Origin of the sequence: Polynucleobacter sphagniphilus, from assembly GCF_029892205.1 — a bacterium.
Classification (GTDB): domain Bacteria; phylum Pseudomonadota; class Gammaproteobacteria; order Burkholderiales; family Burkholderiaceae; genus Polynucleobacter; species Polynucleobacter sphagniphilus.
Genome location: NZ_JARXVX010000002.1, coordinates 55,642 through 170,984, shown reverse-complemented (window position 1 = coordinate 170,984; position 115,343 = coordinate 55,642). Strand labels below are relative to the sequence as shown.

At 44.0% G+C, this 115,343-nt stretch carries 108 protein-coding genes, 2 tRNA genes, 1 pseudogene and 1 riboswitch (1 of these 112 running past the window's edge); of the genes and pseudogenes, 68 read left to right on the top strand and 43 right to left on the bottom strand.

Annotated elements, in window-relative coordinates; genetic code table 11:
- On the top strand, window positions 1-316 hold the end of the coding sequence (gene pepN, locus M2125_RS05185; RefSeq protein WP_280742651.1) for an aminopeptidase N. Its footprint begins 2,282 nt before the window's first position; only the last 316 of its 2,598 coding nucleotides appear in the window; its start codon lies beyond the left edge, outside the window; it ends in the stop codon at window positions 314-316.
- 73 nt (window positions 317-389) lie between these two features.
- Complete coding sequence (locus tag M2125_RS05180; RefSeq protein ID WP_083657512.1) at window positions 390-1,400, top strand: class 1 fructose-bisphosphatase; 1,011 nt, start codon at window positions 390-392, stop codon at window positions 1,398-1,400.
- A gap of 78 nt (window positions 1,401-1,478) precedes the next feature.
- On the opposite strand, the gene cphA is transcribed toward M2125_RS05180, so the two are convergent.
- Both cphA and M2125_RS05170 read right to left on the bottom strand, forming a co-directional pair.
- Window positions 1,479-4,049 (bottom strand): cyanophycin synthetase, encoded by a 2,571-nt coding sequence (gene cphA / locus M2125_RS05175; RefSeq protein ID WP_280742650.1) that lies wholly within the window; start codon window positions 4,047-4,049, stop codon window positions 1,479-1,481.
- A gap of 32 nt (window positions 4,050-4,081) precedes the next feature.
- Window positions 4,082-6,241, bottom strand: a pseudogene (locus M2125_RS05170) (cyanophycin synthetase); the annotation flags it as partial.
- Between the two features lie 196 nt (window positions 6,242-6,437).
- Here M2125_RS05170 and M2125_RS05165 point away from each other — a divergent pair.
- From M2125_RS05165 to M2125_RS05155, 3 genes are all read left to right on the top strand, one after another.
- The gene (locus M2125_RS05165; RefSeq protein WP_280742649.1) at window positions 6,438-8,777 is read left to right on the top strand and encodes a cyanophycin metabolism-associated ABC transporter; all 2,340 of its coding nucleotides are present in this window, start codon (window positions 6,438-6,440) and stop codon (window positions 8,775-8,777) included.
- Window positions 8,774-9,235 carry a cyanophycin metabolism-associated DUF1854 family protein gene (locus tag M2125_RS05160; RefSeq protein WP_076023585.1) on the top strand — a complete coding sequence of 154 codons (462 nt, stop codon included), beginning with the start codon at window positions 8,774-8,776 and terminating at the stop codon, window positions 9,233-9,235. The genes M2125_RS05165 and M2125_RS05160 overlap by 4 nt, the downstream gene beginning before the upstream one ends.
- A gap of 11 nt (window positions 9,236-9,246) precedes the next feature.
- Window positions 9,247-9,322 (top strand) — tRNA-Thr (locus M2125_RS05155).
- Window positions 9,323-9,336: 14 nt separating this feature from the next.
- Here the strand turns inward: M2125_RS05155 and M2125_RS05150 are convergent.
- Window positions 9,337-10,725: a carbohydrate porin gene (locus M2125_RS05150; protein ID WP_280742648.1), complete on the bottom strand. Its 1,389-nt coding sequence runs from the start codon at window positions 10,723-10,725 to the stop codon at window positions 9,337-9,339.
- 656 nt (window positions 10,726-11,381) lie between these two features.
- On the opposite strand from M2125_RS05150, the gene oxlT reads away from it, so the two are divergent.
- From oxlT to M2125_RS05135, 3 genes are all read left to right on the top strand, one after another.
- The gene (gene oxlT / locus M2125_RS05145) at window positions 11,382-12,605 is read left to right on the top strand and encodes an oxalate/formate MFS antiporter (protein ID WP_277541748.1); all 1,224 of its coding nucleotides are present in this window, start codon (window positions 11,382-11,384) and stop codon (window positions 12,603-12,605) included.
- Window positions 12,606-12,692: 87 nt separating this feature from the next.
- Entirely contained in the window at window positions 12,693-13,055 is a 363-nt protein-coding gene (locus M2125_RS05140; RefSeq protein ID WP_076023594.1) for a DUF2946 domain-containing protein, read from the top strand.
- Window positions 13,056-13,126: 71 nt separating this feature from the next.
- Window positions 13,127-14,170, top strand: a complete 1,044-nt coding sequence (locus tag M2125_RS05135) for a hypothetical protein (RefSeq protein ID WP_083657515.1) — start codon at window positions 13,127-13,129, stop codon at window positions 14,168-14,170.
- A gap of 3 nt (window positions 14,171-14,173) precedes the next feature.
- On the opposite strand, the gene M2125_RS05130 is transcribed toward M2125_RS05135, so the two are convergent.
- Window positions 14,174-14,674: a peroxiredoxin family protein gene (locus M2125_RS05130; RefSeq protein WP_076023595.1), complete on the bottom strand. Its 501-nt coding sequence runs from the start codon at window positions 14,672-14,674 to the stop codon at window positions 14,174-14,176.
- A 42-nt stretch (window positions 14,675-14,716) separates the two neighbouring features.
- On the opposite strand from M2125_RS05130, the gene M2125_RS05125 reads away from it, so the two are divergent.
- Complete coding sequence (locus M2125_RS05125) at window positions 14,717-15,199, top strand: copper chaperone PCu(A)C (RefSeq protein ID WP_233126637.1); 483 nt, start codon at window positions 14,717-14,719, stop codon at window positions 15,197-15,199.
- Window positions 15,200-15,260: 61 nt separating this feature from the next.
- On the opposite strand, the gene M2125_RS05120 is transcribed toward M2125_RS05125, so the two are convergent.
- Together M2125_RS05120 and M2125_RS05115 are read right to left on the bottom strand one after the other, a co-directional pair.
- Window positions 15,261-18,248, bottom strand: coding sequence for an FAD-binding and (Fe-S)-binding domain-containing protein (locus M2125_RS05120; RefSeq protein WP_076023596.1), 2,988 nt, complete (start codon window positions 18,246-18,248; stop codon window positions 15,261-15,263).
- Window positions 18,249-18,252: 4 nt separating this feature from the next.
- Window positions 18,253-18,927 carry a GntR family transcriptional regulator gene (locus M2125_RS05115; protein ID WP_280742646.1) on the bottom strand — a complete coding sequence of 225 codons (675 nt, stop codon included), beginning with the start codon at window positions 18,925-18,927 and terminating at the stop codon, window positions 18,253-18,255.
- A gap of 153 nt (window positions 18,928-19,080) precedes the next feature.
- Here M2125_RS05115 and M2125_RS05110 point away from each other — a divergent pair, with 153 nt between their 5' ends.
- From M2125_RS05110 to M2125_RS05100, 3 genes are all read left to right on the top strand, one after another.
- Window positions 19,081-20,268: a pyridoxal-phosphate-dependent aminotransferase family protein gene (locus M2125_RS05110; RefSeq protein ID WP_076023598.1), complete on the top strand. Its 1,188-nt coding sequence runs from the start codon at window positions 19,081-19,083 to the stop codon at window positions 20,266-20,268.
- Between the two features lie 61 nt (window positions 20,269-20,329).
- Window positions 20,330-21,571 carry an MFS transporter gene (locus M2125_RS05105; RefSeq protein WP_280742645.1) on the top strand — a complete coding sequence of 414 codons (1,242 nt, stop codon included), beginning with the start codon at window positions 20,330-20,332 and terminating at the stop codon, window positions 21,569-21,571.
- A gap of 179 nt (window positions 21,572-21,750) precedes the next feature.
- A complete protein-coding gene (locus M2125_RS05100; RefSeq protein ID WP_280742644.1) occupies window positions 21,751-22,647 on the top strand; it encodes a helix-turn-helix domain-containing protein in 897 nt (298 codons plus the stop codon).
- Window positions 22,648-22,670: 23 nt separating this feature from the next.
- Here the strand turns inward: M2125_RS05100 and M2125_RS05095 are convergent, their stop codons facing one another.
- The 4 genes from M2125_RS05095 to trxB all read right to left on the bottom strand — a co-directional run bounded on the left by M2125_RS05095 (window position 22,671) and on the right by trxB (window position 26,426).
- The gene (locus tag M2125_RS05095) at window positions 22,671-23,009 is read right to left on the bottom strand and encodes a P-II family nitrogen regulator (protein WP_076023601.1); all 339 of its coding nucleotides are present in this window, start codon (window positions 23,007-23,009) and stop codon (window positions 22,671-22,673) included.
- A gap of 61 nt (window positions 23,010-23,070) precedes the next feature.
- Entirely contained in the window at window positions 23,071-24,690 is a 1,620-nt protein-coding gene (locus M2125_RS05090) for an NAD+ synthase (RefSeq protein ID WP_280742138.1), read from the bottom strand.
- 37 nt (window positions 24,691-24,727) lie between these two features.
- Window positions 24,728-25,264, bottom strand: coding sequence for an inorganic diphosphatase (ppa, locus tag M2125_RS05085; RefSeq protein WP_076023603.1), 537 nt, complete (start codon window positions 25,262-25,264; stop codon window positions 24,728-24,730).
- A gap of 205 nt (window positions 25,265-25,469) precedes the next feature.
- A complete protein-coding gene (gene trxB, locus M2125_RS05080) occupies window positions 25,470-26,426 on the bottom strand; it encodes a thioredoxin-disulfide reductase (protein ID WP_277541611.1) in 957 nt (318 codons plus the stop codon).
- Window positions 26,427-26,465: 39 nt separating this feature from the next.
- Here trxB and M2125_RS05075 point away from each other — a divergent pair, with 39 nt between their 5' ends.
- The 4 genes from M2125_RS05075 (at window position 26,466) to M2125_RS05060 (ending at window position 30,971) form a co-directional block, all read left to right on the top strand.
- Window positions 26,466-28,778, top strand: a complete 2,313-nt coding sequence (locus tag M2125_RS05075) for a DNA translocase FtsK (RefSeq protein WP_076023605.1) — start codon at window positions 26,466-26,468, stop codon at window positions 28,776-28,778.
- Between the two features lie 10 nt (window positions 28,779-28,788).
- Window positions 28,789-29,475, top strand: a complete 687-nt coding sequence (gene lolA, locus M2125_RS05070; protein WP_076023606.1) for an outer membrane lipoprotein periplasmic chaperone LolA — start codon at window positions 28,789-28,791, stop codon at window positions 29,473-29,475.
- A 33-nt stretch (window positions 29,476-29,508) separates the two neighbouring features.
- Entirely contained in the window at window positions 29,509-30,837 is a 1,329-nt protein-coding gene (serS, locus tag M2125_RS05065; protein ID WP_280742643.1) for a serine--tRNA ligase, read from the top strand.
- A 44-nt stretch (window positions 30,838-30,881) separates the two neighbouring features.
- Window positions 30,882-30,971, top strand: a tRNA-Ser gene (locus M2125_RS05060).
- Window positions 30,972-31,052: 81 nt separating this feature from the next.
- On the opposite strand, the gene M2125_RS05055 is transcribed toward M2125_RS05060, so the two are convergent.
- From M2125_RS05055 to M2125_RS05040, 4 genes are all read right to left on the bottom strand, one after another.
- Window positions 31,053-32,117, bottom strand: a complete 1,065-nt coding sequence (locus M2125_RS05055) for a tyrosine-type recombinase/integrase (protein ID WP_280742642.1) — start codon at window positions 32,115-32,117, stop codon at window positions 31,053-31,055.
- 273 nt (window positions 32,118-32,390) lie between these two features.
- A complete protein-coding gene (locus M2125_RS05050) occupies window positions 32,391-32,642 on the bottom strand; it encodes a DUF4224 domain-containing protein (protein WP_280742641.1) in 252 nt (83 codons plus the stop codon).
- Window positions 32,643-32,647: 5 nt separating this feature from the next.
- On the bottom strand, window positions 32,648-33,493 hold the full coding sequence (locus M2125_RS05045) for a DUF1376 domain-containing protein (RefSeq protein ID WP_280742640.1): 846 nt from the start codon (window positions 33,491-33,493) through the stop codon (window positions 32,648-32,650).
- Window positions 33,490-34,005, bottom strand: coding sequence for a hypothetical protein (locus M2125_RS05040; protein WP_280742639.1), 516 nt, complete (start codon window positions 34,003-34,005; stop codon window positions 33,490-33,492). Before M2125_RS05040 ends, M2125_RS05045 begins: the two co-directional genes overlap by 4 nt.
- A gap of 640 nt (window positions 34,006-34,645) precedes the next feature.
- Here M2125_RS05040 and M2125_RS05035 point away from each other — a divergent pair.
- From M2125_RS05035 to M2125_RS04990, 10 genes are all read left to right on the top strand, one after another.
- Window positions 34,646-35,308 (top strand): hypothetical protein, encoded by a 663-nt coding sequence (locus M2125_RS05035; RefSeq protein WP_280742637.1) that lies wholly within the window; start codon window positions 34,646-34,648, stop codon window positions 35,306-35,308.
- A gap of 46 nt (window positions 35,309-35,354) precedes the next feature.
- Window positions 35,355-35,840, top strand: a complete 486-nt coding sequence (locus M2125_RS05030; RefSeq protein WP_280742636.1) for a hypothetical protein — start codon at window positions 35,355-35,357, stop codon at window positions 35,838-35,840.
- Window positions 35,837-36,904: a hypothetical protein gene (locus tag M2125_RS05025; protein WP_280742635.1), complete on the top strand. Its 1,068-nt coding sequence runs from the start codon at window positions 35,837-35,839 to the stop codon at window positions 36,902-36,904. Before M2125_RS05030 ends, M2125_RS05025 begins: the two co-directional genes overlap by 4 nt.
- Window positions 36,905-36,970: 66 nt before the next feature.
- Window positions 36,971-37,204 carry a hypothetical protein gene (locus M2125_RS05020; RefSeq protein ID WP_280742634.1) on the top strand — a complete coding sequence of 78 codons (234 nt, stop codon included), beginning with the start codon at window positions 36,971-36,973 and terminating at the stop codon, window positions 37,202-37,204.
- Window positions 37,201-37,572: a hypothetical protein gene (locus M2125_RS05015; RefSeq protein ID WP_280742633.1), complete on the top strand. Its 372-nt coding sequence runs from the start codon at window positions 37,201-37,203 to the stop codon at window positions 37,570-37,572. The genes M2125_RS05020 and M2125_RS05015 overlap by 4 nt, the downstream gene beginning before the upstream one ends.
- A 26-nt stretch (window positions 37,573-37,598) precedes the next feature.
- A complete protein-coding gene (locus M2125_RS05010; protein WP_280742632.1) occupies window positions 37,599-37,904 on the top strand; it encodes a hypothetical protein in 306 nt (101 codons plus the stop codon).
- Window positions 37,894-38,865 (top strand): hypothetical protein, encoded by a 972-nt coding sequence (locus tag M2125_RS05005; protein WP_280742631.1) that lies wholly within the window; start codon window positions 37,894-37,896, stop codon window positions 38,863-38,865. Before M2125_RS05010 ends, M2125_RS05005 begins: the two co-directional genes overlap by 11 nt.
- A 9-nt stretch (window positions 38,866-38,874) precedes the next feature.
- Window positions 38,875-39,789 carry a hypothetical protein gene (locus M2125_RS05000; RefSeq protein ID WP_280742630.1) on the top strand — a complete coding sequence of 305 codons (915 nt, stop codon included), beginning with the start codon at window positions 38,875-38,877 and terminating at the stop codon, window positions 39,787-39,789.
- A complete protein-coding gene (locus M2125_RS04995) occupies window positions 39,786-40,358 on the top strand; it encodes a hypothetical protein (RefSeq protein ID WP_280742629.1) in 573 nt (190 codons plus the stop codon). The genes M2125_RS05000 and M2125_RS04995 overlap by 4 nt, the downstream gene beginning before the upstream one ends.
- A 23-nt stretch (window positions 40,359-40,381) precedes the next feature.
- Window positions 40,382-40,666, top strand: a complete 285-nt coding sequence (locus tag M2125_RS04990) for a hypothetical protein (RefSeq protein WP_280742628.1) — start codon at window positions 40,382-40,384, stop codon at window positions 40,664-40,666.
- Between the two features lie 73 nt (window positions 40,667-40,739).
- On the opposite strand, the gene M2125_RS04985 is transcribed toward M2125_RS04990, so the two are convergent.
- The 3 genes from M2125_RS04985 to M2125_RS04975 form a co-directional block, all read right to left on the bottom strand.
- Complete coding sequence (locus M2125_RS04985; protein WP_280742617.1) at window positions 40,740-41,027, bottom strand: addiction module antidote protein; 288 nt, start codon at window positions 41,025-41,027, stop codon at window positions 40,740-40,742.
- A 3-nt stretch (window positions 41,028-41,030) separates the two neighbouring features.
- The gene (locus M2125_RS04980; RefSeq protein WP_280742627.1) at window positions 41,031-41,324 is read right to left on the bottom strand and encodes a type II toxin-antitoxin system RelE/ParE family toxin; all 294 of its coding nucleotides are present in this window, start codon (window positions 41,322-41,324) and stop codon (window positions 41,031-41,033) included.
- A 232-nt stretch (window positions 41,325-41,556) separates the two neighbouring features.
- Window positions 41,557-42,738, bottom strand: a complete 1,182-nt coding sequence (locus M2125_RS04975) for an ATP-binding protein (protein WP_280742626.1) — start codon at window positions 42,736-42,738, stop codon at window positions 41,557-41,559.
- A 165-nt stretch (window positions 42,739-42,903) separates the two neighbouring features.
- Between M2125_RS04975 and M2125_RS04970 the strand changes: the two genes are divergently transcribed.
- The 7 genes from M2125_RS04970 (at window position 42,904) to M2125_RS04940 (ending at window position 52,304) form a co-directional block, all read left to right on the top strand.
- A complete protein-coding gene (locus M2125_RS04970; protein ID WP_280742625.1) occupies window positions 42,904-43,293 on the top strand; it encodes a hypothetical protein in 390 nt (129 codons plus the stop codon).
- A 376-nt stretch (window positions 43,294-43,669) separates the two neighbouring features.
- On the top strand, window positions 43,670-44,032 hold the full coding sequence (locus M2125_RS04965; RefSeq protein ID WP_280742624.1) for a hypothetical protein: 363 nt from the start codon (window positions 43,670-43,672) through the stop codon (window positions 44,030-44,032).
- The gene (locus M2125_RS04960) at window positions 44,025-44,411 is read left to right on the top strand and encodes a hypothetical protein (RefSeq protein ID WP_280742623.1); all 387 of its coding nucleotides are present in this window, start codon (window positions 44,025-44,027) and stop codon (window positions 44,409-44,411) included. The genes M2125_RS04965 and M2125_RS04960 overlap by 8 nt, the downstream gene beginning before the upstream one ends.
- A gap of 223 nt (window positions 44,412-44,634) precedes the next feature.
- Window positions 44,635-46,761 (top strand): type IV secretion system DNA-binding domain-containing protein, encoded by a 2,127-nt coding sequence (locus M2125_RS04955; RefSeq protein WP_280742622.1) that lies wholly within the window; start codon window positions 44,635-44,637, stop codon window positions 46,759-46,761.
- Window positions 46,762-46,876: 115 nt separating this feature from the next.
- The gene (gene mobF / locus M2125_RS04950) at window positions 46,877-49,582 is read left to right on the top strand and encodes a MobF family relaxase (protein WP_280742621.1); all 2,706 of its coding nucleotides are present in this window, start codon (window positions 46,877-46,879) and stop codon (window positions 49,580-49,582) included.
- A gap of 252 nt (window positions 49,583-49,834) precedes the next feature.
- Window positions 49,835-50,362, top strand: coding sequence for a hypothetical protein (locus M2125_RS04945; RefSeq protein ID WP_280742619.1), 528 nt, complete (start codon window positions 49,835-49,837; stop codon window positions 50,360-50,362).
- A 136-nt stretch (window positions 50,363-50,498) separates the two neighbouring features.
- On the top strand, window positions 50,499-52,304 hold the full coding sequence (locus tag M2125_RS04940) for a beta strand repeat-containing protein (protein ID WP_280742618.1): 1,806 nt from the start codon (window positions 50,499-50,501) through the stop codon (window positions 52,302-52,304).
- A 504-nt stretch (window positions 52,305-52,808) separates the two neighbouring features.
- Here the strand turns inward: M2125_RS04940 and M2125_RS04935 are convergent.
- Complete coding sequence (locus tag M2125_RS04935; protein WP_280742617.1) at window positions 52,809-53,096, bottom strand: addiction module antidote protein; 288 nt, start codon at window positions 53,094-53,096, stop codon at window positions 52,809-52,811.
- A gap of 683 nt (window positions 53,097-53,779) precedes the next feature.
- Here M2125_RS04935 and M2125_RS04930 point away from each other — a divergent pair.
- The 8 genes from M2125_RS04930 (at window position 53,780) to M2125_RS04895 (ending at window position 59,262) form a co-directional block, all read left to right on the top strand.
- The gene (locus M2125_RS04930) at window positions 53,780-54,019 is read left to right on the top strand and encodes a hypothetical protein (protein ID WP_076023608.1); all 240 of its coding nucleotides are present in this window, start codon (window positions 53,780-53,782) and stop codon (window positions 54,017-54,019) included.
- A gap of 86 nt (window positions 54,020-54,105) precedes the next feature.
- A complete protein-coding gene (locus M2125_RS04925; RefSeq protein ID WP_280742615.1) occupies window positions 54,106-55,281 on the top strand; it encodes a nucleotide exchange factor GrpE in 1,176 nt (391 codons plus the stop codon).
- 108 nt (window positions 55,282-55,389) lie between these two features.
- Entirely contained in the window at window positions 55,390-55,935 is a 546-nt protein-coding gene (locus M2125_RS04920) for an HD domain-containing protein (RefSeq protein ID WP_215340717.1), read from the top strand.
- A gap of 5 nt (window positions 55,936-55,940) precedes the next feature.
- Window positions 55,941-57,392 (top strand): DUF2779 domain-containing protein, encoded by a 1,452-nt coding sequence (locus M2125_RS04915; RefSeq protein ID WP_280742614.1) that lies wholly within the window; start codon window positions 55,941-55,943, stop codon window positions 57,390-57,392.
- Between the two features lie 34 nt (window positions 57,393-57,426).
- A riboswitch (SAM-I-IV-variant riboswitch) is annotated at window positions 57,427-57,524 on the top strand.
- Window positions 57,525-57,636: 112 nt separating this feature from the next.
- Window positions 57,637-57,999: a hypothetical protein gene (locus M2125_RS04910; RefSeq protein ID WP_133256443.1), complete on the top strand. Its 363-nt coding sequence runs from the start codon at window positions 57,637-57,639 to the stop codon at window positions 57,997-57,999.
- 88 nt (window positions 58,000-58,087) lie between these two features.
- Complete coding sequence (locus tag M2125_RS04905) at window positions 58,088-58,363, top strand: hypothetical protein (protein ID WP_112208968.1); 276 nt, start codon at window positions 58,088-58,090, stop codon at window positions 58,361-58,363.
- The gene (locus M2125_RS04900) at window positions 58,353-58,841 is read left to right on the top strand and encodes an HD domain-containing protein (RefSeq protein ID WP_112208969.1); all 489 of its coding nucleotides are present in this window, start codon (window positions 58,353-58,355) and stop codon (window positions 58,839-58,841) included. Before M2125_RS04905 ends, M2125_RS04900 begins: the two co-directional genes overlap by 11 nt.
- The gene (locus M2125_RS04895; RefSeq protein WP_280742612.1) at window positions 58,831-59,262 is read left to right on the top strand and encodes a hypothetical protein; all 432 of its coding nucleotides are present in this window, start codon (window positions 58,831-58,833) and stop codon (window positions 59,260-59,262) included. Before M2125_RS04900 ends, M2125_RS04895 begins: the two co-directional genes overlap by 11 nt.
- A 29-nt stretch (window positions 59,263-59,291) precedes the next feature.
- Here M2125_RS04895 and M2125_RS04890 read toward each other — a convergent pair whose 3' ends face one another.
- Together M2125_RS04890 and M2125_RS04885 are read right to left on the bottom strand one after the other, a co-directional pair.
- Window positions 59,292-59,972 carry a hypothetical protein gene (locus M2125_RS04890; protein WP_280742611.1) on the bottom strand — a complete coding sequence of 227 codons (681 nt, stop codon included), beginning with the start codon at window positions 59,970-59,972 and terminating at the stop codon, window positions 59,292-59,294.
- A gap of 1 nt (window position 59,973) precedes the next feature.
- Window positions 59,974-60,942, bottom strand: a complete 969-nt coding sequence (locus M2125_RS04885) for a helix-turn-helix transcriptional regulator (protein WP_280742610.1) — start codon at window positions 60,940-60,942, stop codon at window positions 59,974-59,976.
- Window positions 60,943-61,248: 306 nt separating this feature from the next.
- On the opposite strand from M2125_RS04885, the gene M2125_RS04880 reads away from it, so the two are divergent.
- Genes M2125_RS04880 through M2125_RS04865 form a run of 4 tightly spaced genes read left to right on the top strand, consistent with a single transcriptional unit; the run spans window position 61,249 to window position 62,843 of the window.
- Window positions 61,249-61,605 (top strand): hypothetical protein, encoded by a 357-nt coding sequence (locus tag M2125_RS04880; RefSeq protein ID WP_280742609.1) that lies wholly within the window; start codon window positions 61,249-61,251, stop codon window positions 61,603-61,605.
- Window positions 61,606-62,073 carry a hypothetical protein gene (locus M2125_RS04875; protein WP_280742608.1) on the top strand — a complete coding sequence of 156 codons (468 nt, stop codon included), beginning with the start codon at window positions 61,606-61,608 and terminating at the stop codon, window positions 62,071-62,073.
- Window positions 62,066-62,416, top strand: coding sequence for a hypothetical protein (locus M2125_RS04870; RefSeq protein ID WP_280742607.1), 351 nt, complete (start codon window positions 62,066-62,068; stop codon window positions 62,414-62,416). The genes M2125_RS04875 and M2125_RS04870 overlap by 8 nt, the downstream gene beginning before the upstream one ends.
- A gap of 19 nt (window positions 62,417-62,435) precedes the next feature.
- A complete protein-coding gene (locus tag M2125_RS04865; RefSeq protein WP_112208977.1) occupies window positions 62,436-62,843 on the top strand; it encodes a hypothetical protein in 408 nt (135 codons plus the stop codon).
- Window positions 62,844-62,856: 13 nt separating this feature from the next.
- Here the strand turns inward: M2125_RS04865 and M2125_RS04860 are convergent, their stop codons facing one another.
- The 4 genes from M2125_RS04860 to M2125_RS04845 are packed head-to-tail and all read right to left on the bottom strand — an operon-like array spanning window position 62,857 to window position 64,447.
- A complete protein-coding gene (locus tag M2125_RS04860) occupies window positions 62,857-63,273 on the bottom strand; it encodes an HAD domain-containing protein (protein WP_112208978.1) in 417 nt (138 codons plus the stop codon).
- Window positions 63,270-63,827, bottom strand: a complete 558-nt coding sequence (locus M2125_RS04855) for a hypothetical protein (protein ID WP_280742604.1) — start codon at window positions 63,825-63,827, stop codon at window positions 63,270-63,272. Before M2125_RS04855 ends, M2125_RS04860 begins: the two co-directional genes overlap by 4 nt.
- Window positions 63,824-64,129: a hypothetical protein gene (locus M2125_RS04850; protein ID WP_280742603.1), complete on the bottom strand. Its 306-nt coding sequence runs from the start codon at window positions 64,127-64,129 to the stop codon at window positions 63,824-63,826. The genes M2125_RS04855 and M2125_RS04850 overlap by 4 nt, the downstream gene beginning before the upstream one ends.
- Before the next feature lie 3 nt (window positions 64,130-64,132).
- Window positions 64,133-64,447 (bottom strand): hypothetical protein, encoded by a 315-nt coding sequence (locus M2125_RS04845; RefSeq protein ID WP_280742602.1) that lies wholly within the window; start codon window positions 64,445-64,447, stop codon window positions 64,133-64,135.
- A 109-nt stretch (window positions 64,448-64,556) separates the two neighbouring features.
- Here M2125_RS04845 and M2125_RS04840 point away from each other — a divergent pair, with 109 nt between their 5' ends.
- The 3 genes from M2125_RS04840 (at window position 64,557) to M2125_RS04830 (ending at window position 68,386) form a co-directional block, all read left to right on the top strand.
- Window positions 64,557-64,844 carry a hypothetical protein gene (locus M2125_RS04840; protein ID WP_280742600.1) on the top strand — a complete coding sequence of 96 codons (288 nt, stop codon included), beginning with the start codon at window positions 64,557-64,559 and terminating at the stop codon, window positions 64,842-64,844.
- Between the two features lie 7 nt (window positions 64,845-64,851).
- Entirely contained in the window at window positions 64,852-66,759 is a 1,908-nt protein-coding gene (locus M2125_RS04835) for a DUF3857 domain-containing transglutaminase family protein (RefSeq protein ID WP_280742599.1), read from the top strand.
- A gap of 76 nt (window positions 66,760-66,835) precedes the next feature.
- The gene (locus M2125_RS04830) at window positions 66,836-68,386 is read left to right on the top strand and encodes a hypothetical protein (protein WP_280742598.1); all 1,551 of its coding nucleotides are present in this window, start codon (window positions 66,836-66,838) and stop codon (window positions 68,384-68,386) included.
- Between the two features lie 19 nt (window positions 68,387-68,405).
- On the opposite strand, the gene M2125_RS04825 is transcribed toward M2125_RS04830, so the two are convergent.
- The 4 genes from M2125_RS04825 to M2125_RS04810 all read right to left on the bottom strand — a co-directional run bounded on the left by M2125_RS04825 (window position 68,406) and on the right by M2125_RS04810 (window position 72,566).
- Window positions 68,406-69,026, bottom strand: coding sequence for a hypothetical protein (locus M2125_RS04825; protein ID WP_215348707.1), 621 nt, complete (start codon window positions 69,024-69,026; stop codon window positions 68,406-68,408).
- Window positions 69,026-69,493: a hypothetical protein gene (locus M2125_RS04820; RefSeq protein WP_215348709.1), complete on the bottom strand. Its 468-nt coding sequence runs from the start codon at window positions 69,491-69,493 to the stop codon at window positions 69,026-69,028. The genes M2125_RS04825 and M2125_RS04820 overlap by 1 nt, the downstream gene beginning before the upstream one ends.
- Window positions 69,494-69,804: 311 nt before the next feature.
- A complete protein-coding gene (locus M2125_RS04815; RefSeq protein ID WP_280742595.1) occupies window positions 69,805-72,162 on the bottom strand; it encodes a VIT domain-containing protein in 2,358 nt (785 codons plus the stop codon).
- On the bottom strand, window positions 72,159-72,566 hold the full coding sequence (locus M2125_RS04810; RefSeq protein ID WP_280742594.1) for a helix-turn-helix domain-containing protein: 408 nt from the start codon (window positions 72,564-72,566) through the stop codon (window positions 72,159-72,161). The genes M2125_RS04815 and M2125_RS04810 overlap by 4 nt, the downstream gene beginning before the upstream one ends.
- A gap of 235 nt (window positions 72,567-72,801) precedes the next feature.
- On the opposite strand from M2125_RS04810, the gene M2125_RS04805 reads away from it, so the two are divergent.
- From M2125_RS04805 to drmB, 6 genes are read left to right on the top strand one after another with little or no spacing between them, the layout of a single operon-like run.
- Window positions 72,802-74,901 carry an AIPR family protein gene (locus M2125_RS04805; protein ID WP_280742593.1) on the top strand — a complete coding sequence of 700 codons (2,100 nt, stop codon included), beginning with the start codon at window positions 72,802-72,804 and terminating at the stop codon, window positions 74,899-74,901.
- Between the two features lie 7 nt (window positions 74,902-74,908).
- Window positions 74,909-75,913 (top strand): hypothetical protein, encoded by a 1,005-nt coding sequence (locus M2125_RS04800; protein WP_280742592.1) that lies wholly within the window; start codon window positions 74,909-74,911, stop codon window positions 75,911-75,913.
- A 7-nt stretch (window positions 75,914-75,920) separates the two neighbouring features.
- Window positions 75,921-77,516: a hypothetical protein gene (locus M2125_RS04795; protein WP_280742591.1), complete on the top strand. Its 1,596-nt coding sequence runs from the start codon at window positions 75,921-75,923 to the stop codon at window positions 77,514-77,516.
- Window positions 77,504-79,267, top strand: coding sequence for a nuclease-related domain-containing DEAD/DEAH box helicase (locus M2125_RS04790; RefSeq protein ID WP_280742590.1), 1,764 nt, complete (start codon window positions 77,504-77,506; stop codon window positions 79,265-79,267). Before M2125_RS04795 ends, M2125_RS04790 begins: the two co-directional genes overlap by 13 nt.
- Window positions 79,268-82,906 (top strand): helicase-related protein, encoded by a 3,639-nt coding sequence (locus tag M2125_RS04785; protein WP_280742589.1) that lies wholly within the window; start codon window positions 79,268-79,270, stop codon window positions 82,904-82,906.
- Window positions 82,899-85,058 carry a DrmB family protein gene (gene drmB, locus M2125_RS04780; RefSeq protein ID WP_280742588.1) on the top strand — a complete coding sequence of 720 codons (2,160 nt, stop codon included), beginning with the start codon at window positions 82,899-82,901 and terminating at the stop codon, window positions 85,056-85,058. The genes M2125_RS04785 and drmB overlap by 8 nt, the downstream gene beginning before the upstream one ends.
- Window positions 85,059-85,071: 13 nt before the next feature.
- Here the strand turns inward: drmB and M2125_RS04775 are convergent, their stop codons facing one another.
- The 3 genes from M2125_RS04775 to M2125_RS04765 form a co-directional block, all read right to left on the bottom strand.
- Window positions 85,072-86,433, bottom strand: a complete 1,362-nt coding sequence (locus M2125_RS04775) for a DNA cytosine methyltransferase (protein ID WP_280742758.1) — start codon at window positions 86,431-86,433, stop codon at window positions 85,072-85,074.
- A 188-nt stretch (window positions 86,434-86,621) separates the two neighbouring features.
- Window positions 86,622-86,939: a hypothetical protein gene (locus M2125_RS04770; RefSeq protein ID WP_280742587.1), complete on the bottom strand. Its 318-nt coding sequence runs from the start codon at window positions 86,937-86,939 to the stop codon at window positions 86,622-86,624.
- A gap of 76 nt (window positions 86,940-87,015) precedes the next feature.
- Window positions 87,016-87,216 carry a helix-turn-helix transcriptional regulator gene (locus M2125_RS04765; protein ID WP_280742585.1) on the bottom strand — a complete coding sequence of 67 codons (201 nt, stop codon included), beginning with the start codon at window positions 87,214-87,216 and terminating at the stop codon, window positions 87,016-87,018.
- A gap of 549 nt (window positions 87,217-87,765) precedes the next feature.
- Here M2125_RS04765 and M2125_RS04760 point away from each other — a divergent pair.
- The 3 genes from M2125_RS04760 to M2125_RS04750 are packed head-to-tail and all read left to right on the top strand — an operon-like array spanning window position 87,766 to window position 89,277.
- Window positions 87,766-88,647: a YdaU family protein gene (locus M2125_RS04760; RefSeq protein WP_280742583.1), complete on the top strand. Its 882-nt coding sequence runs from the start codon at window positions 87,766-87,768 to the stop codon at window positions 88,645-88,647.
- Window positions 88,637-88,876, top strand: a complete 240-nt coding sequence (locus M2125_RS04755; protein ID WP_215340695.1) for a hypothetical protein — start codon at window positions 88,637-88,639, stop codon at window positions 88,874-88,876. The genes M2125_RS04760 and M2125_RS04755 overlap by 11 nt, the downstream gene beginning before the upstream one ends.
- Complete coding sequence (locus M2125_RS04750) at window positions 88,873-89,277, top strand: hypothetical protein (protein WP_280742581.1); 405 nt, start codon at window positions 88,873-88,875, stop codon at window positions 89,275-89,277. The genes M2125_RS04755 and M2125_RS04750 overlap by 4 nt, the downstream gene beginning before the upstream one ends.
- A gap of 499 nt (window positions 89,278-89,776) precedes the next feature.
- On the opposite strand, the gene M2125_RS10945 is transcribed toward M2125_RS04750, so the two are convergent.
- Window positions 89,777-90,382, bottom strand: coding sequence for an HNH endonuclease (locus M2125_RS10945; RefSeq protein WP_425334238.1), 606 nt, complete (start codon window positions 90,380-90,382; stop codon window positions 89,777-89,779).
- A 188-nt stretch (window positions 90,383-90,570) separates the two neighbouring features.
- Here M2125_RS10945 and M2125_RS10940 point away from each other — a divergent pair, with 188 nt between their 5' ends.
- Window positions 90,571-91,593, top strand: coding sequence for a terminase (locus M2125_RS10940; protein ID WP_425334235.1), 1,023 nt, complete (start codon window positions 90,571-90,573; stop codon window positions 91,591-91,593).
- Between the two features lie 11 nt (window positions 91,594-91,604).
- Here M2125_RS10940 and M2125_RS04740 read toward each other — a convergent pair whose 3' ends face one another.
- Together M2125_RS04740 and M2125_RS04735 are read right to left on the bottom strand one after the other, a co-directional pair.
- A complete protein-coding gene (locus M2125_RS04740; protein WP_280742579.1) occupies window positions 91,605-92,564 on the bottom strand; it encodes an Abi family protein in 960 nt (319 codons plus the stop codon).
- 563 nt (window positions 92,565-93,127) lie between these two features.
- Window positions 93,128-94,315, bottom strand: a complete 1,188-nt coding sequence (locus M2125_RS04735) for an MFS transporter (RefSeq protein WP_280742578.1) — start codon at window positions 94,313-94,315, stop codon at window positions 93,128-93,130.
- A gap of 285 nt (window positions 94,316-94,600) precedes the next feature.
- Between M2125_RS04735 and M2125_RS04730 the strand changes: the two genes are divergently transcribed.
- The gene (locus M2125_RS04730; protein WP_280742577.1) at window positions 94,601-96,559 is read left to right on the top strand and encodes a hypothetical protein; all 1,959 of its coding nucleotides are present in this window, start codon (window positions 94,601-94,603) and stop codon (window positions 96,557-96,559) included.
- Window positions 96,540-97,754: a hypothetical protein gene (locus M2125_RS04725; RefSeq protein ID WP_280742576.1), complete on the top strand. Its 1,215-nt coding sequence runs from the start codon at window positions 96,540-96,542 to the stop codon at window positions 97,752-97,754. Before M2125_RS04730 ends, M2125_RS04725 begins: the two co-directional genes overlap by 20 nt.
- 119 nt (window positions 97,755-97,873) lie before the next feature.
- Here the strand turns inward: M2125_RS04725 and M2125_RS04720 are convergent, their stop codons facing one another.
- Both M2125_RS04720 and M2125_RS04715 read right to left on the bottom strand, forming a co-directional pair.
- Window positions 97,874-99,373: a Fic family protein gene (locus tag M2125_RS04720; protein WP_280742575.1), complete on the bottom strand. Its 1,500-nt coding sequence runs from the start codon at window positions 99,371-99,373 to the stop codon at window positions 97,874-97,876.
- A 111-nt stretch (window positions 99,374-99,484) separates the two neighbouring features.
- Window positions 99,485-100,090 carry a 3'-5' exonuclease gene (locus tag M2125_RS04715; protein ID WP_280742574.1) on the bottom strand — a complete coding sequence of 202 codons (606 nt, stop codon included), beginning with the start codon at window positions 100,088-100,090 and terminating at the stop codon, window positions 99,485-99,487.
- A gap of 456 nt (window positions 100,091-100,546) precedes the next feature.
- On the opposite strand from M2125_RS04715, the gene M2125_RS04710 reads away from it, so the two are divergent.
- The 4 genes from M2125_RS04710 (at window position 100,547) to M2125_RS04695 (ending at window position 103,029) form a co-directional block, all read left to right on the top strand.
- A complete protein-coding gene (locus tag M2125_RS04710) occupies window positions 100,547-101,593 on the top strand; it encodes a phage major capsid protein (protein ID WP_215310559.1) in 1,047 nt (348 codons plus the stop codon).
- A 10-nt stretch (window positions 101,594-101,603) separates the two neighbouring features.
- Window positions 101,604-102,002, top strand: a complete 399-nt coding sequence (locus tag M2125_RS04705) for a hypothetical protein (protein ID WP_280742573.1) — start codon at window positions 101,604-101,606, stop codon at window positions 102,000-102,002.
- 149 nt (window positions 102,003-102,151) lie between these two features.
- A complete protein-coding gene (locus tag M2125_RS04700) occupies window positions 102,152-102,688 on the top strand; it encodes a hypothetical protein (protein WP_280742572.1) in 537 nt (178 codons plus the stop codon).
- Window positions 102,685-103,029: a M15 family metallopeptidase gene (locus M2125_RS04695; protein ID WP_215386161.1), complete on the top strand. Its 345-nt coding sequence runs from the start codon at window positions 102,685-102,687 to the stop codon at window positions 103,027-103,029. Before M2125_RS04700 ends, M2125_RS04695 begins: the two co-directional genes overlap by 4 nt.
- Here the strand turns inward: M2125_RS04695 and M2125_RS04690 are convergent.
- Window positions 103,022-103,723, bottom strand: coding sequence for a hypothetical protein (locus tag M2125_RS04690; protein WP_215337451.1), 702 nt, complete (start codon window positions 103,721-103,723; stop codon window positions 103,022-103,024). The two genes, M2125_RS04695 and M2125_RS04690, sit on opposite strands and share 8 nt — an antisense overlap.
- 35 nt (window positions 103,724-103,758) lie before the next feature.
- Window positions 103,759-105,054, bottom strand: a complete 1,296-nt coding sequence (locus tag M2125_RS04685) for a tyrosine-type recombinase/integrase (RefSeq protein WP_280742571.1) — start codon at window positions 105,052-105,054, stop codon at window positions 103,759-103,761.
- Window positions 105,055-105,345: 291 nt separating this feature from the next.
- On the opposite strand from M2125_RS04685, the gene M2125_RS04680 reads away from it, so the two are divergent.
- The 3 genes from M2125_RS04680 to M2125_RS04670 all read left to right on the top strand — a co-directional run bounded on the left by M2125_RS04680 (window position 105,346) and on the right by M2125_RS04670 (window position 109,597).
- Window positions 105,346-106,050, top strand: coding sequence for a M48 family metallopeptidase (locus tag M2125_RS04680; protein ID WP_277541578.1), 705 nt, complete (start codon window positions 105,346-105,348; stop codon window positions 106,048-106,050).
- A 125-nt stretch (window positions 106,051-106,175) separates the two neighbouring features.
- A complete protein-coding gene (recQ, locus tag M2125_RS04675) occupies window positions 106,176-108,017 on the top strand; it encodes a DNA helicase RecQ (protein WP_280742570.1) in 1,842 nt (613 codons plus the stop codon).
- A gap of 215 nt (window positions 108,018-108,232) precedes the next feature.
- Entirely contained in the window at window positions 108,233-109,597 is a 1,365-nt protein-coding gene (locus M2125_RS04670) for an HD-GYP domain-containing protein (protein WP_280742569.1), read from the top strand.
- Window positions 109,598-109,599: 2 nt separating this feature from the next.
- Here the strand turns inward: M2125_RS04670 and M2125_RS04665 are convergent, their stop codons facing one another.
- The 4 genes from M2125_RS04665 to M2125_RS04650 form a co-directional block, all read right to left on the bottom strand.
- Window positions 109,600-109,977 (bottom strand): hypothetical protein, encoded by a 378-nt coding sequence (locus M2125_RS04665; protein ID WP_280742568.1) that lies wholly within the window; start codon window positions 109,975-109,977, stop codon window positions 109,600-109,602.
- A gap of 18 nt (window positions 109,978-109,995) precedes the next feature.
- Window positions 109,996-111,852 (bottom strand): dihydroxy-acid dehydratase, encoded by a 1,857-nt coding sequence (gene ilvD / locus M2125_RS04660; RefSeq protein WP_076023615.1) that lies wholly within the window; start codon window positions 111,850-111,852, stop codon window positions 109,996-109,998.
- Window positions 111,853-111,934: 82 nt separating this feature from the next.
- On the bottom strand, window positions 111,935-112,480 hold the full coding sequence (locus M2125_RS04655; RefSeq protein WP_280742567.1) for a YggT family protein: 546 nt from the start codon (window positions 112,478-112,480) through the stop codon (window positions 111,935-111,937).
- Window positions 112,481-112,501: 21 nt separating this feature from the next.
- Entirely contained in the window at window positions 112,502-113,953 is a 1,452-nt protein-coding gene (locus M2125_RS04650) for an amino acid permease (protein WP_076023617.1), read from the bottom strand.
- A 51-nt stretch (window positions 113,954-114,004) separates the two neighbouring features.
- Between M2125_RS04650 and M2125_RS04645 the strand changes: the two genes are divergently transcribed.
- Window positions 114,005-114,292 carry a hypothetical protein gene (locus tag M2125_RS04645; RefSeq protein WP_233126639.1) on the top strand — a complete coding sequence of 96 codons (288 nt, stop codon included), beginning with the start codon at window positions 114,005-114,007 and terminating at the stop codon, window positions 114,290-114,292.
- 3 nt (window positions 114,293-114,295) lie between these two features.
- On the opposite strand, the gene M2125_RS04640 is transcribed toward M2125_RS04645, so the two are convergent.
- Window positions 114,296-115,159, bottom strand: coding sequence for a hypothetical protein (locus M2125_RS04640; RefSeq protein ID WP_280742566.1), 864 nt, complete (start codon window positions 115,157-115,159; stop codon window positions 114,296-114,298).
- Window positions 115,160-115,343: the final 184 nt, after the last annotated feature.

Here is a 115,343-nt window from a genome sequence, read left to right as displayed (position 1 = left end):
ATTACGGGAGCATGAGGCTTTCAAATTAAATAATCCCAATCGAGTTCGTAGCGTAATTCATGCATTCTGCATGGGTAACCCTGCTAGTTTTCATCAAGCCGATGGTAGTGGTTATGCATTTTGGGCCGATGCGGTTTTGACTCTTGACCCCATTAATCCGCAGGTGGCAGCCAGGTTAGCCCGCGGTTTAGACCGCTGGCGCTTGTTTGCAGAGCCTTATCAAAGCAAAATGCATGCCGCTTTAGAAAAAGTGGCTGCTAGCAAAACCTTATCAGCGGATGTACGAGAGGTCATTTCCAAGGCCTTGGCTAGTTAAGCCCCTTTACTTTTTAATAACAGGGCAAAATAGAGTCCATTGCAAGCTATAGCAATCCGAACGGAGAACTTTTTTGAACGCATCAACCAACTCAAATATCCAATTTAAACATTACCTTGAGACTTCCAAGGTGAAGGGCTTAGCTATTCCGGCAGGTTTGCAGCAGTTGCTACTCGCTGTGGCTGACACCTGCACCACCTTAAGTCATGAAGTTGCTCAAGGTGCGCTGATTGGATTGTTGGGTTCTGCTGGTACTGGTAATGTGCAGGGTGAGGTTCAGCAAAAGCTTGACATCATTGCAAACGACCTCCTGATTGAAGGTGTGCAAGCTTGCAAATCATTGGCAGGTTTAGCATCTGAAGAAATGGAGTTGCCTGTGGCAGTGCAGGGTACTGGTGATTATTTGCTCTTATTTGATCCACTTGATGGCTCTTCCAATATTGATGTCAATGTTTCTATTGGGACTATTTTTTCAATCCTGAAAAAACAAGATCCAACCGCGCCTTTGCAAACAGCTGATTTCTTATTATCTGGGCGCCATCAGGTGGCGGCTGGTTATGTTGTTTATGGCCCTCAGACGACCATGGCACTGACATTGGGCGATGGTGTTGTGATGTTTACCTTGAATAAGGATACTGGCCAGTTTGTATTAATCAAGCATGCAGTACAAATTTCTCCGGCAACTAAAGAGTTCGCTATCAATATGTCGAACATGCGTCATTGGGCCGAGCCAGTGCGTCGTTATGTAGAAGAATGCCTTGCTGGAGTAAGTGGTGAGCGTGATAAAGACTTCAATATGCGTTGGATTGCTTCAATGGTGGCAGATGTTCATCGAGTACTTTCTCGTGGCGGTATTTTTATGTACCCTTGGGATCAACGTGAACCGCACAAGCCAGGTAAGCTGCGTTTAATGTACGAAGCTAATCCAATGAGTTTTCTAGTGGAGCAGGCCGGTGGTGCCTCTACTAATGGTGAGCATTTGATTATGGACTTGCAGCCAAGCGATTTGCATGAGCGCGTATCTGTCATGCTTGGCTCCAAGGATGAGATTGAGCGTTTACAGCGCTATCACGCTAAAGTCTAGGGATCATTTTCAGACGCAAAATGTTGGAAATTAGAAAGCCCAATCAATGATTGGGCTTTTTCTTATGCACAAGACAAACTAGGCTTGTACTTTTTCCTTCAGATAGGCTAAAGACTCTTCAACTTGGTCAATCAAGATTAAGCAAATATCACCTTCCTCTAAGTCATTCAGGGCAGTGTCAATTGCCAAGAATTCGCCATAAATCTCCTTGACTTGTTTTGCCTTGCTGGCACCAACTAAGCCTTCTTGAAGCAGTTTTAATACTTCACCATCTTCACGTCCGCGTTGGCATTGATCTTGATACAAAATCACGTTGTCAAAGGCATTGCCCAAGATGCGCGTGAGATCGCGAATATCTTCATCACGACGATCGCCTGCACCGCTGATCACGACATGACTCTTTTTGGGTTTAAGAGCTTGTACAGCGCTTGCTAGAGCACGCATGGCATCGGGGTTGTGTCCATAGTCGGCGATGACTGTTGCGCCCTTATGCTTAAACTGGTTAAAGCGACCAGGTACTGCATTGGCAGTACTTTCAAATGTATTCAAGCCTCTGGCAATTTTTTCCGCATCCAAACCTAGTGCCCAAGCAGCGCCAATAGATGCCATGGTATTTTCAATCTGGAAGCCCAGTACACCATTTTGCGTTAAAGGTATTTCGCTGACAGGGAAGCGGAAAAGAACCCGTGATCCTTTTGATGCCACGATGTAAGTGCCATCAAAGTAGATCACTTTTTTGTTCTTAGCCCGATGTGCGGCAATGACGGGGTGGTGTTGGTCTTGGGCAAAGAAGATAACGCGACCAGTGCAAACGTCACCCATTTTGACAACCATCGGGTCAGTTGCATTTAGAACCGCTGCCCCAGTAGGCGCAACGTTTTGCACAATGACGCGTTTGAGAATCGCCAGATCTTCGACACTGGTGATGTAGTTCAAGCCAAGGTGATCACCTTCACCAATATTGGTAACCACTGCCACTTCGCAGCGATCAAATCCTAGGCCTTCACGCAGCATTCCGCCACGCGCTGTTTCAAGAACAGCTGCATCGGTATCGGGATGCATCAATACATTTCTGGCGCTGCGTGGTCCACTGCAGTCGCCAGAATCAATTAAGTGATTATTGATGTAGACGCCGTCGGTGGTGGTCATGCCAACACGTAAGCCAGTTTCATTTAATAAATGGGCAATTAAGCGCACGGTAGTGGTTTTACCGTTAGTGCCTGTCACAGCCACCACTGGAATGCGACCATCATCATCCAGAGGGAACATCATATTAATAATATCTTCACCGACAGCACGGCTTTTGCCGTATGAGGGTTTAAGATGCATTCTTAGGCCAGGGGCAGCATTGACTTCAACAATCCCGCCGCCTTGGGATTCCAGGGGTTTATAAATGGCCTCACAAAGAATATCCACTCCAGCAATATCTAAACCAATCATTTGTGCTGCAGCAATTGCGCTTGCTGCTACATCGGGATGCACATCATCGGTTACATCTGTCGCGGTCCCGCCAGTGCTGAGGTTCGCGTTGTTGCGTAACAAGACGCGTTCACCTGTTTTGGGAACGTAGTCAGGGGTGAGATTTAGGCCAGCAAGATGAGCAAGTGCAATGTCATCAAAACGAATCTTGGTTAGCGCAGTTGCATGACCATCGCCACGCAATGGATTTTTGTTTTCAATTTCAACTAATTGCGCAATGGTGTGGGTGCCATCGCCAACTACTTGAGCAGGCTCGCGTCGGGCTGCTGCAGCCAAGCGATTACCAACAACCAGTAGACGGTAGTCGGCGCCTGGCAGGTAGCGTTCAACAATCGTTTCCTGTCCAAATGCTTGCGTAACAATAAAGCCAGCGCGTACCTCTTCTTCGGTTTGAATGTTGGCTACCACCCCTTTACCCTGATTGCCATCTTTTGGTTTGAGCACAATTGGCCCGCCAATTTTTTGGGCTGCTCTCCAAGCATCGTCGGCATTAGTAACCACTTCACCAATCGGCACAGATACCCCTGCGGCTGCCAGTAAATTTTTAGTTAACTCTTTATCTTGTGCGATGGCTTCTGCAATCGCACTGGTATTGCTGGTCTCCGCAGCCTGTATACGTTTTTGTTTGCTACCCCAGCCAAACTGCACCATGCTGCCTTCAGTCATACGGCGGAAGGGGATGTTGCGCTGAACTGCAGCATCCACAATAGAGCCGGTGCTAGGGCCGAGACGAACATCTTCATACAAGGCTTCAAGTTCTGAGAGTGCAGCGGCTAAATCAAATGGGGCATTATTTAAGGTTGCCTGAATTAATGCAAAGGCAAAATCAAATGCCATGCGCCCAACAAGTTCCTCGATATATTCGACAACAACTTGATAGACGCCTGTTTCTACAGTTTGCACTGTTCTACTAAAGGTCACTGGACAGCCTGCTTGTGCCTGCAATCCTAAAGCAGCGTGCTCAAGAGCGTGTGCCAAAGAAAGCACCTCACCATGACCTCCGCGACGCATGCTTCCAAGCTGCGGAAAGCGTTCGCGAATCTTGGTTTCAAATTGGGGAATGAGGTCAATGGAGCGCTCGTTAGCATCGCAAGCAACAATTGCCTCTAAGGAAGTGTGGCGACTCCATAAGTTTGGACCGCGCAACATGCGGATACGGGTGATTTCCAATTAAGCCCCTACTGAATGCTGGGATGCGAAACAAACGTTTCTGCACCAGCCTCTATAACGTTGAATGGGATATCTAGCGCCCAAGCTGCTGCCATTGCAGCAGCTAAATTGATGGCATTCCAAGGTGTACTTGCATTGGGTACTAGGTGTTTTGGCACAGGAATTGCTTTTTGGGTGTGCTTACCTAAGTTCAAGGCAATTTGCTGTTTGCCGGCAATCACGGCTCGCCCACCATTTTGAAGATGTACTTTTACAATTTCAGACTCGGGATCTTGGGTGAAATAAATCACTTCACCATCGGATAGTTCAGCCATTTTTGCCACCATTGGATCGTCGGCATTGAGCACTGCCACCCCTGTTGGTAGGACGACATCGACCTGGGTACGCACAACGCTAAACACCTGGTCTTCATCATAGATGGCATATTCAGGAAAATTGGCCTTGGGATCCACATTCAAAACCACGCCAACCTGACAACGATCGTAAGCCAAACCTTCAATCAGCATGGAGAGGTGATTATTTTCAATCACAGCGGCTTCAACAGAACGATTTAACAAGGTGCGACGCGCATTTTCCCAATTGGCGGCATCACTTTTTTGAATAGCGCGCTGCCCAAAGAAAAGACCTTTACTGCATGCAAGACCAACATATAGATTAGTCAGGCGTAAAAAGTGTGCAATCATTTCTGCAACAGAAGTTTTGCCGCGCTCACCACAGATACCAATTACTGGAATGCGACAATCACTTCCAGGCGGGAAGAGGTGATCGGCAATTTCTTTACCAACAGGCTGGGGTTTGCCGCTAGCAGGCTTTAGATGCATCAGTAATCCTGGGCCTGCATTCACTTCAACAATCGCCGCATTTTGTTCTTCGAGCGGCCTGCCAATATCTTGCGCTACTAAATCCACGCCAGCAATTTCTAAGCCAACCACGCGGGCTGCTAAAGCAACTTGTCGTGCAACTTCTGGATGTATCGCGTCTGTGACATCAAAGGCAACATTGCCATTGCTCTGAATCAAGACTTTTTGGTCAAGGCTGGGGATGCTATCGCCGGTTAATTGTTGGCGCGCCAATTCCAGTTCAACTGCCGAGTCAATTCGGACTGGATTGAGCGGATGTTCTTCGGCAGTGCCACGCCTAGGATCTGAATTGATTTGGGATTGAATCAGTTCACGAACAGTATGTTGGCCATCGCCGGTGACCCAAACCGTTTCACCTTTAGCGGCTGCTACTACTTTATTGCCTACAACGAGTAGGCGGTGCTCGTCGCCCAGAATATGGCGCTCCACCAATACTTCACTGCCTTCATCGATGGCAACGGCATACGCCGCTTGAATTTCTTGTTGGGTATACAGATTGATAAATACGCCACGACCATGGTTACCGTCGATTGGCTTGACCACCACCGGCAAGCCAATTTCTTGCGCGGCTTCCCAGGCGTCATCAGGGCTCGTTACTGTTCTGCCTTCTGGAGTAGGGACACCAGCACTCGATAAAAGACTTTTGGTTAAGTCTTTATCCCGGGAGATGGTTTCGGCAATAGCGCTTGTTTGGTCGGTCTCGGCGGTCCAAATGCGACGCTGCTTTGCACCATAACCTAGTTGTACAAGATTACCTTCAGACAGGCGAATAGATGGGATACCTCGTTCTTCGGCTGCGTTGACAATACAAGCGGTGCTAGGGCCTAGTAACAAGTCATCACCCAGTTCACGTAGATTTTCAATAATAGTTTGAACTTCTGCGACTGGATCTTTGGTGTCTTGGGCTAGCGCAAGATAAAGATCTCTTGCATATTTCAGGGCAGTGAGGGTGACCTCTTCATTAATCGCGCTCACCATGACTTTGTAGACTCCGCGGCGATCACCATCTCGCGCTTTGCCAAATCCACCTGGAATCCCTGCGAGATTTTGTAGCTCAAGGGTGAGGTGCTCCAAAATATGGGCAGGCCACGTGCCTTCTTCAACGCGCTTTAGAAATCCGCCGGCCTCACCATAGCTGCAGCGATGCTCCTGTAGGCTTGGTAGGGCCTTAATGAGACGCTCATAAAAGCCGGGAATGAGGTTGGATGGGTAATCTTCCAAATCCCCAATATCGAGCCAAACCTCAATAATGGGGTGGTAGGTCCACATATTCGGGCCGCGGAGATGCTTGACGCTCAAGATCTCAATGGTTTTATCTAGTAATTGGGGCATAAACGGCGATGCGGTGAGGGCCACTTAAAGAGGGGCTCTCGGACTATCTCTCTGTCTCTAGTTGTTATTGAAAATCCACAAATTTAGCAAAAATACATAAAAAGCCTTACTTTCGTAATTTAACGGCTTTCTGGCTCAAAAAGTTGACATTGTTAATAAATCGAAAAAACTAGCCTCAACTATACTTTTAGTATTAATGAAGCCAGAAATTACTCCCATCACTTCGCCACTGCCTGCTGATTGGCTAGATCTTTTAAGCTCGATACCATCCATAGCGCTTGACCCTGGGGCTTTGATTGCCTGGGTTGAGTTGGATTTAGATGATGACTTGCGCTTTAAGAAAAGCCTCCTTTTGCTGACCAAGCAAAGTCTTATTTGGACAAACGGCACGCTTCATGAAACTTGGCCGATTCAAGTGGAAGCTCACCTTTCCCATGGGGATCATGCTGGCGTAGGGCATTTGAAGCTGGAGTTGACTAATAAATTATTACGTATTTGGTATTTCACGCTGGCGGTCAATCCTCAAATTCTGCGTTTGCAATCGGCCTATAGGCAATTAGCAGCCGGAAGCGAGCCCAATCAGGGTGCCCCGGAGGCGAATGAGTACGATAAGCAGGTCTGCCCGGTTTGCCTGAATGCAAAGCCAGCCAACTCGGATGCATGCTCGACCTGTGAGCCCGAGGATGACAAACCACCATCCACTTGGACCTTGTTTAAGTTATGGCGTTTTGCACGTCCATACAAAAAGCAGTTGCTCTTGGGTTTTATTCTTACACTGCTCTCCACTGGGGCGACTCTAATACCGCCTTACCTCACGATGCCTTTAATGGATCATGTCTTGATTCCTTATGAGCGTGGCAACCCCATTGATTTCCATTTGGCTAGCCTCTATTTGTTGGCCTTATTTGGCGCATCTCTTGTTGCATGGGGCTTAGGTTGGTGGAAGACTTACCTTTTGGCTTTGGTGAGCGAGCGGATTGGTGCAGATTTGCGTAACACCACCTTTGAGCATTTACTCAAGCTATCTTTGGAGTACTTCGGGGGCAAGAGGACGGGGGACTTGATTGCACGGATCGGCGCAGAAACCGATCGTATATGTGTGTTTCTCTCTCTCTACGCTTTGGACTTCGCCACAGATGTGTTGATGATCACCATGACGGCAGCCATTCTGGTGTCTATTGATCCCTTGCTTGCTTTGGTTACCTTGGCTCCATTGCCTTTTATTGTCTGGATGATCCACATCGTCCGTGACAAGCTGCGCTTCGGTTTTGAGAAGATCGATCGTATTTGGTCAGAGGTCACCAATATCTTGGCTGATACTATTCCCGGAATTCGGGTGGTGAAGGCCTTTGCTCAGGAAGATCGAGAGCTGAAGCGTTTTGTCGATTCCAATAAGCACAATCTACAAATTAATGACCGCGTGAACCGCGTGTGGGGATTGTTCTCGCCAACTGTCACGCTACTGACTGAAACTGGTTTATTGGTGGTGTGGGGCTTTGGCATTTGGCAGGTTGCTCACCGTCACATTACGGTGGGCGTATTAATTGCTTTCTTAGCTTATATCGGCCGCTTTTATATTCGCCTTGACTCAATGAGTCGGATTGTTTCGCATACGCAAAAAGCGGCAGCAGGGGCGAAACGTATTTTTGATATTTTGGATCACGTATCGAGTGTGCCCGAGCCTATCAACCCAGCGCCCTTAGGTGAGGTTAAAGGGCGTATCTCATTGCGCGGTGTGGGTTTCCGATACGGTAATCGCGCGGTTTCAAAAGGGATTGATTTAGATATTGCCCCTGGTGAAATGATTGGTTTGGTTGGGCATAGTGGATCGGGCAAGAGCACTTTAGTTAATTTAATCTGTCGCTTTTATGATGTGAGTTCTGGCGCTATTTGTTTGGATGATCGAGATATTCGTAGTATCGGAATTGCTGATTACCGCAAACGAATTGGCCTTGTATTGCAAGAACCCTTTTTATTCTTTGGAACGATTGCTGAGAATATTGCCTATGGCAAACCCAGCGCGACTCGCGAAGAAATCATCGAGGCTGCTCGTGCTGCCCATGCCCATGAATTTATTTTGCGCCTGCCTTTGGGTTACGACTCATTAGTAGGTGAGCGTGGCCAATCACTCTCTGGTGGTGAGCGTCAGCGCATCTCCATTGCCAGGGCTCTGCTGATCAATCCAAGTATTTTGATTTTGGATGAAGCAACTTCCTCGGTGGATACAACTACTGAGAAAGAAATTCAGCGAGCTTTAGATAATTTGGTTAAAGGCCGAACAACTATTGCGATTGCCCATCGTTTATCTACTTTGCGCAAAGCCGATCGCCTAGTGGTTTTAGATAAAGGTGAGATTGTCGAGATAGGCTCGCATGATGAGTTAATGGAAGCCAAGGGCGCTTATTACGCACTCTATCAAGCCCAGCTCAGGCATGCTGCAGAATTGGTTGAGGGTGGCGCTATTGGTGAAAGTCTGGAAGAGCATGGTGAAGAAGCTTTAGAGGTGATTGCCAAAGAGACTGGGGGTGGGGTGTGAGTCAGCGACTAGAACGCGATACCTTGGGACGCCTAGTATTTAAGGATCCCAATGGCAAGATGCATACTGGTGTTTATCCAGTGAGAGCATTTCCTATTACAGCCCCTGCGGCAGGTTTGTCGATCATGGATCAATCGGGTAAAGAGTTATGGTGGTATGCATCCATTGCCGCTATTCCAGAGTCTGAGCTCGCTCTGATTGAAGAAGAAATGACAGCGCGTGAATTTATGCCAGTCATTGAAAAAATTATCCAAGTCTCCACTTTTGCTACTCCAAGTATTTGGGATATTGAGACTGATAAAGGACCAACTCGGATTCGCTTAAAAGGTGAAGAAGATATTCGTCGTATTGCGGGCAACACACTCTTAATTGCCGACTCCAATGGCCTGCAGTTCCTCATTAAAGATTCAACAGCGCTAGATAAAAACAGCAAAAAATTACTCGATCGCTTCCGCTAAAATAAATGAGCGCCGCTTTAGCTCAGTTGGTAGAGCAGTTCATTCGTAATGAAAAGGTCGCCAGTTCGATTCCGGCAAGCGGCACCAACGCTACTTGTTTTTTAGATTTCGATATGTGCGCGTAAGCCATAAAAATTGACTGGCCCACGCGCAGAGTTATAGGCTGGATTGGTAATGTGTTGGTAGTCGGCTGAAATATAAAGGTTTTTATAAACCTGCGCGCTGTAGTAAGTTTCAATAACTTGTTCTCTTTTATAGCTTAATGCGCTATCACCGATAAACATCGTATAGCCACCTTGCTGAAGATAGCTAATTTCTGAAGCTGAGATTCCATTGATTGCATATCCAAGCCCAATAGTGTCATTTGGCCTGCTCCAGTTGCTACCCTTCAGAGTTGTACCAAAAGATAGGGAGCTGCTGACATCAAGAGTTTGTGTTTCTGTTTGACCATTATTCCAACTCCATCTGGCAAACAATCCCAAATCTTCGTTGACGGCTTGTTCGATATTTAAGCCATAACCCCACATGTTTTGCTCACTAAATCGAGCCGTGAGAATATTGGGAGTGAGGCCTAGCTGATAACCCTGGTTAATCGCGTTTTGATAGCTTGCCATGAATGCGCGTTGTTGAAAGAACAGGCCTCTTACTGCGCCAGGTTGACCCCAGAGTTTATGTTGATGTGTTAGTTCAACCTGATTGGTGTAGTCTTGAGTAAGGGAGTAATTGAGTTCCATGGTATTGGGAGTGGTTGGGACTGCAAGGCGGGCTGCCCTTAGGGTCCAATCTCCCTGGTACCATTCTCCAACGACACCATATGTAAAGCCTTTGGCATCGGCTGCATATCCATAGGCAGCCATCGAAAATAAAGCAAAATTCTGAAATTGCGTTCTTGGATCGTGACTGTATTTATTTTGGTCAAAGAAATCCAATGAAGCAAATTTTCCATAAGAAACCACAAGACGATTTGAATCTACTGGGCCAGCCAATTGGTTTGGCCCATCTTCAATATGCTCTCGTTCGCCACCTAGACCAATTGTTTGTCGAATAAATGCTCGTGCACTGTAATAGGTGGGTGGAATATACGAACCCTTTTGTAATTCACCATTCTGAAAAGCACCCAATCCAACTAGTGATCCACCAAAAGGGGTGCCTTCAAACATTTCGGGGTTGTAATAAAACTCGCCGCCTTCCCAGAGTCTTCCGCCTAAAAAAGCAGTTGCACTCCATGTGAAGCTGTCATTGCCACTACCTTCGGTCTTATTTAAGAGGCTATTTTGGCCATAGTAGGGTGAGTTGAAGTTATTTTTCTGCCCAATGATGTAGGTTGACTGCGCATGAATGCTCCATTGCTCAGGTGGATCATCGACTGGATTGAATTGGGCTAATACAGTTGGGCTGGAGCGAACTGGTGCTTCAGCCAAGAGCGTTAGTGGATTGACCTGATTGGATTGCGAGTGAACCAAGGTGGGTGCAAGTAAAGACAAAGTCATGCCGATCGACTGCAGTCTTATGTTGCCTAGGATTCGACGCGCCAACATCACTCTGACAAAGCCTTAATCTAAATGAGAATGATTGCTATTATACGTACTAAATAGTAATCATTCTCATTTAAATACAGAATTCACCGGGTATTTACGAGAAAATGGTTATTAAACCCCTGATATCGAATCTTATTAGGGTTATACTCTAGGTACTAACCCTTAAGGAGATTCAAATGACTCAGTTATTGAATATGTTTAACCAGATTTTTTCTGACAGCAAAGTAGCCAAGGCGAAACAAGCGCGTCATTATGATTTTGATGGCGCATATCGCGGCATGTAATCCGTAACACGGCTTTAAAAAAAGAACCGCCTTCGGGCGGTTTTTCTTTGCCCACTTTTAGGGGGGCATTTAGGGTAAGCACGAGTTGGTAGGGTGAAATATCCAGGCTCAAAGCTATTACTATCGATCTTTATTAGTGCTTGATAGCATCTGCACTCAAGGGTTATCACTAGTAATGCAATTAATCAATTCTTGATGTCTATCAAGATGTTAATCGCCAGAATATTCAAAAATCACGCATGCCATTTTTATGGCGATCAATGAATATAAAAGAAGAAATTGAGGAGACACCAAATCGTGACTAAACCTTGGCATAACCGTTGGATGCAATTGATTTTCGGAATCATTTGTATGGGCTTGGTTGCTAACTTGCAATATGCGTGGACATTGTTTGTAAACCCGATTCAAGTGAAAACTGGCTGGGCTTTATCGGCTATTCAACTTTCTTTCTCCATTTTTATTGTGGTGGAAACTTGGTTGGTGCCCGTTGAAGGTTGGATGGTTGATAAGTTTGGCCCACGCTTCGTGATTTTGATTGGTGCTGTATTTGCAGCAGCGGGTTGGGTTATTGATAGCTATGCCACTTCTATTGAAATGCTCTATGTGGCCGCAGTGATTGCTGGTATTGGCGCAGGCTGCGTTTACGGCACTTGCGTTGGTAATGCCTTGAAGTGGTTCCCAGATAAGCGTGGCTTGGCTGCCGGCCTCACGGCTGCAGGCTTTGGTGCAGGCGCTGCCATTACCGTGATTCCAATTGGCAATATGATTTTGAGTGCTGGCTACGAGCAGGCTTTCTTATTCTTTGGGCTTGCACAAGGCGGTTTAATTTTCTTGTTGGCTTTATTGATGGTCAAACCAACCCCTCCAGTAGGGGTGCAGGCTGCTCCGCGGATTGTTACAACTAAGGTGGATTACACATCGGGTCAGATGATTCGCAAACCTTTGTTCTGGTTGATCTACGCGATTTTTGTAGTGGTAGCTGCTGGCGGCTTGATGGTGACTGCGCAAATTGGCCCAATTGCTAAAGACTACGGCTTAGCTACTCTGCCAATGTCTTTCTTTGGCGCAACTTTGCCCCTCCTAACAATGACTCTGTCTATTGATAACCTATGTAATGGCTTTACTCGTCCATTGTGCGGCTTTATTTCTGATCGCTTCGGTCGTGAAAACACCATGTTCTTTGTATTTGCCGGCGAAGGTCTAGCCATGTTGGGCTTAATGCACTTTGGCCGTGACCCAATTGCCTTCATGACTTTTGCTGCACTCATTTTCTTGTTCTGGGGTGAGATTTTCTCGATCTTCCCAGCAATCTGCGCTGATACATTTGGGGTCAAAAATGCCGCAAGTAATGCGGGCACCTTGTATACCGCCAAGGGTACAGCATCATTGTTAGTGCCGCTAGCCTCGGTACTGTCGGCTGGTGGTAACTGGAGCTTTGTGCTGGTTGCTGGCGCCATTGTGACCGTGACCGCGGCATTTAGCGCTAAATTTATCTTGGCACCGTATCGTAAGCGTTTTATTGAAAGCGCTAACCGAAACGCTGCTTAAGCAAGGCGCATAAGCAAGCAAAAGGGGTCCTTGGACCCCTTTTTCTATTGCAAAGTGACAAGGCAATTCAGATAAAATAGCCCCAATATGAAATTAAGGAATCGCAAACTCATTCACTGGATCGCAGCAGCTTCGATCGTAATGAGTGCGCTCGCGCCAGTGGTTTCTCAAGCAATTTCCGCTGGGCAGGGCATCTCTATGGAGATTTGTTCTGTTGATGGCACAAAGATGATTCAGTTGCAGCAGGATGGCTCCCCGCAAATGGATCAACATAGCCAGACTTGCCCCTACTGCATTACACATGCGAGCATTCCACCGGCATTTAATACCAATCTGAAATTTGCAGCACCGCATTCATTTGCCTTGCTTCCCCTGCTTTACTATCAATCTCCTCAACCACTCTTTACTTGGTTCACGCCGCCTTCGGCAGCGCCACCAGCAAGCACCTAATCAATCGCTATTAGGGCATAGCCTCGCTATGTATTTGGCAAGTAATTGCCGCTGTTTTGTTGGATCTACAAATGAAATTGAATAAATTAGCCTTAGCCGCAGCTTTGGCGCTGCCAGCATCTTCAGTCTTGGCTTGTGCCAGTTGTGGGTGTAGTTTGAATACCGATATCGGAACACAAGGTATGGGTATGTCGGGTGGATGGACTTTAGATGTGCGTTATGACACCTTAAATCAAAATAAACTGTGGGCTGGCACCAAAAGCATTTCTCAGAATGGTGTTAACGCTGCTAGTCCGAGTGCTGAGGTGGAAAACTTTACCCAAAATAATTACCTCACAGCATCCTTAGATTACAACGATGGTGAAAAGTGGGGCGTAACAACGATATTGCCCTACATCATGAGAACCCACAGCACTTTTGGATCTGATGATGGTATTTCAGGCCCTACTAACGCTAGTAATCCCTCATCTAATGCTTACTTGTCTCAAGCCTCAGGTATTGGCGATATGAAAATTATTGGCCGTTATTTTGGATTTGCCGAAGAGAAAGATTGGGGTTTCCAGTTTGGTGTGAAGTTACCAACCGGTAATAACTCGCAAACGGTAGTCAATAACGGCGGATCACTGCAAGGTGTTGATCCAGGGCTGCAATTGGGTACTGGATCAACCGATGTGATTATTGGCGCTTATAAATTTGGCTTCATACCCGCGACAGAAGATTGGGGGTACTTCGCCAATATTCAATATCAAGCTACCGTCAAGCCGACAGATGTTCCCGTCACAATTGCCACACTCAATGCGCAGAATGGTGTGGGCTCCTCTTATCGCCCGGGTAATGCTGCCAACTTAAATCTGGGTGTGAACTACCAAGGTTTTGAAAAGTTGGTACCAACCCTGCAGTTGAATATGCTTAATAAGAAAGTAGATAGTGGAACAGCAGCCGATACCTTGTCTACGGGGGGCGTATTGGCTTACATCACTCCAGGTGCTCTGTATAACGTGACAGATACAACGCAGTTATATGTGAACGTGCAACTACCTATTTATCAAAATGTAAATGGTTTTCAGTTGGTACCTAGCTTTGTTGCGTCAGTAGGTATGAGGGTGCATTTCTAGGGCTTACTTGGAGAGTAATGGTGTAACGACTTCATCAAGGACTTTGTTGTCTAAAGTGGGGTCACCAGTTAAACCATTCTTTCTGAGAAAGCCTTGTTTATCGATCACGAAGGTGCTCGGGATGCGCCAGATTCTGCCGTAGCCCGAGTAATTCATTTGTTTTTTCTCCGCAAAGAGGAAGTTGTAGCCATGCATCATATGCTTGGCTTGCTCTAATTCAGAGGGTTTGTCCATGCTAATTGCAAGCACCTCTAATCCTTTGGATTTATTTTTTTCAAGGTAAGCTTCCATGAGTGGCATTTCTTCTTGGCAGGGCTCACACCAACTTGCCCAAAAGTGCACCAAAACCACTTTACCTTTATTGGCTTCAAGCGAGAAGGGCTTGCCATTCATGAGCGTACCTTCTATATTGGGTGCAGCTTGCCCAACTTGCAGTTCTGCAAATGCCTTGCTACAGCAGCAGGCTAAGAGCAAGAGAAAAAGAATGGCGCGGTATTTAGGCATTACAAGTAGTATTTCATTAATTTCAAACACAAGGGAATGGTAATGATAAAGAAAAATTGGATGGGCACTATGAGTCGCCTCATTTTGTGCGTAGCAGCTGGAGTAAGCCTGAGCGGAGGAGCCCATGCTCAGGATGCTAAAGCGGGCAATATTCAAATTACCAATGCTTATACACGCGCAACCGTTCCCGGTCAGCAGGTAGCGGGTGGATTTATGAAGATTGAAAATGCCGGCGCAGCTGATCAATTACTTTCAGTAAGCTCACCAGTTGCTGGTGAGGTTCAACTGCATGAAATGGCGATGGATGGCACAGTGATGAAAATGCGTCAGGTTAAAGATATTGCAGTGCCTGCCAATGGTTCGGTTGAGCTAAAGCCAGGTGGTTTGCATTTAATGTTTATGAACATTAAAGCCCCACTTTCTGCAGGTGAAACAGTTCCAGTCAAACTCAAGTTTGCTAAAGCGGGTGAAGTGGAATTGAAAATGCCCGTCAATGCCATGGGCGGTAGCATGCATATGCATTGATTCTCAAATGAAGAATGCTTGAAATTCAAAGCCCCTCCAATGAGGGGCTTTCTTTTGCTACTTAGGCTAAATGCATCTCCAAGATTTGCGCAAGATGTAAAGCTTGTCTTGAGGCGCCATCTTTAATTTGATGTCTACAGCTCGAGCCATCTGCAACTAGTAAGGCGTCCGGCGCCTTTTCAATGGCGGGCAGTAATTGCAGTCCCGCCATTTGCATCGACACATCCATGTGTTCACTCTCATAACCAAAACTTCCTGCCATTCCACAGCAAGATGTTTCTATGAGTTCGGGCTTGGCATTCGGAATCAGTTTGAGTAAATCCATCATGGGTTTGACAACATCAAATGACTTTTGATGGCAGTGGCCATGGATCAGAATGGGTTTGTTTGCAGGTTTGAGGTTTGGATTAAAGCGACCCGCTTTATTTTCTTGAGCCAGGAACTCTTCAAAGGTAAAGCTATTCTTGGCTAATAGGGATGCCTTATCACCTAGATCCATCACCAAAAATTCATCACGCAAACTCAAGATGCAAGAAGGTTCTAGCCCAATAATCGGAATTTGTTTATCGGCGAAGGGGTAAAGCGCATTTACAAGCTCGCGTGCAGATTCTTTAGCGCGATCTATCATGCCAGTTGCTAAATAGGTTCTGCCACAACAAAAATGGCCTTGTTCTTTTCTAGGGATGTATACGGTGTAGCCCGCTGCTTCTAATACGCGTACTGCCGAGTAAATATTTTCTGATTCAAAGGCACCATTAAAGGTATCGGCCCAAAGTACGACTGGCTTATTGGCATTGTTAAAGCTATGCAGGTCCACATGACCAAGATTGGATTGCCAAACAGTGTCCGTTCTCCAGGCTGGGAGACTACGTTTGGCGCTAATGCCGGTGAACTTTTCTAATACCTGAGCAAGTGCCTGTGAGTGATTGCGCAAATTAAATAAACCAGTCAAAACAGATGATTTAGAAATCACATGCAAATAGCTGGGTAAATACCCAATGAGCTTGTCGCGCAGAGTAAAACCATGTTTGCTTTTGTAATGGCTTAAAAACTCAATTTTCATTTTTGCCATATCAACGCCAGTGGGGCACTCGCGTTTGCAGCCCTTACAACTAACGCATAAATCCATTACCTCTTTGACGGCATCTCCTGTAAATGCATCAGGACCGAGTTGATTGCTCAGGGCTAGGCGCAATGTATTGGCGCGACCCCGCGTGACATGTTTTTCATCGCGTGTTACACGGTAACTTGGGCACATCGTACCCGCATCAAATTTGCGGCAATGACCATTGTTGTTGCACATCTCCGCGGCTTTAGCAAAACCCTCCGCTGCATCTTTTCCGGTTCCAGGTGCCGAGGTCTCTTCGGTAACCGCATTATTTTGAACATTCCATGCAGACCAATTGAGATTAGTCTTGAGCGGTGTCACTTTGTAATTGGGTGGAAAGCGAAAGAGGGTGCTGTCATCCATCTTTGGTGTGTTGACGATCTTTCCAGGATTAAATAGATTACCTGGATCAAAGGCATGTTTGATTTCTTTCAAGGCTTCATTGATCTTGGGCCCAAATTGCCACTGAATCCATTCGCCGCGGCAGATACCATCGCCATGCTCGCCACTGAATGCACCTTTATATTTGCGTACCAACTCTGAGGCTTCCTGAGCGATTTCACGCATCTTGCTAGCGCCATCGCGACGCATATCTAGAATAGGGCGGACATGCAGGGTGCCAACTGAAGCATGGGCGTACCAGGTGCCGCGTGTTTGGTGTTTGGCAAAGACTTCTGTAAGCGACTGGGTGTATTGCGCTAGGTGCTCTAAGGGAACGGCGCAATCTTCAATAAAGCTGACTGGTTTGCCATCACCTTTGAGGCTCATCATGATATTCAGGCCAGCCTTGCGCACCTCCCATAGATTCTTCTGGGCGCTGGGGTCTAGCATTTCTACTACTGAGCCAGGTAAGCCCAAATCAGCCATGAGCTCACCTAATTCTTTTACTTTTTTCTCCAGAGGAGCTAATTCATCACCTGAGAACTCTACCAGCAAGATGGCTTCTGGTGATTTTCCGCCCTGATCGATGAGCGCGGTTTCAATCGTTGATTTAAATGCAGGATTACTGCGGGAGAGATCGAGCATAGTGCGATCCACTAACTCAACTGCACTTGGTCCCAGCTTGACGATATGCTGGGCCGAGTCCATGGCTTTATAAAAACTCGTAAAGTTCACTACACCCAGTGTTTTATGTTTTGGTAGTGGGGCTAGCTGAAGTTTGAGCTTATTGAAGTAGGCGAGCGTACCCTCGCTACCAACTAGCAAATGGGAGAGATTGACCTTGCCATCATTGGTATAGGGGCGCTCACTTTGATTATTAAAGATATCGAGGTTATATCCAGCAACCCTGCGCATGACTTTTGGCCACATTGCTTCAATTTCAGCTTGATGCTGTACTGCTAAAGACTGAACAAATTGGCCCAGCTCCAATGCCTTTCCTTTGGCATCTTGCATTAAGCCAAATTGGGTTAATTGCCCATCTGCCAGCCACGCATCGATTCCTAAGACGTTATGCACCATGTTGCCGTAAGCAATCGAGCGGCTGCCGCAAGAGTTATTGCCTGCCATGCCACCAATCGTTGCCTGCCCTGCAGTAGAAACATCTACCGGAAACCAAATTTGATGTTTTTTCAATTGGGCATTCAGGGTATCGAGCACCATGCCTGGTTCCACTTCAATGCTTAACTTTTCTAAATCTAGATTTTGACTATTTCTAAAGTATTTAGAGTTATCTATTACTAGAGCTGCACCAGTCGTTTGACCGCATTGGCTGGTGCCTCCACCTCTCGGCAAAATCGGCACACCCATCTCTCTAGCAATTTCAATCGCGGCGGCAATATCTGCAGCGGTTTTGGGGACAAAGACAGCCAAGGGCATCGTTTGATAAATCGATGCATCGGTGGCGTAACGTCCTAAATCGGCACGGTCAATCATGACCTCACCGCTGGTTTGCTTTTTAAGACGTTCGGCTAAGAAGTGGATTTCACTTGGCTTATTCATAGAATTATTTATTTAATGATTGAGGTTCTAATAAATTCAAAATGGCATTTTTTTTGTTCTCAAGATGCTGCATCAGGACCTTACGCATTCTTTGGCCATCAGCCGCCTTGAGTGCAGCAACCATTTCTTCATGCTCTAAAACAGCTTCATCCCACTTCGCTTGATCTTGGTTTGATCTAAAACGCAGAGCTTGTAGGCGGGCATTGACTTGAGCATAGGTATTGGCCAGTACTGGATTACCGGCCGCCAAATTAATGTGTTGATGGATTTGAGAGTTGAGTTTGTAGTAGCCCGACAAATCCTTGCGACTGTGGCAAGCTAGCATTTCATATTGAAGTGCCTCGATTTCACTTAAGGCTTCTTTGCTAATTCTTTTGGCAGCCAATTCACCTGAAAATCCCTCAAGCTCAGCCATCAACTCAAAAGAATGCAGTACATCTTCTTTTTTCAGTTGCAGTGCAATAGCGCCGCGATTGTTGATGAGTTCAACCAGGCCATCAGCAGCCAAGCGCCGAATGGCCTCTCGAATTGGGGTGCGTGAAACCGACAGGGTTTCTGCCAGTGCTCTTTCGTTTAATTTGCTTCCAGGTGCAATCTCACCCTCCACAATCATGGCCTTGAGCTGCAAGAAGGTTTGTTCATGCAGGTTAGGGGGTGTGCTTATTTGACTCAAAATCATGGTTTTAAGCTAAATTTTGTATACATTCTCGTATATTACAAAAATATGCCCTAAAAACCTAGTAATTATCACGTATTGACATTATATTTTTGTATGCAAAAATAAGAAAAATGAATTCACATCTGTCTTTTCACACTCTCATTCGAGGTTCCTATGCTTAAACTTGATTCCCATTCGGCTGGTCGACATTTCTTACATATTCCTGGCCCTAGTCCAGTGCCCGCCCGAGTGCTGCGCGCTATCAGCTATCAAACGATTGATCATCGTGGTCCGGAGTTTGGACAGCTTGGTTTAGCCATCCTAGAGAACATTAAAAAAATATTTAAAACGAAGAGCCCCGTCATTATTTATCCATCTTCTGGAACTGGTGCGTGGGAAGGTGCCTTAGTTAATACACTTTCACCGGGCGACTTGGTATTGATGTACGAGACAGGTCAATTTGCAACCCTGTGGAAGAAATTAGCTGACCGCCTCGGATTGAAAACGGAATTTATTGGCAAGCCAGGAGCAGAGGGCTGGAGATATGGCGTTGATGCTGCCAAGATTGAAGAGCGTCTTAAGGCAGATACTGCCCACGAAATCAAAGCGGTTTGCGTTGTCCATAATGAAACATCCACTGGTGTTACTTCTAACATCAAAGCAGTACGTCAGGCAATGGATGCTGCTAAGCATCCTGCCTTATTATTGGTTGACACTATCTCCGGTCTTGGTTCGGCCGATTACTGCCATGATGATTGGGGTGTTGATGTCACCATCAGTGGCTCCCAAAAAGGTCTGATGCTGCCACCTGGCATTGGGTTTAATGCTCTTTCCACAAAAGCAATTGAAGCGAGCAAAACTGCCAAGTTACCAAAAGCATTTTGGGCTTGGGATGAAATCCTAGAGTCTAATAAAACCGGTTACTGGCCAACTACGCCTTCAACGAATTTAATGTATGGCTTGCATGAAGCAATGGAAATGATTTTGGCTGAGGGCTTAGATCATGTTTTTGCCAGACATCAGCGCTTGGCAAAAGCATGTCGTGCTGCAGTTGAGGCCTGGGGTCTAGAGATTCAATGCCAAGACCCTGCGGTGTATTCACCAGTTTTAACTGGTGTGGTTACACCGGATGGTGTGGATGCTGATCAACTGAGAAAGTTGATTTTGGAGCGCTACAACTTATCTCTCGGCACTGGCCTGGGGAAGGTAAAAGGGCGTATGTTCCGCATTGGGCATTTAGGCGATTGCAATGAACTTTCATTATTGGCAGCCTTGAGTGGTTGCGAGATGGGTATGAAGGCCTTTGGTATCAAATTAAAAGGCAGCGGCGTAGTTGCTGCACAAGAGGTATTGCAGGATTAAAAAAAGTCTCACCCCCGCCAAAATGTGCTGGCGGGGTCATGAAAAATAACAGGAGACCTGCATGAAAAATATTCTCAGACTCAAACCAACTACGGTTGTGTTGGCGCTATTTTGTGCCATGTATTTTTTGACCTATATTGATCGCGTCAATGTTAGTTCAGCTGCTGCCGGATTTGGTACCGAGTTCAACTTAAGTAAAACCCAAATAGGCTTTGTCTTCTCAGCATTTGCTTATCCCTATTTGATTTTTCAGATTATTGGCGGATGGGTGAGTGATCGATTTGGGGCCAAGCGCACGCTAATTTATAGCGGCCTCATTTGGGCTTTGGCGACCATCCTAACCGGCTTTGCAGGCGGTTTAGTATCGCTAGTGGCGGCCCGCGTTTTGCTAGGTCTTGGGGAGGGCGCCACTTTTCCTGCGGCTACTTCTGCAATGGCCCGCTGGATTCCAAAAGAAAATCGCGGTTTTGCTCAAGGTATCACCCATGCGTTTGCGCGGGTGGGTAATGCAGTTGCTCCTGCACTCATTGTATTTATCTTGGTTGAATATGGCTGGAGATGGTCTTTCTACGCCTCAGGTCTTTTGAGTTTAGTTTGGGTCATTCTTTGGGCACTCTTTTTTACTGAGAACCCAGCAGATCATCCGCTGATTACGCCAGAGGAATTGGCCAAGAAGCCCGCCCCCAGAAAGATACAAAAAACACCTTGGAAGAGGCTGGCAAAAAGAATGGCCCCTGTAACAGTGGTGTACTTTTGTTATGGCTGGACGCTTTGGCTTTTCTTAAGCTGGATTCCGCAATATTTCTTGCATAGCTATAACTTGAAAATTTCCACCTCGGCACTCTTTGCATCTAGCGTATTTTTTGCCGGTGTAGTGGGCGATACCTTGGGTGGAATTATTAGCGATAAGATTTTGCGCAAGACCAATAATCTCAATGTAGCCCGCAGTTGGATGGTGGCTATTTGTATGACTTGCACCTTGTTATTCTTGTTACCCATCATGTTCACCCATGACATTACGATCTCAGTCCTCTCCTTAAGTTTTGGCTTTTTCTTTGCGGAGATGACGATTGGTCCAATGTGGGCTATTCCGATGGACATTGCCCCAGAGTTTTCTGGTACCGCAAGCGGCATGATGAATACGGGTTCAGCGCTAGCGGCGATTATTAGTCCGGTTGTATCAGGATTTTTGATTGATTGCTACGGAAGCTGGGAGCTGCCCTTTGTTGGGAGCATTATTTTGATGGCTGGCGGTGTGTTATTAACTTCGCGCATGAAGCCAAACGATCGATTTACTGCCTAGATGACATTTTTGCCATAAGAAAAAGCTCCTCAGTAATGCGAGGGGCTTTTTTAGTTATTGAGGTAGCACTTTACTAGTCCTGTCATCATGGTTATTATTGGATTAGCTGACTTACATGTAGCTACAAGCTTTATTATTTACTTCGTTTTGAAACAAATCTTCTTTAGAGTATTTGTCAGATGAATAAAAATCCCAAGATTCCCGAGATTCAGCAAAGTGCTTTTATTCAAGCTAGGGAGCAACTTGGCTTCAGCATTGCAGACCTTGCTGCTAAAGCCTGTCTTTCAGCAAGGCAAATAGAGCAGATTGAAAATGGTCATACCAGCTCATACTATGGTGCACAAAATAAATTCACTGCTGCAAAAAAAGTAGCCGCCATTTTAAAAATATCAGATCAAGATGCTTTTGAGGGGGTTGAGGCTGATCAATTAGAGTCTGCAGTACAAAGTGTTCAATCTGAGCCGACAAGCTCCACCCAGCTCGCTAAAAAAGAAAAGCAGGCGCATAGGATAGAAAAAGAAATTACCAATAAAGTGGAGAGTGTCAAATCAAGCAAGCGACTCATACTTTCCTTGAGTATCTGTGCCGGCTTGGTTTTTGCTGGAATTAATTTTTACAAAAATGCTTTTTCAGAAAAGACGGAAGAAGTGCAGCTTGCCAGCCAAGATCAAGCAGAGCCAGTTGCTAATCCGACTCCCGAGGTGAATGTACCCCAAGCAGCTGAGTCGGCTAGTGAAGCATGTCCTAGTGCTGATGCAGCAGTTTCCATCTATAAGTCAGAAAGCCCTCTTAAACCAGGGGATATGGTGTTTGTTCAATCGAAGACTGCTCAAGTAGTTTGTGTTGTTGACGCTACTGGTAAAACACAGAGCAAGGCGCTGGAGCAGGGCGCACGCGCCTCGTTTTATGGCAAGCCGCCGTTCAAAGTGTTGACCTCGGGCTTTAATCAGATAGAGCTCTATTTTCAGGGGGTAAAAGTGCGCCCTGACAATGTAGGTGGAAAAACAGTATTGCTGGAGGCGGCTGAGCTGGTGCAAGCCCAGCCCGGTAACTCAACTGATTCCCAATTCAGATAATGCTTTGAAAAATAAATAGGGCTTTACAGGGCTGAATCGTTCGTCTCGCCTGTGCGAATGCGAATCGCTTGCTCAATGGGGCTAACAAAAATCTTGCCGTCACCAATTTTTCCGGTATGAGCTGATTTGGTAATAGCTTCCAGGCAGGCTTCAACGAGCTCATCAGCCACCACTACCTCTACTTTGACCTTGGGCAAAAAGTCAACTACATATTCAGCGCCACGATACAGTTCGGTGTGGCCCTTTTGGCGGCCAAAGCCTTTGACTTCAGTCACTGTTAAGCCAGTGGCGCCTACTTCGGCCAATGCTTCACGAACTTCGTCCAATTTAAATGGCTTGATGATGGATGTAATGAGCTTCATTTAGTTCTCCTTAATGGCTTCATCATACCTAGAACTGGTGAGGGCAGGGTGATATCGTGAATTACGCTCTAAATTGGGAGGTAATTGGGTAGCGCCAATCACGCCCAAAAGCCCTGGTGGTAACGCGGACACCCGGTGGAGCTTGTCGACGCTTGTATTCATTGAGCTTAATGAGGCGAGTGACCTTCTCAACACTGTCGACATCAAATCCGGCGGCAATGATTTGCTCGATGGATTGGTTCTGCTCCATATAGCGCTCAACAATGCCATCGAGCACTTCATAAGAAGGTAGGCTATCTTGATCAGTTTGGTCGGGTCGCAATTCAGCAGAAGGGGCGCGAGTGAGAATGCGCTCTGGAATAACTGGGCTAATGCTATTGCGATATGCGCAGAGTCGGTAGACCAAGGTTTTGGCTATATCTTTAATGACAGCAAACCCGCCTGCCATATCGCCATAAAGCGTGCAGTAGCCGACGGCCATTTCACTTTTGTTGCCAGTGGTTAAAACCAAGCGACCTGTTTTATTCGATAACGCCATGAGCAAGGTGCCGCGAACGCGCGCTTGAATGTTTTCCTCAGTCGCATCAAGCTTCATGCCTTTGAATTGCGGCGCAAGGGCTTTCTCGAGCGCATCGACTGGTTCGCTAATGGGAATTTCATCATACTGAACACCGAGGTTCTTGGCGAGCTCGCTAGCATCAATCCACGAAATATCGGCGGTATAGCGAGAGGCCATCATTACAGCGCGTACTTTATCGGCACCTAAGGCATCAACTGCAATCGCCAATACTAGAGCTGAATCAACCCCACCAGATAGGCCAATAATGACGCCAGGAAAGCCATTTTTGTGCACATAATCACGAACGCCTAAAACAAGAGCTTGATAGGCTTGTGCTTCTACGGTGAGTGGGAGGGTCTTGCTACCCATTTCAAGATCACCGGATTGAGTCAGGTTCACTAAGCCAAGACCTGTTTCAAACTGAGGCATTGACATTGCTAACTCACCTTTGGAGTTCAGAGCGAAAGAACCACCATCAAATACCAACTCATCTTGACCACCAACTGCGTTGACATATACAAGGGGCATGTGAGACTCAAGTAAATGTTTGCGTAATACCTCTATGCGTAATAATTCTTTTTGGAGGTGATAGGGCGAAGCATTCAGTGTGAGTAATATTTGCGCGCCAGCAGCCTGTGCTTGTTTGGCTGGGCCCACATGCCAAGCATCTTCACAGAGAATCAGACCAAATTGCGTACCCATACATTCAAAGACACAGGCTTGTTTACCGGGTACAAAGTAACGCACTTCATCAAATACTTCGTGATTGGGTAATTCTTGCTTGGCATAGCCTGCAATGACTTTGCCATTGCGCAATACTGAGGCATAGTTTTGCAGCCCGGCTGCAGTCTTTTTGGGATGACCAACTATTACCGTTAAATCGGTAAATTGCTTTAATTCTTCAGTGAGTAATTCCAATTGCTTCTGAGCGGCTTCAATGAAGGCGGGGCGCAGCAATAAATCTTCAGGGGGATATCCAGCGATTGAAAGCTCTGGAGTTAAAACTAACTGAGCGCCTTGGGCAAAGGCCTCAGCCGCTGACTTGAGAATGAGCTTGGCATTGCCCGGCAAATCACCCAAAAGAGGGTTGATTTGCGCTAAGGCGATTTTTTGCTGACTCACTCCCGATGTCAAAGTAACGTTTGCCTAAGGTGACAGATTACTTCTGTGACTTGGCGTAACCTTCAATGCCTTCGAGAATTTCTTTATGGGCAGCTTCGATTCCACTCCAGCCGGTGACTTTGACCCATTTCCCTTTTTCGAGGTCTTTGTAGTGCTCAAAGAAGTGTTGAATTTGGTCGAGCTGCAATTGATGTAAATCTTGGATTGATTTGACATTGGAATACAGCGGTAATAATTTATCTTCAGGTACAGCCAACAGCTTGGCATCTTGGCCGCCTTCGTCTTCCATCATCAATGCACCGAGGGCGCGGCAGCTAACCACTACGCCCGGAAAGAGTGGGAAGGGTGTCAGCACAAGCACGTCAACCGGATCGCCATCACCAGCGATTGTTTTGGGAATGTAACCATAGTTACATGGGTAGTGCATTGCAGTGCCCATGAAGCGATCAACAAACAAGGCGCCACTTTCTTTATCCACTTCATACTTCACTGGATCCGCATTCATTGGGATCTCAATAATGACGTTGAATTTTTCAGGGATATTTTTACCTGGGCTGACCTTGTCGTAACTCATGCTTGCTCCAATTAATGATTAATGATGGCATTTTGAATAATTCATCTAGCAAATGCCGATAAAACAGACAGCCCATAGTTTAAGGCTTTCATGCTGGGAATATCCCAAAAAATACTAAAAATAAGCTCGGGGTAAACCTTGATGGCTGGGGCCCACAAAAAAATGCCCAGCAGAACTGGGCATTTAGAGGGCAGTGCAGTAACTTTTAGTTGAGGGATTCTAGATAGCGCTGCGCATCTAACGCTGCCATGCAGCCTGTACCAGCACTGGTAATCGCTTGACGGTAAATATGATCTTGCACATCGCCTGCCGCAAAAACACCAGGGATATTAGTGGCGGTAGCATTGCCCTCTAATCCTGAGTGGGTTTTGAGGTAGCCATTGTGCATATCAAGCTGACCAACAAATAATTCGGTATTGGGTTTATGGCCAATTGCAATGAAGGCGCCAGTCACGGGAATATCTTCTGTGCTGCCATCTTGTTTTTTGATACGCACGCCCACTACGCCTTTTTCATCGCCAAGCACTTCCTCAAGGGTGGCATTTAACTTCAACTCTACTTTGCCTTCAGCAACTTTAGCCATGAGACGGTCATTCAAAATGGGTTCGGCGCGGAAGGTATCACGACGGTGAATCACTGTCACTTTCTTGGCAATTCCGGTGAGATAGAGTGCCTCTTCAACTGCTGTATTACCGCCGCCGACAACACAGACATCTTGATTGCGATAGAAAAAGCCATCACAAGTGGCGCAACCAGAAACACCGCGACCCATGAATTCTTCTTCACTGGGCAAGCCAATGTACTGAGCAGATGCGCCGGTACAAATAATGAGGGCATCGCAGGTGTAAGTCCCAGAGTCGCCTACCAAGCGAATCGGTTTTTCTTTGAGGGCTGCTGTGTGAATGTGGTCAAAAATAATTTCGGTATTAAAGCGCTCAGCATGGTCTAAAAAGCGCTGCATGAGTTCCGGTCCCTGAACGCCGTTGGCATCAGCAGGCCAGTTTTCGACATCGGTAGTGGTCATTAATTGGCCGCCTTGAGCTAGCCCAGTGATCAGGGTGGGCTTCAGATTGGCTCGAGCAGCGTAAACCGCTGCTGTGTAGCCAGCAGGGCCAGAACCGAGGATGAGAACTTTGGAGTGTTTTGGTGTATTTGTGGTCATATAGGAATTATAGATTTGCTTGTTTACAATCGGTGGAACATGGCTAGAACCGCTTACCCGAAGTCTCGCACCCCCTTAAACCCTGAGCCGCCTGAAAATGGCACTCAGGGAAGGATGCCCCGCCTACTCCTTGAGGCCCGCTGGTTCATATCCCTGGGGCTTTGCCTGGGCTTATTTGCTATTTTATTGACTTATTCCAAGGCCGATCCAGCCTGGTCTCACGCTAGTTTTGAGGCTCCCAAGAACTTAGGGGGTCGTTTTGGAGCCTATTTAGCCGATCTGATGCTCTATATCTTCGGAATTTCGGCCTTTTGGTGGGTCATTTTGTTTGGGCGCCGAGTTTTGAATGGCTGGCGCGAGCTTTGGAGCATCCCTTTGCCGGCTGATCCAGACGCCAAGCCAGACTCCTTATTGATGCGTTGGTTGGGTTTCGGCCTGACTTTAATCAGCTCCATGGGCCTTGAATCGATTCGTATGCACTCCTTATCCTGGGAGCTGCCTCGTCCACCGGGTGGCATCTTGGGTGAATTAATTGGCGACCCATTGCAAATGGCCCTAGGTTTTACAGGGTCAACTTTGGTCCTTTTGTTTGGTCTATGTGCTGGACTTTCTCTATTCCTCCATTTTTCTTGGTTGGATGTGGCTGAAAAAGTAGGGCGTAGTTTGGAGTTGACTTATCGCTACCTACGTGAGCGTCGCGAAAGCGAGGAAGATCGCAAATTGGGTGAGGTTGCCGCTGAAGAGCGCGAAGAATTTGTAGAAGAGTTCCGCGGACGGGTGGATATCGCGCCCCCAGTGCAAATTGTGCGAGCCCCTATTGAGATTCCAAAAAGTGCGCGCGTGGAGCGTGAGAAACAACAGCCGCTCTTTGTGGATATTCCAGATTCAGAACTACCTCCATTGGCCTTACTTGATGAGGTGCCAGAAGCCAAAGAAACAATTTCGGCTGAAGTTCTGGAATTTACCTCCCGCTTGATAGAGCGCAAGCTGGCTGAGTTTGGCGTGCAGGTTACTGTCATCGCTGCCTACCCAGGCCCAGTAGTAACGCGTTATGAAATTGACCCCGCTGTTGGCGTGAAGGGCAGTCAAATTGTGAATCTTGCACGCGACTTAGCCCGTTCACTAGGCGTAGTGAGTATGCGTGTGGTGGAGACGATCCCAGGCAAGACTTGTATGGCTTTAGAGTTGCCAAACCCAACACGTCAATCGGTTTACCTCTCAGAGATTTTAAGCTCGCAAGTCTATAACGATAGCCATTCGATCTTGACACTATCTTTAGGTAAAGATATTTCAGGTAAGCCCGTGGTGGCTGACTTAGCGAAGATGCCACATTGCTTGGTGGCGGGCACAACCGGTGCTGGTAAATCGGTTGGTATTAATGCCATGATTTTGTCGATCCTCTTTAAGGCCAAGCCCGATGAAGTGCGCTTGATCATGATTGATCCAAAGATGCTGGAAATGGCGATGTACGACAAGATTCCACATTTGCTCTGCCCAGTTGTGACCGATATGAAGCAGGCCTACAACGCCCTCAATTGGGCTGTGAATGAGATGGAGCGCCGCTACAAACTGATGAGTAAGTTTGGAGTGCGCAACCTCGCTGGCTTTAATAAGAAAATTTTAGAGGCTGAAGAAAAGGGTGAGAAGTTAACGAACCCTTTTAGCTTAACCCCAGAAGATCCAGAGCCAATCTATAAAGCGCCTGTCATTGTCATCGTAATTGATGAGTTGGCCGACTTAATGATGGTCTCCGGCAAAAAGATTGAAGAGTTAATTGCGCGTATTGCACAGAAGGCCCGTGCTGCCGGTATCCATTTGGTGTTGGCTACCCAGCGCCCAAGTGTGGATGTCATTACTGGCTTGATTAAGGCCAATGTACCCACCCGTATTTCTTTCCAGGTGAGTAGCAAAATTGATAGCCGCACCATCTTGGATCAGCAAGGTGCTGAGGCCCTATTGGGTATGGGTGACATGCTCTATATGGCGCCAGGTACTGGCTTGCCAGTGCGCGTGCATGGCGCATTTGTTTCGGATGATGAAGTGCATCGTGTAGTTGAGTGGCTCAAAGAGAAGGGTGAGGCCAACTACATTGAGGGTGTGCTCGAAGGTGCTGATGAATCTACTATCGATGCCTTAACGGGCGAGAGTGGTGGCGAAGCAGATCCCCTCTATGACCAAGCAGTCGCGATTGTTCTTGAGAACAAGCGCCCATCGATTTCTTTAGTGCAGCGGCATTTGCGTATTGGCTATAACCGCGCTGCCCGCTTATTAGAGGATATGGAAAAAGCCGGCCTTGTATCGAAAATGGGTAATGGCGGTAACCGTGAAATCCTCCATCGTGCATCTGAGTAAGGCAATAATTTTGAAAAGTGTTTTCTCAAGACTTGCCCTCGTCACAATTGCATTGTTTGCAAGCATCAATCTGACTCTGGCCGCAGAGGGTGATAGCGGCGCTGATCAGTTGCGTCAATTTGTGCGTAACTCCAAAACCGCCGAGGGTGATTTTGTGCAACAGCAATTGCGCACGCCAAAAGGTGATGAGCCAAAAGATAAAGGGCTCAAAGTGGTGCGCCAGACCCAAGGTCATTTTGTATTTCAGAGGCCGGGACGTTTTATTTGGGATACCCAAAAACCATATGAGCAAAAGTTAATTGCTGATGGTAAACAAGTAGTGATGTGGGATAAGGATTTAAATCAGGCCACCTTTAGACCGGCAGGGCAAGCTCTTGCGACTACCCCGGCAGCTATCTTGTTTGGTGAAGATGCCTTGGATCAACATTTTGAGTTAGTCGAAGGTGATGAGCACTTGGGAATGAAGTGGGTTAACTTAAAGCCTAAGACTGCAAGCTCCAAGGGCGCTAATGATCTGCCCTACACCAAGATCTCAATTGGTATGGCCAATGGTTTGCCAAAAGCCTTAGAGTTAATTGATGGTTTGGGGAGTGTGGTGTTGGTAACTTTAGATCACATCCAACTGAATATCGCCTTGCCAGCCAACCGCTTTACTTTTACACCTCCAGCTGGCGCAGAAGTTGTCCGCATGAAATAAAGAACCAATTTAGTTAATTAAGAATAGAGCATCATGATTGATCCCCAATTACTCCGTAAAGATATCGCCGCTGTTCAGGCGCGCTTAGCGACTCGTAAATTCCAGCTCGATGTTGAGAAATTTAATACGCTTGAGACCGAGCGTAAATCTTTGCAAACCCGCACTGAAGAATTACAAGCCAAGCGCAATCAATTGTCTAAAGCCATTGGTATGAAAAAAGGCAAAGGCGAAGATGCTAGTGCTGAGATGGCAGAAGTGGGTCAGGTCAATGCGGATATGGAAGCTGGCGCAGCCCGACTTAGTATCTTGCAAATCGAGATTGCGGATTTCTTAATGGGCATCCCCAATCTTCCAGATGAGTCAGTACCAACAGGTAAAGATGAGACCGAAAACAAAGAGATCAAAACTTGGGGGCAGGCCCCGTTGTTTGATTTTGAGATTAAGGATCACGTAGATTTAGGAAGTGCGTTAGGCTTGGATTTTGAAGTGGCTGCCAAGATAAGTGGCTCTCGCTTTGTAGTGCTCAAAGGACCGATTGCTAGATTGCATCGTGCCTTGGCACAGTTCATGCTCGATACGCACACTATTGCGCATGACTATCAAGAAATCTATACGCCTTATATCGTGAACGCAGCATCGATGCGTGGCACAGGTCAGTTACCTAAGTTTGAAGAAGACCTTTTTAAAGTGCCGCGTCAAATGGGTGGCGAGGTTCCTAAAGGAGCGAATGAGGGCGAAGCAAAAACAGAAAACTTTTACCTCATTCCAACTGCTGAGGTCCCGGTCACGAACTTAGTGCGTGATGAGATTGTTAATGCCGATAGTTTGCCCATGAAGTTTGTAGCGCATACCCCTTGCTTTCGTTCTGAAGCGGGAAGCTATGGGCGCGATGTGCGTGGCATGATTCGTCAGCACCAATTCGATAAGGTGGAATTGGTGCAGATGACTAAACCAGAAAATTCCATGCAGGCTTTGGAAGAGCTCACTGCACACGCAGAAAAGATTTTAGAGTTGCTGGAGTTGCCATACCGCAAGGTATTGCTCTGTACTGGCGATATGGGTTTTGGTAGTACCAAGACCTATGACCTGGAGGTATGGGTTCCATCACAAAACGCCTATCGTGAAATTAGCTCATGCTCAAGCATGGGAGATTTTCAGGCAAGACGCATGCAGGCGAGATTTAAAGCGGGTCAGGGTAAGCCAGAATTACTTCATACCTTAAATGGTTCGGGCTTGGCTGTGGGTAGGGCGCTAGTGGCTCTGCTTGAGAATAAACAACAAGCGGATGGCAGTATTTTCATCCCAAAAGCACTGCAACCCTATTTAGGTGGCCTGGAAGTACTTGGCCCTATCGTGAAGTAAGTACAAAGAAAGCCAGTCCCAAAGCTATAATTGCCGTTCGGTTCGGAGAGGTGGCAGAGTGGTCGAATGTACCTGACTCGAAATCAGGCGTACTGTCAAAGGTACCGAGGGTTCGAATCCCTCCCTCTCCGCCACCAGTATGGGTTAGCTGGCTATTTTCTAAAAAGTCAGATGCAATCGTTTCCGCAATTTTTGGCATCGTTTCCGCAGATTGGCTATTTTGTTGGGTTGACGCGCTCACCAACTCGGCGATAAACGGTCTTAGTGATCTGTCTATCTGAGTGGCCAAGAAGTCGGGAAGCATCACCCAAATCTTTGATTTCACTTGCTGCCTTCGGGCGACTATCTCGGAATTGAAATTGAGCAATTCTTTCGGCTAAGTCTGTTTGCCCGTTCTTTTTTGCCATGTGGATTGCTTCGTCTCTTGCTTTGTTAAAGCGTAATCTCAGCATACCTTTCGTGAGTTTTTTCCCTTCGAGCGTCGTCAATAAACTATTTCGTTTGATCGGATGAATTTTCAATCTATCAATGAGTTGGCCGAGTTCTGTTTTCTCGCCTGCATCGTTGACCAGTGAGATTTGTAGGAGCTTGCCGGTCTTCCCTTGCTTTAGAGTCAAAGCATCGTTAGTGATGTCATTAAAGCTAAATTTAAGTACGTCTGAAACCCTTTGACCTGTCAGATAAGCCAAGTCCATTGCATCCTTCAATTCAGTTGGTGCAATGGTGTACACGCTATTCCAGACTTCGTCGTCAGCGTAAAAACTCCGACCCATTTCTTTATTTTTTCTGATGCCAAAACATGGGTTTGCTTTGCTTGTATATCCCCACTCCCTTGCAAAGTTCCAAGCATGAGAGAAGAGGGCAAGCTCTCGATTTGCCGAGACTGGCGAAAGCTTTTCCGGAACGATAGTGCCGTCTTTCAACACTTTTGCGGGAGTGCGTCGGGCATCGCGATATTGAGCGATGTGCTGTGGAGTTATTTGATCTATGGGAGCTGAATCAAATATTGCCCGAAGTCTTGCGAGTTCCCACCCGTTATTTTTTTGTGTGGATCTCGATTTTGTAGGAATTACTTCTTTTTCATATCTGTCGAAAATAATTCGCATTGTGCCGACTTCGGCTGGAACCGGCTTGCAATCGAACTCTGCCCATTTTCTCTTGGCTTCGTTTAGATCTGTGCCCAGAGGAATTTCAATTCGCCGATTATTTTCGTCGCGGCCATTGTAGTAATACCCAATCCAAATTTTCCCCGACTTGAGTGTTCGGCGGCGTTCGAGCATTTTTGGAGGGAGGGGCGATCTATTTTTTTTCACTTTTTATTGATCTAGCCATTCTTTGGTAGTAAATCGTAAAGCAGCATCCGCGACGAAAAACATCACCACACAAAACAAAATTAGCGAAAAAATCGTCAGTGCCGCGAGAGTGATCTGGCCGCTAACCAGCTCATTTCTAAATTGATCCAAAATTCTGCCTGGCACCCACATCGCTAGCGCAAAATATGTTATTAAAAAGCTGATGCTTATAAATAGATTTTTCATTTTTTGATTCTCCCTTTAATTAATGTTTGCAAAATTTGGTTGCCAAGCTTCTCCGCTTGCAATAGTTTTTGGGTTGATTCCAGCGAGTTTTAACCGCGCATAAAAAGTCCCGACGACCGGCTCACCAGCTTTATTTTTGAAAAATATCCATGCATTTCGCGAAAGCCAGTCGATTTGATCTGCTTTGCGAGCACATCCAGTAATTGAAGCAATGTCGTCTGGTTGAAGTATTTCTTGAGAAATGGCTAATTCGAAAATTGCTGTCATTTTTTTCAGTTTCCGTGGTTGTTTTCTGCTTTGATGTTTTGCGCGCGCAGAAAAGACTTCAGCGCTTCGCGATCGAGCCTTTGCGTGAATTTCCCCAATGAAATTTCGTCGGTTGTGGGAATGCCGCGACTGCGGCAATGCTCAATCAAATTAGGCAAATCGTCCGTCATAAATTTCGACAAATGGTCCCGCGTGAAATCTTCTTCTGCCTGGCGCTGAGTTTCTGAAATTTCCGGTTTTTTTGGGGCGAATTCATGCAAAAAAGATCGCAAAAAGGAAGCGTGAAGCGTTTCGGCCGTGTTCTTCTTTTTCGCCTTAGCGACTGCTGCGAGAACTTCCTCTCGACCCAGTCCCTCCTTGACGCAGTCTTGCGCAAGGTACGGCAGCCGATCAGCTGGAACTATTTTTTCGGCTGCGAGCAATTCGAAAATTTCTTGGGCGGCGGGGACGAGGGCGGGGGCAGACGATATTTCGAGTTTTTGATTTGAGTGCTTTTTAGCTTTTTCGATCACTTGTCGAGTTTGGTTTTCGGCGAGATCTTTTCGGAATTTTGGGGCTTTCGCCCAGGCTTTTTCGTTTTGAAAAAATTCGCTCAAAATTAACTCAAAATTTTCATTTCGCCAGCCGTTTGGGGTCAAGTCGAAATTTTCTAAAATCAGATTTTTTGCGATTTCTTTTTCTTTTTTCGTTTTTGCACCAGCGAGCTTCGCGCAAATTTCGAGGTCGGCGGGCAAAAATTTTTCAGAGTCCAGATAGGCCGCTCTGAGGTTCGCGAACATGCCAATTTCGGCCAGCGCCATTCCTTGCGTTTGCCGAAAAAAATCCCCAATGTTTTCTTTGAAAAATTTCATTGAATTTCCTCGCCGAAAAGGCTGAGAGGCGATTGAATTTTTTTCCCTGCTTTCGCGTTTTCGAATTCGGCGAGCTCGCGCGAAATCTCGCGAACCACGAATTCTTTTCGCTTGCCGATCCGCTTCGCGATCGCCCCTTGGGTCGTAGCCTCGGGAAAATCGAGGAGGGCGACGAGCGCGGGGAACGAGTGCCGGTTTTTTCTCAGAATTGCCTCGTTTTTGCGGGATTCTTCTGCCTTTTCGAGAATTTCGAGAGGGTTGGGCGGGCTTTCTGCGCGGTCCTGGGCTTCGCGCCAATCGAAGCGATGCGAGCCTTTCGAAAAATCTATAAGGGCGACTCTCACGCGCTTCTCGATTTCTTCTTGGGAGGCGGAAGGGTCGATCGCCCGAGCGAGCCATAGCTCGGCGAGGGCATCTTCGCCACTTAAATTGTTCAATTTGGCGCAATGCAACATTTTTTCTGTGGGGGTCTCGATTTTTTTTGGCATCTTTTCGTTTTCCAAAGTCGTCATGTGCTCATTCTGTTGCATGTCGAAAGTCCGCGCAACCCCGTGCCATAAGGCTTCGCGGGCGATTTTTAGGTGAAAAAAATTAAGAAAAAAGTCCCCCTCGGGGAGATGTAAAAAAAAGTGAAAAATAATGAGCTTTTTTGCTTAAAAAATAAGCAAACTTTTATAAGTATCTGAATTTATTGGAAAAAATAAATTGTTAAAGATTGTAAATTGCTATTTTTGTGTCAATTTTTCTATATTGTTTTTGGTATGTAGATAATTTTTTTTATAAGAAATTTGTATAAAGAAAATCGAAAATAAGCTGAAATTGTTGTTTTTTGTGCAGGCTCTACTGAATTTGTTGCAGCTAGATTTGCCTGTGGATAACTTTTGTCAAAAAAGTGAGTTTTTCGACAAATTTTAAAAAAAATGAAAAAAATATTTTCATTTTTCGGAAAATTTCCCTTTGAAATCAAGGACCATGTTCCTCTACCTAATTACCAAATTACCTAATTACAAAAGAACCTAAAAACAAACCTTCTTCTGAAGATGGTTTTATAAATTCACACCACACAAAAGAAAAATATTCACTTTCTTTCGCTAATCGCAGATGGTTTTCTGAAACCACCGATTTTGCTTTTTCCTGTTTTTTCTTGTGCCAGTGTTTTTTAGGATTTCACTAAATTTCAAAACAACCGGGACCTTATCTGAGACCTATGTATGTAGTTTTTTAAACATACAAAGGAATCAAAAAATGAAACTTAAATTTTTAGCATTACCACTATTCAGCCTTTCCGCAATTTCCGCACAAGCGGCACCAGCCGACCCTTACAGCCTAGCGGTCGGCGCAAACATGAACAATGCAGGCGTAGGCGTGTCTATTGATGCCGCCAAGGCGTTTAAACAGTTCGATTGGGGTAATCTATCAGGCGGCCTCACCGGAGGCACTATCGACGCGAATACGCGTTACGCCGGATTGTTCACGCAAGCTGATCGAAGCATCAATGACTTTGCCAAAATTTATGGCCAAGTTGGCGTCGCTCAAACTTGGGGCTCGAAGACTGTCACAAGTGCTTCTGGTACCTCTAGTCAAATGGGCTCGACCAGCGTCCCTCTGATAGGCAGCACTCAAAACTCGACATCTAGCGATCATCGTCTGACGCCTTTCGTCGGAGTTGGGCTCGACTACTCCCTGGCTTCGCTCTCACCTTCGCTTCAGCCTGTCTCCATGTTCGTGCAAGGCCGCTACTACACATCTGTGGCAACTGGCGACAGCTCCAAAGATCGCTTAGTCGGAACAATTGGATTGAAGACCTCCTTCTAAGCCTCGGCGGGCCAAGCCCGCCAATTAATTTTTTCTGGAGATTTTTATGTTCACAATAATTTTGATCGGCGCAATCGCGCTTGTGATCGCGATCGGCTGCGCCTTGCTTTTTTTAGAGAGACAGCTAGCGCACAAGGCCGCTGCGGGCCTCGTATGCTTGTATCTCGCTTTGATTGGTCTTTCATATTTTCAATCTCACTTCGAAAAACGCGATTCTTCCTTTGACCGCGATCGGGTCGAAATGAAATCTGAATATTTTCGCCAAGTTCAAGGTTTTCACGACCAGTTGAACGGCTCCGGAGACCCAGCGGCTGAGCGGGTTGCTCGCGAAGGACGAATTGCAGAACTCGACAAGGAGGCGGCCGCTCTAAAAGCGGATGAGTCCGAAAAAATTGCAGAGGCTAAAAAATCGTCAGAGGAAACTAAGACTACTGTCGACCAGTTGAGAGCTCGCGCTAAAAATGCGGTTGAATCTGACGATTCTGAATACTTACCTCCCGCCGATTCTCAAAAGAAATCAGGTGCGAAATGAGAGCTCTAAAATTTAGCGCGATTGCTGCGGGTTGCCTGGCGCTCGGCGGATGCAAGCTTGATATTGGCTCAGCTATCGATCAAGTTCGCGAATCTGTAATTAGCTTCACGAGCACTCAGTCTTCGTCTAATAAATTGTCAAGCGAAGACTCTGCTGATCTCACAACCACCCAACCGCTCGGCGTGATTCAAGCGCAAGCGTGGTCAAGCTTCATCGAGTATTCGACTGGCTTAACTTCTATCTCGCAGCTTCCGCAAAAAATCGAGAGTGCGAACCTCTATGGCGACCCTCTCGTTTTTGTCAGACAAAAGCTGACGATCGAGCCTCTCAAAAATGGCAAGCCAAACCCGACTTTTTTTTACGGAGCTGATCGCTCGCCAGCGCTTGATTGGCAGAAAACTGTCACGGCTGATTTAAAGGCATCTAGAGCTGATTTAAGCGAATGGATAAGCAAAGGCTCGCACGGAGCTCTACCGTCGTCTGTAGAGCTGTTTAAAGCGCGTTATAACGCCGTTTTGACGATTCTTTTCACTTTTCAAGCCGGTGGTAATTACATAAGCCAATCGGACCTTAGCCAAAAAAACGAACTTTGGCATGGAGTTCTCTCTGTTGAATCAGCCAATCGCACTATGACGCGGGTCGTCAGCGGCTTAGGAATTGGCAACAAGAATTTCCTTCAAATTCGAGAACAGCTAATTTCGCGACTCTTGGGAATCAGCCTGGCGGAGTTTCAAGACCAGGCGGAATGGCTAGATCATTTTTATGCGGGAATCGACAAGGCTTCTGCGGTGATTCTCAATTCCGACAAAGGCTTGCAGATTGGATCTGATGTGTATCTGAGTGAAGCGGGCAAGCTTGAATCCTGGAAAAAGATTTTCGGTGGAAAAGATTTTTATTCGTCAAATGTTATCGCTGGAAAAGACTATGTTGTCACAGTCAAATCCTCGAAATCAGCAAGTTCAGATATTTCGAATGATTTAAAGATTTCTTCTGACTTAAAAGAATCCGTTGGCACAAAAATCACGCAGGGCGTAAATGTCACAACACCTTCTGCATCTGAGTAGCGAAGCGGAACGATGTTGAGACCTTATGTATATGAAGTGCTTTTATTAAATTAAAAAGGAGTAGAAATGAAACAAGATCAGATTGCAGTGCTTAAAGCAAAACAAGAGCAGGAACTTGCAATATTGAAGGCTAAGATCCGCGCAGATGAGATTTTTGAAAAACGTAAAGCTAGAGCTGATCAAATTTTGGCATCGGCGATTGAAAAAGCAAAAGCGCTATTTGACGTCACATGTTTAAAAGCAAAGTCGATTCACGCAAAATCAATTGAGTCAGCGAAGCTGGAGCGCGATAAAAAATGAAAAATACTTTAGGTAAATTCATTTTTGCAGGGATGGCGCTCATTTCTGCTAGTTGCTTCGCTCAAATTTACGATCGGCCGATGTATCAGATTCAGGGCCCCCAGTACCCTGCAGTCGTACAACGTCTTGACTTCTGCACATATGCGGCTGGACAAATGGTCGCAGCAATTCAGAATGCTCGCGGAGACTTCCGACAACTTTCGAATTCTCAGATTTATCAAGCTCTTCTACAAAATCCTGAGCGCCCCTCTCGCGTCATCGTTCCAGCCTTGCGCGAGGTCGCAACACAAGATCTTCTTGATGAAAAACCATATCGAATTTTCGATGATGTCAAGAATCGTTGTTACGAACAAGAGGATGGACGCTAATGATCAATTGTAAAAAATTGTTAAAGATGAAAACAGTTCAGATGATTCCAGTTAACAATGAAAATTCGAAAATTTCGCGGTTTGGAAAAGCTATCGAAACCGGGTGGTCGAAAGTGATTGATGATCTCGATTTTTTAGCCGTAGACACCGAAACAAGTTATTTGTTTCGAGTCTGGGACAAAAGAGGAAAAGTTTCGCTGGTCGGATATGTCGACGAGATTAACGAAGTCGGCATCATCAATGACGGTCGAGAAAAAATCGGTTTTTCTCTTTCATTTATAAAAAAAAAGATGTGCGTGAAATTTTATAGCTTGGAGCTTTATGAAAACTAACTATTTATTAAGCTTAATTGTATGTGGTGTGATTGCGTCGACCTCTGCACTTGCGCAGCAGCAGACATGGGAGCGTACAGACAGCGCTAGCACTACAAGCAATCAAAGTGCCTCGGATAGCGTATCGATGTATCGAATTCTTCAAGATGCGTTTGAAAGAAGCGATATAGCTACGAGACCAGGCGCAGATATTGATGGTGAAATGTGGGCGATGGGCAAACTTTTTTTCACAAACATTTTTTTTCAAAACAAAAAAGATATTTGCGTACAGCTCCAGCCTTCAGGGGAGATCATGAGAGAAGAAGGTTTTACAGTATCTGTCAAAGAATCTGTAAGCAAAGGCTTGAAGGGTGATAGCTCTATGAAGACAACGGGCTCAGCTTTTGATTTTTATAGAATCTTAGTGCAACGCTCAGATCAAGATCGCCTGCTGAAGCAAACATCAGAAATGGTTGTTGAAGCAAAACTTAAAATCTCTCTTATCCTCTCAAATATTCTTGTTGAAAATTACGCTCAAATAGCTTCAAGTCGCATGAGTCAGTCACAAGCAACGATTTTTTTGACAAAAAAAATAAACGAGTCTTTCGATACATATTTTAAGTCTTCTGAGAATCTGACGCAGAATCTAAGAATTTTCTTCTATCCAAGGACTCCGGAAAAATTAGACATTGGCAGTTTGCTCTGTGATCAAAGTTTGCATCCCATGTCTGGAGGTATTCCTGTAATGGCGTTCACACATCCTACCTCTCCTGTGGTTAATGCGCGCGAGCCTATCTCTGACTGGCGAGGCGTCGCTGGCCAGTTTCAAATAAAAATGTCAGATGGACGCTTATCAATTATCAAAAACGGTGTTGAGTGGATTAGCGACAGCGTGATCGAGGGTCGAAATCTGCAGATCGCAAGCTCTAAAGCGCTTGACTCGTCATCTGGGCTCTCTAAGAAAAAAAATCAAGTTCAGTGAAAGGAAAAAATGAGAAATAAATTATTAATCAGCATTATTTTTGTTTGTTCTTTAATTTCAACGGCTCAAGCTCAATATTTCGGAGGTCGCGCAAATGGAAAGGGGGATGATAAAGCGATGATGCGGAAGGGTTTAGACCCTGATCCCGCAAATCCGGAATTTAACCTTGGAGAAAATAATTATTGCAGACTAAATGCGGTAGACGATTCGAATCTTGCTACAAAAATCCGAGGTGTATTATTGTCAGAGCGGACATTTGATTACGACTGGTCGTGCAATAAAGCAATGCAACAGCCAGGCGTCGTTTCTACTGGGCAGAGAACTCAGAGTCGTATCGAAGAACTAAAGGGTCAAATGAAGTATGGCGCACCGGATGGAACGCGCGATGAACTTTATGCTGCGTATTTCAGCGACGCACTGGAGGGTCGCAGGGGTCATAATGGCCATGATGACTATTATCACGGCTGCGGCGGTGATTGTGTTACTCCGCCCGGAGGCGCTATTAATGCGAAGAAATCGATCATTGCCCAATTGAATCAGCCACTGATTCTAAAGAACTCGAGAGATCTCGTTGTTGGCACTTGCCAAGACAACGAGACTTATTCAAGTATTCATAAGACAAAACTAACCTGCTGGAGTCGCGTGGGAACTGTGATCGATGGTAAAGCAACCCCAAACAAAGACGAGAAGTATCTTGCTCAGCAAGATGCAGAAGATGCGAAAAAATTTGCGGATAAAAGTGCTTACGATGCAGAAACAAAAAGATTAGAAGCTGAGATTGCTGCTAGTGATGCAAACGACAAAGCTCAAATTGAGCAACTAACAAAACAAATCGAATCCACTTCATATCCTGCAATCAGCAAAGCTCAGTCAGACGAGATAATTAAAAAACTAAAACAACTTGATTTAGAAAGAAAAAAATGAAAAAGAGATTATTTTTAATAGCAATTTTATTTACATCTATTTTGGTTGGTTGCGGTTCAGTTAATTTGGCTGAGCGAACTTCTTCAAAAGAGGATCTCGCGCTTATTCTTGTGAATAATAGTGGCGCAAGCTATAAAAACTACATATCTGAAGTCGACGGTAAAAATATTGAGGACAGTTATTTGGGCAAAATATTTATGGCGAAGTCTCAAAGTATTTATTTGTCGCCAGGCAAGCACAAAATCGTCATTGCTCTTCTCATACCGAACACCGCAACTTGGAATTATAAAAGAGCGGAGTTGGCCGTAGAAAGCGGAAAGAGATATGACTTGGTGGGAGGAACAACTTTTTACGAAAGGCCGCGGGCTGGAAATGATGACAAAATTTACTACGGATCAGATCCAGTCACGGGTGTCAACAGAAATTTGCGAAAGGAGGCCGAAAAAAGATTAGAGAATGCGAAGACACCAGAGGAGCAACAGAAGCGCTATAAAGAATTGAATGATCTCGTGATGACCCATGATTACAAGATCATGGGATTGGTGGCCGGTCGATTCGTTTATCAATAAGAAATCAGATTAAAAGAAAGATCATGATGAAAAAGCATTTACTACTCTTAGCATTTTCCGTTGTTACATCTTTAGCCTTCGCGGATGATTACGTTGGACAAAACGGATATCGCATGCCTGACGGCTACGTCTCAACTAATGGCTTCGTTCATTTTGACTGGTCAAAGTTTGTGCTCGAAAGACAAAGGCTAGACCTTGTAAAACAGTCAAATGGTTTATTTGAATTTAGGTTGTCAAAAAAATCGTTGAAAATATTCGATAATGCAACTTGTTTTGGGTATCCGTGTTTTGTGATTGATGCTGCTTAAATTACTATACGTTCAATAATTTTCATTTTGATTGATGACACCATTAAAGACATGTGTATCACGTGAGGAGTGGTTAGGCGTGAACGCTAATCTTTAAGCCCAACGCATTAATAACCTTGGAAATGGTGTCAAAACGGGGTTGCGATCCCACAGTCAATGCTTTGTAGAGGCTTTCGCGACCTAAACCCGATTCTTTGGCAACGGTAGCCATACCTTTAGCTTTGGCAATATGACCCAATGAGCGAATAAGCTCATCATTGTCGCCACCCTCTAATACTTGGGATAAGTACTCGGCAATAGCCTCTTCGCTATCAAGGTAGCGAGTAATATCGAATGCTTTTAGTTTTTGTGCTGTTTTCATAATTTAAAACTCCTTAGCCAATGCAATCGCTTTTTTAATATCTGTCTGCTGCGAACTCTTGGTGCCACCAGCCAATAAGATCACCATTATCTTCTCTCGCATGGTGTAGTACACCCGATAGCCAGCGCCTATATCAATACGCATTTCCGATACACCAGTACCCACAGACTTCACATCCCCCAAGTTACCGTTTTCTGCTCGCTCAATACGTCGAGCGATAGCCACTTTGGCACGTAAATCCTTAATGGAGTCGTGCCATGCTTCAAATGACTCGGTTTGCTGGATGATGTAAAGCATTTATGTATTGTATCCATTTGGATACAAAAGTCAACCGCGTAATCATTAGTGTTGTCGGCAATTGAAGTCGAGACTCGCTAATGCAAATAAATCAATGACTTAGAGAAAATCTCGCAAAGGGAGCTTTTGCCAAATCTGCAACGCAACTTGAGATTCTTTCGGTTTTTTGCAATCTAAGCTGAGATTTTCCTTAAAAAAATATAATGAAAACTGATGGTGCTTTTGGTAATTTCTACTTTTCCAGCCTGATAATTCGCTTCATATAGTCAGCGAACAGCGGCACAGTAAAGGCCGTATCTCCATGCGCGGGGCTATAAATCATTCCCTTGCTAATTAAAGACTTTCTTAGCGGCCCCAGTTGATTCACTTCTTTTTTCATCGCAGCAGCAATATCTCCTGACCTTGGTGCTGGCATATTAATTTCAGCCATAGCTCTTAAGTAATTTTTTTCCATTGGAGTACAACGGTCAAAACGCACACGGAAAAAACTAGCATCTAGCTGCAAAATTGCTAGGTCAGTTGCAGTAACTGCATCCTCTCTGGTAATGACTTGTGTAGCGGCAACACTCCAGCACATACTTCCCCATTCTTGTAAAAAATATGGGTAACCTTGTGTTTGTTTTAAGATTTCTGCTATGGCGTCCTCTTCAAAGGCGACCTGATGCAACTCTACTGGGCGTTGTAATGCCTCTGTTGCCGCCTCATCAGGAAGAGCACCAATGACTGGAAAATCGAATAATCGCTCTGCGTATGATTTTGCTCGTCCAACATTTCCAACTAGTTGCGGCAACCCTGCGCCCACCATGGCTACGGGCAATCGCTTTTGGGCGCAAGCATGAAGCGCAGATATTAAAGCGGCTAGCTCAGCTTCTGGCACATATTGAAGCTCATCAATGAAGATTACAACTGCGGTTTTCTTGTCCTGTGCCGCTGCACCTACAGATTGCAATAGCTCTGACAAGTCGTAATCAAGATCACCAGTATCTGCAACACCTTCTTCTTTGCCAAGATCAAAACCAAATTCCATTCCTTCATACTTCACCTTAGCGGCAGAGATGAAGCTTCCCAAAACTTTGACAGCTTTAGCCACCAAATCCTTTGCGCCAGCCATACGATCAAGTTTTAACAAGGCGGCTCGTAAACTCGGTACAAGCATGGCGGGTAAATTGCGGTTTTCGGGAGACTCAAATTGAACGCAAACAATGCCCTCTGCTTCTGCGTCATTTTTTAGCCTATTCAAGAGAACGGTTTTACCGACCCCGCGCAGACCAACCATCAGCACGCTTTTCGCTGAATTTCCAGAGCGAATGCGATGTAATGCTATTGAAACGTCCTCAATGATTTTTTCTCGGCCCGCTAGCTCAGGTGGGGCAGTACCCGCTCCAGGGGAAAAGGGATTGATTCTAGGGTCCATATTTATAACTATCTTATGTAGGTTTATTGTTTTTTAATAATATCACCTAATTTACCTATAAATTGGAGATCTTGCGGATTCCAAACAGCAATAGATCCAAGCATCAAAAAAAATCAGATAGACCTTCAGGTTGATTCTGGCTTTTTATATTTTTGACTCTCTATTTTGTTCTTAACGGTTGAATCTCAAGTTGTTCTGCAAAAATCTCAAGTTGCGTTGCGGACGACAGCAGTCAGCCAATCACAAAACTCTGTTTATGAGTTAATTGCTATTTTGCACGATATGGGTAAATCAATCATGAAACTCGGATACCCTTGTTTTTTGCGGGATGATGCGAGCATGAAGAGTTGCGGTGAGTCAACCAGTACAGTCAGAGTGATTGTTGATTGTTCGAAAAATGGCGTTGCATTTAATCAAGCTCGTTGGAGCAACGATGAGCCATCAAAATTAGTCAATACAGAGACAACTTCTTCTGAAATGCTTAGCTACACATCTGATAAGCAAGGAACTCACGCGCGGCTGGATGATCTTGTTTCTAAAACGTGCCGTAATTAAAAGAACTTAGACCCCACCCCGCTCCCAATGCCCCAGACTAATCTCTGGGGTTTTTTATTTTGGATCGCGATTATGTACGGTACATAGTTCTCTCAAATTTCTATTAAATTCGAACCGATGCAAAGCATCACACAAGACGCACGCCGCTTCGCGTCGTACAGAAAACCTTAGAAGCCAATCCAGGTCTGGTTCAGCTGCGTCAGACGTTTTCCGCTTCCTTTGTCCGCTCTCGTCAGACAGTCGTCAGCGTTTGTCTGACACAAAATTGCTAAACCATTGATTTCATTATGTCGGCGAATGTCAGACACATTCGGGAACTCATTTGAGACCTAGACATATGTATGTAGTTTTTTTAAACATAATTGGAGTTTCAAAAATGAATCAAAAATTAATTGACAAACGAATTACTCTTCGATTTTCTGATACTCAAATGAGTGATCTAGAACGAATTTCAAAAGAACTAGGCGCGGAAAAATCAGCGACTTTGCGAATGATTTTCGATGACTGGACAAGTCGAAAAGAGCACACAGAAGCGCGGCTTTTAGAGCAAATAGACAAGCAAAACAAGCGATTTGAAGATGTAATTTTTGCACTTCGGACGGTTTTTGCATCGACGATTTCTACGAAAGAGGAGGCATATTGGCAACAAGAAGAAGTCATAAAAATTCGAAAAGGGGCATTGGTTTTATTTGATCAAATCATGGCGAATTCATCAAATGGAGGGTCTGAAAATGTTTGAATATTCTGCAAATTTTGGCTCTATAAACCGTCCGACTGACCTACCCACAGGAGACTACATCGTCGTGAATTCGTTAATGCGCCACCGTGAAAAAAGAGAGTGTGCTATCAACATTTTTTCTTACGAGCACCTTAATTCTGAGGGTGAGCGAGAGCTCGTTTGCGTCAATTTTCTAATCCATAAGGGTAATGAGCTGGGATTCAAAGAAGCTGTTTTAGCGAATGGTCTTTGGCGAAACGAGGAAGGGCAGATCACAGACAACATTAGCAATTTTCTCCCAGATGATTTTTTGGACTACGAGGTTGTTCTCGAGGAAGATCGCAAGTCATTCACGCTCACCGATTATCACAAAGTGATCAATATTCAACAAATTAATTGAGAAAAAAAATGAAAGAAAAAATTAAAAGTTACTCGGATTTTTGCGTTAAATCTTATGACTGGATTAACGAAAAACTCACTAATCGAAAGCTTGAATCAATCTCTTTTTTATCTAGTTTTTTGATGATGTTCTTACTTGTCGTGGGATTCAAGCAGCTTTTGTTTATTTGTATTTTTTCGGCAGGTTCAGCTTTTGCTGTCAGTTATTTTTCGAAAGATAAACAATGAAGCCAATCAATACTGCTAAAGATTTTTCACAAATTAGCCAATCGACAGCAGGGCAGCAGAGGCTTGGAACTCTATTACAGCTTGAAATCAGAAAGTATTTTTTCTATGTTTTAGCTGTTTTAGCGCCTACGGTTATTTCAATAATTTTCTTGTTTTATGCAATCTCAGGTCTCAATATTTTTGGAGAGATTGAGCTGTACTTAAAGGCTCAATTCAGCTTCGGGGCAGGGTCTAAAGTCTGGAAAATTACGCATGACGGCATTACAGTATGGTGGCCCAGCTTTGCCACAGGGCATGCTTCAGAACAAGCTAAATACACTTCTGATCAGGTTGTTTCGATGTTATGGTCAGACAGTTTCGCCCCATATCTGTTTTGGCTGGTAGTTTCAATATCAATCATTCCCGGCTATTTTTCTTACAGATGGCTTCGTAATTATTTCGAGAAAAAAGGGGATACCACCAATGAGATTTTGCGGGGTGGCCAACTCCTTAGTGTGAAAGAATATCTCCGCCAGGTCCTGGGTTCTACAGGTTTTTCAAAATTCAAATTTGGCGGTTTGCGGTACCCAAAAAATAATGAATTCCTGGGAACTTTGATTGTTGGAGCTGCTGGCTCTGGTAAGTCAAATGAGTATAAGCTGTCAATGGAAAACGCTTTTAAGCTTGGGGCGAAGTGCATCGTTTTTGACCCTACCGGTGAGGACACTCAGAGATATTTTCGCCCTGGCAAAGATATTCTCCTGGCCCCCGCAAATCGCCTTTTGTGTACAGAAACTGGTGAAGTAATCGAGCCGGTCGGTTGGTCTATCTTGACAGAGATTATGACTCAGACTGATACACAGTTGATCGGTAATGCCTTCCTCCCAGTCGACCCTAAAGATAAATCAAACTTCTTTCTAATGGGCGCTCAGCAAGTTTTTGGGGAAATTCTTGGGGCGCTGCGGAGAAGAGGTGACACCTCTACTCAAGAAATATTTGATATTTTTAGCAATGCCGATCGCCGTGAAGAGCTTGTCGAATTACTTAAAAATTCAAGTGCTAACCGAATTCTAGGTAAGGCAGATTCGGGCCAATCTGACGGTATTTTTGGGTCAATTGCAAATTATTTGAATGGCTTAAAACTTATTTCAGATGGTGACTTTTCAATCAGAAAATTCGTTAGAGACCAGGAGACTGATGCGCGTCTATTCATCTGCGCAAAAGATGCGCGAGAAATATTGATGCCACTTTATCGAGTTGCGATCACTCTCGCAATCAATGAATTATCTCTGATGCCACCGGCTAACGGGGCAGTGCGCTGCTGCTTTTTTATCGATGAATTGCCAGCACTAGGCTACATCGAAAAGCTCTCGCCAGCTCTTCAAGAAATGAGAAAATACGGAGTTTCCATTATGGCTGTATGCCAATCGCTCAGTCAAATCCGTGCCATTTATGGCGAAGATGGAGGTCGTAATTTATACGGAGCATTTCAAAATCTTGCAGTTTATCGAACACCAGTGAAATCCGAGCAAGAAGAACTTATCGGAATTTTAGGTGAGCAAGAAGTTCTTGAAAGAGTCGACAATTTCAGTTTGGCCGTTCAAAACGACCGGGACGGGGTTAGTCAAAATGCTAGCGTTACTAATAAATCAATCGTACATTTTTCAGAGCTCCACTTGCTTGAGATCGGTCAAGCTTATGTTCGTTTTGCTGGGTTTAATCCTCTGCTGATTGATCACCGTCTTAATGGAAAATCACTCGAGTTTGCTAGTGGAATCTTGAAGGGTGACGCATTTCGTCCAGGCGTGCAATACATCGTTTTTGACTCAGTAGGAGTCAAGAGGGCAGGGGGTATATCGGACGATAAAGGACTTTTCGAGGTACAAATTACCGGTGATATTTCGAATAAATCTGCGCAAGACTTCGTTGTTATTGTGCCGCCAGTTTTTGAAACTCACAACTCTGGAATTGAATTACAGATGAACCCTCTTCTTCAAATGACTATATCTAGCAATCTTTCAGAAGATCGCCATAGGTCAATTGATATTGAAGAATCACATGAAATTGAGCAAGTTCAAACTGAGGAAAAGACTCAATCCGACGAGCATAGCAACGATATTTTTTTGGGGGGCAGCTGGTCTTAAATATCAAAATGTAAATATACAGAAGAGGGCTTTTAGCCCTTTTCTTTTGTGTGGTGCAGTCCTTTGGGACCTCATTTGAGACCTTATAGATATATAACTTAAAAAGGATATTTCTATGATTAGTGCTCGTGCAGTTAGCTCAGGCGGTTACTACACTGCTGCGCTTGAGTCTGAAAACAAGCAGTCGCAAAAAACTGATAACTATTATGCAAACGACAAGGCTGAGAGCTACTTCATAGGCAAGATCGCGAAGGATATTGGCATTGCTGGCCGTGAAGTAACAGCAGAGAAGTTCCAAGAACTTCTTGCTGGCAAGATCAAAAATGAGGCCACCGGCGAGATTCATGAGCAGAGTCGTCGAGCGAATGGTCGCCAGGGTTGGGATTTCACTTTCTCAGCTCCTAAGGCAGTTTCAATCGCTGGCATCTCTGATAATCGCGTTCAATCTGCGCACGATTTAGCGGTAGAAAAGGCGGCTGAATATCTTGAGGCATCAGCTGAAACCCGCTATCGAAAAGACGGAAGCAACCCCATTAAAGAGCGCACTGGGGCTATTGCTGGCGCTGTGTTTAAACATGGTACGAGTCGCGACAATATGCCCCAAATTCACTCCCATGCCATTTTTTTTAACATCACCAAAGGCAAAGATGACGTGTGGCGATCTCTCGAAACAAGGCAAATGTATAGAGATATCAAGTCAGCTGACTACATATATAAAAATGAACTTATTAAGAATCTCAAAGCGCTTGGTTACGAGGCGGCGCTGACAAGAAAAGACAAATCTCATGACATCGATATCAATGGGATCGACAAAAAAACCATAGAAAAATTTAGCGGAAGATCAGTCGAGATTAAAGATTATCGCAAAAAAATGGATCAAAAAATTGCTTCAAAAATTGAGTCAGGCAAAGAGCTTTCAGCAAAAGAAGCTCAGTGGAATCGAATGAGCGATCGACATAAAAACCAAGAGGCGACACTAGCAACGAGACCTGCAAAGCATGAAGAGTCTCGTGAAGCTCTTAAGGCAGCTTGGGTGGAGAGGGGGAGGGAGGTCGGATTTAATTCTGAAAAACTCATGGCTGAGGCTATGAAAAAATCAGGTGGAGCGTCTTTGAATGCTCATTCCAATGCGAAAGTATTCGAAAAAATGAATGGCATCTCTGAGCTAAAGCAAGTTGATTATGCTAAAAAGTCTCTTGAATATTCTGCAATGCGCGCGCAAAACATCAATAAGAGCATCGATCGTATTAAAGGAAAAATCGCTGAAAACAATAAGATTTTTGGTGGTAGTGGCCGGGCTAGTGTTAAAACGCTGACCGGCTCGAAGGAGCTGATAAGACATAAAGGACAGGTTTATAAGATAGACAAAAGTCTACTTAGCGCGACGGGTATTAAAAATCGTATAGCGGATCACTATCGTCAAAAATTTAATCAAGCAAAATATGAAGCGCTTAAGAGTATTCGTGAGGCCAAAAGCGTTGGAGAATATCTTAAAGGGGTGGCTAAATATGTCGGATCAGCGACTGGTGAGCACTTTGCAAAATCGAATATTAAGTATCAAAAAGCAGGTTTTTTTGAGTCGCTTTCAGCGAAATCACAAATCACAAACTCACAGAAACGCGAGCTTTCTAGGCAAATGGACAAGTTTGCAAAAGAGATTTCTAAGCAAAATATGGCAGATAAGCGGCTTGATGCTTCTTCAAAGCTAGCGCAGTCAAAGACAAATCTTGATCTTAAGACAGACAAAATTCAATCGCGCCAAGATGTTAAATCGCAATATGCTAGACCTGAAACCGCGAGAGAAAATCGTCTTAATGAGCGCTTAAAGAGCTTGGATCAGCAAATTGAGAGGATGGTTTCTGCAAAAAATGATTTATCGAACAGCCTTTCAAAAATAGAAGTTAACGTCGACGGAAAAGACTATGTTGTTAAAGGCGCGGATATTAAAGAGAAGCGGGGAACTGGCGACAATTCACTAAAAGACGTAAAGAATGAATCAATAAAAGAAAAGGTCATTTCTCGTGCTGATGAAGTTCGTGGCGAGAAAGTCAATGAAAAATTTGATCAAATAGATAAACTCAGAGAAATGCGTAGTAACGTAGAAAAGTCACTCAAAAATGAGATCAGTAGAAATGATAGGTCTTATAAAACAGACAATAAAAACGTTGAGATGGCTAATAAGCAAGAGTTCAAAGATTCTATTGAAAAAGTTATAAGCGAAGGAAAATCATTTTTTGAAAAGCAAGAAAAATCTCAAGAGACATTGCCCGAATTGATGAAAAATAATCAAGATTTACACGAGAAAGCAGCAGATATAGGCCTAGATGTAAATATTGAGCCAGCCAAATTTAACGGGAATTTTGAAGATTTAACGAAAGAACTTGAGCGTCAAAACGCAATGATTGAAAAAGCTATATCAGAAAAAGAGCTGAAAGCACCAGAGTATCAGCCAGATGCTAAAAAAGAGGCTGTTAACAATCGAAGTGAGTCTGAGAAATCCCAAGATCAGAGTTACCAGGCTTCAAAAGATGCATTTGAGAAGGTATTCGACAAATTGAAAGATGCGAGTCTTCCAGATAAAAATAAAGATCAGGATCGCTCTAAAAACACTCAAAAAGATGTTGAAAATCCGGTGAACAAAGCAAGCGAGTCTGATAGAAAATTGGGGGACTCAAAAAGTATTAATGAGTCAATTTCAAAAGAATCTCGCACTTCAAATCTGCCGCAGAAGAATTCTACGAAAGATGCTTCAAAAAGCACTGGTACAAAAGAAAAAGCAAAATCCGCACAAAATGAGTCTGCGAAATCTTTTAGCAGATAGCTAAGCAAAAATGAATTGGAGGATGCGTAATATTGTTTCGACCATAACTAAACTCTATCGCTGATTTCTACTTAAAAATAGTATTTTTTAATATTTAACAATATTTAATAATTAATTCCGCGGGAAAGCGATTTGTAGGTTGCTTTCCCATTTTTTTGATTTTCGAAAGCCGGCTCGAAAACCCATTCGGGACCTCATTTGAGACCTGGACATATGTATGTAGTTTTTTTAAACATAAATGGAGTCTCAAAAATGAAATTGAAATTTTTAGCAGTAGCTTTAATCGCATTTTCAGCTATTTCAGCAATCTCAGCTCAAGCGACGGAAGAAAACAGTGCAAAAGTCGCCACTGAACAAGAGGTTGAGCAGTTTGCTCTTGAAATTCGAATGACAGAAGAATTCGTCAAGGAGGCGGAAGCGCGGCAAGCAGAAATTGACGAAAAAATATTTTTTGCATTTAAAAAATCTCTCGAAAAGGAATGCTCAAAAATTCAAATTAAAGATGAAGTTTTAACCGGATTTGATTGTTTTGACGCAAATTATCAAAATTTAAAAGTTATTTCATACGATCAAAAATCAGGTATTGTGACCGCCGTCCTGGATCACGGCGAACTTCTGAAAAATAATATTCTCAAAGCTGAAAATGAAAATCCAGAACTCGCAAATTTATCAAAAACTTTGCTGCCATCTTTGAAGTATTCCGAAGATTTTAAAGTCACCAGCTTTTCTATCTACGATCTCATCTCGCTTGCCAAATCACAGAAATTGGAGCGAAAATGAAATTATTAAATTACATTCTTGCGGGCGCAATTATCATTTTTGGTCTGGCAATTTCGTTCGTTTTAGACAGTCAGATTTTAGCAATCTCATCTCCATTTTTTGCGATGCTGTTCCTGATTTTTTCGGAGTCGCTGACATGAAAAAAAGGATATTTTGTCTAGCAATTCTTGCCACTTTTTCGGCCTTGGGAAATGCTCAAGTTTCGCTGGGTGGCGGCAATGCTCAGACAACTACAGATACTGCAGTCGGGGCAAGTTCAGAGGCATTTAACGGGAATTCGACAGCGGTTGGCGACGGCGCAAGTGCAGTAGACACGGCTTCAACGGCGCTTGGAGCCGGTTCTATTGCTGCTATAAATTCGACAGCGGTTGGCGACGGCGCAAGTGCCTATGGCAATCAATCTATTGCGATCGGGCAATACGCTATTGCTAATGCTGCCCAAGCAGTTGCAATAGGGCAAAATAGCTTTGTTTATGGCACGGGTTCGATTGGTATAGGATATTTAGCGCAAACAGGCGTTGGCGCAACAAATTCAGTTGCTATAGGTAACAGTGCGCAAGTTAATTTTTCGAACAGTGTCGCTCTCGGTGCTGGTAGCAGAGACTCTTCAACGAACACAGTGTCTGTTGGCAATGCAAATACAGGATTGACCAGAACTATTTCGAATGTTGCGCCAGGAGTTAATGCAACTGATGCAACCAACCTTAGCCAAGTTCAATCGCTGATTTCCTCGGCTTCGATTGGCGGCGGCAGTTCCGCCAATTCCGTCCAATATAACGCTACGGGTACCGGCATTACGCTTGCTAGCCCCAACGGTTCTGGCACAGTCAATGTCAGCAATGTTGCGCAAGGTGCTATCAACGCAACAAGTACCGAGGCAGTCAATGGATCCCAGTTAAATGCAACTAACAACGCCGTTTCTGCTGTAACAAGTACTGCAAACACTACGGCGGCATCACTATCCTCAACACAAACGCAAGTGTCGACAAATGCAAGTAATATCACTTCACTTCAAAGCGGCCTGACTTTGACAAATGCTCAGGTGACGCAAAATACAAGCGATATTGCAATTTTGCAATCTGCAGTAGCGAGTACAAGCACTGGCTCAACAAGTCTCGCTCTATCAACTGCAACGGCCGCGAACACTACTGCAAATCAGGCTTTGACAACTGCGAATTCTACGGCCACTGCTTTAGTGGCCACCCAGGCACAAGTAACGCAAAATACAACTGATATTTCAACAGTCAGCACTCTTGCGAACTCGACCGCCGCAGGACTTGTGACCACGAGCACAACTGTTGCAAATCAGGGTGTGGCCATCACCGGCTTGCAGAGCGGCTTAGCAACTGTAACAACTACTGCAAATCAAGCTTTGAGCACTGCAAACACAGCGTTGACAACATCCAATCAAGCTCAAACCAGCATCGGTACAAAGTCTGGAACTGTCGGAACTGTCTCAATCGCAGCTCAGTCGGACGTAACGACCTTCGCGGCAACTGCTGCGAACTCTGCTTTGACTCAATCAAAAACATATACAGACAACACCGCAGCGGCGATCAATGCAAATCTAGCTGCAACGAATTCAGCCGTGCAAAGTGTTCAATCTCAAATTAGTTCGATTCAGTCTCAGACAAATCAGAACACTCAGGATATTTTCGGCATTAAGCAAGCGCTTGCTGGCCAACAGCAACAGATTAATAACTTAACAAGTGGCGTTGCCATGGCTGGGGCCTTGGCCAGCGCTAGAACAGCTCCAATCACAGGCGGGAATGGCGTGTACGCTTCTGCCGGAACAGCCTTCTACGGCGGCAGAAGTGCAGTGAGCGTCGGTCTTGTCGGCGTCGCTGGACTCACTTCTTTTGGGGCGAGCGTATCTGTTGCGCCAGGACTAGTCCAAAACCAAGCAATGCTTAGTTTTGGTGTTTCTCAGAAAATTTGGTGACGCTTTTTTTCCTTTTTCGAGAGACGCGGCGATAGTTCTTTGCGGAAGTCCGCTCATCTTTAAATTTAGGCTCCCTAAGATTTCGCCAGGCAATAAAAATTGACAGTGCAAGAATTACGAAAGCGGGCGTTAAAGCGTGGAGATCGTTTGAGTGCATTAGTCGATTATTTCTGGAAAGAATTTTCTTTGCAGGGTAAGCGGCTTAAGAGGGTAGCGGAGGTTTGCAAAGGAAATCTCATATTTGCAGTCGCATTCACTGTTCATATCTGCCTTAAAGCTGCAATCGTTTTCGTGGGGCGATTTCATTAACATGGCTTTTCTTAGGCCCAAATAGATTTCTAGTGAAATCTCTTCATCGTTATTTATGTGGCTTGTCAATTTTTGCTCCAATTGTTTTTGGGTATCCGTGTTTTGTGATTGATGCTGCTTAAATTACTATACGTTCAATAATTTTCATTTTGATTGATGACACCATTAAAGACATGTGTATCACGTGAGGAGTGGTTAGGCGTGAACGCTAATCTTTAAGCCCAACGCATTAATAACCTTGGAAATGGTGTCAAAACGGGGTTGCGATCCCACAGTCAATGCTTTGTAGAGGCTTTCGCGACCTAAACCCGATTCTTTGGCAACGGTAGCCATACCTTTAGCTTTGGCAATATGACCCAATGAGCGAATAAGCTCATCATTGTCGCCACCCTCTAATACTTGGGATAAGTACTCGGCAATAGCCTCTTCGCTATCAAGGTAGCGAGTAATATCGAATGCTTTTAGTTTTTGTGCTGTTTTCATAATTTAAAACTCCTTAGCTAATTCAATTGCTTTTTTAATATCTTTCTGTTGCGTACTCTTGGCACCGCCTGCCAATAAGATGAACCTGTCCGATTTTCCGCCAAAACAGGGGTCTGTTTTGACTATTTAGGTGTTATTTCTTCAACTATCATCATGAAATAACTATTGTTTTGATGCGTCGACTTCTTTTGCAAAAAGTCATTTTTTATATGACTTTGACAGTGGTATTTTCGTGATGAACATCACCAAATAACGATATTTCATCGTGAAATAACGGTGCGTCATCACCAAATAACTAGTAATCATCATCAAAATACTAGAAATTCTTTGCGCAACTTGATATAGCGTTAGTCGGCGCAATCACTAATAAATCATTTCCGCACTCAAAATTACGCCCTTATAAATAAAGGCTCAAATCCCTGACGATCACCACCACATGCGGAAACGATTATCATCTAACCTATTGTTTTAAAAGGTCGTTAGTGGAGACTCGAAATCAGGCGTACTGTCAAAGGTACCGAGGGTTCGAATCCCTCCCTCTCCGCCAGTATCGACCTGAAAGCCATTATTTATAAGGTTCTGTATTTCTTGGCTGCTACTACCCACCAGCCTACCCACCAGTGAAACATTGCTTACTTTTAAATTTCTAGCCAGGCAACGTTGTCTCTAGATAAGATATCACTATGGACGATCTTGAATTTGTAGGGAAAATTAAGGGCATGAAAACCCTCAAGCAGATGATTGAGAGTAAAGAGGTCATACCAGCCTCAGAACTAGCAAAAATGAAGGCCGAGGAAGAGGCCCAAGAAAAAGCCTTTGCAGAGGCAGTCCAATCAGAGCAGTCACATCAAAAAACAAAGATCTGCACCGGTAAGGTCGAGGGCAGGGCACTTTGGACGCGTGAGCGCTTTAACGAAGATTGATCTAGTTTTAGGGTTGTTCTAAGAACACCATATTCCTACAATTTGAATATCAATTCCAAGTTTTGATTTCAGATTGAAAGGCGAATATGACACCCAGAACGCTAACCAGGCAGGAAATGTATGACTTAGTATGGTCAAAGCCGATGACTCAACTAGCGGCTGAATTTGATTTATCCGATGTTGGATTAAGAAAAATCTGTAAAGCAGCAAAAGTGCCCACGCCTGGCCTTGGGTATTGGGCAAAACTGGCGAATGGAAAGAAGGTTGCTAAGACTGAGTTGCCAACTTTATACCCATTCCAATCTCAATTTGTCCATATTGGCGGGGGTTCTCGCAGTCGGTATGGTTATTTCGACGAACCAGAGAAAACGGATGAGGAGTTGGCTCAAATGGAGTTGCCACCTCCTCCAAAATTCGATGAGACGATTGATGAGGTGAGGTTGAAGATTGAGGCTCTCGTTCCCTTAATCCCTATTCCCAAAAGCATTAGCAAGCCCCATCCAATTACTGAGAGATTGCTGGGCTACGACGCTGATATCGCAAAAGAAAAATACTGCTTTTACAAGCCTAGGTATCAACATCCTGCGGGGCTAAGACTGTTGTCAGCACTTAATAGTTTCTTTACTTACTTCGAGAAGTTGGGGTTCAGGGTAAAAGTTCACGGTCCTAGAACGCAATCTATGAGCGTCGACATGGATGGTAGCTACCACTACTTTAGATTCGTTTGCTTTGATGATGGCAATCACTTTTATCGCAGGAAGAGTTCCCCCGGAAAGGCTTATGGCTTTAGTTGGACAAGCGACCAAGATCGAATGTCGGAGAACAAAGACTATCGAGAATATGTAGATATCACCCCGGAAATCCTAAGAGACCTCGCTATTGAGCTATTAATGGGTATTGAGGAGCGCAAGAGAAGTAATATCGAATGGTTATATCAACGTCAAGTTGATAAGAAAAATGAAGCGATTGCGAATATTGTAGAAAGAAAGGCTAAAGCTACACTTCGCCGCAAGCAGGAGACTGATCGAATAATTGAAACTCGTTTGAGTTTAATGAGTCAAGCCTTAAAGGACATTAGAAGGGCTGAAAAAATTCAGGAATTAATTGATGCTCTAGATAAGAAGGTTGAATCTGCGAGCAAAGAGATTCCTGGCTACAAAAAATGGCGTGCGTGGGCCATTCATCAGGTGAACTCAACTGATCCGCGCAACATGTCAATTAAGAGGGCGGGGCGCTGGGTAGAGCGTTTTCATTTGAAGTAGGATTTAAGGCTCAAATTGTGAGCCTTTGCTATGTCACTCTCTACTTATATGCCTCTTATATCCATCGCTAGGAGTATTTCATTCGTCTTATAGAATGAAAGAATCATGATTAATCAATTTGTCACTGCACTTGCGTTTTCTGCAACCAAGCATCGAGATCAACGTCGCAAGGATGTTGAGGCATCGCCTTATATCAATCACCCAATTTCACTAGTCGATGTTCTCGTCAACGAGGGCGGGGTTCTAAATTGGGATGTCTTATGTGCGGCCTTATTACATGACACTATTGAAGATACTGAAACTACAGCAGAAGAGTTAACTAAAGCATTCGGAAAGAATGTAGCCTCAATCGTATTGGAGGTTACTGATGATAAGTCGCTACCTAAAGCAGAGCGCAAACTGCAGCAAATTGTACATGCACCTCATTCATCTCATGAGGCTAAGTTAGTCAAGCTTGCCGACAAGATTTGCAATCTTCGAGATATTTTGGCTTCACCCCCAAGTGGTTGGGATACCAAAAGGAAGCAGGAATACTTTGAGTGGGCGGCATCGGTAGTGGCTGGCATTAGGGGATCGAACTCTAAGTTAGAGAAGGTATTTGATTCTTTACTTGAAAAAGGCAGGGCCGAGTATCAATCTGAGCTAGGTAAGTAAATCTTATGGCAAGTCTGAGCAAGTCTAAGATCATTGCCCACCGCCAGTGCCCTAAACGCCTATGGCTGCAAATAAATCGGCCTGAGCTCGTCCAAATTAGCGCAGCAACCCAGGTTAGATTTGATGAGGGCAACAAAGTTGGAGATATCGCTCGCCAGAATTATCCAGGCGGAGTTTTTATAGAGACTCTTAATCGAGCAGAGGCTATCGCCCAAACTAAAGAGGCTGTAACAAAACGCCAAACAATCTTCGAAGGCGCCTTCTTTGAAGACAATGTCATGATTCGCGCAGATTTACTCTTCCCTGAAAATGATGGATATCGTTTGGTGGAGGTTAAATCTTCTACTGGCGTGAAAAGCTACCATGTTGATGATGTAACAGTTCAAAGTTGGGTCATGGAGAAGGCGGGTTGTTCGCCAACCAGTATGGCCTTAGCTTATATCAATAATAAATTTGTCTATCAAGGCGATGAAAATTACGAAGGTTTATTTTCTGAGGCTGATTTATCAAACCAGGTAAAGCCGAATATGTCTCAGGTGCAATCTTGGGTTGATGCCGCCGAAAAAACCTTAGCTTCCCCAGTTGAGCCTGCGATTGCGCCTGGTGAGCAATGTACAGATCCTTTTACCTGTGACTTTATTGACTATTGCTCTCCGCCTGAAGAGGGCGTGGAGTATCCAGTAGAAATTTTGCCTTACGGCAAAGCTATCGCTTCGGAATTAAGGGGTGATGGATACAAAGATTTGCGCGAAGTACCTGCGGATCGTTTAAGCAATCCAAAACATCTTAAGGTTCATACGGCAACCCTGAGTGGGAATGCTATCTTGGAGCAAGAGGCAATTTCACAAATACAGGCCTTGCCCTACCCACGCTATTACCTTGATTTTGAGACCATTGGTTTTGCAGTACCGATTTGGGCAGGCACGCGACCCTATATGCAACTCCCATTTCAGTGGTCATGCCATATCGAGCAGACTGATGGATCAATGGCCCATAAAGAATTTTTAGATCTTTCAGGAAATGACCCCCGGGAAATGTTTGCAAAAACATTGATAGAGGCTGTCTCTAAAGATGGACCTGTAATTGTTTACAACGCTGGATTTGAGGGCGCGCGTATTAAAGAGTTGGCCTCAGCCCTTCCGCATCTCGCTTCAGAGCTATTGGCTATTCCTGAGCGCTTCTTTGATTTGCTGCCACTAGCGCGTAATTATTACTACCATCCTGATATGAAGGGCTCTTGGTCAATCAAAGATGTCCTGCCCACAATCGCACCTGAATTGGATTATGCAAATCTAGAGGTTAGTGATGGGGCAATGGCACAAGAGGCATATAAAGAAGCTATCCATAGCCAAACCACTCCAGAGCGAAAAGAAGTAGTAAGGCGTGCAATGCTCAAGTATTGCGAGCAAGATACTATCGCTATGCTCAAAATTGTTAGGGCCTGGAGCGCTGATTGATCTTGACACAATGAATCAAAAGTCTGCATAATTCAATCTACATCAAGAGATGGCTTTGTCGCCACAGCAACCTGCTAACGCAGTAAGGTGCTAAAAAGATGAGACCCCAAGTGGGTAATCAAAAGCGACAAACCCACCTATTTTGGTGGGTTTTTTATTGAGCAAAATCTTCTCTAGCTCAATATTTGAGCCTTCCAGTCTTGATAATTTGTTTGTAGACATGAATCAATTAATTGGAGGTCTTATGCGCGATTACACATACTTAGGCGGTGCCCGATTCACTATAAACAATCTCTTTCGTAGCCTCAGGTTTGATATCGATCGTCTCGATATGAGCTGGGTTGATGGGGATAAGCCAGAATTTACAAGAGGGCTGCGCGTTGTGGATAACGATGAAGTTAATACGATCACCGTTGATGGCGAGGATGGTGACAACTTGATCTATAGCCTTACCTACATCTTTAGCAAAGAGGATGGTCATGAGGCTTTTAGAGCTGCAACAGATGCCTATTTAATCGTTGCATTAGAAACAAAGGAGTTTTTGGTGACGAACCAAAAAAAGAATCCAGAGGGAAAGCCTGAAGTAGTGGAGGCAGTTATCCACTAAGCGAACCGAGCAGCATGTGTTTAAGGGCAGATTTAAACCGAATTGCCAAGCCCAGACATTTGTCAAATTGGCTAAAGAGGAGAAGTAAATGAATATTCAGTTAATACAAATAGAGCAGTTGCAAAAAAATGGTTTTCCAAGAGTGCTAAGACCTCAAAAATCATCCGAGTATGAATATGTTGGGATTGCCATAGAAGATCAGGGATCCCACTACTACTGGGCTAGGGGAGTTAGCTTAAGAATTACTGAGCAGGAGTACCGCTACATAAAGGCTAATCCAAAGTTGTATTACTTCTCTACCGCACTAAAGTTGCACTTAAAGATTGATAGATATCTTCATAGCAAGGATTTCGATGGACTTTGATCGATCAGGTTTAATTTCCCTCATTAAAAGCGAATTCAAGCTTGATTGGCAGGGCATACATGGGGCTAATCATTGGGCGCGGGTACTCAACCATGGGAAAAATATCGGTCAAATCCGTAAGGCCGATTTATTGGTAGTAGAGCTCTTTGGCTTCTTGCATGACAGTTGTCGCTTTAATGATGGTAGAGATCCTAAGCATGGAGAGCGGGCGGCAGAATTTGCTCATGGCATCCATGGAGACTTTTACCAGTTAACCCCAAAGCAACTAGATGCGCTTTGCTATGCGATGAAGCACCATTCTGGTGGGGAGGTTTCAACCAATAGAACAATTCAAACTTGCTGGGATGCCGATCGATTAGATTTAGGAAGGGTTGGCATCTTTCCCTCTCCACAATTTCTTTCGCAGGAAGCTTCACTTTTTATCGATCTTGCCTATGACTGGAGTACGCAGGCACCAAGGAAATCTCATGTCAGATGACAATGATTCTGGAGGGATCATTGGGACAATTATTTCTGTCCTGATACTGGCCGCAATCTGGCCTTATCTATTGGCATTACTGGGTATCTATATTGCCAATATGGTCGTTTTGGCGATGCTGACATGGATTGCGGAAAATTGGATATTGACGATTAGCTTTATAGCGGGAATCCTAGCAATGTATTGCATCTTCAAATACAAACTTATTAGCAAGGCCTGGAAGTATGTATTTGCGAAAGCCCAACCAAATGCAATAGAAGTCAGGTTGGATGGTTTACCAGGCTCAACTGAGCGAAAATTTATTCCTTCTACGAATCTATATTGTTATTGGTGTACCAAGAAACTTGGTATACGAGCCTGGGAAATGAATGGCAAGTATTTCTGTCGAGATTGCTATGAAAATAAATTGGGTTCGAACTGATGCGCATTGCCTGAGTGTTTATCTGGATCTTAAAAACGTCTAGGTATATCTAAAACAATTCTTTTGATCCCAAACCAATCTTTCGATTTAACTACAATTTTTTTATGCAACCCCGCCTCTTCTTTATGAGCATTAAAATAGTTAATCCCAAAAGAAATGTCTGGACCATACGATACGATTTGAATTTTTTCAAGAGTAGGGAAATCATGGGCAATATGGGAGGTAGCTTCTGCCACTGCATTTTTGTATTGCGGATCTTCTGTAAACAGTAACGAGCCTGTAAGCCCCGCAATACCAATATCTTTACAACCAATTCCTATTAGCGCAGTTAAAGCCTCATAGGTAACGTTGTAAAAAAAGTCCTTACTTGGACGTTCTGTATTTCCAGAAAAAGGTTTATACGATTCACAGTTAGGCGTAGAAACTAGGGCGATTGCTTTTAAGGTTGGAGTTAGGCTTTGCGTCGGAATAATGTCTATTGTGGGTAGTTGTTCTTTCATCAGAGATTCAGCATAAAACCTGAAAATATCTTCATCAATACCCATGGCTTGAGCGATATATTGTCCATGAATTCCCAGGTCATTAAATCCCCAGTTGGTTTCTATCATCAAGCCATCCATACCAGTATTTAATTCAATTTCTTTAGAGATTCGCTCGAATATGATTTCTAATGGCGCTCGATGTGGGAGTTCAAGAATTAAATTTTTCACTTTAGTACTGTTCAAGGCTCTTTTTAAGTTCGCTTGCTACTCTTGCTTTTAAGCTGGCTGGTGCAATCACTTTTACGCCTGAGCCATGCTTCAGAATATCCATGACTAACTCTGGATCTTGGTTGTAATCAAACTCCAGGGTGTAATAGCCTTCTTTATCAAAGCTGCCCACTTGCTGTCCATGCCAGTGCTCGCCAGCTACCCAGCGAGCATGCTCAGGCGTAAAGCGTAACTTCGCCCTCTGGGTGGCTTTACCTGAAAAGATGCCATAACTTTCGGCAAAGTGATCATGACAATCCTTTTCGGCCACTTCCTGAGTCTTCTTATTTGTTAATACTGCGCTTCTGATGCCATCAATTGCAAAACTACGCAGATCATTACGCATGTGACAGTAGGCATCAAGATACCAATTCTCACGGTAGTAGATAAGTCGTTGGGGAGATATCTCTCGCTTAGTATCTTCGCCTTTACCCTTTGAGTAATAGTCAATTTCAAGGCGATTACGTTTAAGAAGGGCAGCGCCAATCTCGGAGAAGTTTTCAATAGAGTTCTTGCGAGAGCCAAGACCGATAACCTTAATACGTTTACGCAGCTCCTTGGCTGAAGTTTCGCTTTGACCCAAGATGCCATCAATAATGGCTGTGAGTGGTTCAATGTGTGGGCCAATCAAACCACCTTGATCTAGTGAAGATAAGAGGTGCTGCATCAATACAAGAGCAGTAGCCTCTTTTTCAGTGAACCAAAGCCCAGGCATCTCAATCTTGTCTACTTGATCTGGATTCTCGAACTTATAGCCTCCCATGAAGCGGTCATAAACGATAGAGGCCTTTAAACGGCTGCGTAGGTACTCAAGGTCGCGCTTAAAGGTGGCAGGGGAGATCTCAAGCTCATCTAAGAAATCCTCCCTGGGGACGCATTTACGCTGCTGAATCATGTATTTAATGCGGTGTAGACGTTCTAAATCGCTCATCAGGGCTCCAAATAGGACATTTATTGTTTTTATAACTTTAATCAGTTTAAGGCTCATTTAATGAGCTAGCAAGTAATTAATCTACCTATACAGAGCTAAATGCTTAATCCGTAGGGAGTTGAAAATGATCAAATTTATCGGTATTTTCTTTATGTTTTTGAGTTGGGCCGCTTCATCGAATGGGCTTAGTCTGAGCCTAGCGCTGTGGTTTCTATTCGGCCTATTTCTAGTGTGTAGCCAAGGTATCTTTGGCCACCTCCTATTCGTAGAGCGAGAGAAGGTACGCGCCCAATACAGGAGAAGAAGATGAGCGAACAATTCGCAAAGCTTAATTGCGCCGTTGGTGATTTGGCCATCACCGTGAACTGCAAGATCCCCAAAAATCTTGGCAATATTGTGCGCATTGTGTCGTCCGGCGGATTTCAGGAATGGCAAGGATATAGCGAACCGCTCTATACCTGGAATGTCGAAGTGGCCACTGAGTGTGGTGCGCTATTTTATGAATGCGACACCGGTATTGAATCATTCACCTCAGGACCAGCTCCTGACATCTATCTCAGGCGACTTACTCCACCCCAAGGATATCTGTTAGAAGAATTCTCCGAGTCAGAGCAATTGCAAATGGAGTTGTATGAACAAGACAGTTTGGAAGGTGTTGAGTAATTGCAAAATCCTGTAATACACCACACCCTCCCAGAAGACGAGAAGATCTATCGCAGGCCAATTGCACTGTACTTTGGCGGGCCATGGACTACTCGGCAGCAGGAGATATTGGATAAGCGTGCAATTAAATGGGATTGCTCATACGAATTTGTTTTAAATGATGACTTTGCTGACACGATTAATAGCTATAGCAATGCTCACGCAGATAGCGATAAAAACTACTTTGACTACTGCCTTTTGATCCATTCAGGTATTAGCGAGGTCTACTCGCCTAAGGTCTGGACTGATAGTTATACCCACAATGGCTTTAGATACCCCAGGCTATTACTTAAAGATGGTTTCATTCGAGATAAAAACAGGGTTAAACGTTTTTTTCTAAGAGATGAAGTAATAGATTTACTAGGGCAGACTCTTGAGGAGCATACCGAGTATGAATATATTGAATTTAAAAGGTTAAAGAATGTCTAGAAACGGACATATTCATTTACGTTGTGAACTAGGTTGTATTGCTATGATTACCGATAGCAAGTTCTCGGTTAATCGCGGCTTGATTGTGAAGGTGATTGAGCCTATGGGCTTGATGCGTTGGCCAGGCTTTGATACAGAGGTCATGCCAATCTGGCGCGTACAAGTATTGGCTCAGGGCCATACGATTTGTTATCACCTGCCCAAAAAAGGGGAGTTGAGGCATGAAAAAGTGGGTTTGGTGCCAGATCGATTCTTGCAATGCCTTACTCCTTTATCTGGGCAAATGCGTTTTGAGTTCGAGGACTATGAGCCTGAACCTCATCTAGAGCCAATGGCGCTCTAATAACTTAAGAAAAAATACCATGAAAAAATTAATTACCCTGGCGATATTTAGCGCTGTAAGCAACCTTGCATTCGCGCAACCTATTCAGACTCTACCCAACGGCGCAGGAGGTTACAACACCTATGGCCGCAACGGAGCACTCACTCAGACATTGCCTAATGGGGCTGGCGGTTACAACTCTTATGGGCCAAATGGACAGTTAACTCAAACATTACCCAATGGTGCGGGAGGATACAACACCTATTCTCCAAATGGACAACTCACACAAACCTTGCCAAATGGTGCGGGTGGCTACAACACATATGGACCCAATGGAGGAGTGACTCAAACATTGCCCAGTGGTGCGGGCGGTTACAACACCTACACGCCTAATGGAAACCTCATACAAACTCTGCCCAATGGTGCTGGCGGCTGGAATACTTACTGACAATAAGCAGTTGTCAGGCAATCATCCATTGGCTTAATTCCTGAATCTGCTTTTCTGAGATTCCGGTATTGGGGTTGCAGCGAATGAGTTCTGGGCAAGGGCTTGGGAATTCCCAGTAGGAGTCATCCAAGGCTTTCCAGTTGCTTGCTCCATGTGACTGTAAAAAATTCACAATCTCCTGATAGCGCGGATGTTTGCCAATGACTGGTGGTCCAGTAACGCCAATAACCAGGCTGGAGATTGAGTTTGGCAATAGTTTCTGTAGCTTTTCAAGGCTATGTGTGAAGCGCCAACTCGAAGAAATCACAATTTCAATATTTGATCCTTCAAGAGTTTCCTCAAGTAGATGAACCCTATTGAAAGGGTCTTCACCAGCGAAGTGGGTTGGGTGGAGTACTCCATCAAAATCCAAGAAGAGTAATTTATTCATAATGGGTCGTTAAATTCTAGCCATTCGTGCCTACAAGCTGCACATTTTCTTGAGCTTGGATACTTTGGGGGAGGTGGATCACCCAGTTCCCTTTTCTTCACAATCTTTTGTTTAAAGAATTCCCCGCGCTTCTTGCCGCATTTTGGGCAATACAAATTGATGGTGTGAGGTTTAGCTTTGGGATCATCATGTAAGTGGGCCTCAAAGCTCATTGCAGTAATCCACTCTGGGGATTGCATGGTCTTACAGGGCACCTTAATGTTCTCAATCTGAAATACATCACCACGAACGCTCAGCTTAATATTCGGCCCCGCAGGCCGTGCCGCTAAGAATGACAGTACAACCCCAGAATTGACTTCAATGTAACCCCTCCAATTGATTGATTTCTCAACCAAACATCTAGTTTGGACTCCTCTTACGCAGAAGATGGCCTCACCATTAAAGAGCGCAATATAAAGCTCTTCAGCTAAAGAAGCCTTCGTCGTTTTTCTGGGCTTTAATCGTTTCAATACCGCCAGAAACTCCTCGGTATCGATAATCATTTCGGCGATCATTGTCTTTTGCTGGGCGAGTAGCCAATCCGATTTCCGTTGTTATCAAAGACATTAGTCACGCCAGTTGGAGATTGAGTCTCATAGCCAATCCGGTTGCCACTATTGTCGTAAACGCCGTTATTGGCGTTGTAGTTGTACTGACTATTGTTGAAGTTATAAGGGGAATTGTTGTAATTCAAAGAAGAATTGTTGTAGTTAAGAGGGCTGTTGTTGTAATTCAGAGGCGAGTTCTCCCAACTTGTTACCTGAGCATAGCTGCCGCTAGAGATAAGAAGGGCGCCTATAAAAAGGAATCGTTTCATTGCTTACCAACCTTTCACAGAAGGCGCCTGAGGTGCTTGGCGTGGAGTATTAATTGTTGTATTGGGACTAGCGTAAACAGGAGTGGTAGAAGTTCCTTGATACGCGCCCTGAGGACTATAAAAATTTGTCTGCCCGTTATCGGTCTGAAATGACTGAACATTCTGGCCGGTAGCGTTATAGACATTAGTTACGCCACTTGGCGATGTTTGGCTATAGCCGCGGTATTCACCAGTCGGACCATAAATAGCCTGGGCAGAAGCTCCGCGCACCAAAAGAACCGCTTGGGCAATCAAAAGCAGGGTGATGAGGTATTTCATGGGGAACTCCCAAAAAGTTTCAATGGATTCAGAATAAAAACCCACAAGATCACCTAATGAGCTAGTGGCTCAAGAAAATGAAAAAACTAACAAATTTCATAAAGAGCCCATGCTAAGTACCCTTGTATTCGTTACCTTCATGCCACTGCAGGTTTCTCCAACCGGGCAATCCACTGTGCCTTTATCAAGGCCATTGGCAGTTGCTGCCTATGTAGATGCCGCAAAGATTTTAGGTTTACCCAAGTTCAAACTTAGGGATTCAAAAGGTAATCTTTATTCACCATACAAGGCAATGATGCAAGAACCCTCTGCGATCGTTATGCAACATGCTGGTATGCCAATGGTCAGCGATATAACTATGCGCAAAGCCTACATTCAATCCTACGTAAAGCGCTAAAACTATTATGAAATTTGCAATTCAATCAATTAGTAGTCTTGCCGCAGTCCTATTCGGATTCTTATTGCTCGCCAATGTCGGCATTACGAGTGCAGGCAGGGGGGAGCTAGAGTCCCTTACTGCAATTGAAAAAGCTGTCATCACAGAAACTATTCAGGCCGATGGCACGGTAGTGGAGATTGATGAACTCACTAACTTGGTGAAATCGCAGTTAGTAGTTGATTCAGAATCACAAGCCGACTTGCCATATAACTCCACGCTATCTAAGTTAGAAGTGCTTGAAGCTTACACAATCACCCCTAAGGGAGAAAAGATCCCGGTAGCTGCCAATGCCATACGAACTGTAGAGGATGACAATAGCTCTGGCGCTGCTATGTTCTCGGATCAAAAACACAAGATCATCATCTTTCCAAAGGTAACGCCAGGCTCCAAGACTTATTACAAGACTAAGCTAACCACTTACAAGCCGCTATTACCAGGCTATTTCTATACCAGGCTGATCTTTTCGCCTAATGTGGAGGTGAAGTCTTATGAGTACAACCTCAGCTATCCGGAAGACTTAAAGCTCTATACCGATATTAAAGACGTCAAACAAACGAGGGATGAAGTAGTTGATGGCGTACGTCATGTGAGCTACACCTATCAAAACCTCAAGATGAACAAGAAAGAGCCATATCAGGTCTCTAGTAACGACTATGCTCCTCATATTTATATTTCCAGCTTCCCAAGTCAAGAGGCTTTTGCCAGGGCATATGAAGAGCGCATTAAAGATAAATTCATCATCACCCCAGAAATTCAGAAGCAAGCTGATGAGATCACAAAAGGGCTAGAAAAGAAGGTTCAAAATGATCCAAAACTGGACCTCAAAAAAGAACAGGCCAAAGTAATCTATCACTGGGTAGCGAGAAACATCCGTTATGTTGCTATTTACCTTGCTGATGGTGGAATCGTGCCGCACGATGCTAATAGTGTGCTGAAAAATCGCTATGGTGACTGCAAAGATCACAACGCACTCTTAATTACTTTATTAGCAGCCAAGGGCATCGATGCAACCAGCGCATTAATTAACTCAGGCAATGCCTATGTGCTCCCCAAATACCCAGTCCTGGGGCCTTTTAATCATGTCATCACCTACATCCCAGCCTGGAATCTATATCTAGACTCTACTGATGAGATGGCGAGCTACGGCACACTGCCTTCGGATGAGATGGATAAGCCTGTACTACTCACTAAATTAGCAAAGGTAGGACGCACACCCAAGCCTAAGAAAGAAGATAGCGAGATGGCTACTGGTATCTCTATGCAGATTGAAAAAGATGGGCGCATTACAGGCAAAGCTCACACCATGTATTTTGGAAGCGCAGCAATCAGTGCTCGCTATAAATATGAGGGTGCCGAAACCACTTATTCAGAAAAGCTAGTTAAAAACCAGTTGGCTAAATTTAGGCAAACGGGCGAAGGCAAGATCACCACGAGTTATGTCTATGACTTAGACAAACCTTTTACAACCGACACTGAGTTCACTTTAGACGCCATAGCAAATGTACCAGGACCGGGAGCAATGACAGTGCCTATTGGCTTAGCGCCCGGAGAGTTGGCTGCTATTGCTAACGATAGACCGCCCGAGAAGTTTACAGTGCCATACGTTTGTTCCACCAGAATGGTGGGGGAGTCCTATCAGATCAGATTTCCTAACAACACCAAGGTAACGCGTATTCCTCCTAATGTCAGTTATAAGAAGGGCGGCATTGAGTATGAAGCCACCTATAACGAAGTAAAGAACAATATCTTTGTTATTAGAAAGCTAGCCATACAAAGACCAGGAGCAGTCTGTGAGCCAGGGGAGCTTCAAAACTGGAAGGATTTTTATCAAGTCTTTATAAAAGATATGCGAGGACAGATTTTTTATGAGTAATCCAGTGTTTATATATTGTTTGAGTCATTGATAGCGGGTAATATTTGGCAATCCTTTCTCTTTTTGACAATTAAAAATGAAAAAAAGTAAGTCCTTTAAATCCTTAAGCGACCTAAAGGATGTTGATCTTTTCCGATCAAGTGAAAAGGTGGTTGGTTCTGATGTTAAAAATTCTGCAAAGACTAGCACAGAGGTTATTGCGTCACATCCTTTGACCACAAAACCCATAACAATTGAAAAAGAGCCAGTCTTTCAAGATACTATTTTGGGGACTGTTGAGCAGGAAGATTCATATCAGCAGAGAGTGAGGTGGATTAGCCGTCGCGAAGAAGAGGTATCAGTTGGCGAATCATCTCTTATATTGTCTAAAAGAGCCTTGGAGGCTGAAAAAAATGAGCTAACAAAAGCACGAGAAAAACTCGCAGCTGAATTTAGGACTCATGAAAGACAGTTAGAAAAGCTTAATCAATTAGATGCTATAGCGGCAGAGTTAAACGCAAAGAGAGCCAATCTTCATGCAAAAGAGGTTTCGCTAACTACCAAGTCGGTACTTCTAGAGTCTAAAGAACGCGATATTAAAAAAGAATTGACGCTCTCAAAGAAGGCAGAACAACATGCCATCAAGGAGAATATCTCGCTTAGTATGGCGCTTGAGAGGCAGGGTAAAAAGCTAAAAGAGGTTTTGCTTGAATCCCAGAAAACCATCAAGATTATTGAACTTCAAAAGCAAGACGTAAAAGAAGCTAAAAAAGAAATTTCGCAACTACAAAAGCAGATTAATTTACTCGAGCAGAAAGCTCAGGAAGTTTCTGGCGGAGTTAAAATCAAACTAGACAACTGGGATTTTGTTGAGTTTTTAATTAAAAATGGATCTACTGCTGCACAACTTGGTTATGCAGGGAAAAAGATAGCTATTTGTGGTGATGGCCCTTGGGTAAGAAAAGATTTTGAGACGATCCTCAAGTTAAAAGGTTTCATACCCGTTGACGCTCCAAATAATCAGGCCGAAATTGCTATTATTGGTAGGGACTTTGATGAGCAAGAGGTTGAGGGGCAGTTAATAGCAAGGCAGCATAAGCAGATTCATTTCTATTCTCAAGAACTGTTAATTTCATCAATTGCTGCCAAACAAAATCCCTTAAATTCCCCCGAGTCATACGAAGATTTGCTAAACGAGTTTTCTCAGGATCATCCCGGCTTACTTTTTTTAATGGAAAATTTTGAATTTCCATGGCCGCTCGCAAATATTTCAGATAGTGTTGCGCTAGTTTTCGCTAGCGATGGATTGGTTGATCAATCACCTCTAGTAAGTGTTGGCTATAGGGTGGGTGTTGAAAGGGGTCTAGATCAAGACTCCAGAAGAAATATTTTAAGTAATTCTTTTGCCGGTACGTATGATCATTTAAAGAGATGGTATGTCGACTCAGATGAATACATGGCTAGATGGGGTAAGCCAAACTCACGTAGAAGATTGTTCCAGATGTCACACCACATACATGCGCTAATACTTAATAGACGCAGCAACCCATCAATGAAATACGCAGTCCAAGACTGGAAGGATGACTTGGTTTGGTTAAAGAAATTTTATAAACCTTATATGAGTTTTAAGTGGCCAATCTTAAAGTAGTTCGTCGTATTAGCTTGGGTTAGTCAGACTCGGTTATAAATTCAGCCAATATCTTTCCATCTCGCACCTTAGCAAACCCTCGAATTTCTGAGGCGCATTCCCTCTGATACTTACCAGTTTTACTGCCTTTTGGTATATGAAAAGACCACATCTCATCCGCATCATCTGTCATATCAGCTAGAAAATTACCCCAGGCTTTATTGAGGTGACCAAAGGGTAGGGGTGGAACAGTTCTTAGTGGATCGATCACATAACTGGCGATCTCTGCATCTACAGGATTAACCTGTATAACTAAGTATTCGGGCGCGCAGTCAAAGTCGGGTTTATTTCTTTCAATCTCAAGAGCGGCTTCTTTGCGAGATTCAAAAATGGCCCAGATTCCAAATAAAGGCCAGCCAATTGCAACGCAAATAATAGCAATCGCATAAACCAATACGTTCAGCACACGATCGACAATACTTTTCTCTTTACCTAGGGCGCGTAATAGATCGGTGGCAAATTGAGATGGGCGATTACGATATTCTTTAAAGAGATGAAAGGATGCATAAGATAGTCCAGGAGCGGTATAGATACCAAGCAGCTGAAGCCTAGAGAGTCCAAAAAGACTAATTTCTGATAAGAAATCAATGAACGAATTCACTATCCACCTCTTCTTAAGAAGGGCGGGTAGTCTTTTTCGTCCTTTGGTTTGAGCGCTTCGTTATGGCGGGCATGCTTATTGACCAAAACACCTTGCTTGAATTCCATTAAAAGATCGTATTCATAGGTACTGGCATAGCCCCCATGAACGTAGTTAAGCAACTCTCCTTGGGGGCAACGTAATTCGCCATTGAACCAATGTGCAAAGATCTTCTCGTATCCGGGGAAGACGTCTGACAGACCGATAATCTTTTCATAGGTCTTATGCGCGGATAGCTGAACAAGATATAAACGCTCAACTCCTGATGTTTCGATAATTTCCCAAGTTCCTACATAACCGCGCCAATTTGCAGTGTGAGGAGAAACAAATGAAATTCCTGTTTGTCTTAAATATAGCGATAAGGGATTGCTAAAAAGAGAAATTTCTTTCCCGCCATAGATGAGCCTTTCGGATACTTGAGCCGTCATGAATCCTCCAAAATAATGACTCATTTATAAGAAGTCAGTAGCTCATAGGCTGGGCTACTAAATATTTAATTACTTAGATCTGAATTTTTTTTTGCAAAGAAAATGCCGGTCTTTCCCGGCTGTCAGCTTGCTCGTACCCGAAAGGAGATCTCAAGGAAATGAGAAAAAAGAGTACACAAGTAGATATGGTTTTTTCAATGAAAAGACAATGTCTTCCGGCTTTAAGGCACTCATACCTGATCCTCTTGGCCGATACAAATATCAAACAATCAACTAAATCAACAACCTAGCACTACCCAACGCACAGCAAATCATGACCCCCAGAATTTAGGCTTAAGTAAATCAAATACTCGGTTAACCACATCTAAGCCGGTATTAAATAGCTTTGGATCTAATTCATTCACCAATAACTCAATGGTCTCTTTTGTTTTTTCATTCCAAGTAATGGCATCAGATAATTTAAACAAGATCCAAGACATTACGATGGTCCAGGCCTGCTCGCTACTCATAGACTCCTGAAGCTTATCGAGGGCATATTTGAGTTCATCGCTTAATAGGTGGCTTTCTGCCGACTTCACAAATGAAGAAATTTGATTTCTATTTTGCAGATCATGATTTGCAAGCGATGCAATATCCTGTGGCAGTAGAGAAACGACCTTAGCTGGAGCAGCCTGGTCATTTTCGGCCCGACTTCTTAAGAACGCAGGTATTTCGTAATAATCATCGCCTCTATCAAGCTTAGTCTTAGAGTCATACGAGGAGCCAAGAGTAGGGGCTGGAGTGCTTTCTCGGCTTGATCTAAATACTCTCGGTAAATCATATTGGCTGTAATCAACATCGCTAGAAGAGTTGCTACAAGCGCTAACCGAGGACATGGAATACTGGATACTATCTTGCATAGGGGCCATGCAGTGCAGCACTGTTTCATGAACTGTACCTGCGCCACCCCAACCAGCAGCTTGCATCTGCGCAATCTTTTGTAGCTCGGGCATATCACTGGCTTTTTCCTCGTCACTTCTTACGTGCACCAAAATACAATTGGTTTGCTCAGTTATAAGCTGATATTCCAGCGCTAAAGAAAGTTGTTTTTCTTCGGTTAGTGCGCTTAATCTTTGTGATGCGCCTAAGCGGGCAAGATTGCCGTCATTAGCTTGAGTAATTGAGTTTGCACCAACGCCAATTCGCTCAAGGCTATCCCCAAGTTGATAGCTTAAGTGTGCAGGCTTGTTTGGAATGTTTTTGAATCCCGCAAATACGTGATGAGTATTGCCGCTGAAAATGGCAGTGTTAGTCCCAACAGTCCATTCTGGGATCTCATTTGTTCCCCAATTGATCTCAATCTCTTTAGCTCTTGGTAGATGAATGCGATTAAACATCCGCACAATCGCTTTTTCAATATCCTCCTTAGGGGAGACTAACTCACAGGCGCCCCCAGTCATCTCAGCCAATTCGCGTAGCAATGTTTCAGCGGGAGAGGTGCCCACACCAACTGCAAATATGCGATGACCTGAGTTCTTAGCTGCGGCAATGATGTTCGAGGTATCCCAAACTTCACCATCGGTAATGAGTAAGACGTCTGCCTTTTTCTCAGTACCTTTTAATTTGAATGTAGAAAGTAGGGCATCTTCAATTTCTGTCCCGCCCATATTTGCTTCAGTGTTACTTACTAGTAATGAGGCAGTGCCAATATTGAATTGATTTACCGGTTTAAGGCTCGAGAATTCATGTTTGACCTTGCTACCAAATAGGGAGTAGCTAAAACGGTCATCCTCACGTAGGTTGCTTAAGACATGATGTAGTGCTCTCTTGGCTGATTCAATGCTATCGCCTGCCATAGAGCCCGAACAATCAACCAAAATCTTAATATCAGCACTAAGCTCTTTTTGATTGGCTAGTACGGGAGGGCAAAAGCTAGCTAATACTGTGCAGCCTTCAGGACCCATTTGCTTATCGGGGGTCACAATAAAGAAAGACTCATTTTCGAGTTTGCTTAAATTAAGAATGAAATCACGATCCAAGAAACCAGAACGCAGCAAACCTACCTCAAGACCCTTTTCATTTGTTGTTACTTGAACTTGGTGAGAAGGGCACTCAACTGTCGCTTTTTCCATGCCACCACTAAGGAGTAGGGAGAGTGAGAATGGATATTCAACTAAGAAATCTGCCTCAACCCCATGATGCTTTTTAATTCCACCTTGGCTACTATCGCCATAACGAGGGGCAATGGTAGTCGGAAGGTTTAGTCTTACATGACCTTCTTCAAATCTCAGTAATTGAGAATAGGTATATTCAATAACAGCTTCTTCTTTGGGCTTGAGACTGCCTAAGTTGACGGTATAAAGTCCATCAGAATTTTTCTCCAGCATGATTGGCGCATCACCTTTGCTGATAGCCTTTTCATACTGCTCTTCAGCGTCTTTCTTCTCCGTTATGACACCGCTTAAGCGCTTACCACCCATCTCAACGCTTAAATCCATGAAGGTAGCACCCCAACCCATAGGGAAGGTATAAACAGTCTCTAAGGTTTTCTTGGTGGTGTTTTTATATTGCTGGCGAATAGTCATCTCTAATAGAAGGCCTTGTACCTTGCCTTTTGCGCTAACGGATTGCAATGCCATTTGCTCGCCATCATCAGTACTTAAGCCAACTACTTCATCCAATTCAATCATTGCGAATCCTTTTTTACTTGTTCATATGCCTGCAGTACGCCTTTTAAGAACTGGCGTAATTGCTCAGGGCTAAGTTCAGCTGTTTCTGGTGATACCTGCAGCTCAATACCATCTGCTACCCAAAGGTGGCTTCGCACTTCCACATGGCCTGGTCTCTTAGACCTTTCAGGCAGGGCAAGGGGTTCGCCGGATAGCACTTCACGAATTCGTTCAAGCGATATCCCGGATTCAGATAGCTGCTTAATACGAAGGATCTTCTCAAGGTGGGGGCTCACATAATGAGCTGCCCGGGTTTGTCCTATTGGCTTATCTACCAGGCCTATTTGGATGTAATAACGTAAAGTCCTGGAACTTAGGCCTGATAGGGCGCAAAGCTCTTCAAAGGTGTATTTTTTATCTTCCATGAGTATATATTAACACAATAACTGTTAATATATACTGTAAATATAAAAATATCTACAAATGCTTGAATGGCCTTTCATAGCTCATTAAGCGAGCTAGTGAAGACTTAGCCTGTTTTTGGCATATGGCGTCAATTAAGGCCGCTTTGTTAGTATTGCTAATTAGAAGTAATTTTTATGATTTAGTGCCTTGAAATGTAGTTTTTTGTAACTTCAGATAACTTTAAATTGGACTGCAATGGAATTAGTTGAATTTCGTGATGATTTTCTCGAGGGGGTTCGCTCTCGGGTCACCAATCACTCACTCACGAGTGACTCTGCCTTTGTCTACGAAGTTTCCGATCGCCTATCAGAGGCTGAAGAGTTTCAAGATTTCATCCCATGCCAGTACAGCGGAACAGGCCTTAGAAATCGGCTAATACGTATTGATGGTTTTGAGTTTGACGAGGCAGATAACTCCCTTAGAGTTTTAATTGCAGATTTTTCTGGCGACCCAAATTTGGAGACTGTAACCCGGACTAGGGTCGATCAAATATTTGGCCAATTGAGAGCATTTGTTGAATTCTGCTTGGCCAGCGGATTTGAAAGTATTGAAAATCCCGATGATTTAGATTCTCAGGTGCTAGCGTTTGCAAACTTAATTAAAGCATCTAAAAACTCAATCAGTAGATATCGATTTTATTTAGTAACTGACTCCGTAATGAGTGATCGCATTAAAGACCTACCGGAGGATGAGATTGATGGGGTGCTGGTTGAATATCACGTATGGGATATTTCTCGCTTATTTAATGTGGGCATGTCTGCATTAGGTACTGAAGAACTTGAAATTGACTTTACTGAGTTCACGGAGAATGGTTTATCTTGCTTGCCAGCCAGCAAGAGCGAGGATTTTGATGCTTATATGTGCGTCATACCAGGCGATGCTTTGGCGTCAATCTATGAGAAGTATGGAAGCAGGCTTTTAGAGGGTAATGTGAGATCTTTCTTAAACACCACGGGGAAGATTAATAAAGGTATTCAAGGGACGATTAGATCTGCTCCAGATAAATTCTTCATCTATAACAATGGTATTTCTGCAACAGCAACAGATGTAAAGTTGGATATTGCTAGTGATGGCCATAGGATTACTTCTGCAAAATATCTTCAGATTGTTAATGGCGGTCAAACAACGGCTTCATTATTTGTAGCTTTGAAAAAAGATAAGGCAGACTTATCAAAAATTTCAGTACAAATGAAACTAACGGTTGCTAAGGCTAGAGATAGTGATACCTTGGGCAATATGATTCAAGATATCGCAAAGTTTTCAAATAAACAAAATAAAGTAAGCGATTCTGATTTCTTCTCAAATCACCCGTTTCATATGGGTTACGAGAGGCTTTCTCGGAGAATTCTCGCGCCTGCAGCTGCTGGAGCCCAATTTAATACTTATTGGTTTTATGAAAGGGCAAAAGGGCAATATCTTAATGAGCAGTCAAAAATGACTGTGAAGCAGAAAAAAGACTACCAGCGTGAACATCCAAGATCGCAGCTTGTATTGAAAACTGATTTAGCTAAATCAGAAAATTCTTGGCGCATGCTGCCTCATATTGTTAGCTTAGGTGCACAAAAGAATTTTTCTGGAGATAAGCCTGGCACCTTTGCGCGATATATCGATGATGAATGGGGTGTAGATGGTGCTAAGTTTATTAACGATGCTTATTACCGCGATTCAATATCTAGAATTATTGTCTTTAAATTTGTTGAGAAAATGGTCTCTGATGCCGATTGGTATAAGGGAGGTTATCGAGCTCAAATTGTTACCTACACAATTGCTAAGCTAGCTTCTATGATTAAGGAATTTTCACCGGGAAATATGGTGAATTTCAAGCATATATGGAATATCCAAAGCGTATCTTCAGCAATGGCAAACCAACTAGAGCGCGTAGCTCAAGTTGTTTCCGAAACCATAAATAAGACCCCCGTTGCAAACATGGACGTTGGTGAATGGTGTAAAAAAGCTGATTGTTGGAATTCGGTGCAGCTAGCCTCAATTGAATTATCTACAGAGTTTAAGAAAGAACTCCTAAGCTCCGAAGAAAAGCAAGAAATAATGAAGGAGGGCAGAGCTCAGGGGAGGTTAGATGCAAAAATTAATGCTGAAATTCAAGTCATTACCCTAGGCGATCATTATTGGAAAAAATTACACGATTGGAGCAAGCAATTCTCGCCACTTTACGGACGTGACGAAAACTTGGTAATCGCTGCTTCTCGAAAGGGCTGGCTTCCAAGTGATAAGCAGGCAAAAGAGTTATTGCGCATCGAGGCGGAGATGATTGAGTTGGGGTTTGTATCTAAATAAATTGCCAGTGGAAATAGAAACTTTTGACTCTCTAATTGGCTTTCGGAAGCCGCTATATATTTCAGATAAAGCTAGGATTAATATTGCCGGTGATCTGATAGAAGAATGGGCAAAGGCATGTATTTATCTAGGTAAATGGGCAAAATCCCAATATAAAAAAGATACTAGGCGCATAACATTTTTGGTCCTTCCCAGTCGAGAGATTGCAACTGCGTTTATTAGTCTAGGGGCTTTGATCTCAAGCATAGGCTCATATAAAGATGGATTAAGTTGGACAAAATTTTCTACGCTTGATTCTGGTGTGGAAATTTACTGGAAGAGGGTTGAATCTGGAGATTTATTCATCGGAAAAGTGGTGGGTATAGAGTTAATTGCGTCTGAGCCCGCTATTAAATTGGAGATTACAAAATCTCGCAAGACTAAGGATGTTGGCTCCATCATCCTGATTCCTGAGGGCCAATTTAATAAATATCAATTTAGTCTGGAAAAGCCGGCATCTGCGCAAAGGGAAGTTGCAATTAATGCGAGCATCGCATTTATGGAGCATCTCTTGGGTGATGTATCTCCTGCATGGGCTAAATCGGATGGTCAGGATCTGTTACTTGTAACAAAAATGAACCAGTTTAAATCTTCGATTGATTATTTATGTGCAGGGGTTGGCGATCAGTGCGAGGACCCAATTAAATTTGAGTCCTTACTTGGTTTTGAGAAGCTTGGAGATGGTAGGCATTCAAAGATGAAAATTTCACATCCTAAAGGGGATTTAGATTCTAGCGCTGAGCTTGTAATCCTTGATGGCCCCAGCGCCTTTTCCATCAGAGAGCATATCCCGCTGAGGAGTGATCTATTAATTGTTTTCGATTCGCTAGAGTTTAATGAGAATGAACTAGAGTTTGTTAGCGAATTGGAATTAGCCGCAGAGACTGTTAATTTTAGTGATGAGTCATCTCATATCATTGCAGAAAAATTTCCAGTTGGTTTTGAGATCAGCTCATACTCGTTCTTGAGATGATAAAAATATGAGCTCTCAATATTCCCGTGCATCAAGCCGCTTTAAAAATATTACGGAATTTACTATAATTACCCATAAGGTTGAGGATGCTGTTGTTGCGGCTGTTACACGTGCAGTAATGGGTATATTTAAAAATCTTGATAAGTCAGACGAAGATGCTAAGAATTTAGTCGGATTGTTATGGGTTTTTAAGACCATATTAAATTCAACACTTGTCTCTCTTGATGATCCTGCCCTTAGGCTTAAAGAGAGATATCAAGAAATTGCATCTTTACTTAAAAAGCAGAATATTGATCCGTCTATGCTTGGCGCTCTCGAAGCTTCCATAGAGCTCTTGTGGTCTAAACATAAGAATAATAAATTTGACCGTTTATTGAGTATTTCAGAAGGTTTTTTAAGTAAATCAGAGTCAATGGGATTGGTTGGAAAAATTTTATACGGCAATGATCCGGCCTGCATTAATTTCACGATAAGTAGTTTATCTAATTATGGTTTGAAATTTAAAAATATTGAAGCAAAGCAACAGATAAAGAGCTCAATCTTTCAAAAGATATTTATCGTTTCACCCCCAATGAGAGCTTCGATGGATTTAATGAAGACCATCTTTTATTCTGGGGTAACCCCCGAAGTTAACTTACTTTTGTATGAGCATGAAAATTTTTATGCCCCATCTAGAATCGAGTTACCGATTTCTCCTAATTTTCAGCAAAGGATTCAAAAATTTAAAGCCTCGAAGATCGTGGCTTCAGTTTCTACGCCTGAAAGTAGTGATTCTGAATTAAATTCTTGGGCGGAGGAAAGTTTCTGGATTGATATTCATGGTGGAAGTCGCACCAAAACTGCGCAGTCAGTTCCTGCACATTACATACTCTTTGAAGGTGGAGAGGGTGCGTTTATGCCCGTTTCAGGAAAGGTATTACATATAGATAAAAGTACTGATTCCGTCCGTCAAGGTGAGTTTAGTTACGACTTATCGCATGTAGATATTCTAGATTTGGTTGAGGGTGACTACGTACTTCTTCGGAAAAATTCTTCGGGCTTTCTATTCAATGAAGAAGTCGATGGAATTGAAGATGAAGAAGAGGATGATGGCGTATTGGACAAAATTACTGATTGGAAGAATGCGCTTGGTGCATTGTTGCTCACTAGAGATTATTCAGAAATTGCATATTTAATGAGATCTAAAGGCGTGAATGTAGTTCCAGGTAAGATCAAACAGTGGGAGGGGGTAGATGTAATTGCCCCCAATTCTGAAGTTGAATTCCGAGCATTAATTGAGGTCCTGTGGGATGAGGGCAAGCTAAGTCTCACTGTTGGCGATATAAAGGCATACGCCACAGAGAAGTGGAGTGACATACATGACTACAGAGTTTCACGGCAAAGGGCTGGTTATAAAGCTAGGCAAACAGTATTAGAGGGGCTTCTGGAAAAAATTGAGGGTCTGGATATTGATTCAACTGACGGTGCAAAAAGCCTTGATTTACAGCTTGGCCAAAATATATTAATCAGGCGTGTTGCGTCAATTGATCAATCCATATCGTATGTATACCAGTCAAGCCTTTATAAAATTGATGATTTGAGGGGAAATAAATGGCTAAGATGATTCCTCCAACGTTTTCATCTAATACGCCCCTTGGCGAGATTGAATTTTTTAAGAAGTTAAGAGATGACCCCGGGTGCGATGGGTGGGTTGCATTGCACTCCTTAGATTTGAAGAGACATTTAACAAAAATTGAAGGCGAGTTGGATATGGTTATCTTGGTTCCGGACCAAGGAATCCTATGTATAGAGCTCAAGGGATGCGATGTAAAAAGAGTAGATGGGAAATGGATATATCCTTACGAAACTTCAATTGAGGGGCCTTTTAAGCAGGCTTCCAAAGGAATGCATTCTCTTAGGAAATATTTAATTGATAAAGATCCTATTTTTCAATCTACATTATTTTTTAGTGCTGTAATTTTTACACGCATCGATTTCGACGAAAAATCACCTGAGTGGCACCCATGGCAATTTATAGATAAAAGACTTTTTATTCGCCATCCAATTTCAGTCAATATTCTTAATATATTTAAACAGGCCAGATCTTACCTGGTCAAACTTGGTAAGGTTGCCGGATGGTACGATCATGAAAAATCAAAATTATCCAAAAACCAAATAGACCGTGCGATAGATTTACTGCGGAAAAACTTTGAATATGTAGTTTCTCCTCGTCATGATATTGAGTCCCTAGAGGGTAGCATTAAAAACTTTACCGAAGAGCAATATGTCATTTTAGATAGTCTTATTGGTAATAAGCGTCTCTTAATTAGCGGTCCTGCCGGCACCGGAAAAACATTTTTAGCTATTGAATTTGTGAGGCGTCAATTATCCGAAGGCAAACGCGTCGGATTTTTTTGTTACAACACGCTGTTGGCGGACTGGATAAAGTCCGAGATGGCTTTTGAAATTAATTTATATAGCAAATCTTTTGCATGTGGAACCTTTCATTCTTATTTGGTTTCATTGGGCCAAGAAAGTGGAAATTTAGGTCGTGCTGATAATTATTGGTCAGAACTTTTACCTCAAAAGGCGCTGGAAAAAATATTAGGTGATGAAAATTTTAAGAGTCAATTTGATGTATTGGTTTTAGATGAGGCTCAAGATTTAATTTTTAATGAAAATTACTTAGATGTCATGGATGTTTCATTAAATAGCGGATTGGCTGGTGGCTCTTGGGTATTTTTCGGAGATTTTGAGAGGCAGGCAATATATAGCGATAGCAACTCAAGCTCTAGAGAGTCGATACTTTCTGCACTAGAGGCTAGGGCGCCAAGTCTCTCCCAGTACTCCTTAAGAAATAACTGTAGGAATGCTGAATCTATCGCTGAAACCTTGACACTTACGGCTGGCATAACCCCAGGCTATAGCAAAATTCTTAATGATAATGAATCAGGTGTTGTGGATCCAAGATTTTATTCCTCAGCGGAAATTCAAGAGGGGCTGGTTAGAAAGAGGCTCAACGAATTGCTAAAGCACTTTAAACCTAGCGAAATTGTTATTTTGTCACCAAAGTCTGATGAGAAGTCATGTGCACAATCTGTTTCTTTAAAATTTCCAGAGTTGAATATTGCTCCATATAAGTCTTCCCAATCGGAGAATATTAAATTTACGAGTATTCATGCTTTCAAGGGAATGGAGGCTCCAGCTATTTTGCTTACAGATATAGATAGCCTTGATAGTGACACATACAAGGCTTTGCTGTATGTTGGAATGTCTAGAGCTAGAATAAGTTTGACAATATTTTTCTCGGAAGCATGCAGATCTCAGTATGACAAGTTGCTAGATATTGGATTAAGAAAGACTTCAAGGGCGTAAATGGGTAAATTAGAAAATCTCCAAAATCGCGACTGGCTTGCAGAGAGGCTCAGGGCTGAGATTGTTGGCCCAGATCCAGCTGGAGAGTCATGTGCATTGGATGTTGATGGCAAAGAGAAAATATTTACTTGGGAGCAGCTTAGGGCGCCAAAGAAGCAGTTAAATGGCGAAGAAATTATTTGGCAAGATCCTCCGTCAAAAAGATATGGCGCTGGAATCCTATACCCCCAAATGGTTACAGAGACGGCGGAATTAAATGAACCAAACCAGTCTATGGATGCGGCAGAGCTCCCCGAGGCTTCTGATAAAGAGCTCTCTCTTTTAAAGAAGCTTGAGGCTCAAGTTGAAAGAAATCAATTAAAGAGCCTAAAGGCTGACGATACAGAAGAGCTTGATGTAAATCTTGCCAACTCCTTCAAACCTTCGGCTATTGGGCTTAGCTTCATGGTTGATCTATCAAATGAGAAGGAAGGCCTATCGCTTGATTTGGTTTCTGTGAGCAAAATTAATAGACTTGAAAAAAAAGAAATTGCACCTGCTTACTACGTTAAGAGAGAAATTACTGTCGGCGGTAAAGAGGGGGAGGTGGGCGCGCAATTATCTAAGCGCTCCATTTGGATTAGGTCGCCATTAACTACTGCGGATGGCAGCTTTATATCCTTGGCTTTTACAAACTCTGAGTTATTGGATCCCGCCCCGTATATTTCAAAAAAAATTGAAGTGCCTGGTAAGCATCTTGAGGTCGTCTTAATTAAAAGGAAATTGCAGCAATCCGACCCTAATACAAGGCTCATAACCATTTCATTGGTGAATCGCTCCGTATCAGAAAAGTCGGTAGATGAGGTTGCTCTTTTCCAAGCAGGTATTAGGGTGAGGTGTAGTTCGGGAGTAGGAGCAATCTTATCGTACCCAGATCTTTCTATGGATTCTGGCGATGGCCTTTTGCCAAGCTCTGACGAATTGGTTAATAAATTACTTTATAGGCAGTACAAAACTTTTGCGATTGGGCATGGCTGCGCTGCTGATTGGGATGGAGTTTCTCCGGATGCAGTTTCAGAAGTATGGTCAGATGTCATGCCATCTTATGAGATACCTACCATAAGCCCGGATTTATATTTGAAGACCGAAAGTGGCCCTGTTTTATTTAGATCAAGTATGCGCAAGCTTGGCGGCCTAGAGACAGCTGACGATGGTTTTAAAGAGATTGATCAATTAATCTCTCTTTACCAACAGTGGATTGAGGGTCTTAAAAAAGGACTTATCAATCAAGACCAAAAGATAGATAGTGATTTGTATCCGACCGCAAATTACTTGCTGGATCGATGTGAGCAATGCTTAAGCCGTATAAAGAGAGGTGTAGATCTTTTAAATGGCGTTGATGAGAAGTCAAAAAGAGCTCGGCAGGCATTTGTACTTGCTAATAAGGCAATGTTAATTTCTCAATTGAGATCTGATTCTGGAGTGCGGGAGCCTGTAGCTGGTGGTAAAGGTTGGATTCCAGAGATCAAGCCATTGGATCTAATAACTCCAAATGAAAAGAGAGGGTTTTGGAGGCCATTCCAAATAGCATTTCTTTTGCTATCTCTCGAAGGTATTGTTAATCCAGATTCACAAGATAGAGATATTGTTGATTTAATTTGGTTCCCAACTGGCGGCGGAAAAACAGAAGCTTATTTGGGTTTAACGGCCTTCACTATTTTTTACAATCACCTAGCTGGCAATAAGGCCGGGGGCGTTGATGTTTTAATGAGGTACACATTGCGCCTCTTAACTGCACAACAGTTCCAAAGAGCATCATTATTATTCTGCGCAATGGAGTACATACGGAGACAAGATGTGGCCATGCTTGGACAAAAACCCTATAGCATTGGTTTGTGGGTCGGGGGTGATACCGCCCCAAATAAGAGGGTAGATGCCTTGAGTAAGTTAAAGGCGCTGCAAGCAGACTCTAGTAAAGAAAACCCCTTTATTCTCCTCAAGTGCCCTTGGTGTAGTGCGAAATTTGGCCCAGAATTGGGTAAAGAGCGCTCCCCAGTTTATGGATATAAAAAAGCGAGGTTGACATCCACCAGTCCAGAAACTGTTGTTTATAGATGCAGTGATCCTAAGTGCGACTTTAGTTCGAAGCCTGCGCAAAGTAACTCAGATCTGCCAATTGTAGTTATCGATGAGGATATATTTGATAATCCGCCTAATCTTTTAATTGGTACTGTCGATAAATTTGCCACATTGGCATGGAAGCCAGAAATTAGATCAATATTCGGGATTGACGTAGAGGGCAACCAAGTTGGAATACCGCCCTCATTAATTATTCAGGATGAGTTACATTTAATTTCCGGCCCGCTCGGGTCGATGGTAGGTTTATATGAAACGCTGATTGAGAAACTTTGTGTAGATGATCGTACATACGTTAAGCCAAAAATTGTTGCATCTACTGCAACAATTAGTCGCGCTAATGAGCAGGTAAAAAATCTATATGCAAGAGAAAACGTAAGTCTATTTCCACCATCCGGTCTTGATGTTGGAGACTCCTTCTTTTCTAGGGAGGCCCGCGATGAATTTGATCAGTTAATACCAGGAAGAAGGTATCTTGGTGTAATGGCGCCCGGACATGGTTCTTTGCAGACAACGGAAGCAAGAGTTTTTGCTACTCTTCTTCAATTTTCCGGTGCAATGAATAAGGATAATTTAGAGAAGGATCCATGGTGGACTCTACTTTGTTATTTCAACTCAATTAGAGAGCTTGGCAGTGCTGCAACCTTATTTGTATCCGATGCGCGTGACTACCTAAGAGTATTGATTGACAGGCATGGAATACCTTATAAAAATATTAGAAAGCTCTTTAATGTTACAGAGCTAACTAGCCGGATTAGGGGGGATCAAGTTCCTCAAGAGTTGGAGAAACTCAGCAAATCCCTTTCGGATAATCCTGCGAATTCTAATGATGATATTGTCGATGCTTGTTTAGCCTCAAATATTATTGAAGTTGGAGTCGATATACCTCGCCTATCTTTAATGGCTATTGTTGGTCAACCGAAAACTACCTCTCAATATATTCAAGTATCGAGTCGTGTTGGACGTGATAATGACAAGCTTGGACTTGTATGTATCCTCTATGGGCAAAGTAAGCCGCGAGACAGAAGTCACTTCGAAAGATTTAGAAGTTATCACCAAGCACTTTATGCGCAAGTAGAACCTACAAGTGTCACTCCTTTTAGCGCGCCAGCTGTTGATAGAGCTCTTCATGGAATTATTGTTGCTGCGGTAAGGCAGCTCGGGAGGATTGATCAAGAGGGTATCCATCCTTCACCTTTCCCGCTTGAGGATGGCTCCAAGCTAAAGGATCTTATTGAATCAATGATTGAAGATAGGGTTGTTGGTGTAGCGCCCGAGGAACGTGACAATGTTCTAGAAAAGATGCGGCAGCGTCTTAAGGAATGGAGAATTTGGGATCCAGCCGAGTATGGTGGCTTTGGGCTTCCACCGCAGAATGCCCCATTAATGCATCCAGCTGGGTCAGTTGAGCTGCCCGAATGGACAAATAGAAGTTGGTCAACCCTCTCGTCTCTTAGAAATGTAGATGCTAGTTGTGAAGGGGTAATAACCGGGTTTTTTAACGAAGTGGATAGTCATGAATAAACCAGTTAGAAGGTCTCAGGCAATTTCTCCATTTGGCATTGGAGCCATGGTTGACTTTCCTGGCCCTATTTCACTAATACATGCTGGGTTAGATGCTTGGCCTTTCGATCCTCTTAATCCTGACCATAGGGAGTTTATAGAGGAGGAAACGAGGCTCGCAAAGCGATTAGGCGTTGAATATTTTGTTCAGCCACCAGATTTTCGTAGGAATGAATACCGCAATACTGATAGAGGTACGGATGCTGCAAGATTGAATCTTAATTTAAAGCTTCCGTTTTTGCGCTTTCCTTTGTGGCATGTTTGCCCGAGATGCGGAAAAATGTTTGCATCTAAGTACCACCATACTTCGGCGCCTAAATGTACTGGGCTAATTGGGACCGGCAAGGATGCTGGGAAATCTCATCCGGATCGCCTCACTGTACAGGTCCGTTTTGTGGCGGCCTGTAAGCATGGTCACCTTCAGGACTTCCCTTGGTTAGAGTGGGTATTTAAAACAAATAACCCTGATTGGGATACTAATGACCCAAAGTGCTGGTTAAGGATGACGTCAAAAGGAAGTGCATCTTTAGCGGGTGTGGAGATATCAGCCGAGAGACTTATTGGCGAAAATAAAATTGAAGTTGTTGCAAAAAGATCTTTAGCCGGTGCATTTGAAGGTGATTCAGCTAGTGATGGCCCATCTGCATTTACCAAGATGAAGTTATTTTGCTCTGGCCATAATCCTGTTTTAGCTATTGGTGAAAATTCTTCTAGTGATAAGCTCGTCTGTGGTGAAAACTTATATCCACTCTTACGTGGGGCTTCAAACCTATATTTTCCAAATGTTGTTAGTTCCATATACATACCTGATGTAGATGACCGTAATCTAACTGAAGCGATGTTAGCCCTCTTGGAAGATAGGGATATGAAGGAGTCATTGATTCAGGCTGCTTTAGTTTCTGATAATGGCTTAGTGAGCGAAAAGGCGGCAAGAAATTTGCTCCGTAGATGGCATCCTGAGTTAGATGGGGAGATCAATCCTGCTGAACTTGCTAAAGCAGCTAATCTCCATGTCATTAAGCGCATTATTTTGGACAACAAAAAGATATCTAGATATTTAATTGAAAAGGTGAATATCTCTCCAAAGCAAATACTTACTGCGGATATCTTAGAGAAGGCTATCAGCAATGCGGGTCTAGATTGGGAGATAGATATTAATTTTCTATTACCAATAATTACTACAGAATTGTTTGATGGTGCAGAAAATTCTAAAGAAGAGTCTGCAGATGATGCTGATCCAAATATAGATATTGAGTATAGACATCAAGAGTATGAAATATTTTGCAGGGATGTAAATGAGGGCTATCCAAAAACAAATTTACTTATTAAAAGCTCTAAGATTTCTGAGTATGGCTCCCAGGTAAATAATTATTTTCATAGAATTTCTTTGCTTGAGAAATTACGAGAGACTAGGGCATTTGTAGGTTTTTCAAGAATCTTCCCTGAAAGTAGTCTGTCTGTTGAGGCGCAGAGAAAGCTCTTCTCTTCAAAACATTTAGATTGGCTTCCGGCAATCATCGTTAGGGGTGAGGGAATTTTCTTAAAATTTGATGATTCCAAGATTGATAAGTGGCTGGAAAAGCATGGTGCCTTTCACCAAAAGCGTATTGCAGAAATTATTACTAGGTTTGATGATTTGAGAACTAAACGTCACCAAGATCAAAAAGAGATCACGCCTAAGTTCATGATGATTCATTCTTTTGCTCATCTCCTCATCAATCAATTAATTTATGACTGTGGGTATGGGTCTGCGTCACTAAGGGAGCGAATTTATGTTTCCGATGACCCAAAATTTAAGATGTCCGGCGTCCTAATTTATACGGCTGCCGGAGATTCTGAGGGCACTATGGGTGGCTTGGTAAGCATGGGCAAGCCAAAAAATTTAGAGCAGACAATTGCTAGGGCAATTGAAAAAGCTTCGTGGTGCTCTTCCGACCCCGTATGTATTGAGAGTACCGGTCAGGGCCCAGATAACTGTAACTTGGCAGCATGTCATTCTTGCGCCTTACTTCCCGAAACCTCTTGTGAGGAACAGAATAGATTGCTTGATAGAGGCGTCTTAATTGGCACATTAGAGAATCCGAAATCTGGATTCTTCTCTGATTTATTTTGATCTTAGGGCTTAGCTATTGCAAAAATTCCGCAATAATTTTTGCAATCTTGTTGGCAAGAAGCGGGGGGACGGCGTTTCCAACCTGCCCATATTGAGACGTTTTATTTCCTTCAAAATAGTAATTATCTGGAAATGTCTGAAGTCTGGCAGCTTCTCTAACTGTTAAGCTTCGGGCTTGAGATGGGTCTGGGTGAATGTAGTAGTGCCCATCCTTGGAGATATGCGACACAATAGTTGTGCTCGGCTGATCCCCAAGCTGTACGCGAAATCGATCTTGAAATGGCGCATTTACAGAGCTAGCGTTCCGATGGTTCGGGAGTAATTTTGGGGGCAACTCCCGTATTTTTGGAGATCTTTCAAGGACTTTGGCGTAATTGGATAAAAGGAAATATCTTTGAATATCTGAGCGCATATGCGATCTGGCTTCGTGCTGAATCACACCGCTAAGTCTCGGGTCGATTAGCCAGTCGTTGAGTTCAGAGTTTTTTAGTGACCTTGGTTTACCTTTAAGGTAAGCTGCCCCAGCGCTCATTATTTCAAGACTTAACTGAGCACTTCGCTCCATTTCAGCAATTAGAGTTTTCTTCTGTTCTGGATTCCAGTCGCTAAGCATTGATTTAGTTCTTTGTACTGTCTTGCACCACTCCTTCAAAGAATCTTTTTCTTGAGAGAGTTTGCTCCGTATATGCGGCATTGATTTCAATACATCATTAACGGCCACCATTTGATGCTCTTCCTGAAGGATGCGGTGCTTCTTTTTGGCTAAATCTTTTCTCACTCCAAATAGTATGACTCTATGTCTTGCCTGGGGAATCCCATAGCGCTCAGACTCAATTATGAAGTCTTTGGGCTCAAGTTCTTCTGAGGGAGTTTCAAGGGTAAGTGATCTAATTTCATATTTCAGCCCATTTTTTGGATTGCTGAGATCTTTAATAATTTTTTTAAAAATGAGTTCGCCATTAAGCTTTGAAGAAAGAATGCCCTTTACATTCTCCATAATGAAGACTGGGGGTTCGTGCTCCTTAATGATGCGTAAGTACTCTTTATAGAGAAGATGGCGCGCATCAGATTCATATTTTTCCAGATCAGAGTTCATCATCTTTGATCTGCCGGCTAGGGAATAAGCTTGGCAAGGCGGGCCGCCAATTAAGACCCACTTTGAGTGGCCCTTAATGGCGGCCTTAATCCATTGATCAATATCTTTAGTAGAGGTGACCCCTAAAGTTTCATTCCTCGCCTCATTAGCCGCCTCACCTAGAAGGCTTGCAACTTGCTTATCTGAGTGAAACTCTTGCTTAGTTATATTCCCCGTTATGTAGTCATAGTACGAATCAGGAACTTTGTTTCCAAATGACCTGAATAGTGACCGAAGCATCAATGTTTGATGTGCCCATTGCTCTTTTTCAACGGAGAGCTTTAGTTGAAACGCACTTTTCCCCTGTTTCCTAAGGGATGAGAATCCCTCACCCAGACCTCCTGGTCCTGCGAATAGATCTATGACGGGTATTGATTGGGACATTTGAATATTTTCTGTTTCGGCCAGGTTAACACACTCTCAGAATTTTAAAGGAGACCTAGTATTCGTCTATTAAATTGAGTGCATCTCATATCGAGAAATGTGTAGACATCAAATATGTTTGGATTGTCGCCTCGATTGATGCAGGGAATATCGCTATAACTAAGGAATTGATTTGCAAGAGCCTTCGCATCCAACCCCTTGGAGAATGATTTATACAAGAAGTCATCAACAATTCGCTTGCAGGCCTCTGTAGCTTGGGATGCGCTATTAAATTCTCCTATTAGGTGCCATGGACTTGCCTCTAAAGGACCTTTATCACTGTAAACCTCTACTACATACTTTTTAGCTGTCTCAATTTGCATTGTTATCTCCTAAGTTATTGAGAATAAGAAATTAGTAGCTCATGTAATGAGCTTACCCTTAGGAGATGCCCATTTTTCAATTGGTGGATTGCTTTGTCTTTTCTCGGATAAAGGTCTGAACCTGCTCAATAGTCCAAAAAGAGGATCTCCCAATTTTGATCGGCTTTGGGAATTCGCCTTTTTGAACCATGAGCCAAAACTTAGATTTTGAAACTGGCATGACTTCCAAAATCTGTGGAATTCTCATTAAGGTTACTTCTGAATTTGAATTACTCATGACGACCTCCTTGACGGACGCGCTTCATATTTTTTCGATAAACCTGCAAAGCCATTTTTGCTGAACTCATCTTCGTGTAACCGTAAGAACGGTACAAACTGTAAAGCCGAATTGCTACCATCAAATTGTTCTCCATCTTGTCATGTTATGTATGAATATGTGTGCTACTGAAGAGCAATGTAGTCAATGAAATATTGATGGTCAATCAAAAGTCAATACCCATCCTCCGAACACAAATTATTTTTGGCCTACAAAAAAATATTTATTCATATAAGTGATACAAGTCAATCCAGTAAAGGGCTACAGCCTTGTCAGTAATTTCCGATGGCATCAGGAGATTGATGGACATACATAGATCAATTAATACCTCAAAAGAATCAATAAAGCATCTCGAATTTCTTAAAGAAGGATTACAGCGATTTAGTGGATAAATAAATTCAAAATAAATTCAGAAAAAACACGTTTGACGATACGCTTTCCGATTGTTAGATTCATCTCTTGCATTAAATAATTTACGCAAGAAAAAGAACGCTACGGAGACAGTTTTAAATGAATTACTACGAGCATCACATTGGAGATTATGCAGAAGCTACTGCCCATCTCACCTTTATAGAGGACGCCACCTATAGTCGCCTGATCAGAAAGTACTACGCTACTGAGAAACCACTTCCCATGGATGTGAAGTTTGTCCAAAGATTGATCAATGCCAGATCTAAAGAAGAAAAAAATGCAGTGATCTCAGTCCTCAATGAATTTTTTGCTCTAACGGATGATGGCTGGAGACAAGAGCGTTGCGACCATGAAATAGCAAGGTTCAAGGATCGCCAAATCAAAGCCAGACGGAGCGCAGAAGGTCGCTGGCAGTCATCATCAGTAGACCAAATACTGTCTGACAGTACGACCATTTCCCAGTGCGATCGCAATGCGAACGCATTGCCATCGCAATGCTCACCAAACACCATACACCAGACACCAAACACCAATCTCCATACACCAGACAAACAAAACAATGGGGTGGAAATGAAAAATGAAGGAACGAGCAATCTAAGTCCAGCACAAATGGTTCAACTTTTTGCAAAGGAGGGTATCAATACCCCCCTTGATGATGAACGCATCAACGAGATGCTTAGGTGGGACATTTCTGAAAAGGAAGTGGCTGACGCCATCTTGCAGGCTAAAGATACCAGGAGGCGCGCCTCAAGCTCAACACCGATTAATGTGGGATTTGTGATGGCCATTCTGAAGGGCATGCGAAGAAAGAGTCAAACCATCAACCCAGTTGAAGATATCTGGTGGAAAAGTAACGAGGGGATAGATGCCAAGGGTAGGGAGTTAGACATGCGAGCTCAGGGTTCGGAAAGCTATGACGCCTTCAAAACCAGAATCTTCGTAGAACTACGCAAGCGTCAGGAGGCATCCAGTGCAAGCTAAGCAAGTAAACCAAGCTATGGTTGGCGTCATTGATCGCCCAGATATGGAAGACTTTCCCATAGGATCTATCGTCAAAACTCCCAGTGGACGCATAGGTACGGTTGTAAAGCATCGAGGCGCTCAAAGCCGATTTGATCTGTTTCAAAGAATCATTATTGAGTTTGAAGATCCCATTGGAGATTCAGTCGCCTTGCAACCCCATCTTCTGACAATGATCAAGCTGCCATGATTGAAAACAATCAAAAGAAATCAAAAGGTGGAGCTAGACCTGGGGCAGGGCGCAAGTCTGGCAGCTTAACTAAGAGGACCCGTCAGATAGCCGAAGCAGTAGCAACTCAGGGGATTACTCCGTTAGAAGTTATGATGAAGGTAATGCATCAGCTATATGAGCATGCCAGCAATATTCGCGAAGAGGATCTTGGTGAAAAAGAGTCAGCAAGTGAAGCTCGAATTAAGCTGCTAAACATGGCTGCCACTGTTGGAAGGCATGCAGCGCCGTATGTGCACCCACGTCTATCCGCAATAGAGCATACCGGTAAAGATGGCGCACCCCTACAAAGTGGAGTCCTAGTCGTGCCAAGCGCCATGAGCATGGATGAGTGGGAGCAAGCCGCCCAAGCAAAACACTAGCCCATGAAAACCATCTGGGCGCCATTGCCCGGTAGTCAGACTTTGTTTCTGACATGCCCTGTGTATGAAGTATTGCTTGAAGGCACCAGGGGAGGGGGCAAGACCGATACCTTACTCATGAGCTATGCCCAGCATGTAGGTAGAGGCTTCGGGGATCATTGGCGAGGTGCCTTATTCCGCCTAACCTATCCTCAATTGGCTGACGTAGTGGCCAAAAGCAAGCGCTGGTTCTATCAAATCTTCCCGGGCGCCAAGTTCAATGAATCCGACTACGTGTGGAAGTGGCCCGCTGGAGAGATGCTGTACTTTCGATATGGGGCTAATGAAGACGACTACTGGAATTACCATGGTCATGAGTATTGCGTCACACTTGATACGCCAGTCTTAACCTCAGATGGATTTGTTGAAATAGGTAGACTTCGCGTCGGAGATAAGGTTATCACCTTAGATGGAGAGCAGCGCATTACTCGTACGTTTGAGCCGCAGGTCAAAGAATGCGTCAGAGCTTACGTTTACGACGACCATCAGCGTTTAATCGGCTCACAAGTTCAATCGGTAGATCACCAGTTATTGACCAACGTTCAAAAGCCTTATTCATGGTCGTCCGAGTTGTCCCGAAGTTTTTCGCAATTTGATCGGTGCTCAAGGTCATGGCAAGGATGCAAATCTCCTCCATATGGCTATCCAAAAAACCAGGGGGTTTACGCTTGCTTAAAAGGTCGGGAAAATTACGATATAGAGTTCCTACAGACACCCCCAGAATTTTCGCAGCGTCGGCCGTTTTTCGACCATTTAATGCTTTCTGCACATTCGTTGGATCAAGCCTTGTCTCATCCGCCGCAATCCACTCGATCCCATTATCACGGCAGATGGCGCGAGCAAGGACTGGGCTTATGCCAAGCGAATGAAGCGGGGCTTTGGGATTTTGCGCAGCTTTTCGAACCCTTTCAATCACGGCTAGATCTCTGCGCTTCGAGTGTGCTTGCATATGCTCCCGAGAAGATCCAAGCAGCTCAAGATTTTCAATTCGGTTGTCATCCTTTTTTCCATTTAAGTGATGAACAACCTCATGACCTTTTAAAAATCGACCCAGGTGGCGCTCCATTTCACGGCGGTGCTGAAGAACGCGTCCATGTAAGTCTGCTTGAGGATGTTTCGGACAGCGCTCATACAGGTAGCCGCTGTGATGACGTAATGGCTTACCCTCATCCTTACAGTGGGAAAATTCAAAAAACGAATCGTCGACTAAAAGATGGTTGGGTAGTGTATGAATCATGTGGCTCCTCTTTAACAATGGATATAACAGTTGAAAAAAGTAATCACTACATTACAGAAACTGGCCTAATTAATAAAAATTGCTGGCTGGGATTTGAAGAGTTGACTAACTGGCGCAACCTTTCATTTTACGAGGCGATGCTCAGTACTTGTCGATCTTCGCAACCCGGAATCCCTAGGATGGTGAGGGCTACTTGCAATCCATTTGGAGTAGGCCATGCATCAGTAAAGGAACGATTTCAGATTGGAAATATTCCAGCGGGAAAAATTATTCGACAAGAGGGGGCACTCCCAAGGGTGCGAATTCATTCGACGATTTATGAGAACACCATTCTTCTAAAAAACGACCCCAACTATCTCATGAGCCTAGAGTCGCTAAGCGACCCAAACAGACGCAGAGCCTGGTTAGAGGGAGATTGGGATATCCACGTGGGAAGTTTCTTAGAGGGCGTATGGCAGCCTTCTAAACACGTTGTAGAGCCATTTGCTATTCCACCAACATGGAAGGTATGGCGATCTATGGATTGGGGCTATGCCAGACCTTATGCCGTTTATTGGTTTGCTCTATCCAATGATGGAGTCTATTACCTATGGAGAGAACTCTATGGATATGGCGATAAAGAAAATACGGGAACCAGAGAGGATGCAACAGTAGTAGCCGAAAAGATCAAAAAGATCGAAATACACGACCAACGCCTTGGCTATGAATACCGCATGAACCTAGCCGACCCATCTATTTTTTCAAAGATCGGGGCAGAGCGATCAATAGGTCAAATCTTCAGGGATAAGGGAGTGAAATGGACTGAGGCCTATAACGCCCCCAGAAGCAGAGTCAACGGAGCCCAAGAAATCATCCGACTTCTGGCTGAAGATAGACTCAAGATATTCAGTACTTGTAAACACTGGCTAAGAACCATCCCTCAACTACCACCAGACTCATTAAACCCAGAAGATGTAGATACCGATGCAGAAGACCACGCCTGGGATGCTACAAGGTATGGGGTGATGAGGGCTCGAAGAGCATCAGAAGCGAATGCTTAAATCAGCCTAATTTATTGACTGATAGAGCTAAGCCAAAATTGCTGTTCTCTCCAGTTGCTGGGAAACCCCATGTGTACTTGTGAGACCTTAGGATTTTTATCAAGCAACTCCTGCAAGTGTTTAGCCCAATTGCTCGAAGGAGAGATTCTATTCATTAAAGACTGAATCACAATTAACTGAAAGTACAGCCTGCGTTGTGGGTTCAAATATTGCTGAACACTATTTTTCGAACTTACCAAAATGGATGCGGGTATGGCTGGCCATTTTTTTGGAGGTCTTTTTGGGGCTTCAGGGATGCTTCCAAATTCACGATTCCAGACCCTAGAGTGATGGGCGCATAAATTCCTCAAATCAGAAACACTACGAAACCAAGATTTAAGTAAGGTAAATTTCCAACCAAAATGTGCCTCTATTGCTTGGGTATCTCTTGGAAGCTTCAAGTTACTAAATAAAGTGGATATCTCTTTAAATGTAAGTAGCTCAACAGCCATCCAAATTGGAGGATGCTTTGGCGCTCCTGTGTATTTTGTTTTGTAGTGGCTAATAAAAGTTTCTAAATCACGACCTTTAGATTGACTGGCAATAAGCTCCAATAGTTTAGGATGATCATAGCGGTTATCAAAAATACTTTGGTCTAGGTAACCATGGGGTCCATGATGTTTGGCAAGCGTATTGGCTACTTGTGTGCGTAGCGCTACTTCAATTCTTTCAATTGCATCCAAAAGAAGTAGGCGTAATTCCTTGTCAAATAAATATAGATTGATGACATCTGAAAAGACCGTTCCAAGCATAAAGGTATGCTCGGCGACATTTGGAAGGTAAAAGGGGCGGGTGTATGCGGAAAGCCTGAAGTAGCTAATGTTGCTTAGATAATCTATTGCTTCATCATCATCATTTATTAGAAGGTTTCGATTTCGAAGACGCTCAATATGTTCTAAATGTGTGAGTGCTGGCTTATCGAATGTAGTCAATAGAATCCCCCAATAAAAAACCCGCCAAAGTGTGCTTCCAGGAGAGGCATGGCGGGTATGTTGGATTAATTATACATTTAATTACCGCAGATAAAAACCCTCTAATAGAAGCTTGTATTTTAGGTCTTCTGAAACATAAATCCAAAATTAGTCCTTTGGATGTGAGTCTGAATTTGTACACAAGATATGCCCAGCCAAAAACTAAAAGCCATTTTAAAAAATGGACTGCTCGCAGCACTCATACGCGCGCTCACTGGGCAACCTTTCATAAACGCGCAAGGCATGAATGTAATTCCAACCCTACCAGCAAAGACTTCTAAATAATTATCATGGGCCTAAAAAGAAAAAGCCCTCAATTAAGGACTTTTGGAAGAGGTGCGGTACCCAAACTTGACGCGTTCAAAACGCGCTTACGATGGTGACGAAATTTGTCGCAAGCTACTTGGGGGTTTGATTACTTATACCGCTTCGTCATTAAATAAGATTATCCATTTTTAAGTAAATCAAAGTCAAGCTAGAGCTGGCATCTATCAATGTAAATTGCAGCCCATAAGCCATTCAATTTATGCTTGCCTCTGCTGCACTTGATTCTTGAAAGCTGTCAAAAAAAATACTCCCATGCCAATTGCCAGAGCCATGAGCAAAAAGAGTGGGTAAGAAGAGTTCGGTGGAAGGGCTAAATAGCCTATAAGACTAGGAACCCCGAAAATCCCACAATAAAAACTCGCATTAAACGCTGAAAGCGCAATTGGGCGCCGATCGATATCAAATGAATCGGAAACCCAAACACTGAGAATAGGGAAACTAAGGCTGTAGCCAACCCCAAAGCAGATGCCGGAGATAATAATCGGTAAAGGGCTATGTAGACTAAATACCAAAGCAAATGCACACGCCATCAAGCCAAACGAGCAAGCTACCAAGATAGGGCGCGAGAATCCGCCTAATATGCCCAGTAGACCAAAACGTGAGCCAAAAAGGGCGAGGCTCATTGGTAAGAAAAATAAGCCTACCGAGAAATTGTGTTGGCTTAGGTATAAAGCCATATACCCAGTAACAAAACCCCACAATACCCCAATAGAAAAAATGCCCAAACCTAAGGCATGAAATCTCTTTGCGCACAGAATTTGATAATAAGAGTGCAAACTAATTGCAGGTGTTTTACTGGAGCGGTCAAATCCTTTAAAGATTATGGATAGGGCGATGAGTGTCAGTAATGCTAGTAGTCCCGGTAATGCCATATACAAAAAGAATCCATCAGATCCATGATTCTTAAAATACCACTGGGCTACTATAGGACCAAATGCATTAGGCAGCGGGAACATTGATGCATAGATCCCAAAGAAATAGATTATTCTTGGACCACTCAATAAGCTCCTTATATAGATCATGGAGGCAGAAAAGTAAAAGCCAGACCCAAAAACAATTAGCCCACGAAAAATTGTCGAAAGAGGGATCGAGCTAAGGGCATACTCAAGGCCTATAAAGCCCAATATCATCAATGCCTGACTAATGATCATGAGTCGAATGCAGCTAATTCTTTGCAAGATAGCACCCGCGCTAAACAATGCAATCAAGGTTGGAATGAGTGGCGCAGATAAGACTGAGCCAATAGCCTGTTGAGAGTAGCCTTCCTCATTTAAGAGTGCCGATAAAAATATCAACGTAGATAGAGATAGTGACCCAAGGAATGTTACCAAACATAGCAAAGAGAAATATCTTTGAGATGAGTTATTCGCGAATGCACTAGTCATAGGAAGCACATATCTCATGAATTACAGGAGAAAAGACTTCTCCTTGGAAAATTAAACAAACATCCAATATGCTTGTCCATCTAAGTCTATCTTCTCTAAGATCGCAACTCAATCAGTAATATTGACCTCTTAATAAAGATGGCATTGATAACTGAAAATATATTTGTGACTTATAAAATTTCTACCACTTTATGGAAATATTTTGTAGTGAGTGAGTGCGAAACCCCGCCATGATAAATCCAAGATAAGTGCATCGATGCGAGATTCGCAATCTATAAATAGGATGTGCCTCAAGACTCAAAAGCCCTTCAACAAAAATGGACCGCCCGCATCACTCATGCGCGCGCTCACTGGGCAACCTTCCATAAACGCGTAAGACATAACCGCAGCACAGTAGCCGGCTTTAATTGGAATGCCGACCCCACTGGTAAAGACTTCTATAGCTTGAGAGCCAACCTCATACACGGCACTATCTCAGCAGTCCTGCCCAACGTGTATGCACGCAACCCAGAAATTTCAACAACACCCACCCACTCGGGCGCGGACATTAAGCTCTTCTGCAAAACGCTAGAGAAAGTCACCAACAGAGCGCTGGAGCATGCCCAACTCAAGAATCGAGCAAAGTCCACTGTAAGAGCAGCGCTGACCTGTAGCTTCGGCACTCTGAAAGTGATGTATCAGCGAGACCCCAGCAAGGATGCATATATCCAAGGACGCATCAACGATGCACAAGAAAACCTTCTTGCCATAGAAGACTTAGCTCGAGATCTTCAAGACGATGATCAACATCATCATGATGTCAAGAGGGCGGAATTAGAAGAGCTCATCAAGTCACTTCAAGAACAACCAGAGGTCCAATCTGCTGAAGGCCTAGTCATCGATAGAGTCCTTACAGAAAACCTTCTCATCGACCCCTCAATCTGTGAGTTCTGGGACTACACCGATGCCGACTGGATCTGCCAAATCATCCCCATGAAACGCGGCCAAGCAGAAGCGCTCTACAAAAAGAACTTAGACCATGCAAAGATCTACCAGCCAGGCCAAGGCGAACTCTCGCATAGGAAAGCCAGGCGCCTAGCCTCAATGCAGATGAACGCTGGTTCGGGTCTAGTGACTGATGATCAGCAAATTGCAGTCCTAGAGATCTGGGATAGAGCGACCCAGCGTGTTTACACCATGGTGGAGGGCGCGACAGAATGGCTACGTGAACCTTATTCACCACCAAGGGCGGGAGAGCGCTGGTACCCATTCTTTCTATTGCCTTACCAAGTTGTCGATGGCCAATTCATTGGCCCAAGCCTTGTGGATCTAACAGAACGTCTTCAGGACGAACACAACGAAGCAAGAGATCGCTTTAATCAACATCGAGATCTATGTATCCCTGGGTGGGTCGCATCAGCGGATATCAATGAAAAGACCATTAAGAAACACTCAGATTCAAGATTCGGCGAGATCACGATTGTCGATACTGAAGGCAAGCCCCTAAATCAAGTAATCATTCCTAGGGGTCACCCCAAGATAGACCCCATCGTCTATGACACCAGTGCAGTGCGTTATGACTGGGAGCAAGTCACAGGCCTTCAAGATGCTGCGCGCTCTACGGTAGTGAGGCCTAAGACAGCCACCGAAGCCAACATCTTACAAAGAGCCTTATCAGGGCGCGTATTTGAATTCAAAGACCAGATAGAGGATTGGCTGCAAGAGATAGCGCAATACAGCGCCCAGGTACTTTTGCAAGAACTCACTAAAGAACAAGTAGAGCGCTACATGGGGCCACCAAGTACCAAGACCACTATGGTCAACGGTGAACTAGTCATGACTATGGAGAAAACCTACGACTGGCCAGAACTCACCAAAGACCGAATCTTTGACATGGTGGACTTGCGCATTCGTGCAGGTACTACTGGGGCGCCAGACGGTATAGAAGACAAAGAAAGCTGGCTCAAGGTTCTACCCATGATTACGAATCTATCAATTCAGATGCAAAACCTACAAGCCAGAGGAATGGATTACGAGCATATCCGTAATCTCCTACACGAGACCCTCTTTCGATATGACGATCGTATCGATTCAAATCTATTTATGCCGAATGTAGAAAAGCAAGCGGAGGGATGGTCACGCGATGACGACCCAAATTTGGGAATGAATTGGTTATCTGAACCTAGGAAAAAGACAAACGCTGTAATGCATTACGACAGCAACTTATTAAAAGAGGAGACAGGCAATGACGCAAGTAGCAAATGAAGTGGAGGGCTTTAAGTCGGAGGTACTAAGCAAGGGTGGATCAATTCAAAGAGTGCAGGATAGAGAGGCTAAGAAAGAGCGTGAGCGACTTGAAAAAGAAGCCTATGAGAAGCACGCTGCCGAGAGCGCCGCAAGGCGTAATAAGGCAAGAGAAGAGCGCGCGCTTGAATTGATAGCGCAAGCAAAGGCTAGGGAGGCAGAAGCTCAATTGGATAAGGAGCGTAGCGCTCAGATTAGCGCTCAAATACAACAAACACAAAAGGCCGAGCGTAAGAGCCAGAGTCGGAGTCAAGCATCCAACTTACTAGATGATTTAAGTAGGACCCCTAATGTATCTCTTGCCAAGTTATCTGAGGATCTTGATGAGGGCGAAGCATTGGAAGAGGAGTCTGAAGCTCTGGAGCCCGAGTCTATATTTACACCTGTAAAGGGCGAGGTGCATGTGCCATCCTTTATGCCTGCTTCAGCAGATAAGGCGCCACCACAAGCCCATGACCTAGGTGAAATATTGCCCACACCAGTCGCTATTACCGTTGATGCACTTCCAAAGACTGAGATTCAAGCTGAGACAGTTGAAGATCTAATTAACCGGGCTTTGAACCCTGGGCCTACGGGTTCGAATCCTGATGGCGACCCTAGTGTTAATACAGAATCCTCTAGTGGCATCAAATCAAAGCGAGGGTGTGAACGTATTCAGAAAGTGATTAACGAAAAACGCGACCTAGAAAAGCAGGTTGTTGATTTGCAATCTATGGTGGCCACACTTCAAGATGCAGTTCGTAAATATGAAATAGAAGGCAAACTTGTAGGCAATGTGATGACTCTCGCCAATAGCCAGAAAAAGCCTTCCGAATTGGTCACAGAAGCAAAGCTGCAAATGCTCAAGTTCTTAAATACCCGTTCAGATGAAATTGATCACACCGATAAGGCGATCTGCTTTAACAAATACATGTCAGACCCGTTCTACATGCAAGTCTTTGTGCAGAGCAATCAGCCAGAGCAGTGGCAGACCATGATTGAGTCTATCTATGAGGCGATTGGAAGGCCCGAAACTAGTTTTGCGAGGGTCAAACCTATTGCAATCCATAGCCCTCAACCGATTCGGGCGCGAACTTCAGCATTAGGAGCGCCGTTAGCTAGTGCAGGCAATCCCATGGATCGAATTGCCCAGCATCTAGGCAATATGGGGATATAGATAGCCGTGAATTACATGCCACTCAAAATCAGTGGCATGTAGACAGAAATGTTTTTAGGCACCATAAGCACCTCATTTTGTCTACAAAACAGCAGATATAGCCCTTTTTCGTCTACAACTTAGCTTATATCGTGAGGATCAAGCAATTGATACTGCGAAGGATTGTCTGTAAATGCGTTGCAAACCTTCATTTTTTCCCAAAGATTCGGGAAGTTCGAATAATCAAATCCAGCAGTCCAACGCCATGCACGAGTCATGGATCGAATGAAAGGATCAGGATCATTATTTTGAGATAGCGCTTTTAATGGCAGTAAATATTCCTCACGATAAGCTGTGGGAATAATGATGCGAGAGGCGGAATGTTGAGTTAGGTAGGCATTCATCGTTAGGCGCGCCGTTCGGCCGTTACCATCCATAAATGGGTGTACTTCAGTAATAACAAACATCGCCATCAATGCGCGCGCAAAAGGGTCTTCTAGTAAAGCGACGCGCTTGAATCCTTCCCGCAAAGTGCCTTTAACAAGCTCGGGGTGAACAAAAATGGTATTGCCCGCTTGGTTAGTTTGCTCTTTCCATTCGCCTGGATTTTTATCTGGACGACTAGAGAGTATTTGGAGATTACATTGCAAAAGCCACGCTAAGAAATCATCTTCATCTTTTGGAGGCTTAGAGCGAAAGGGTTGCTCCATGATTGCTTTAAAGGTACCAAGTACATCATGTGAATCTTCATTTCGCTTTGGAATGATTTTCCCATCGAAAATAATCTCGGAGGCCTCTTCGACGGTGAATGTAGTGCCTTCAATGTAGTTCGAAAAGTACGATTCAAAAAATGCAAAATTAAATGCACTTTTGCCAGTCTTCGCCGGATCTTGAATGATTGAAAAAGGCTTTCTTAAAGCAGAAAACAAAGTTTCGAAGATCTCAATGCGATCAGGATCATAAGGCTTACCAGCTGCGCGCGCTAATGCATCAGCTGCTCTTAAAGAGCGAGCCTTACCAGTTTGCATTAAGGCGGAAACAATCGTGTTCAGTGTTTTAAATTGAACCTCTAGACCTAATTCAGGGGCAATAGCTTTAGCATCATCACGTAGTGCATTGAGCTTATGTTCACCACGAATAGTGCATAGCTTACTTAAATAAGACTCAACCCAAGGGCGACCCATAGTGCGAAGATCTGAGCCTTTGCGGCTATAGAGATTCTCTAACAGCCGCCTAGCCTCCGAGGATATAAAGAGTTTTCCATAAGGGGTATCGTTAAGCGAATCCTTGCGCGATTGAACTGCAGGAGGACCTGGCAAGATATTTAGAGTCAGCCCCGGAAATTCTATTTGACGTGCTCTATTGCCAGATACTAAAAATACATTGCCGCTATCATCTGGTTTGCAAAGATGAGCAGAGCGGTAAGCTACTACGGAGCCTGGATAAAGATATTCAGTAATTTGCCGCCAATTGGGCCGAATGATTTGTTCCAGCGGGCTGGTGAGATCGCTGGTGTAAATGCCGCGATAAATTTGACGCAAACGCCCAGACCTAGCCAAGCGGGAAATTCTCTGGGCGTTGGTTTTGTCTTCTCTTGAACTAAAAAGCAAGAGGGGTAGCTGGTCAACAGAAGTGCTCATAGGGCCTCAATTTATCCATTATTGTCAACAACTATGCATATATTATAGTTTAATGTCAACAAAAGTGCTTATAGAATCAAAATAACCCTAATTTGGGCTCTTTTGATAAGGCTATTTCACAGCCTTTGCATCGGTTACCAGTTGATAAATCTGATTGTGCCTGTGAAGGATTTCAAAGAAAAGCCTCAAGGTATTAAGAGCATCAACATCCGCTCTATGTGGGCTGCCTTCAAATTGAAGCTTAAAAGAACCAAGGCCTGAGGATAGGCCGCCACTGGGTTTTTTGCCCATAGCAAGCATGTGCAGGCTATACCAAGTTTTGACATCGATCCAGCGACGACCAAAATGGGGAAAGCTGATACCTCGATCTTTAAATTCAGATTTCAGTTCAAGTGAATCGCCACCGCCCCAGGTAATGGGATTAACAAAGCAATTGCGCTTAGTAATAATTTCACCAATTTCTTTAGCTACTTGTTCATGTGGAACTGCATAGTCAGAAATATCCTGATTACAAATGCCCGTTAATTGGGTAATGAACTCAAAAATAGGCTCTTTAGGATCTAAGAACCATTTATACGTAGATAGGGATTGATTGACATAGTCATGATAGCTTCCTACCGCTAACCCTATTTGAATGATCTTTGGATTTACTGTGGAATTATCTTGGGCATTATTGAGTTCTAAATCAAGCGAGAAATAACACTGCTCTTTGTCCATGGAACTCCTTCGCTATTCTTTTAGATGAATGAGCAATGTAGAGGTCAAGCCGCAAAGAGTCAAACAAAATAAATCACCACATTCCTATTAATGAATTTACAAGAGAGTAATTCCGTCAAGGGCACCCCAAAGGGGTGGCTTGCGCACCCTTGACGGCCACGACCAAAGAAACGCTCTTTTATGCCCAAGGTGGCGTAATGACACATTGGGCATAAAGACCTATTGCGAGCTAATAAAGCAACTCAACAAAAACCCCAGAAATATCCAAGCCCCGTACTAAACGCGCCAATAATCAATTCATGTAGTGAGAGCCAATCACTCAAGCTGCTGCTTCAAGCCATCGCGTTAAAGCTAGAGTCGCGACTAGCAGCGTAGCAATGGGTAGGTTCACGCTCTATCAATTGGAGTGAAGCCAATTAATTCACGAATAGATAAACATATTGATAGGGGTGGCATATGCCAATTTCAAATACAGACTTGCAAGAGTTAGCTAAGGTTTCCTTAGATGAGTACTTGCGTAATCTACCGGTCGATCAAATCGCCGTAGAGAGACCTTTCCTTAAAAAACTCATGGAAGGGCGTAAGAGCTTATTAGGCGCAAAGCAAAACGTAGTCGAAAACATCCGCAAAGAACACGGCAGTAACTTTAGCTGGGCCTTTGGTGAGGAGACGGTCAAGTTCAATAAGCGTAATACCACTGAGCAAGCCTCATTCCCATGGCGTAGAGCAGTCGATGGTTTGTATATCGACTATGACCGCCTCTTTAGCAATGGCATTAAGGTGCGTGAGGGTGGGGCGAGAGGTTTCCAATTGGAATATAACGAGCGCGTACAACTGATTAATCTCTTGGATGAGCAGCTAGAAGTCCTTAGAGAAGGCTTTCTCAATAAGTTAGATCTAGAGTTGCACCGGGACGGCTCACATGGCGCAGATGCCTTGGTAGGGCTTGATAGTTTGGTAAGCCTGGCCCCGGATGCTGGCACGGTAGGTGGTATCGATCGAGCCAAGGCAAGTTACTGGCGCAACTACGCGGTCAAGGACATCACTTCAACAGCGCCAGGAAACTTAGTGGGTGAGATGGAGACCGCATGGCGCCAGTGTATTAAGCATGGCGGCAGTCCGGATTTCATCATTGCGGGTGGCAAGTTCATTGATACCTATCGCAAACAAGTGACAGTGACCCATATCGCTGGATCTGGTGAGACCAAGTACATCGATGCTGGGGTAGGAGCGGGCGTCAACACAGGCTTAGCCTTCAAAGGTGTAGAGATCATCTGGGATCCGCAGTTTGATGAACTCGATGCCATGGCTAATAGAACTGTGGAGTGGAGTAAGCGCTGCTATTTCCTTAATACGCGCTTTATGAAGCTTCGCGATGACGATCTAGATATCGTGGCCCCAATTCGTCCGCACGACACGCTCGCTATGTACGCCATGGTGAACCTACGCTGTGCTTTATCTATCTCACGTGCTAATGCCCATGCGGTATTGGCTATTCAATAAGGAGGCACGAATGAATAACAGCATGAACAACAAAGAACTTATTCATAGTGACTTCCAAATCAAGGAGGTAGAAGCAGTAGTGCGTAGAGATGCTTTCACTACCATTCATGTACATGTACCACCGTATGAGACCAACATACTGCGAAATCTCTTTGGGCGCGAAAACGTCACGGTGTTCGAGCGTCCTTCAAAAACAACGATTACTCCAGAGCAGGAGTACGACCGCCTATGCGCTAAGTATGGCCATGAGGTTGTGGCCAAAGTCTTTGGTGAGGATGATGGTGATCGATTGATGGAAATAGTGGAAGGACTAATGGCAGAGGGTCAGATCCCAAACCAAGAGCAACTATTGGAAAAAGCTCTCGAGCCAGAAGCAACACAAGAAATCAAAGGAGCTAAGAAACGCTAGTAGTAGGGAAGATCACCACTAGCGGTAAGTAGTTCGGGTGCGGCTGTGGGTGTTGAAGTAACGATGGTATGTGGGTGCGCTTAATTGCGCCCCACTACCAACATATCCCAGGCGGCTATGGGGCGCTGACTTAAAGAATAGATACAAGAATGATTCCAATCATTACCTCTCTAGTACAAACCTTGGCCGTCAATGGTCTTGGCTTACTTGCGGGCGCAGTCCAAGCTAAGGGCAAGGAATTTATTGAAAGCAAGATTGGTGCGCGCATTCCGGACAACCCCAGTCAGGAAGATCTCATTAAGCTGAAGCAGTTAGAGATTGAGCAAGAGCAGCTCTTACTGCAATACACCCTTAAGCAAAAAGAGCTTGAGATAGAAGAATCTAAACTTCTAGCAGAGATGCATCGCACATCTCAAGAGAGTGCTACGCATAGGTGGCAATCGGACATGGGTAGTGATTCAAAGCTCTCGAAGAACATCAGACCGGGAACGTTGGTCTACATACTGACAGCTTATCTACTGTTTGCATTGCTATCTGCTATGGGCATCGACATTAACGAGGCTTATGTAAAGCTCCTAGGTGAGTGGGGGCAGTTAGTCATGCTGGCTTACTTTGGCGGAAGATCAGTAGAGAAGATCTTTGAAATGCGTATGAATAGCTCAAATAAAAAAGAAGAGCAGGTATGAGTGGTTTAGTGGCAGAGCAAGCGGCATTCCTTATTGATGTTAGTCGCCTTATCCAATTTGCAACTGCAGAAGGATGGGTTATTACAGGAGGAGAGCTCTGGAGATCTCCAGAACAGCAAGAGATCTATTACAAGAGCGGTAGATCCAAGACCATGAATAGCAATCACTTGAGACGCTGCGCTATTGATCTGAACTTCTTCTGGAATGGAAAGCTAGTCTGGGATAAAGAGCTCATCCGCACAGTTGGCGAATACTGGGAAAGTCTGGGCCCAAAGAATAGATGGGGAGGGAATTTTAAGGGCTTTGTAGATGTGCCTCATTTTGAGAGAGCAATTAGTTAAATGATTTTAAATAAATGCTTACAAGTTGACCGATGCAAATTCCCGCTGAAATAGCACACAGCAAAATTGGCATAAGAAAGTCAACACTGGATTTGGAATATAGGAATAAATTCATATAGCTAACTAGCTCTAAAAATTTTCTTCTATTGTTGGAAAGAATAAATTGATATCGATTGCCACCAGTTTTTGTGGAGAAGTGCTTTTTATCCCACTCTAATTGGTAATCTGGTAAAACCCACCCACTCCAGAGAGACTCAGGATTTCTTTCTATGGATAGATCAATATTAACTTCTGAAAGGGATTCTTGATTTTCATATCTAATTAATAAATCGGGATTTTTAAGTTCTTCAAAGTTATGTATTGAAGGAGGTGCCTTATTTTTTTTGAATGATTGTGAAATTTCAAATTTCAAGTAAGCACTTAAGACATTAAGTTTAATGATTGAGAGTTCTGAATGTAAGTGGTTTTTTTGAGATCTTGTTTTTTCATCAAACCAATATCTTAAAAAAACATAAATCATGATAACTATCGCTAACCCCCAAAACTTAATTGGTGGAGTGGACTCGAACTCGATAACTCCAAATAATTTACTTGCCTGGTCTACATGAAGATTGAGAAACCATGCAATTATTATTGCTGAACTCAAGATGACTACATTTCGCCTTACTTTTTCGGCAGTATCATCAAACGACATAAAACCTCCTGGCTCATAATTCAATTAATTATGAGCTATTTCAAGTAATTTCCCCAGTCTTCCATCAGTTTCTTACGCTTCTCCAATTGATCCTGCCTCCTATAGGCTGCCTCAGCTTTATTCTTAATAGTGTGCGCTAAAGCTAGCTCAACAGTCTCATTTGAGTAATCCGTGGTCTCTGCAGCCCAATCCCTGAAAGTAGATCTAAAGCCATGAGGCACATAGTCGGAATACTTACCCATTTTCCTCATCATAGAAAGCAAAGCCATGTTTGATAGGCAGCCCTCCTTATGCAGGGTGCTAGGAAATAAATAGGAGTTCACTCGGATTGTTTTGAGATGTTCAAGAATTTCCATTGCACGAGTATTTAGTGGAATACGATGTTCTTTTCCGGCTTTCATGCGTTCGGCAGGAATTGTCCAAACTTTACTATCCAAATTAAATTCATCCCATTTCGCCTCGATGATTTCACTTGTTCTTGTTGCGGTGAGAATTAAGAGCTCCAATGCAAGTGCTGAGTAGCCACTATGACTTCGCAATTCAGACATAAATTCCCCAATTTTCTGAAATGGTAGAGCGGGGTGGTGAACACTCTTTTTGATCTTGCTTGCCTTTGGCAATAAGTGACTTAGTGCGCCTTGATAGCGAGCTGGATTTTCTCCTTGCGTATATTCGTGAGCTCTACACCAATCTAGTATTACCTCTATCCGCTGACGAACTCTAGTCGCAGTTTCTGTCCTAACATTCCAGAATGATCCCTCAATCTCACCCTTTTTATTCTTAATAGTCTGCTCAAGAACCTTCACAATGTGACTGGTATTAATTTGGTCAACTCGCAGTTTTCCGATCAACGGTGAAACAAACTTCGCCATAGTACTAGTCCACTGGTCCTGATGCTTGGTATTTGACCATTCTGCTTTTTTGGTCTGAATACACCTTTCGGCTGCAGCTGCAAAGGTAATGGAGTGTTGATGAGATTCTCGAATACTAGTTTTCTTGGCCTGCCGCTCCTCTATGGGATCAATTCCTTCATAGATTGCTTTACGAAGATCTAAGACCTTAAGCCTCGCATTTGCAAGAGAGCAGATATCCGTGGATCCAAGCCCCATCTCCCTGCGCTTGAGAGTGACTGGGCTGGTGTATCGAAATATCCAGCTTCTACTAATTCCTTTAGAGGTTGGTGATACCTGTAAATAGAGGCATTTGTTATCAGGGTCAGAGTAATATCCTGGAGTAGTAAGTGAAGTTATACCGCGTGCAGTTAACCTTGATTTTTGAGTGCCTCCGCCAATCTTGCTTTTTTCTAAAGCACTCAAAATTCCCTCCTTCATACCCACCGTTTAAACCAAGATTTTAGTGAACTTGAATGGGTGCGATTGGAGTAGGGTTACCGATAGAGCCTATATATTGCAAGGGTTCTATGGAGAATGGTAGACTGCACAGGAGGGGCAAAAACTGGACTCCCTCTCCGCCAATGATCAATAGGAGTAATCCTAGATAGCTTAGTTATTGTGGATAGCACACGATGGCTTAAGGCAAACTCAAGTGCGTCAATTAAATAAACTACTCAGATTCACCAAGACCTCATGCCAATAAGAGTTCTTCGTGCCCTAATGTTATTGATGGCCAGCATTTTTTTAGTGGCATGCTCGACGAAAAAATCAGATCCATCGACCGCTGTACATGTTCCTAATGATGCTTGGTGGAATCAGCTTGCGAATACAAAAACTGGAAGTGATCCCCAAAAAAATGTAGCAACTGTACGCAAGAAGTTAGCAGCAGTCAGCCCCATTCCATTTAGCATTGCTTTCTCAGAGAGTAAGGAAATCAATGCATTTGCAAGCTTGCAGAACGGTCAAAATTTGATTGTTTTGACCAATGGATTTATTTTGCAATTCGGTAATGATCCAGATGTTCTAGCTACTGTGTTGGGGCATGAATTGGGGCACCACCAATTAGGACACACCCAGCCCGATTATGGCAAGAATCGCGACATTGGTATTACGGCTGCAAGCCAAGCTCTGGGTATGCTTTCTAGTTATTTCATCCCGTTTAGTGGATTGCTCGTTGGTAATGCAGTAAAAACGGCGGGCCTGACATATAACCGCGATGATGAACGAGATGCGGATACCTTTGGAATGAAGTTGGCCTTGGCAGCTGGATATTCCCCTTGTGGAAGCTATCGCTTTGCCGCGAAGATGAAAGAGTTGGGGCAAGGTCCGGCCCTCACTTTTCTCTCAACCCATCCGGGCAATGATGAGCGCTTGGAGAACTCAGAAAACTTTAGTGTGACTAGCAATGGCATGAGCTGTAGTAGTCTGCAATAATTGCACTCTCGTCGCTACCATTCATTCAATTGCAATTGAATGGTGGATATTTAAAGATCCCCGCACATTGTGGGGCTTTTTATTTCTGGAGCATTTTGAGCCCATCATATTAAGGAGCATTTCAGTTGCAATCGAGTCACCAAGTCCTTCATGATATGTTTGGGTTTGATCAATTCCGGGGTGCACAAGAGTCGATTATTCAGCATGTCGTAGCCGGTGGAGATGCGCTGGTGCTAATGCCTACGGGCGCTGGCAAGTCCTTGTGCTATCAAATCCCCGCACTTGTAAGACGTGGCGTTGGGGTAGTGGTTTCGCCCTTAATTGCATTAATGCAAGATCAAGTTGATGCTTTAACCCAACTTGGTGTGAAGGCCTCCTACCTCAATTCCAGTCTGGATGCAGCCCAGTCACAAAAAGTCATCAGTCAACTGTTGGCTGGAGATCTGGACTTAATCTATGTCGCGCCTGAGCGTTTAATGAATCCTGGTTTCTTATCGATGCTTGATAGGCTGAGCACGGGCCCTGGCATTGCTTTATTTGCAATTGATGAAGCGCATTGCGTTTCTCAATGGGGTCATGATTTTCGTCCCGAATACCGTCAGTTAACCGTGTTGCATGAGCGCTTTCCTAAGGTCCCTCGAATTGCTTTAACTGCCACTGCAGATGCGCCCACTAGAGCTGAAATCGTTGAGCGCCTCTCGCTAGAGTCTGCCCAACAGTTTGTCTCTAGCTTTGATCGACCTAATATTCGCTACCGTGTACTGCAAAAGCATAGTGCTAAACAGCAGTTAGAACATTTTTTAGATGCTGAACATGCCAATGACTCTGGAATTATTTATTGCTTATCTCGCCGCGGCGTAGAGGAGACTGCGCAATGGTTAAAAGACCGAGGTTGGGATGCCATGCCTTATCACGCCGGTTTAAGTGTAGAAACGCGTAGTGCCAATCAGAAGCGTTTCCTGCGTGAAGAGGGAGTCATTATGGTGGCTACAGTCGCTTTTGGTATGGGTATTGATAAACCCAATGTCCGTTTTGTTGCCCATCTTGATCTCCCGAAAAGCATGGAAGGTTACTACCAAGAGACCGGTAGGGCAGGGCGAGATGGCTTACCTGCGAATGCTTGGATGGCCTATGGCTTAGGAGATGTGGTGAGCCTGCGTCAAATGGTCGATTCTGGCGAAGCCTCCGAAGAGCGTAAGCGTGTGGAGCGCCAAAAGTTAAATCCCTTGTTAGGTTATTGTGAATCGACTGCATGCCGCCATCAGGCAATCTTAAGATACTTTGGAGAGCAACATCCTGGGGGCTGCGGCAACTGCGATAACTGTCTCGAGCCAGTGGTAAGTTGGAATGCCACCAAGGAAGTGCAAAAAGCCTTATCTTGCGTTTACCGAACCGGTCAGCGTTTTGGCGTCACCCACTTGATTGACGTATTGCTCGGTAAAGTGACGCCGAGAGTGAAACAGTACTTTCATGAGCAAGTAAGCACATTCGGTATTGGCGCTGAGCTCAATCAAGCGCAGTGGGGTAGCGTCTATCGGCAATTAGTGGCAGGCGGTTATCTAGATGCAGATATTGCCCTACATGGCGGCTTAAAGTTAGTTGATCATATTGCCCTGCCAGTATTACGGGGCGAGCAAGAGGTTTGGTTGCGCAAAGAAACTGGCTACTCCAAGAATAAGGCGAATCAATCCGTTACAGGCAAAAGATCCACGCACCCCTTTAATAATATTGCCGATGAAACCCTTTGGGAGGCACTCAAGGCTAAGCGTACCGAATTGGCGCGTGAACAAGGGGTTCCGCCTTATGTGATTTTTCATGACAGCACTTTGCAAGAAATGGTTAGAAGTGCGCCTACGAGCTTAGAGCTATTCAGTCTTATCGGGGGAGTGGGTCAGGCTAAGTTGGAGCGCTATGGCGAGCACTTTATTGAAGTGATATTAGACAGTGGAAAACTGCGTAAAACTTAGTGGGTTAGCCTAAATTCAGCCCTCTCAAGCAAGAAATAGCATCCTTTGTTTTTGCCCTGCCTTGAGGGTTAATAAATAGCTTTGGGATCTTTGCCTGTTTAAATGAAATCCCATGAACATAGCCCAAAAAAAGCAATATGGTTAATCCCTCTTTCCTGGTAAATTATTTTCGTGTAGGGTAGTCCTAATAATATTAAAAAGCATGGAGATTGCTCTTGGGTTTATCTGGCAACATCATCTTCTCCCTCTTTATCTTCTATGGGTTTTTTTCCTACTCAGGGGCTGCATTACTATATTTTCATTTTAAGAATGAAAGACTACCCTTTGTTACCAGTTGGGCGATAGCCACAATTTTGGTTGGTACCGCCACTTTCCTCATCGCGCTAAAAGATGTGTTGCCAATTGGTCACGCCCATCGTTTGGGAAACGCCTTCAACATGGCGGCCTATGTTTATTTTTATTATTCCTACCGTAGTTTATTGGGGAAAAATATTTTTTTTAAATGGGTCGCTTTTGAAGCCATCATCGCTTCTATTGCTCTGGTAAGTATCTTAATATTTGTAAGCAATCATTACGATCCCCGTTATCAAACCAGTGTAGTCGCATTTTTTGGAATGTTAATTAATCTTTTTACGGGGCTGCTTGCATTTAGATATCGTCAAAATAATAAAATCTATTTAGCTTCTTTATTAGGCTATATTTTTTTAGTTGGTGCTTTTTTCTGGGGCTTGCGTATGATTGCAACCCTCTTTTACGGCCTTGGCTTCGCATATGAAGGCGGCATGGGCAATATTATTACTTTCACCCCTTTGTTTATTCTGGGGATTATTCAATATATTGCTTTTCTCATGCTGATGGGTTCGATTGAATGGCAGAAAAAAGAGAGCTTAATTCATGAAATCAATTTAATGAAAGTGCATTCAGCCAATCGCAAAGTAGAGCAATCAGAAAAGCAGTACTTGGCGACGCTCAATGCCCTTGCAAAAGCCCGTGATAACGAAACCGGTAACCACGTTCTGCGTACGCAAGAGTTTGTTCGATTGCTGGCGTTGCGCCTACGAACCCAGGATCGATATATTGAGCAACTTTCAGATGAATCCATTGAGTTAATGGTCAAGGCTGCACCACTTCATGACATAGGCAAGATTGGGATACCGGATAGTATTTTGCTTAAGAGCGATGGTCCGCTCGCTGATGAAGAGTGGATCATTATGAAAACCCACACCTTGATTGGTGAATCCGTTTTAGGCGCCTTAGATGTGGAGCGTGATTTGGAGTCTGATATGGTTGCCAAGGCTATTCGGATTGCCGGCGGTCACCATGAAAAGTGGGATGGCTCTGGCTATCCACGTGGCTTACAAGGCGAGGCTATTCCGCTTGAGGCTCGTATTATGGCATTGGCAGATATGTATGATGCCTTGGTGAGCAAACGAGTCTACAAAAAATCATGGACCCATGATGAGGCTGTCAATGAGATCTTATCTAAAAAGGGAAGCCACTTCGATCCTGAGGTGGTGGATGCTTTTATGTCAGAGCTAGATAGCTTTAAAGCAATTTCAGAGCAATATCAAGACCGCTAAATCTAGCTCTCTGGGGTGACCTCTAGCTCACCATAAAACCAACATTGCGCCTCTACTTGCTTCCAGCCCAAAGAGGTGAGGCCCTCATGCATAGAGTCTTCATACATCTTGAGCATTAACTCTTGTTCGCCTTGGGCAATATTTTCACTAAAGCTGTATTTGGCATAGGCATCATGTAATGAGCCATCAAATGGATCAAATGCTAGGTTTACATCAATGCCCAGGGTGGGGTTGTAAGACTCTGGAAGTTTGGGTTCTTTATTCACCAAGACATAGCCTGAGCTCCAGCTTAGTTCAACTGTGAAGGTCTTATCGGATTGCCGCCAAACTTCAATTTCTACAATTGGGTTTGGTTTGGTGGCGGCAATCTTATGGACCATATCAGTCAGCCGTATTCATTAACCAAGCATCGATAAATCACGTACCGCACCCTTATCAGCAGAAGTTGCCAATAAGGCATAGGCCTTGAGGGCTGCAGAAACCTGGCGCGGACGTGGCTGGGCTGGCTTCCAGCCTAGAGCATCTTGTTCAGTTCGGCGCTTGGCTAGCTCCTCATCGCTCAGCAATACATTGATGCTGCGGTTGGGAATATCAATGCGAATACGATCACCATTTCTGACTAGGCCAATAGCGCCACCCGATGCCGCCTCAGGAGAGCAGTGACCAATGGATAAACCAGATGTACCGCCAGAGAAGCGACCATCCGTTAATAGGGCACAAGCTTTACCAAGTCCCTTGGATTTAATGTAGCTGGTAGGGTAGAGCATCTCTTGCATGCCTGGGCCACCTTTAGGGCCCTCATAGCGCACCACCACAATATCACCCGCTTTCACTAGGTCACCCAGAATATGTTCAACCGCTTCATCTTGAGACTCTACTACATGAGCAGGGCCTTCAAAAACTAGGAGGCTATCATCTACGCCCGCTGTTTTTACGACGCAGCCATCGAGTGCAATATTGCCTTTCAAAACTGCTAGACCGCCTTGGGTGCTAAAAGCATTTTCAAAAGAACGAATACAGCCCTCTTTACGATCTAGATCCAAGCTTGGCCAGCGAGTATCTTGACTAAAAGCTGTTTGCGTTGGAACACCAGCAGGACCTGCTTTATAAAAAGTTTGCACTGCTTCGCTGGGATTGCGGGCAATATCCCACTCGTCGAGTACTTCTTTCATGGTCTTGCCAAGCACGGTGCCTAATTCAGTATGAATGCGGCCAGCGCGATCAAGCTCACCTAAGATGCCCATAATTCCGCCGGCACGGTGAACGTCTTCAATATGATATTTGTTGGTATTTGGAGCTACCTTACACAGCTGCGGCACAACTTTAGAAATGCGATCAATGTCGGCTAGCGTGAAATCTAATTGGGCTTCCTGGGCAATGGCCAAGATATGCAAAATGGTATTAGTCGAGCCACCCATGGCGATATCGAGTGCCATGGCATTTTCAAAAGCCTTGACACCCATCGAGCGCGGTAATACTGAAGTATCTTCTTGCTCGTAATAGCGCTTGCAAAGATCCACAATCACATGACCGGCTTGTTTAAAGAGTTTTTCACGATCGGCATGGGTTGCTAACATCGTGCCATTACCAGGTAAAGACAGGCCAAGCGCCTCCGTTAAGCAGTTCATCGAATTGGCGGTGAACATACCTGAGCAAGAGCCGCAAGTGGGGCAAGCAGAACGTTCAATCTCCGCTAAATCAGCATCGCTAATTTTGTCATCAGCAGCCATCACCATCGCATCGATGAGGTCCAGCTTTTTAAATTCCATTGCATGGGTTTGAGGATTAGCTAAGCGCACCTTGCCTGCTTCCATTGGGCCACCAGAAACAAAGATCACCGGAATGTTCAGGCGCATTGCAGCCATGAGCATTCCAGGAGTGATCTTGTCGCAATTGGAAATGCATACCATCGCATCAGCGCAGTGGGCATTGACCATATATTCCACTGAGTCTGCAATCAAGTCACGACTTGGGAGAGAGTAGAGCATGCCATCGTGGCCCATAGCAATGCCGTCATCTACCGCAATGGTGTTGAATTCTTTTGCTACACCACCGGCGGCTTCAATTTCACGAGCAACTAATTGACCTAAATCTTTAAGATGAACATGCCCTGGTACAAATTGCGTGAAGGAGTTGACTACTGCAATGATTGGTTTGGAGAAGTCGCCATCTTTCATCCCAGTGGCGCGCCACAAAGAGCGGGCACCCGCCATATTGCGGCCAGCAGTTGAGGTTTTTGAACGGTAAGCAGGCATGTCTAAAGCTCCGGTATAAATAGTAAAAAATGATCTTTTATTATCGCCCAGACCCCAAGGGGCCGCTGAGGGCGGGGCGGCTTTATTTGAGGTTGTTTAAAACAATCTGCAGCACTTGTAGCAGCACCAATAAAACCACCGGGGAAAGGTCCCAGGCCCCCGAATTGGGGAGGCGGCGGCGAATTGGCGCCAGTACAGGCTCAACTAAGATCCCTAAAATGATCTGCATTTGTGAGCCAGGCCCAACCCAGGAGAGTAGAACGCTAGCAAAAACGAGCCCAATCAGGCCAGATAGAGTCATCTGCAGAAGGTCCAGCAAAGAAAATATCAGCAGCGGCAGCACTTCAAGAGGAATGCTAATGAGAGTGGCAACGGCAATGGCCTTGAGTAAGACAACGATGTAAGCTGCCAATAGGCTGGCACTATCTAAGCGTCCAACACTTGGGGTGACTTTCCGCAAGGGCAGAACCAGCCAATTGGTAATTGGTAGGAGATAGGTAGCAAGCGATTTGCCTTGACCGATTCCGAGATTAAAACCTAGCCATTGCAAGTAACAGCGGAGTATGCAGGCGCCCGCTACTATGCTAACGGTAATTTGTAATAGGAAGTTAAGGATCTGAAAAATCATGTAGACATTCTGTTGTTGGGTTTAGTGTTGACGTAGCTTATTGCGGTATTCTTGCGCGGCTTTATTTTGGCGAGCTACCTTGGCTTTGTAATCGGACAACAATTTCTTTTGAGCATCGCTATGGCGCGTTTTAAGCCAGTAGACCAAGCCCAAGCCAATAAACCAGGTTGGTAAAACATAGAGAGCAATCAGTGAGTCTTCGCTCAGCGTGAGGGCATAAAGCACGACGCCAAAGAAAGCAAGCGAAACGTATGGCATGACCCTGCCCAATGGCATCTTGAATTCAGATTTGGCATGCGCCTCAGGGAAGCGTCGGCGATAGACTAAATAGGAAATCAAAATCATGGTCCAAATGAAGATAAAGATAAGAGCAGCAACTGTGCCGACAAGATCAAAAGCTTCCATAATGGAGTCTTTGGTCGCCAACAGCAAAGATGTAATCAAAATGATGGCGCTACCAAGGTAGATGCCCACTGTAGGAGTTTGGTAAGTAGAAAGCTTGCCAAAAATGGCTGGAGCATGGTGTTGTTGTGCCAGTCCATACAGCATGCGGGAGGTGGCAAAGATACCGCTATTACTGGAGGAGGTGGCTGAGCTCATCACGACAAAATTGACTACGGAGGCTGCCCCAATCATGCCTACCAAGGAGAACATACCAACAAAAGGACTCTTATCGGAAGGGATGGCATCCCACGGGGTGACAATCATCAGTACGGTAACGGTACCGATGTAAAAAATCATGATGCGCCAAGGAATTTTTCGAATCGCTTCAGGAATCATCTTCTTTGGATGTTCCGCTTCGGCCATCATCGTCCCAATGATTTCCATGCCGGCAAAGGCAAAAATAGTCGTTTGCAAGCCATTCAAAAGTCCGCTTACTCCGTGTGGAAAGAATCCACCGTAAGACCAGAGATTGCTGACTCGGGCTGCAATTCCCTCTGGAGAGATAAAGCCGGTGGTAGCCAGCCAAAGACCAAGAGCAATTAAGCCAATGATGGCGATCACCTTAATGATGGATAACCAAAACTCGAGCTCACCAAATGCACGGACACTTAAGAGGTTGAGTGTAAAAAGCAAAACGACGGTAGAGAGAGCTGAAATCCAATGGGGTAGATCAGGCCACCAAAATGAGGCATATCCAGAGATTGCTGTAATTTCAGCAATGGCGGCAACAATCCAAGCAAACCAATAAGACCAGCCTACAAAGAACCCAGCAGAAGGCCCAAGAATATCCTCTGAAAAATCTACAAAAGATTTGTAGTTCAGGTTGTGAACCAGTAGCTCACCCATAGCGCGCATCACAAAATACAAAATGAGGCCTGTGGCGGCATAAATAAAAATAATGCCCGGACCAGCTAGGGAGATTGTCTTTCCAGATCCCATAAACAGGCCGGTACCAATGCAGCCGCCAATGGCAATCATTTCCATTTGGCGCTGGCCTAAACCCCGCTCTAATTTAGTGTTATTTTCCATATGCTCTTCATTGTATTGGAGGCCCACAGGGTAAGATGCGAGAATAAAATAATGACTATTTTAGGGGGTTTAATGCGTTTTTATCACTTCATATTGATTGGATTTTCAGTGCAAACTCTATTGGCTTGCAGTACGCCAGTCAGTGATTTTGCTGTGTATCGTCAATCCGATGGCACTGTAGGAGTGCATGCTCCCAAAGGCGCAACTGATACGGAGGCGCATGAGGCCGCATTATTGGAGTGTAAAAAACTAGGAAAAAGGGCTGCAACGATCGTTACAGCCCACCCTACATCGAATGATCGATTTCCAAATACTTACATCTATAACTGCACTTACTAAGACTTAGCTTAAAAGCCATTTCTTAATAGACTTATTGACGCACATTGCATCGATCGCTAGGCCAAAAAATTCAGAGCCATTAGTGATCATGCTCTCAATAGCCTCTACTTTTCCAGATTTGATACCGCGCAAGTAAGTTGCTGCGCGGTAGCGTAAGAAATGCTCTGTTTCACCTTCTTCATTTTCGGTAGAGCAGATCTCCAGGCTACCGTAGCGAGTTTCAGGGTTGATATTGAGAATCGATAAGCCTAATGCACCAATTAATTTCTCAGGCACTGGGATCGGAACGTAAGAGTAGAGGGAGATCATCATTTCATCTTCATCGACTTCGATGATGTGATCTACGTCAAAAACGTCTTTCTCAGTTAATTCAGTTTCGCCTGAATCGCCACCACCAAAGGTGGACTCAAACTGTAACATTGCTGTATTGCTGTCCTTAGAGATCTCAATCATGTCGGGATAGCCCAACAGACCTTTCCACCAGTACATCAACGAGAAGGTGCATGGCTTTACTTCTACCAAGCCTTTTTTAGTGGACTTTGCAAAGTACAAGCCATAAAACTCATCATCGGATTCTAGACCGTATTGATCTACCTTGAGGGCTTTGGTAGTAGCTTTAGGTGCAGTCTTCTTAGCCACTTTTTTAGCTGCTGGTTTCTTGGTGACCACTTTTTTTGTAACTGCCTTCTTAGTTGCAGGCTTTTTGGCGGCAACTTTTTTAGCAGTTGGTTTTTTTACTACATTCTTCACCGCCTTTTTTGCTACCACTTTCTTGGCGACAACTTTTTTGGCAATTTTCTTTACAGGGGCTTTTTTTACCACCTTGGTAGCTACTTTCTTCTTTGCTGGTGACTTTTTCGTAGCCATGGTTAATTACCCTTCTTTTGCTAGTTAATTTGCTTGATACACAATCATATTACTGCACTTTCTATACTGTTTTCTAACTAGTATGCGGGGGTTTTCCTGCAAATATCAAGCGCTCTTCATAACTTCCCTGTTATGCGCTGCCTTGACTATTGAATTTGATCTCGAACTTGCTACACTGAACCCA

Excerpts from the sequence above, each read along its gene's own strand:
- M2125_RS04750 (WP_280742581.1), top strand. The coding sequence starts at position 88,873 with ATGATTGAAAACAATCAAAAGAAATCAAAAGGTGGAGCTAGACCTGGG.
- M2125_RS04835 (WP_280742599.1), top strand. The coding sequence starts at position 64,852 with ATGAAATTTGCAATTCAATCAATTAGTAGTCTTGCCGCAGTCCTATTC.
- M2125_RS04640 (WP_280742566.1), bottom strand. The coding sequence starts at position 115,159 with ATGGCTACGAAAAAGTCACCAGCAAAGAAGAAAGTAGCTACCAAGGTG.
- M2125_RS04690 (WP_215337451.1), bottom strand. The coding sequence starts at position 103,723 with ATGTCGTTTGATGATACTGCCGAAAAAGTAAGGCGAAATGTAGTCATC.
- M2125_RS04645 (WP_233126639.1), top strand. The coding sequence starts at position 114,005 with ATGACTATTTTAGGGGGTTTAATGCGTTTTTATCACTTCATATTGATT.
- M2125_RS05100 (WP_280742644.1), top strand. The coding sequence starts at position 21,751 with ATGAATAAAAATCCCAAGATTCCCGAGATTCAGCAAAGTGCTTTTATT.
- M2125_RS04885 (WP_280742610.1), bottom strand. The coding sequence starts at position 60,942 with ATGAGCGATTTAGAACGTCTACACCGCATTAAATACATGATTCAGCAG.
- M2125_RS04795 (WP_280742591.1), top strand. The coding sequence starts at position 75,921 with ATGAGCTCTCAATATTCCCGTGCATCAAGCCGCTTTAAAAATATTACG.
- M2125_RS04655 (WP_280742567.1), bottom strand. The coding sequence starts at position 112,480 with ATGATTTTTCAGATCCTTAACTTCCTATTACAAATTACCGTTAGCATA.
- M2125_RS04820 (WP_215348709.1), bottom strand. The coding sequence starts at position 69,493 with ATGACGGCTCAAGTATCCGAAAGGCTCATCTATGGCGGGAAAGAAATT.
- M2125_RS04650 (WP_076023617.1), bottom strand. The coding sequence starts at position 113,953 with ATGGAAAATAACACTAAATTAGAGCGGGGTTTAGGCCAGCGCCAAATG.
- M2125_RS04905 (WP_112208968.1), top strand. The coding sequence starts at position 58,088 with ATGAATATTCAGTTAATACAAATAGAGCAGTTGCAAAAAAATGGTTTT.
- M2125_RS05165 (WP_280742649.1), top strand. The coding sequence starts at position 6,438 with ATGAAGCCAGAAATTACTCCCATCACTTCGCCACTGCCTGCTGATTGG.
- M2125_RS05105 (WP_280742645.1), top strand. The coding sequence starts at position 20,330 with ATGAAAAATATTCTCAGACTCAAACCAACTACGGTTGTGTTGGCGCTA.
- M2125_RS04995 (WP_280742629.1), top strand. The coding sequence starts at position 39,786 with ATGAAAAAGAGATTATTTTTAATAGCAATTTTATTTACATCTATTTTG.
- M2125_RS04990 (WP_280742628.1), top strand. The coding sequence starts at position 40,382 with ATGATGAAAAAGCATTTACTACTCTTAGCATTTTCCGTTGTTACATCT.
- trxB (WP_277541611.1), bottom strand. The coding sequence starts at position 26,426 with ATGACCACAAATACACCAAAACACTCCAAAGTTCTCATCCTCGGTTCT.
- M2125_RS04770 (WP_280742587.1), bottom strand. The coding sequence starts at position 86,939 with ATGCAAATTGAGACAGCTAAAAAGTATGTAGTAGAGGTTTACAGTGAT.
- M2125_RS04945 (WP_280742619.1), top strand. The coding sequence starts at position 49,835 with ATGAAATTGAAATTTTTAGCAGTAGCTTTAATCGCATTTTCAGCTATT.
- M2125_RS05110 (WP_076023598.1), top strand. The coding sequence starts at position 19,081 with ATGCTTAAACTTGATTCCCATTCGGCTGGTCGACATTTCTTACATATT.
- M2125_RS04880 (WP_280742609.1), top strand. The coding sequence starts at position 61,249 with ATGAGCGAACAATTCGCAAAGCTTAATTGCGCCGTTGGTGATTTGGCC.
- M2125_RS04940 (WP_280742618.1), top strand. The coding sequence starts at position 50,499 with ATGAAAAAAAGGATATTTTGTCTAGCAATTCTTGCCACTTTTTCGGCC.
- M2125_RS04975 (WP_280742626.1), bottom strand. The coding sequence starts at position 42,738 with ATGGACCCTAGAATCAATCCCTTTTCCCCTGGAGCGGGTACTGCCCCA.
- M2125_RS04980 (WP_280742627.1), bottom strand. The coding sequence starts at position 41,324 with ATGCTTTACATCATCCAGCAAACCGAGTCATTTGAAGCATGGCACGAC.
- M2125_RS04725 (WP_280742576.1), top strand. The coding sequence starts at position 96,540 with ATGACGCAAGTAGCAAATGAAGTGGAGGGCTTTAAGTCGGAGGTACTA.
- M2125_RS04860 (WP_112208978.1), bottom strand. The coding sequence starts at position 63,273 with ATGAATAAATTACTCTTCTTGGATTTTGATGGAGTACTCCACCCAACC.
- M2125_RS04960 (WP_280742623.1), top strand. The coding sequence starts at position 44,025 with ATGTTTGAATATTCTGCAAATTTTGGCTCTATAAACCGTCCGACTGAC.
- M2125_RS04850 (WP_280742603.1), bottom strand. The coding sequence starts at position 64,129 with ATGAAACGATTCCTTTTTATAGGCGCCCTTCTTATCTCTAGCGGCAGC.
- M2125_RS04910 (WP_133256443.1), top strand. The coding sequence starts at position 57,637 with ATGCGCGATTACACATACTTAGGCGGTGCCCGATTCACTATAAACAAT.
- M2125_RS05125 (WP_233126637.1), top strand. The coding sequence starts at position 14,717 with ATGATAAAGAAAAATTGGATGGGCACTATGAGTCGCCTCATTTTGTGC.
- M2125_RS05030 (WP_280742636.1), top strand. The coding sequence starts at position 35,355 with ATGTTCACAATAATTTTGATCGGCGCAATCGCGCTTGTGATCGCGATC.
- M2125_RS05010 (WP_280742632.1), top strand. The coding sequence starts at position 37,599 with ATGAAAACAGTTCAGATGATTCCAGTTAACAATGAAAATTCGAAAATT.
- M2125_RS05095 (WP_076023601.1), bottom strand. The coding sequence starts at position 23,009 with ATGAAGCTCATTACATCCATCATCAAGCCATTTAAATTGGACGAAGTT.
- ppa (WP_076023603.1), bottom strand. The coding sequence starts at position 25,264 with ATGAGTTACGACAAGGTCAGCCCAGGTAAAAATATCCCTGAAAAATTC.
- M2125_RS05050 (WP_280742641.1), bottom strand. The coding sequence starts at position 32,642 with ATGACAGCAATTTTCGAATTAGCCATTTCTCAAGAAATACTTCAACCA.
- M2125_RS05045 (WP_280742640.1), bottom strand. The coding sequence starts at position 33,493 with ATGAAATTTTTCAAAGAAAACATTGGGGATTTTTTTCGGCAAACGCAA.
- M2125_RS04810 (WP_280742594.1), bottom strand. The coding sequence starts at position 72,566 with ATGGAAGATAAAAAATACACCTTTGAAGAGCTTTGCGCCCTATCAGGC.
- M2125_RS04735 (WP_280742578.1), bottom strand. The coding sequence starts at position 94,315 with ATGACTAGTGCATTCGCGAATAACTCATCTCAAAGATATTTCTCTTTG.
- M2125_RS04830 (WP_280742598.1), top strand. The coding sequence starts at position 66,836 with ATGAAAAAAAGTAAGTCCTTTAAATCCTTAAGCGACCTAAAGGATGTT.
- M2125_RS04765 (WP_280742585.1), bottom strand. The coding sequence starts at position 87,216 with ATGAGTAATTCAAATTCAGAAGTAACCTTAATGAGAATTCCACAGATT.
- M2125_RS05115 (WP_280742646.1), bottom strand. The coding sequence starts at position 18,927 with ATGATTTTGAGTCAAATAAGCACACCCCCTAACCTGCATGAACAAACC.
- drmB (WP_280742588.1), top strand. The coding sequence starts at position 82,899 with ATGAATAAACCAGTTAGAAGGTCTCAGGCAATTTCTCCATTTGGCATT.
- M2125_RS04935 (WP_280742617.1), bottom strand. The coding sequence starts at position 53,096 with ATGAAAACAGCACAAAAACTAAAAGCATTCGATATTACTCGCTACCTT.
- mobF (WP_280742621.1), top strand. The coding sequence starts at position 46,877 with ATGATTAGTGCTCGTGCAGTTAGCTCAGGCGGTTACTACACTGCTGCG.
- M2125_RS05015 (WP_280742633.1), top strand. The coding sequence starts at position 37,201 with ATGAAAAATACTTTAGGTAAATTCATTTTTGCAGGGATGGCGCTCATT.
- M2125_RS05020 (WP_280742634.1), top strand. The coding sequence starts at position 36,971 with ATGAAACAAGATCAGATTGCAGTGCTTAAAGCAAAACAAGAGCAGGAA.
- M2125_RS04955 (WP_280742622.1), top strand. The coding sequence starts at position 44,635 with ATGAAGCCAATCAATACTGCTAAAGATTTTTCACAAATTAGCCAATCG.
- M2125_RS04790 (WP_280742590.1), top strand. The coding sequence starts at position 77,504 with ATGGCTAAGATGATTCCTCCAACGTTTTCATCTAATACGCCCCTTGGC.
- M2125_RS04775 (WP_280742758.1), bottom strand. The coding sequence starts at position 86,433 with ATGCTTCGGTCACTATTCAGGTCATTTGGAAACAAAGTTCCTGATTCG.
- M2125_RS04930 (WP_076023608.1), top strand. The coding sequence starts at position 53,780 with ATGGACGATCTTGAATTTGTAGGGAAAATTAAGGGCATGAAAACCCTC.
- M2125_RS05055 (WP_280742642.1), bottom strand. The coding sequence starts at position 32,117 with ATGCTCGAACGCCGCCGAACACTCAAGTCGGGGAAAATTTGGATTGGG.
- M2125_RS05135 (WP_083657515.1), top strand. The coding sequence starts at position 13,127 with ATGAAATTGAATAAATTAGCCTTAGCCGCAGCTTTGGCGCTGCCAGCA.
- M2125_RS04865 (WP_112208977.1), top strand. The coding sequence starts at position 62,436 with ATGAAAAAATTAATTACCCTGGCGATATTTAGCGCTGTAAGCAACCTT.
- M2125_RS04760 (WP_280742583.1), top strand. The coding sequence starts at position 87,766 with ATGAATTACTACGAGCATCACATTGGAGATTATGCAGAAGCTACTGCC.
- M2125_RS04710 (WP_215310559.1), top strand. The coding sequence starts at position 100,547 with ATGCCAATTTCAAATACAGACTTGCAAGAGTTAGCTAAGGTTTCCTTA.
- M2125_RS04680 (WP_277541578.1), top strand. The coding sequence starts at position 105,346 with ATGGCCAGCATTTTTTTAGTGGCATGCTCGACGAAAAAATCAGATCCA.
- M2125_RS05075 (WP_076023605.1), top strand. The coding sequence starts at position 26,466 with ATGGCTAGAACCGCTTACCCGAAGTCTCGCACCCCCTTAAACCCTGAG.
- M2125_RS04685 (WP_280742571.1), bottom strand. The coding sequence starts at position 105,054 with ATGAAGGAGGGAATTTTGAGTGCTTTAGAAAAAAGCAAGATTGGCGGA.
- ilvD (WP_076023615.1), bottom strand. The coding sequence starts at position 111,852 with ATGCCTGCTTACCGTTCAAAAACCTCAACTGCTGGCCGCAATATGGCG.
- M2125_RS04915 (WP_280742614.1), top strand. The coding sequence starts at position 55,941 with ATGGCAAGTCTGAGCAAGTCTAAGATCATTGCCCACCGCCAGTGCCCT.
- M2125_RS04695 (WP_215386161.1), top strand. The coding sequence starts at position 102,685 with ATGAGTGGTTTAGTGGCAGAGCAAGCGGCATTCCTTATTGATGTTAGT.
- M2125_RS04965 (WP_280742624.1), top strand. The coding sequence starts at position 43,670 with ATGAATCAAAAATTAATTGACAAACGAATTACTCTTCGATTTTCTGAT.
- M2125_RS04720 (WP_280742575.1), bottom strand. The coding sequence starts at position 99,373 with ATGAGCACTTCTGTTGACCAGCTACCCCTCTTGCTTTTTAGTTCAAGA.
- M2125_RS04785 (WP_280742589.1), top strand. The coding sequence starts at position 79,268 with ATGGGTAAATTAGAAAATCTCCAAAATCGCGACTGGCTTGCAGAGAGG.
- M2125_RS05130 (WP_076023595.1), bottom strand. The coding sequence starts at position 14,674 with ATGCCTAAATACCGCGCCATTCTTTTTCTCTTGCTCTTAGCCTGCTGC.
- M2125_RS04665 (WP_280742568.1), bottom strand. The coding sequence starts at position 109,977 with ATGGTCCATAAGATTGCCGCCACCAAACCAAACCCAATTGTAGAAATT.
- serS (WP_280742643.1), top strand. The coding sequence starts at position 29,509 with ATGATTGATCCCCAATTACTCCGTAAAGATATCGCCGCTGTTCAGGCG.
- M2125_RS05150 (WP_280742648.1), bottom strand. The coding sequence starts at position 10,725 with ATGACTTTGTCTTTACTTGCACCCACCTTGGTTCACTCGCAATCCAAT.
- M2125_RS05140 (WP_076023594.1), top strand. The coding sequence starts at position 12,693 with ATGAAATTAAGGAATCGCAAACTCATTCACTGGATCGCAGCAGCTTCG.
- M2125_RS04855 (WP_280742604.1), bottom strand. The coding sequence starts at position 63,827 with ATGATCGCCGAAATGATTATCGATACCGAGGAGTTTCTGGCGGTATTG.
- M2125_RS04900 (WP_112208969.1), top strand. The coding sequence starts at position 58,353 with ATGGACTTTGATCGATCAGGTTTAATTTCCCTCATTAAAAGCGAATTC.
- M2125_RS10945 (WP_425334238.1), bottom strand. The coding sequence starts at position 90,382 with ATGGAGCGCCACCTGGGTCGATTTTTAAAAGGTCATGAGGTTGTTCAT.
- M2125_RS05005 (WP_280742631.1), top strand. The coding sequence starts at position 37,894 with ATGAAAACTAACTATTTATTAAGCTTAATTGTATGTGGTGTGATTGCG.
- M2125_RS04715 (WP_280742574.1), bottom strand. The coding sequence starts at position 100,090 with ATGGACAAAGAGCAGTGTTATTTCTCGCTTGATTTAGAACTCAATAAT.
- M2125_RS04985 (WP_280742617.1), bottom strand. The coding sequence starts at position 41,027 with ATGAAAACAGCACAAAAACTAAAAGCATTCGATATTACTCGCTACCTT.
- M2125_RS04870 (WP_280742607.1), top strand. The coding sequence starts at position 62,066 with ATGTCTAGAAACGGACATATTCATTTACGTTGTGAACTAGGTTGTATT.
- M2125_RS05025 (WP_280742635.1), top strand. The coding sequence starts at position 35,837 with ATGAGAGCTCTAAAATTTAGCGCGATTGCTGCGGGTTGCCTGGCGCTC.
- M2125_RS05120 (WP_076023596.1), bottom strand. The coding sequence starts at position 18,248 with ATGAATAAGCCAAGTGAAATCCACTTCTTAGCCGAACGTCTTAAAAAG.
- M2125_RS05040 (WP_280742639.1), bottom strand. The coding sequence starts at position 34,005 with ATGACGACTTTGGAAAACGAAAAGATGCCAAAAAAAATCGAGACCCCC.
- M2125_RS04700 (WP_280742572.1), top strand. The coding sequence starts at position 102,152 with ATGATTCCAATCATTACCTCTCTAGTACAAACCTTGGCCGTCAATGGT.
- M2125_RS04705 (WP_280742573.1), top strand. The coding sequence starts at position 101,604 with ATGAATAACAGCATGAACAACAAAGAACTTATTCATAGTGACTTCCAA.
- M2125_RS04845 (WP_280742602.1), bottom strand. The coding sequence starts at position 64,447 with ATGAAATACCTCATCACCCTGCTTTTGATTGCCCAAGCGGTTCTTTTG.
- M2125_RS10940 (WP_425334235.1), top strand. The coding sequence starts at position 90,571 with ATGGATATAACAGTTGAAAAAAGTAATCACTACATTACAGAAACTGGC.
- M2125_RS04840 (WP_280742600.1), top strand. The coding sequence starts at position 64,557 with ATGCTAAGTACCCTTGTATTCGTTACCTTCATGCCACTGCAGGTTTCT.
- M2125_RS04815 (WP_280742595.1), bottom strand. The coding sequence starts at position 72,162 with ATGATTGAATTGGATGAAGTAGTTGGCTTAAGTACTGATGATGGCGAG.
- M2125_RS04805 (WP_280742593.1), top strand. The coding sequence starts at position 72,802 with ATGGAATTAGTTGAATTTCGTGATGATTTTCTCGAGGGGGTTCGCTCT.
- oxlT (WP_277541748.1), top strand. The coding sequence starts at position 11,382 with ATGCAATTGATTTTCGGAATCATTTGTATGGGCTTGGTTGCTAACTTG.
- M2125_RS05000 (WP_280742630.1), top strand. The coding sequence starts at position 38,875 with ATGAGAAATAAATTATTAATCAGCATTATTTTTGTTTGTTCTTTAATT.
- M2125_RS04925 (WP_280742615.1), top strand. The coding sequence starts at position 54,106 with ATGACACCCAGAACGCTAACCAGGCAGGAAATGTATGACTTAGTATGG.
- M2125_RS04895 (WP_280742612.1), top strand. The coding sequence starts at position 58,831 with ATGTCAGATGACAATGATTCTGGAGGGATCATTGGGACAATTATTTCT.